The organism is Limnobacter alexandrii, assembly GCF_005871185.1.
Classification (GTDB): domain Bacteria; phylum Pseudomonadota; class Gammaproteobacteria; order Burkholderiales; family Burkholderiaceae_B; genus Limnobacter; species Limnobacter alexandrii.
Window position 1 is genome coordinate 115,343 of the sequence record NZ_SWKN01000007.1, and the last position, 115,343, is coordinate 230,685.

General features: G+C 51.6%; 107 protein-coding genes and 1 tRNA gene (2 of these 108 running past the window's edge). 50 read left to right on the forward strand and 58 right to left on the reverse strand.

What is annotated here, in order from left to right:
* A protein-coding gene (locus FCS97_RS07920; protein WP_138517915.1) for an EI24 domain-containing protein crosses the window boundary here: on the reverse strand, positions 1-63 show its 5' end (the start). Its footprint begins 702 nt before the window's first position; the window shows 63 of its 765 coding nt (coding positions 1-63); it begins with the start codon at positions 61-63; the stop codon falls past the left edge of the window.
* An 11-nt stretch (positions 64-74) separates the two neighbouring features.
* Positions 75-3,968, reverse strand: coding sequence for an ATP-dependent RNA helicase HrpA (gene hrpA / locus FCS97_RS07925; protein ID WP_138517916.1), 3,894 nt, complete (start codon positions 3,966-3,968; stop codon positions 75-77).
* A 150-nt stretch (positions 3,969-4,118) separates the two neighbouring features.
* On the opposite strand from hrpA, the gene argA reads away from it, so the two are divergent.
* Both argA and FCS97_RS07935 read left to right on the forward strand, forming a co-directional pair.
* Positions 4,119-5,459, forward strand: a complete 1,341-nt coding sequence (argA, locus tag FCS97_RS07930) for an amino-acid N-acetyltransferase (RefSeq protein ID WP_138517917.1) — start codon at positions 4,119-4,121, stop codon at positions 5,457-5,459.
* A 22-nt stretch (positions 5,460-5,481) separates the two neighbouring features.
* The gene (locus FCS97_RS07935) at positions 5,482-6,699 is read left to right on the forward strand and encodes a PLP-dependent transferase (RefSeq protein ID WP_138517918.1); all 1,218 of its coding nucleotides are present in this window, start codon (positions 5,482-5,484) and stop codon (positions 6,697-6,699) included.
* Positions 6,700-6,712: 13 nt separating this feature from the next.
* Here the strand turns inward: FCS97_RS07935 and FCS97_RS07940 are convergent, their stop codons facing one another.
* Complete coding sequence (locus FCS97_RS07940) at positions 6,713-8,968, reverse strand: arginine/lysine/ornithine decarboxylase (protein ID WP_138517919.1); 2,256 nt, start codon at positions 8,966-8,968, stop codon at positions 6,713-6,715.
* A gap of 116 nt (positions 8,969-9,084) precedes the next feature.
* Between FCS97_RS07940 and FCS97_RS07945 the strand changes: the two genes are divergently transcribed.
* Positions 9,085-10,272 (forward strand): hypothetical protein, encoded by a 1,188-nt coding sequence (locus FCS97_RS07945; RefSeq protein WP_138517920.1) that lies wholly within the window; start codon positions 9,085-9,087, stop codon positions 10,270-10,272.
* Here the strand turns inward: FCS97_RS07945 and dcd are convergent.
* The 4 genes from dcd to apbC all read right to left on the reverse strand — a co-directional run bounded on the left by dcd (position 10,242) and on the right by apbC (position 13,581).
* On the reverse strand, positions 10,242-10,808 hold the full coding sequence (gene dcd / locus FCS97_RS07950; protein WP_105029183.1) for a dCTP deaminase: 567 nt from the start codon (positions 10,806-10,808) through the stop codon (positions 10,242-10,244). The two genes, FCS97_RS07945 and dcd, sit on opposite strands and share 31 nt — an antisense overlap.
* A 54-nt stretch (positions 10,809-10,862) precedes the next feature.
* On the reverse strand, positions 10,863-11,264 hold the full coding sequence (locus FCS97_RS07955) for a hypothetical protein (protein WP_138517921.1): 402 nt from the start codon (positions 11,262-11,264) through the stop codon (positions 10,863-10,865).
* A 188-nt stretch (positions 11,265-11,452) separates the two neighbouring features.
* Complete coding sequence (locus FCS97_RS07960) at positions 11,453-12,457, reverse strand: alpha/beta fold hydrolase (protein WP_171035228.1); 1,005 nt, start codon at positions 12,455-12,457, stop codon at positions 11,453-11,455.
* A 32-nt stretch (positions 12,458-12,489) separates the two neighbouring features.
* Complete coding sequence (apbC, locus tag FCS97_RS07965) at positions 12,490-13,581, reverse strand: iron-sulfur cluster carrier protein ApbC (RefSeq protein ID WP_138517923.1); 1,092 nt, start codon at positions 13,579-13,581, stop codon at positions 12,490-12,492.
* Positions 13,582-13,830: 249 nt separating this feature from the next.
* Between apbC and FCS97_RS07970 the strand changes: the two genes are divergently transcribed.
* Complete coding sequence (locus tag FCS97_RS07970; RefSeq protein WP_040513190.1) at positions 13,831-13,995, forward strand: rubredoxin; 165 nt, start codon at positions 13,831-13,833, stop codon at positions 13,993-13,995.
* Positions 13,996-14,008: 13 nt separating this feature from the next.
* Here FCS97_RS07970 and FCS97_RS07975 read toward each other — a convergent pair whose 3' ends face one another.
* From FCS97_RS07975 to FCS97_RS07985, 3 genes are all read right to left on the reverse strand, one after another.
* Entirely contained in the window at positions 14,009-15,019 is a 1,011-nt protein-coding gene (locus FCS97_RS07975) for a DUF2804 domain-containing protein (RefSeq protein WP_138517924.1), read from the reverse strand.
* Positions 15,020-15,109: 90 nt separating this feature from the next.
* The gene (locus FCS97_RS07980; protein ID WP_138517925.1) at positions 15,110-16,201 is read right to left on the reverse strand and encodes a hypothetical protein; all 1,092 of its coding nucleotides are present in this window, start codon (positions 16,199-16,201) and stop codon (positions 15,110-15,112) included.
* An 88-nt stretch (positions 16,202-16,289) separates the two neighbouring features.
* Positions 16,290-17,441 (reverse strand): DUF445 domain-containing protein, encoded by a 1,152-nt coding sequence (locus FCS97_RS07985; protein ID WP_138517926.1) that lies wholly within the window; start codon positions 17,439-17,441, stop codon positions 16,290-16,292.
* A 297-nt stretch (positions 17,442-17,738) separates the two neighbouring features.
* On the opposite strand from FCS97_RS07985, the gene FCS97_RS07990 reads away from it, so the two are divergent.
* A complete protein-coding gene (locus tag FCS97_RS07990) occupies positions 17,739-18,980 on the forward strand; it encodes a DUF445 domain-containing protein (protein ID WP_138517927.1) in 1,242 nt (413 codons plus the stop codon).
* A 66-nt stretch (positions 18,981-19,046) separates the two neighbouring features.
* Here FCS97_RS07990 and FCS97_RS07995 read toward each other — a convergent pair whose 3' ends face one another.
* On the reverse strand, positions 19,047-19,961 hold the full coding sequence (locus FCS97_RS07995) for an alpha/beta fold hydrolase (protein WP_171035229.1): 915 nt from the start codon (positions 19,959-19,961) through the stop codon (positions 19,047-19,049).
* A gap of 236 nt (positions 19,962-20,197) precedes the next feature.
* On the opposite strand from FCS97_RS07995, the gene FCS97_RS08000 reads away from it, so the two are divergent.
* On the forward strand, positions 20,198-20,974 hold the full coding sequence (locus FCS97_RS08000) for a ferredoxin--NADP reductase (RefSeq protein ID WP_138517929.1): 777 nt from the start codon (positions 20,198-20,200) through the stop codon (positions 20,972-20,974).
* 83 nt (positions 20,975-21,057) lie between these two features.
* Here the strand turns inward: FCS97_RS08000 and FCS97_RS08005 are convergent, their stop codons facing one another.
* Together FCS97_RS08005 and FCS97_RS08010 are read right to left on the reverse strand one after the other, a co-directional pair.
* The gene (locus FCS97_RS08005) at positions 21,058-21,462 is read right to left on the reverse strand and encodes a carboxymuconolactone decarboxylase family protein (protein ID WP_138517930.1); all 405 of its coding nucleotides are present in this window, start codon (positions 21,460-21,462) and stop codon (positions 21,058-21,060) included.
* Positions 21,452-21,913, reverse strand: a complete 462-nt coding sequence (locus FCS97_RS08010; RefSeq protein WP_138517931.1) for an SRPBCC family protein — start codon at positions 21,911-21,913, stop codon at positions 21,452-21,454. The genes FCS97_RS08005 and FCS97_RS08010 overlap by 11 nt, the downstream gene beginning before the upstream one ends.
* 82 nt (positions 21,914-21,995) lie before the next feature.
* On the opposite strand from FCS97_RS08010, the gene FCS97_RS08015 reads away from it, so the two are divergent.
* Positions 21,996-22,295, forward strand: a complete 300-nt coding sequence (locus FCS97_RS08015) for a hypothetical protein (RefSeq protein WP_008250842.1) — start codon at positions 21,996-21,998, stop codon at positions 22,293-22,295.
* Between the two features lie 16 nt (positions 22,296-22,311).
* On the opposite strand, the gene FCS97_RS08020 is transcribed toward FCS97_RS08015, so the two are convergent.
* Both FCS97_RS08020 and FCS97_RS08025 read right to left on the reverse strand, forming a co-directional pair.
* On the reverse strand, positions 22,312-24,216 hold the full coding sequence (locus FCS97_RS08020; RefSeq protein WP_138517932.1) for an ATP-binding protein: 1,905 nt from the start codon (positions 24,214-24,216) through the stop codon (positions 22,312-22,314).
* Between the two features lie 22 nt (positions 24,217-24,238).
* A complete protein-coding gene (locus FCS97_RS08025) occupies positions 24,239-24,943 on the reverse strand; it encodes a dienelactone hydrolase family protein (protein WP_138517933.1) in 705 nt (234 codons plus the stop codon).
* Between the two features lie 180 nt (positions 24,944-25,123).
* Between FCS97_RS08025 and FCS97_RS08030 the strand changes: the two genes are divergently transcribed.
* Positions 25,124-25,393: a hypothetical protein gene (locus FCS97_RS08030; protein ID WP_138517934.1), complete on the forward strand. Its 270-nt coding sequence runs from the start codon at positions 25,124-25,126 to the stop codon at positions 25,391-25,393.
* 17 nt (positions 25,394-25,410) lie between these two features.
* Positions 25,411-26,475 carry an MBL fold metallo-hydrolase gene (locus FCS97_RS08035; protein ID WP_138517935.1) on the forward strand — a complete coding sequence of 355 codons (1,065 nt, stop codon included), beginning with the start codon at positions 25,411-25,413 and terminating at the stop codon, positions 26,473-26,475.
* 42 nt (positions 26,476-26,517) lie between these two features.
* Here the strand turns inward: FCS97_RS08035 and FCS97_RS08040 are convergent, their stop codons facing one another.
* The 8 genes from FCS97_RS08040 to asd all read right to left on the reverse strand — a co-directional run bounded on the left by FCS97_RS08040 (position 26,518) and on the right by asd (position 33,441).
* Complete coding sequence (locus FCS97_RS08040; protein ID WP_138517936.1) at positions 26,518-26,931, reverse strand: hypothetical protein; 414 nt, start codon at positions 26,929-26,931, stop codon at positions 26,518-26,520.
* A gap of 216 nt (positions 26,932-27,147) precedes the next feature.
* Positions 27,148-28,563 carry an ABC1 kinase family protein gene (locus FCS97_RS08045; RefSeq protein ID WP_138517937.1) on the reverse strand — a complete coding sequence of 472 codons (1,416 nt, stop codon included), beginning with the start codon at positions 28,561-28,563 and terminating at the stop codon, positions 27,148-27,150.
* Between the two features lie 110 nt (positions 28,564-28,673).
* Positions 28,674-29,999 (reverse strand): DUF1329 domain-containing protein, encoded by a 1,326-nt coding sequence (locus tag FCS97_RS08050; protein WP_138517938.1) that lies wholly within the window; start codon positions 29,997-29,999, stop codon positions 28,674-28,676.
* A 39-nt stretch (positions 30,000-30,038) separates the two neighbouring features.
* Entirely contained in the window at positions 30,039-30,911 is an 873-nt protein-coding gene (locus FCS97_RS08055) for a class I SAM-dependent methyltransferase (RefSeq protein WP_138517939.1), read from the reverse strand.
* Between the two features lie 8 nt (positions 30,912-30,919).
* Complete coding sequence (locus FCS97_RS08060) at positions 30,920-31,300, reverse strand: DUF2237 family protein (RefSeq protein WP_138517940.1); 381 nt, start codon at positions 31,298-31,300, stop codon at positions 30,920-30,922.
* A 3-nt stretch (positions 31,301-31,303) separates the two neighbouring features.
* Positions 31,304-31,753 carry a hotdog fold thioesterase gene (locus FCS97_RS08065; RefSeq protein WP_138517941.1) on the reverse strand — a complete coding sequence of 150 codons (450 nt, stop codon included), beginning with the start codon at positions 31,751-31,753 and terminating at the stop codon, positions 31,304-31,306.
* A gap of 51 nt (positions 31,754-31,804) precedes the next feature.
* Positions 31,805-32,548: a spermine/spermidine synthase domain-containing protein gene (locus tag FCS97_RS08070; RefSeq protein WP_138517942.1), complete on the reverse strand. Its 744-nt coding sequence runs from the start codon at positions 32,546-32,548 to the stop codon at positions 31,805-31,807.
* Positions 32,549-32,568: 20 nt separating this feature from the next.
* On the reverse strand, positions 32,569-33,441 hold the full coding sequence (gene asd / locus FCS97_RS08075) for an archaetidylserine decarboxylase (RefSeq protein ID WP_246066166.1): 873 nt from the start codon (positions 33,439-33,441) through the stop codon (positions 32,569-32,571).
* A gap of 62 nt (positions 33,442-33,503) precedes the next feature.
* Between asd and FCS97_RS08080 the strand changes: the two genes are divergently transcribed.
* The gene (locus FCS97_RS08080) at positions 33,504-35,177 is read left to right on the forward strand and encodes an aminotransferase class III-fold pyridoxal phosphate-dependent enzyme (protein WP_138517944.1); all 1,674 of its coding nucleotides are present in this window, start codon (positions 33,504-33,506) and stop codon (positions 35,175-35,177) included.
* On the opposite strand, the gene FCS97_RS08085 is transcribed toward FCS97_RS08080, so the two are convergent.
* The 4 genes from FCS97_RS08085 to FCS97_RS08100 form a co-directional block, all read right to left on the reverse strand.
* Positions 35,114-35,746 carry a hypothetical protein gene (locus FCS97_RS08085; RefSeq protein WP_138517945.1) on the reverse strand — a complete coding sequence of 211 codons (633 nt, stop codon included), beginning with the start codon at positions 35,744-35,746 and terminating at the stop codon, positions 35,114-35,116. The genes FCS97_RS08080 and FCS97_RS08085 overlap by 64 nt on opposite strands.
* A gap of 641 nt (positions 35,747-36,387) precedes the next feature.
* The gene (locus tag FCS97_RS08090) at positions 36,388-37,575 is read right to left on the reverse strand and encodes an acyl-CoA dehydrogenase family protein (RefSeq protein WP_246066176.1); all 1,188 of its coding nucleotides are present in this window, start codon (positions 37,573-37,575) and stop codon (positions 36,388-36,390) included.
* A 27-nt stretch (positions 37,576-37,602) separates the two neighbouring features.
* Positions 37,603-38,373: an SDR family NAD(P)-dependent oxidoreductase gene (locus tag FCS97_RS08095; RefSeq protein ID WP_138517946.1), complete on the reverse strand. Its 771-nt coding sequence runs from the start codon at positions 38,371-38,373 to the stop codon at positions 37,603-37,605.
* A gap of 129 nt (positions 38,374-38,502) precedes the next feature.
* On the reverse strand, positions 38,503-39,399 hold the full coding sequence (locus FCS97_RS08100; protein WP_138517947.1) for a LysR family transcriptional regulator: 897 nt from the start codon (positions 39,397-39,399) through the stop codon (positions 38,503-38,505).
* Between the two features lie 102 nt (positions 39,400-39,501).
* On the opposite strand from FCS97_RS08100, the gene FCS97_RS08105 reads away from it, so the two are divergent.
* The 3 genes from FCS97_RS08105 (at position 39,502) to FCS97_RS08115 (ending at position 41,488) form a co-directional block, all read left to right on the forward strand.
* Positions 39,502-40,464, forward strand: coding sequence for a sodium-dependent bicarbonate transport family permease (locus FCS97_RS08105; RefSeq protein ID WP_138518224.1), 963 nt, complete (start codon positions 39,502-39,504; stop codon positions 40,462-40,464).
* A 93-nt stretch (positions 40,465-40,557) separates the two neighbouring features.
* The gene (locus FCS97_RS08110; RefSeq protein ID WP_138517948.1) at positions 40,558-41,055 is read left to right on the forward strand and encodes a hypothetical protein; all 498 of its coding nucleotides are present in this window, start codon (positions 40,558-40,560) and stop codon (positions 41,053-41,055) included.
* A complete protein-coding gene (locus FCS97_RS08115) occupies positions 41,045-41,488 on the forward strand; it encodes a hypothetical protein (protein WP_138517949.1) in 444 nt (147 codons plus the stop codon). The genes FCS97_RS08110 and FCS97_RS08115 overlap by 11 nt, the downstream gene beginning before the upstream one ends.
* Positions 41,489-41,500: 12 nt before the next feature.
* On the opposite strand, the gene FCS97_RS08120 is transcribed toward FCS97_RS08115, so the two are convergent.
* Positions 41,501-42,427, reverse strand: coding sequence for a LysR family transcriptional regulator (locus FCS97_RS08120; protein WP_138517950.1), 927 nt, complete (start codon positions 42,425-42,427; stop codon positions 41,501-41,503).
* 96 nt (positions 42,428-42,523) lie between these two features.
* On the opposite strand from FCS97_RS08120, the gene metE reads away from it, so the two are divergent.
* The 4 genes from metE (at position 42,524) to FCS97_RS08140 (ending at position 48,826) form a co-directional block, all read left to right on the forward strand.
* Positions 42,524-44,872, forward strand: coding sequence for a 5-methyltetrahydropteroyltriglutamate--homocysteine S-methyltransferase (metE, locus tag FCS97_RS08125; protein ID WP_138517951.1), 2,349 nt, complete (start codon positions 42,524-42,526; stop codon positions 44,870-44,872).
* Positions 44,873-44,952: 80 nt separating this feature from the next.
* Entirely contained in the window at positions 44,953-46,146 is a 1,194-nt protein-coding gene (locus tag FCS97_RS08130) for an acetyl-CoA C-acetyltransferase (protein WP_138517952.1), read from the forward strand.
* Positions 46,147-46,163: 17 nt separating this feature from the next.
* Positions 46,164-47,924: a monovalent cation:proton antiporter-2 (CPA2) family protein gene (locus tag FCS97_RS08135; RefSeq protein ID WP_138517953.1), complete on the forward strand. Its 1,761-nt coding sequence runs from the start codon at positions 46,164-46,166 to the stop codon at positions 47,922-47,924.
* Between the two features lie 2 nt (positions 47,925-47,926).
* Positions 47,927-48,826, forward strand: coding sequence for a mechanosensitive ion channel domain-containing protein (locus tag FCS97_RS08140; RefSeq protein ID WP_138517954.1), 900 nt, complete (start codon positions 47,927-47,929; stop codon positions 48,824-48,826).
* Here the strand turns inward: FCS97_RS08140 and FCS97_RS08145 are convergent.
* Positions 48,796-51,684 carry an EAL domain-containing protein gene (locus FCS97_RS08145; protein ID WP_171035230.1) on the reverse strand — a complete coding sequence of 963 codons (2,889 nt, stop codon included), beginning with the start codon at positions 51,682-51,684 and terminating at the stop codon, positions 48,796-48,798. The two genes, FCS97_RS08140 and FCS97_RS08145, sit on opposite strands and share 31 nt — an antisense overlap.
* Positions 51,685-51,689: 5 nt before the next feature.
* Positions 51,690-52,403: an N-acyl amino acid synthase FeeM domain-containing protein gene (locus FCS97_RS08150; RefSeq protein WP_138517956.1), complete on the reverse strand. Its 714-nt coding sequence runs from the start codon at positions 52,401-52,403 to the stop codon at positions 51,690-51,692.
* Positions 52,404-52,595: 192 nt separating this feature from the next.
* Here FCS97_RS08150 and FCS97_RS08155 point away from each other — a divergent pair, with 192 nt between their 5' ends.
* Positions 52,596-53,822, forward strand: a complete 1,227-nt coding sequence (locus FCS97_RS08155) for a saccharopine dehydrogenase family protein (RefSeq protein WP_138517957.1) — start codon at positions 52,596-52,598, stop codon at positions 53,820-53,822.
* 23 nt (positions 53,823-53,845) lie between these two features.
* On the opposite strand, the gene FCS97_RS08160 is transcribed toward FCS97_RS08155, so the two are convergent.
* The gene (locus FCS97_RS08160; RefSeq protein WP_171035231.1) at positions 53,846-54,895 is read right to left on the reverse strand and encodes an META domain-containing protein; all 1,050 of its coding nucleotides are present in this window, start codon (positions 54,893-54,895) and stop codon (positions 53,846-53,848) included.
* Positions 54,896-54,987: 92 nt separating this feature from the next.
* On the opposite strand from FCS97_RS08160, the gene FCS97_RS08165 reads away from it, so the two are divergent.
* The 3 genes from FCS97_RS08165 (at position 54,988) to FCS97_RS08175 (ending at position 56,616) form a co-directional block, all read left to right on the forward strand.
* Positions 54,988-55,995, forward strand: coding sequence for a hypothetical protein (locus FCS97_RS08165; protein WP_138517959.1), 1,008 nt, complete (start codon positions 54,988-54,990; stop codon positions 55,993-55,995).
* Between the two features lie 93 nt (positions 55,996-56,088).
* The gene (locus tag FCS97_RS08170; protein WP_138517960.1) at positions 56,089-56,349 is read left to right on the forward strand and encodes a hypothetical protein; all 261 of its coding nucleotides are present in this window, start codon (positions 56,089-56,091) and stop codon (positions 56,347-56,349) included.
* A 21-nt stretch (positions 56,350-56,370) separates the two neighbouring features.
* Complete coding sequence (locus FCS97_RS08175; protein ID WP_138517961.1) at positions 56,371-56,616, forward strand: hypothetical protein; 246 nt, start codon at positions 56,371-56,373, stop codon at positions 56,614-56,616.
* 11 nt (positions 56,617-56,627) lie between these two features.
* Here FCS97_RS08175 and FCS97_RS08180 read toward each other — a convergent pair whose 3' ends face one another.
* Positions 56,628-57,290, reverse strand: a complete 663-nt coding sequence (locus FCS97_RS08180) for a hypothetical protein (RefSeq protein WP_138517962.1) — start codon at positions 57,288-57,290, stop codon at positions 56,628-56,630.
* A 315-nt stretch (positions 57,291-57,605) separates the two neighbouring features.
* Between FCS97_RS08180 and FCS97_RS08185 the strand changes: the two genes are divergently transcribed.
* Entirely contained in the window at positions 57,606-59,075 is a 1,470-nt protein-coding gene (locus tag FCS97_RS08185) for a NarK family nitrate/nitrite MFS transporter (RefSeq protein ID WP_138517963.1), read from the forward strand.
* 5 nt (positions 59,076-59,080) lie between these two features.
* A complete protein-coding gene (locus FCS97_RS08190) occupies positions 59,081-60,799 on the forward strand; it encodes a bifunctional protein-serine/threonine kinase/phosphatase (RefSeq protein WP_138517964.1) in 1,719 nt (572 codons plus the stop codon).
* Between the two features lie 8 nt (positions 60,800-60,807).
* Here the strand turns inward: FCS97_RS08190 and FCS97_RS08195 are convergent, their stop codons facing one another.
* Entirely contained in the window at positions 60,808-62,805 is a 1,998-nt protein-coding gene (locus FCS97_RS08195; protein WP_138517965.1) for an alkaline phosphatase D family protein, read from the reverse strand.
* A 208-nt stretch (positions 62,806-63,013) separates the two neighbouring features.
* Between FCS97_RS08195 and FCS97_RS08200 the strand changes: the two genes are divergently transcribed.
* The 7 genes from FCS97_RS08200 to FCS97_RS08230 all read left to right on the forward strand — a co-directional run bounded on the left by FCS97_RS08200 (position 63,014) and on the right by FCS97_RS08230 (position 69,914).
* On the forward strand, positions 63,014-64,516 hold the full coding sequence (locus tag FCS97_RS08200) for an alkaline phosphatase PhoX (RefSeq protein ID WP_138517966.1): 1,503 nt from the start codon (positions 63,014-63,016) through the stop codon (positions 64,514-64,516).
* A 151-nt stretch (positions 64,517-64,667) separates the two neighbouring features.
* Positions 64,668-65,681, forward strand: a complete 1,014-nt coding sequence (locus FCS97_RS08205; protein ID WP_138517967.1) for an alpha/beta fold hydrolase — start codon at positions 64,668-64,670, stop codon at positions 65,679-65,681.
* Between the two features lie 84 nt (positions 65,682-65,765).
* The gene (locus FCS97_RS08210) at positions 65,766-66,176 is read left to right on the forward strand and encodes a TA system antitoxin ParD family protein (protein ID WP_138517968.1); all 411 of its coding nucleotides are present in this window, start codon (positions 65,766-65,768) and stop codon (positions 66,174-66,176) included.
* A complete protein-coding gene (locus FCS97_RS08215; RefSeq protein WP_138517969.1) occupies positions 66,173-66,742 on the forward strand; it encodes an ATPase in 570 nt (189 codons plus the stop codon). Before FCS97_RS08210 ends, FCS97_RS08215 begins: the two co-directional genes overlap by 4 nt.
* Before the next feature lie 76 nt (positions 66,743-66,818).
* Entirely contained in the window at positions 66,819-67,694 is an 876-nt protein-coding gene (locus FCS97_RS08220) for a DUF6279 family lipoprotein (RefSeq protein ID WP_138517970.1), read from the forward strand.
* 73 nt (positions 67,695-67,767) lie between these two features.
* Positions 67,768-68,595 (forward strand): hypothetical protein, encoded by an 828-nt coding sequence (locus FCS97_RS08225; protein ID WP_138517971.1) that lies wholly within the window; start codon positions 67,768-67,770, stop codon positions 68,593-68,595.
* Between the two features lie 23 nt (positions 68,596-68,618).
* The gene (locus FCS97_RS08230; protein ID WP_138517972.1) at positions 68,619-69,914 is read left to right on the forward strand and encodes a hypothetical protein; all 1,296 of its coding nucleotides are present in this window, start codon (positions 68,619-68,621) and stop codon (positions 69,912-69,914) included.
* 4 nt (positions 69,915-69,918) lie between these two features.
* On the opposite strand, the gene FCS97_RS08235 is transcribed toward FCS97_RS08230, so the two are convergent.
* On the reverse strand, positions 69,919-70,956 hold the full coding sequence (locus FCS97_RS08235) for a hypothetical protein (RefSeq protein WP_138517973.1): 1,038 nt from the start codon (positions 70,954-70,956) through the stop codon (positions 69,919-69,921).
* A 27-nt stretch (positions 70,957-70,983) separates the two neighbouring features.
* Between FCS97_RS08235 and FCS97_RS08240 the strand changes: the two genes are divergently transcribed.
* Positions 70,984-71,709 (forward strand): hypothetical protein, encoded by a 726-nt coding sequence (locus FCS97_RS08240; RefSeq protein ID WP_212746461.1) that lies wholly within the window; start codon positions 70,984-70,986, stop codon positions 71,707-71,709.
* Positions 71,710-71,730: 21 nt separating this feature from the next.
* On the opposite strand, the gene FCS97_RS08245 is transcribed toward FCS97_RS08240, so the two are convergent.
* The 3 genes from FCS97_RS08245 to FCS97_RS08255 all read right to left on the reverse strand — a co-directional run bounded on the left by FCS97_RS08245 (position 71,731) and on the right by FCS97_RS08255 (position 75,785).
* Positions 71,731-73,812: a TonB-dependent receptor gene (locus FCS97_RS08245; protein WP_138517975.1), complete on the reverse strand. Its 2,082-nt coding sequence runs from the start codon at positions 73,810-73,812 to the stop codon at positions 71,731-71,733.
* 100 nt (positions 73,813-73,912) lie between these two features.
* Positions 73,913-74,152 (reverse strand): hypothetical protein, encoded by a 240-nt coding sequence (locus tag FCS97_RS08250; RefSeq protein ID WP_138517976.1) that lies wholly within the window; start codon positions 74,150-74,152, stop codon positions 73,913-73,915.
* Between the two features lie 10 nt (positions 74,153-74,162).
* Entirely contained in the window at positions 74,163-75,785 is a 1,623-nt protein-coding gene (locus tag FCS97_RS08255; RefSeq protein WP_138517977.1) for a DUF4331 domain-containing protein, read from the reverse strand.
* Between the two features lie 161 nt (positions 75,786-75,946).
* Here FCS97_RS08255 and FCS97_RS08260 point away from each other — a divergent pair, with 161 nt between their 5' ends.
* Positions 75,947-76,639 (forward strand): queuosine precursor transporter, encoded by a 693-nt coding sequence (locus FCS97_RS08260; RefSeq protein ID WP_138517978.1) that lies wholly within the window; start codon positions 75,947-75,949, stop codon positions 76,637-76,639.
* Here the strand turns inward: FCS97_RS08260 and FCS97_RS08265 are convergent.
* From FCS97_RS08265 to FCS97_RS08275, 3 genes are all read right to left on the reverse strand, one after another.
* Complete coding sequence (locus FCS97_RS08265; protein WP_138517979.1) at positions 76,623-77,153, reverse strand: NlpC/P60 family protein; 531 nt, start codon at positions 77,151-77,153, stop codon at positions 76,623-76,625. The two genes, FCS97_RS08260 and FCS97_RS08265, sit on opposite strands and share 17 nt — an antisense overlap.
* Positions 77,154-77,229: 76 nt before the next feature.
* Complete coding sequence (locus FCS97_RS08270) at positions 77,230-78,573, reverse strand: alanine/glycine:cation symporter family protein (RefSeq protein WP_138517980.1); 1,344 nt, start codon at positions 78,571-78,573, stop codon at positions 77,230-77,232.
* 353 nt (positions 78,574-78,926) lie between these two features.
* Complete coding sequence (locus tag FCS97_RS08275) at positions 78,927-79,823, reverse strand: tetratricopeptide repeat protein (protein WP_138517981.1); 897 nt, start codon at positions 79,821-79,823, stop codon at positions 78,927-78,929.
* Positions 79,824-79,870: 47 nt separating this feature from the next.
* Here FCS97_RS08275 and FCS97_RS08280 point away from each other — a divergent pair, with 47 nt between their 5' ends.
* Positions 79,871-80,554 (forward strand): hypothetical protein, encoded by a 684-nt coding sequence (locus FCS97_RS08280; protein ID WP_138517982.1) that lies wholly within the window; start codon positions 79,871-79,873, stop codon positions 80,552-80,554.
* A 3-nt stretch (positions 80,555-80,557) separates the two neighbouring features.
* On the opposite strand, the gene FCS97_RS08285 is transcribed toward FCS97_RS08280, so the two are convergent.
* From FCS97_RS08285 to FCS97_RS08295, 3 genes are read right to left on the reverse strand one after another with little or no spacing between them, the layout of a single operon-like run.
* Positions 80,558-81,415 (reverse strand): alpha/beta fold hydrolase, encoded by an 858-nt coding sequence (locus FCS97_RS08285; RefSeq protein WP_138517983.1) that lies wholly within the window; start codon positions 81,413-81,415, stop codon positions 80,558-80,560.
* Between the two features lie 5 nt (positions 81,416-81,420).
* Positions 81,421-82,200, reverse strand: coding sequence for an SDR family NAD(P)-dependent oxidoreductase (locus tag FCS97_RS08290; RefSeq protein ID WP_138517984.1), 780 nt, complete (start codon positions 82,198-82,200; stop codon positions 81,421-81,423).
* On the reverse strand, positions 82,200-83,108 hold the full coding sequence (locus tag FCS97_RS08295; RefSeq protein ID WP_138517985.1) for an alpha/beta hydrolase: 909 nt from the start codon (positions 83,106-83,108) through the stop codon (positions 82,200-82,202). The genes FCS97_RS08290 and FCS97_RS08295 overlap by 1 nt, the downstream gene beginning before the upstream one ends.
* 154 nt (positions 83,109-83,262) lie before the next feature.
* Here FCS97_RS08295 and FCS97_RS08300 point away from each other — a divergent pair, with 154 nt between their 5' ends.
* From FCS97_RS08300 to FCS97_RS08310, 3 genes are all read left to right on the forward strand, one after another.
* Complete coding sequence (locus tag FCS97_RS08300; protein ID WP_138517986.1) at positions 83,263-84,072, forward strand: PaaX family transcriptional regulator C-terminal domain-containing protein; 810 nt, start codon at positions 83,263-83,265, stop codon at positions 84,070-84,072.
* A 110-nt stretch (positions 84,073-84,182) separates the two neighbouring features.
* On the forward strand, positions 84,183-85,013 hold the full coding sequence (locus FCS97_RS08305; RefSeq protein WP_138517987.1) for a metal-dependent hydrolase: 831 nt from the start codon (positions 84,183-84,185) through the stop codon (positions 85,011-85,013).
* A gap of 204 nt (positions 85,014-85,217) precedes the next feature.
* Positions 85,218-86,699 (forward strand): OmpP1/FadL family transporter, encoded by a 1,482-nt coding sequence (locus FCS97_RS08310; RefSeq protein ID WP_138517988.1) that lies wholly within the window; start codon positions 85,218-85,220, stop codon positions 86,697-86,699.
* Between the two features lie 45 nt (positions 86,700-86,744).
* Here the strand turns inward: FCS97_RS08310 and FCS97_RS08315 are convergent, their stop codons facing one another.
* The 3 genes from FCS97_RS08315 to FCS97_RS08325 all read right to left on the reverse strand — a co-directional run bounded on the left by FCS97_RS08315 (position 86,745) and on the right by FCS97_RS08325 (position 90,738).
* Complete coding sequence (locus tag FCS97_RS08315) at positions 86,745-87,428, reverse strand: tellurite resistance TerB family protein (RefSeq protein WP_138517989.1); 684 nt, start codon at positions 87,426-87,428, stop codon at positions 86,745-86,747.
* Positions 87,429-87,491: 63 nt separating this feature from the next.
* On the reverse strand, positions 87,492-88,316 hold the full coding sequence (locus FCS97_RS08320) for a formylglycine-generating enzyme family protein (protein ID WP_138517990.1): 825 nt from the start codon (positions 88,314-88,316) through the stop codon (positions 87,492-87,494).
* Complete coding sequence (locus FCS97_RS08325; protein WP_138517991.1) at positions 88,309-90,738, reverse strand: sulfatase family protein; 2,430 nt, start codon at positions 90,736-90,738, stop codon at positions 88,309-88,311. Before FCS97_RS08325 ends, FCS97_RS08320 begins: the two co-directional genes overlap by 8 nt.
* A 108-nt stretch (positions 90,739-90,846) precedes the next feature.
* On the opposite strand from FCS97_RS08325, the gene FCS97_RS08330 reads away from it, so the two are divergent.
* Together FCS97_RS08330 and FCS97_RS08335 are read left to right on the forward strand one after the other, a co-directional pair.
* Positions 90,847-91,935 carry a glutathione S-transferase family protein gene (locus FCS97_RS08330; protein WP_138517992.1) on the forward strand — a complete coding sequence of 363 codons (1,089 nt, stop codon included), beginning with the start codon at positions 90,847-90,849 and terminating at the stop codon, positions 91,933-91,935.
* A complete protein-coding gene (locus FCS97_RS08335) occupies positions 91,929-92,495 on the forward strand; it encodes a TetR/AcrR family transcriptional regulator (RefSeq protein ID WP_171035232.1) in 567 nt (188 codons plus the stop codon). The genes FCS97_RS08330 and FCS97_RS08335 overlap by 7 nt, the downstream gene beginning before the upstream one ends.
* A gap of 4 nt (positions 92,496-92,499) precedes the next feature.
* On the opposite strand, the gene FCS97_RS08340 is transcribed toward FCS97_RS08335, so the two are convergent.
* On the reverse strand, positions 92,500-93,093 hold the full coding sequence (locus FCS97_RS08340) for a TetR/AcrR family transcriptional regulator (protein WP_138517994.1): 594 nt from the start codon (positions 93,091-93,093) through the stop codon (positions 92,500-92,502).
* 115 nt (positions 93,094-93,208) lie between these two features.
* Here FCS97_RS08340 and FCS97_RS08345 point away from each other — a divergent pair, with 115 nt between their 5' ends.
* The 9 genes from FCS97_RS08345 to FCS97_RS08385 all read left to right on the forward strand — a co-directional run bounded on the left by FCS97_RS08345 (position 93,209) and on the right by FCS97_RS08385 (position 103,206).
* The gene (locus FCS97_RS08345; protein WP_171035233.1) at positions 93,209-94,339 is read left to right on the forward strand and encodes a glutathione S-transferase family protein; all 1,131 of its coding nucleotides are present in this window, start codon (positions 93,209-93,211) and stop codon (positions 94,337-94,339) included.
* Positions 94,336-95,085, forward strand: a complete 750-nt coding sequence (locus FCS97_RS08350; RefSeq protein ID WP_138517996.1) for an SDR family NAD(P)-dependent oxidoreductase — start codon at positions 94,336-94,338, stop codon at positions 95,083-95,085. Before FCS97_RS08345 ends, FCS97_RS08350 begins: the two co-directional genes overlap by 4 nt.
* Before the next feature lie 7 nt (positions 95,086-95,092).
* Positions 95,093-95,896 carry a peptidyl-prolyl cis-trans isomerase gene (locus FCS97_RS08355; protein ID WP_138517997.1) on the forward strand — a complete coding sequence of 268 codons (804 nt, stop codon included), beginning with the start codon at positions 95,093-95,095 and terminating at the stop codon, positions 95,894-95,896.
* Positions 95,893-96,897, forward strand: coding sequence for a HupE/UreJ family protein (locus FCS97_RS08360; protein WP_138517998.1), 1,005 nt, complete (start codon positions 95,893-95,895; stop codon positions 96,895-96,897). Before FCS97_RS08355 ends, FCS97_RS08360 begins: the two co-directional genes overlap by 4 nt.
* A complete protein-coding gene (locus FCS97_RS08365; RefSeq protein ID WP_138517999.1) occupies positions 96,890-99,214 on the forward strand; it encodes a DUF3604 domain-containing protein in 2,325 nt (774 codons plus the stop codon). Before FCS97_RS08360 ends, FCS97_RS08365 begins: the two co-directional genes overlap by 8 nt.
* Before the next feature lie 12 nt (positions 99,215-99,226).
* Positions 99,227-100,294, forward strand: coding sequence for an MBL fold metallo-hydrolase (locus FCS97_RS08370; RefSeq protein ID WP_138518000.1), 1,068 nt, complete (start codon positions 99,227-99,229; stop codon positions 100,292-100,294).
* A gap of 64 nt (positions 100,295-100,358) precedes the next feature.
* Entirely contained in the window at positions 100,359-102,107 is a 1,749-nt protein-coding gene (locus FCS97_RS08375) for an N-acyl-D-amino-acid deacylase family protein (RefSeq protein ID WP_138518001.1), read from the forward strand.
* Positions 102,108-102,134: 27 nt separating this feature from the next.
* A complete protein-coding gene (locus tag FCS97_RS08380; protein ID WP_138518002.1) occupies positions 102,135-102,503 on the forward strand; it encodes a VOC family protein in 369 nt (122 codons plus the stop codon).
* Positions 102,504-102,507: 4 nt separating this feature from the next.
* Positions 102,508-103,206 (forward strand): hypothetical protein, encoded by a 699-nt coding sequence (locus FCS97_RS08385; protein WP_138518003.1) that lies wholly within the window; start codon positions 102,508-102,510, stop codon positions 103,204-103,206.
* Positions 103,207-103,221: 15 nt separating this feature from the next.
* On the opposite strand, the gene FCS97_RS08390 is transcribed toward FCS97_RS08385, so the two are convergent.
* Positions 103,222-104,268, reverse strand: coding sequence for an asparaginase (locus FCS97_RS08390; RefSeq protein WP_138518004.1), 1,047 nt, complete (start codon positions 104,266-104,268; stop codon positions 103,222-103,224).
* Between the two features lie 234 nt (positions 104,269-104,502).
* Here FCS97_RS08390 and FCS97_RS08395 point away from each other — a divergent pair, with 234 nt between their 5' ends.
* The 3 genes from FCS97_RS08395 to msrA are packed head-to-tail and all read left to right on the forward strand — an operon-like array spanning position 104,503 to position 106,449.
* Positions 104,503-105,300: a DUF1223 domain-containing protein gene (locus FCS97_RS08395; protein ID WP_171035234.1), complete on the forward strand. Its 798-nt coding sequence runs from the start codon at positions 104,503-104,505 to the stop codon at positions 105,298-105,300.
* Between the two features lie 39 nt (positions 105,301-105,339).
* Complete coding sequence (gene msrB / locus FCS97_RS08400) at positions 105,340-105,843, forward strand: peptide-methionine (R)-S-oxide reductase MsrB (RefSeq protein ID WP_171035235.1); 504 nt, start codon at positions 105,340-105,342, stop codon at positions 105,841-105,843.
* Between the two features lie 3 nt (positions 105,844-105,846).
* Positions 105,847-106,449 carry a peptide-methionine (S)-S-oxide reductase MsrA gene (msrA, locus tag FCS97_RS08405; RefSeq protein ID WP_138518006.1) on the forward strand — a complete coding sequence of 201 codons (603 nt, stop codon included), beginning with the start codon at positions 105,847-105,849 and terminating at the stop codon, positions 106,447-106,449.
* 22 nt (positions 106,450-106,471) lie between these two features.
* On the opposite strand, the gene FCS97_RS08410 is transcribed toward msrA, so the two are convergent.
* From FCS97_RS08410 to glpK, 10 genes are all read right to left on the reverse strand, one after another.
* Positions 106,472-108,112 carry a 3-(methylthio)propionyl-CoA ligase gene (locus FCS97_RS08410; protein ID WP_138518007.1) on the reverse strand — a complete coding sequence of 547 codons (1,641 nt, stop codon included), beginning with the start codon at positions 108,110-108,112 and terminating at the stop codon, positions 106,472-106,474.
* Positions 108,113-108,175: 63 nt separating this feature from the next.
* Positions 108,176-108,547: a DoxX family protein gene (locus tag FCS97_RS08415; protein WP_138518008.1), complete on the reverse strand. Its 372-nt coding sequence runs from the start codon at positions 108,545-108,547 to the stop codon at positions 108,176-108,178.
* On the reverse strand, positions 108,547-109,170 hold the full coding sequence (locus FCS97_RS08420; protein ID WP_138518009.1) for a hypothetical protein: 624 nt from the start codon (positions 109,168-109,170) through the stop codon (positions 108,547-108,549). Before FCS97_RS08420 ends, FCS97_RS08415 begins: the two co-directional genes overlap by 1 nt.
* Before the next feature lie 19 nt (positions 109,171-109,189).
* A complete protein-coding gene (locus tag FCS97_RS08425; protein ID WP_138518010.1) occupies positions 109,190-109,723 on the reverse strand; it encodes a spore coat protein U domain-containing protein in 534 nt (177 codons plus the stop codon).
* On the reverse strand, positions 109,705-112,017 hold the full coding sequence (locus FCS97_RS08430) for a fimbria/pilus outer membrane usher protein (RefSeq protein ID WP_138518011.1): 2,313 nt from the start codon (positions 112,015-112,017) through the stop codon (positions 109,705-109,707). The genes FCS97_RS08425 and FCS97_RS08430 overlap by 19 nt, the downstream gene beginning before the upstream one ends.
* 17 nt (positions 112,018-112,034) lie before the next feature.
* The gene (locus tag FCS97_RS08435) at positions 112,035-112,763 is read right to left on the reverse strand and encodes a fimbrial biogenesis chaperone (RefSeq protein ID WP_138518012.1); all 729 of its coding nucleotides are present in this window, start codon (positions 112,761-112,763) and stop codon (positions 112,035-112,037) included.
* A 90-nt stretch (positions 112,764-112,853) separates the two neighbouring features.
* Complete coding sequence (locus tag FCS97_RS08440) at positions 112,854-113,303, reverse strand: spore coat protein U domain-containing protein (RefSeq protein ID WP_138518013.1); 450 nt, start codon at positions 113,301-113,303, stop codon at positions 112,854-112,856.
* Positions 113,304-113,674: 371 nt separating this feature from the next.
* Positions 113,675-113,751 (reverse strand) — tRNA-Arg (locus FCS97_RS08445).
* 72 nt (positions 113,752-113,823) lie between these two features.
* Positions 113,824-115,335, reverse strand: a complete 1,512-nt coding sequence (locus tag FCS97_RS08450; protein ID WP_138518014.1) for a glycerol-3-phosphate dehydrogenase/oxidase — start codon at positions 115,333-115,335, stop codon at positions 113,824-113,826.
* On the reverse strand, positions 115,328-115,343 hold the 3' end of the coding sequence (gene glpK / locus FCS97_RS08455; protein WP_138518015.1) for a glycerol kinase GlpK. It continues 1,475 nt past the right edge of the window; 16 of the gene's 1,491 nt are visible here — the last part of the coding sequence; the start codon falls outside the window, past its right edge; it ends in the stop codon at positions 115,328-115,330. Before glpK ends, FCS97_RS08450 begins: the two co-directional genes overlap by 8 nt.

A 115,343-nucleotide genomic window follows, 5' to 3' on the forward strand; every position in this document is an offset into this window, starting at 1 on the left:
CAGCATTTTTGGACGAAACGAATCCACAAGCGCATTAAACAGAATGGACATTGCGTTGTTCATAGAGCTTCCCTTTATTGTTGTCGCCTTGCCATGGTTTCCCAAGCCTTTTGTAAGCGCTTGACGGAAACTGGCATCGGCGTACGAAGTTCTTGGGCAAACAGCGACACCCGAAGTTCTTGAAGCTGCCAGGCAAACTGGTTCAGGCTTTCATCTTCCTGGCCCTTCAATTGTGAACTGGCACGGACCCAGTGTAATTGAAGATCCATGACATCTTTCATCAACTGCTTGTCCCGGTCGACTGAATTGCGCACCCGCTCAAGACGAATCTGCGCCGCTTTCAAGTAACGCGGGTAATGGGTCAGTTGCTCCCAGGGCTTTTTCAGCAAGAATCCTTTGGGAAGTAGCCAGTTCAACTGGTTTTGAATGTCAGCAACGCACTCTGGAAATGACTTCGAGAAAGCTTGAAGTTTTTTATTCAGTACATTGTATTCATTGAGAATAATTAGAAGAATTTTTCCAATTTCCTGAGCAATTAAATTCATTCGGCTGCGTGCTTCTTGGGCCTTGCCGTTGAACTCATCTTGCGTGGTGGGCAAGCCAGCGGCCAGTGCACTGCGCATCAAGGTCAGTTTGATCCACTGCTGTTGAAGCTCCTCGGATGACCCCAGGGGCATGTACAACATGGCCACTTTTTGAAAATCGAGCAGGTTCTTGGTCAGGTACTTCAAGGGCTCTTTCAGCGCGATATTGAACAGGCGTAGTACGCCGTCCAGGTGCACCTTGCGGGCAATGTCTTCTTCATCGAACACTTCCACAATGCAATGGTCGCCCATGTCTTTCAAGGCTGGGTAGCCGAAAAAAGTCTGTCCGCCACGCTTGATTTCCAGCATGTCCGGCAAATTGCCGAAGCTCCAGTCAACAATGGGCTGATCACTGAAGGCAGTTGCGCCGGATGATGCGGATACACTGGCTGAATTCGAGGATGGTTTTTTTGGCGAGGCAGGCTGACCGATACCACCCAACTGCCCACCCACCTGGGCGCGAACCTGCTCCACCACGTCCGAGCTTTTAAAACTTTCCTGTGCTTTGCGCCCCCATTCTGCCTTCAAGGCCGACAAACTGCGCTGCATGTCCAGCTGGCGACCATGTTCGTCGAGCAATTTGAAATTCATGAAATGATGGGGCGGCAGGGTTTCAATTCGGAAATCGCTCAGCAAAGGACGGGCTGGTGTTTCACTGGCCACGAAATCACGAAGGCGTTCAAGAAGTGGTTTGTCATACAGGCTGGAATCGAAGTGTGCCTCAGCAAACTTCTCGGCAAATTGGGGCACAGGCACACAATGCCGGCGCAACTTTTGCGGCAAGCTTTTCAGCAACAACAAGGCTTTTTCTTTCAACATGCCGGGCACAAGCCATTCCGTGCGGCCTGCGTTCACCTGGTTCAGCAACATCAAGGGAATGGTTAGCGTAACGCCGTCGCGCGGGCTTCCGGGTTCAAAGTGATAACTCAAATCAAAGGCCAAACCGCCCATTTCCAGCTTCTTGGGATAAAACTCGGTCGTGATGTCCCCTGCCTTTTTGCTCAGCAAGTCTTGCTTGTTCAGGTACAAGGCAGCCAAGTCTTCCTTGCTGGCTTGTTTGGCCCAGTTTTCAAGGGTTTGCTGGTTGTACACACCCGCCGGCAGTTTGTCGTCGTAGAACTGGGCAATCAGCGCTTCGTCCACCAAAATATCCTGGCGGCGTGCCTTGTGCTCCAGCTTCTCAAGGTCTTCGATCAACTTGCGGTTGTGCACATAAAAAGGCACATTGGTTTTTACCTGCCCGGGTACCAAACCTTCATGAATCATCAACCTGCGTGCATCGGCTTGATTAAACCTCGCCAAACTTACGCGGCGCTGGGAATAGATTGGCAAACCGTAAATGGTGCCTGTTTCCAAGGCAACCGCCTGGCCTGAACCCTTTTCCCAATGGGGATTGTTGTGGTTGCGCTTGACCAAGTGTGCGCCAACCTTCTCTATCCAGTCAGGCTGAATTTTCGCGACGCTACGGGCATACAAACGGGTGGTTTCCACCAGCTCTGCGGCCATGATCCACTTGCCGCCTTTCTTGAACAGATTCGATCCTGGGTGGACTGAAAATTTGATGCTGCGTGCACCCAGGTAAATCGGGTCCGTTTCATGTTTCAGCCCGATATTGCCCAACAAACCCGCCATCAGTGCCATGTGAATTTGATCGTATTCCGCGGCCTTGGTGTTCAAAACCCACTTTTGATCTTTCACCATGGCAGTCAGCTGCTGGTGAACTTCGCTCCATTCCCGCAGGCGGTTCGCTGACAAAAATTTGCGCTGAAGCGTGTTCTTCATTTCACGGTTCGTCAGTTCTTTTTCTTTTAAATCAATATAAAACTTCCATAACTTCAGAAACGACATGAAATCTGATTCGGTGTCATCAAACTGCTGTTGGGCATTGTCAGCAGCCTCTTGTGCGTCAATTGGACGATCGCGTGGGTCTTGAATCGACAGTGCAGATGCCAGCACCAAGAGCTCGCGCAGGCAGCCCCGTTGGCTGGCTTCAAACAGCATTCGAGCAATTCGGGGGTCGAGCGGCAACTTCGCCAGCGCACGGCCGATTTTCGTCAAATGCCCGGCATCGTCAAGCGCATTCAACTCGCTGAGCAATTGGTAGCCATCAGCGATTGCCCGTCCCATGGGGCGCTGCAAAAATGGAAAGTCTTCCACCTCAGTCAAATGCAGGCTTTTCATCCGCAAAATAACCGAGGCCAAAGATGAGCGAAGAATCTCAGGATCGGTGTAATCAGCACGGCCTGCAAAGTCTGCTTCAGCATACAAACGAATGCACACACCGTTGGCAACCCTGCCGCAACGCCCTGCCCGCTGGTTGGCCGAAGCCTTGGAAATTCGCTCCACCTGCAACATTTCTACTTTGTTGCGGTAGCTGTAGCGCTTCACACGGGCCACACCGGAATCAATTACATAGCGAATACCTGGTACGGTAAGCGAGGTTTCCGCCACGTTGGTGGACAGCACAATGCGCCGGCGCCCACTGGGCTTGAAAATACGCTCCTGCTCTTGCGCGGTCAGCCTTGCAAACAGGGGCAATACTTCCAGCGTTTGCCGCATGTTTTTACTCAGGAAATTCGCCATGTCGCGAATTTCACGCTCGCCGGGCAAAAACATGAGAATGTCGCCCGACCCCTCGCGACACAACTCTTCAACAGCATCAAGCGTTGCCGCTTGAAATGCATCTTCATCCACTTCATCTGCCGGATTAACTGGCGCATTCTTGCGGCGACTGGTGTCGAAATCGTTGGGGTCTTTGTAACGGACTTCAACCGGATACAAACGGCCTGACACTTCAATGACGGGTGCCGGTTGACCCGCCGAGTTTTCGAAGTGTTTGGAGAAACGTTCAGCGTCGATGGTGGCCGACGTCACAATCAACTTCAAATCGGGTCGCTTGGTGAGCACCTCTTTCAAATAGCCCAACAAGAAATCAATGTTCAGGCTGCGCTCGTGCGCCTCGTCAATGATGATGGTGTCGTACTTCTTGAACAGCGGGTCTGTCTGGCTTTCGGCCAACAAAATACCGTCAGTCACCAGCTTTACGGCTGTACTGGCATTCGACTGGTCTTGAAAGCGAATTTTAAAGCCCACCCACTGGCCAAGCTCGGAATTCAGTTCTTGCGCAATGCGTTTGGCGGTTGCTGTGGCAGCCAAGCGTCGTGGTTGGGTGTGCACAATGCTTTGCCCGTTTAACCCACGCCCCAACTCCAGGCACATTTTTGGCAACTGTGTGGTTTTACCAGAACCGGTTTCACCACACACGATGACCACCTGATGCGCTGCAATCAGCTGTTTGATTTCAGCGCGACGCTGGGAAACCGGCAGTTCTTCGGGGTATCGAATTTCTGGCAAGGACTGAAGGGTTTGTTCTTTTGACAACACAAATGACCAATATTGGGTTCAAATTCCGATCAAATCGGGGAAATACAGTGCGAAGGCTGGACTACACACAATCGGAAATTATAATCAATCGAACGAGCGGCCGCGGCTGCCCACAGTGTATTCCCTTTTTTCAGGACAGCCCCCAAGCCCATGAGTAACGCCCCCAGCCACGATGACCTTTCCATGAACAGCCAAACTTTTGTTCAGTGGTTGCGAACCGTTGCACCCTACATTCACGCGTTCAGGGGCAAAACTTTTGTAGTCGCTGTTGATGGCGAGCTGGCTTACCAAGGCTATTTGAATTCGCTGGCTCAGGATTTGTCGCTGCTCCACGCCATGGGCATGCGCATTGTGCTGGTGTGTGGTTCTCGCCCGCAGGTTGAAGAACAACTGGCATTGCGCAATATTCAACCTGCCTTTCACAAGGGATGGCGAATCACCGACAAAAGTGCGCTTGAATGCGCCAAAGAAGCGGCTGGTGAACTTCGGCTGGACATTGAAGCCGCGTTCTCGCAGGGCTTGCCCAACACACCCATGGCACATTCCTCCATGCGGGTTATTTCAGGCAACTTCATCACGGCACGCCCCATGGGCATTCTGGATGGCGTTGATTTGCAACACACCGGCCTGGTTCGAAAAATAGACGTCACTGCCATCCAGATGAGTTTGAACAGCAGTGCGATTGTGCTGCTGTCTACGATTGGTTTTTCGCCCACGGGCGAAGCATTCAACCTGAGCATGGAAGACGTGGCAACGAGCACCGCACGTGCAATCAAGGCCGACAAATTGATTTTTGTCAGCCAGATCGAGGGTATTTTCGACAAAAGCGGCAAATTGCTTGAGGAACTTGAGCTGGACCGAGCCCGTGAGATCATGCTCCAGAATGATCTGCCTGAGCTGACCAAAGACTATCTTGAATGCTGCATTCTGGCAGTGCAAGGCGGTGTGGGACGTGCGCACATCGTGCCACTAAACCTGGATGGTGGCGTGATGCTGGAACTGTTCTCGCACGACGGTGTGGGCACCATGGTGTCTGAAGAAAACCTGGAAAGTTTGCGCCAGGCCACATTGGATGATTCCGGCGGTATCAAAACGCTAATTGAACCACTGGAAATGGCAGGTGTGCTGGTGCGCCGCGGTCGTGACCGCATCGAACGCGATATTGATCACTTCATCGTGCTGGAACACGATGGTATTTTGTGGGGCTGCGCTGCCATGTACCCCTACCACACTGAGGGAGTTGCTGAACTGGCTTGCCTGGTGGTGCATCCTTCCTGGCAGGGTACTGGCGACGGCGAACGTTTGCTGAAAAAAATTGAACACGACGCGCGCAAACAGGGCTTGAAACAATTGTTTGTACTGACCACGCAAACATCGCATTTCTTTTTGAAACGCGGCTTTGTAGTGGGCGACATCGACAAACTTCCAATCGAGCGGAAACGCTTGTACGACTGGAACAGAAAGTCGCAAATCATGATTAAAACGTTGTGATTGGGCGAGCAAGGCGCAAGTGATGAGTACCTTCAAACACAAGCCATCCACACACGGCCCAAGCACTGAAATTGTTCACTCCAAGCCTGTGAGCGCAAAAGGCTTTTCGGCCCTGCCTGTGCCCGTTTACCGTGGATCCAGCACGTTTTTTGAAAACACGGCGGCACAACGCGCAACCGTGAACCCGATTGGCCTGGACTACAGCTATGGTTTGCACGGCAACCCAACCCAATACACCTTGGCCAAGAAGCTGGCTGAAATTGAGGGTGCCACGCACACGCTGGTGTGCCCGTCAGGCCTGACCGCCATTGCACTTGTGGCGCAGGCCTGCCTGAAAAGCGGCGACCACTGGCTCATTCCCGAGAACGTGTATGGCCCCGTGCAAGCGCTTGCGCGTAGCCTGCATGCCGACTACGGTGTGGAGTTCTCGGAATACGACCCTTGCGATGTTGATACGGTGGCAAGTGCCCTTCAATCAAACACCAAACTGGTTTGGACTGAAGCCCCTGGCTCTTTGACTTTCGAAGTGCCGGATTTGCAAGCCATTGTGAGCCTTGCAAAAGCCCACGGTGCGCGCACCGGCATAGACAACACCTGGGCTGCCGGAATCGCCTACAAACCTTTTGAGCACGGTTTTGACTTCAGCGTGCAGGCCTTGACGAAATACCAATGCGGGCACGCCGATGTGTTGATGGGCGCAGTGTTGAGCAACAACACCAAAGCCTTTGCAGATTTGGAACGGCGCAACCGAATACTGGGCCTTGGCGTATCGCCCGCCGATTGCGATTTGATTTTACGCGGACTGCTTACCCTACCCTTGCGTTACCAGCGGCAAGCCGAAAGTGGTTTGGTGGTGGCCAAGGCTTTGAAGCAACACCCCGCGGTTGCGCGGGTGCTTCATCCTGAATTTCCGGAATGCCCTGGTCATGCTTTTTACAAACGCGACTTCAATGGGTTTGCCAGTGTTTTCTCGGTGATCTTGAACGCCGAGTACACCGATGAACAGGCCTGCGCAATAATCGACAGGCTTGAACTGTTCAAGATTGCGTATTCATGGGGCGGCCCAGAGAGCCTCGGTTTGGTGGTGAACATACCGGACAGCCGAAAGCGGCACTTGGCTGATGCCAATGGCCAGTGTGGGCCAATTTTACGGCTTGCAATCGGACTTGAGGATTCTGCTGATTTGATTGCCGATTTGATGCAGGCGCTGGATGCTGCGACTGAATCACAGCATCCCTGAAACCTCAGTCAATTTACTCTTTGACGCAATCCACAAAATAACTGACGTTGCCTTGCTCATCTTCAATTCCCACCAGGCCGTGAATGTCTGTCTCAAAACCTGGGAACTGCTTGTTGAAATCTCGAGCAAAGCGCAGGTAATCAACAATCGTGGCGTTGAACTTTTCACCAGGAATCAACAAAGGAATACCGGGTGGATAAGGCGTTAACAGGGCCGATGTAATGCGGCCTTCCAGTTCGTCAATGGCCACACGTTCAATTTCTCGATGTGCAACCTTGGCGTATGCATCTGCTGGCACCATGGCCGGTTGCATGTCGCTGAGGTACATTTCGGTGGTCAATCGGGCCACGTCTTTGAGGCGATACATATTGTGAATTGTGTTGCACAGGTCGCGCAGCCCCACACGCTCGTAGCGCGGGTGTGCCTGGCAAAACTCAGGGATTACACGCCACAAAGGCTGGTTTTTGTCGTAATCGTCCTTGAACTGCTGAAGCGCAGTCACCAAAGTGTTCCAGCGACCTTTGGTAATACCAATGGTGAACATGATAAAGAAGGAATACAAACCTGTTTTTTCAACAATAACACCGTGTTCAGCCAGGTATTTGGTCACAATTGATGCAGGAATACCCGCATCCGAGAACTGACCGTTGACATCCAGACCCGGGTTCACAATCGTGGCTTTGATCGGGTCAAGCATGTTGAAACCGTTGGCCATTTTACCAAAGCCGTGCCAGGTGTCGGTGGTATGGATCAGCCAATCGTCACGTGGGCTCATGCCCTCTTCGCTCAGCACATCGGGGCCCCACACCTTGAACCACCAGTCATCGCCAAATTCTTCAGCCACCTTGCGCATGGCACGGCGGAAATCGAGCGCCTCCATGATGCTTTCTTCGACCAAAGCAGTACCGCCAGGAGGTTCCATCATGGCTGCTGCCACGTCACAACTTGCAATAATTGCGTACTGCGGGCTGGTGGAGGTGTGCATCAAATAGGCTTCGTTGAAAATGTGGCGATCCAGTTTCCGGTTTTCACTTTCCTGCACCAGAATTTGTGAAGCCTGCGACAAACCTGCCAGCATTTTGTGAGTCGATTGCGTGGCGAACACCAAGGAATCTTTGGTGCGCGGGCGGTCCCGACCAATCGCATGCATGTCTTTGTACATGGGGTGGAAACTGGCGTGCGGCAGCCAGGCTTCGTCAAAGTGCAAGGTGTCAATTTCAGAACCCAACACCTCCTTGATCATTTCAACGTTGTACAAAACACCGTCGTAGGTACTTTGCGTGATCGTCAAAATGCGGGGCTTCTTGTTCTTGGCTTTGCTTGCAAACGGGTGGTTCTCAATTTTCTTGGCAATGCTTTCCGGCTTGAATTCATCCAGCGGAATCGGGCCAATAATGCCCAGGTGGTTGCGCGTGGGTGTCAAAAACACGGGAATGGCGCCGGTCATGGTGATTGAGTGCAGAATCGATTTGTGGCAGTTGCGATCGACCACCACGATGTCGCCGGGTGCTACGTTGGCATGCCAAACCATTTTGTTGGAGGTCGATGTGCCGTTGGTCACGAAAAAACAATGGTCTGCATTGAAAATGCGGGCGGCATTGCGTTCGGAAGCTGCAACGGGGCCTGTGTGGTCCAGCAACTGGCCCAATTCATCCACAGCGTTACACACGTCGGCACGCAGCATGTTCTCACCGAAGAACTGGTGAAACATTTGCCCAACCGGACTTTTCAGAAACGCCACGCCACCCGAGTGCCCGGGGCAATGCCAGGAATAGGAGCCGTCTTGCGCGTAATGCACCAAGGCACGAAAAAATGGCGGCGCCAATGAATCGAGGTAGCTTTTTGCTTCGCGAATAATGTGCCGGGCCACGAATTCGGGTGTGTCCTCGAACATGTGAATAAAACCATGCAATTCTTTCAAAATTGCATTCGGAATATGCCGTGAAGTGCGGGTTTCGCCGTACAGATAAATTGGAATATCCGCGTTCTTGAAGCGAATTTCCTGCACAAAATTGTTCAGATTCTGCAGTGCGTCTTCAATTTCCTTCTTGCTGCCCAATCCGAACTCTTCATCGTCAATTGACAAAATGAAGGCGCTGGCGCGGCTTTGCTGCTGTGCAAACTGGGAAAGATCGTGGTAACTCGTGACTCCCAATACCTCTACGCCCTCTTTCTCGATGGCGTCGGCCAAGGCACGGATGCCGAGACCAGATGCGTTCTCGGAGCGGAAATCTTCGTCAATAATGACAATGGGAAAACGAAATTTCATTGATCTTCCTGTGATCGGGGTTCAACACAAAACAAGGGTGCATTATCCACTACGCAGCCCCCTGTTCCAAGCCCTATTGTCGCGCATTTATCCCTCTATGTAGTGACTTCACAGAAATGTCATCTGGCACAGGTTCAATAGGCAACTTTCTCGCCAACTTGCCCCACATGCTGATCAGTTCGTCACAAGCCTGGCCCTCCTCGGTTACAGAGCCACAAACACCATTTCGACCGGCTCGCAGCTTGACCAAACGCCTGGACCAGTACATCAACAATTTCGACATGGGCTTTGAACGCGTTGCCAAGATACGTGCCAAAGTGTTGAGTGGCAACGGCCACATGCATTCGTTTGACAAGACGCTTGCATATCCCGAGCAGTACAAAAGCCGAACCGTTCGCGCATTGATACACCTGTCCAAGCACATGGAGGAACTGGCTGAAAGCCTCGCAGATATCTCGGGACTGGCCGAGCGTTTGACACGAAACCTGATCTCATCCGGAGAGAAATCAGACATGGCACTGGTTATTGCCTCTGGCGTTGGGCGAGTGATCTCGGGTCAGCTTAATTTCAGCGGCATGGCTATTCACAAAGTAGCTGGGGCCGGCCTGTATGCCGTATCGTCAATTTTGAGTATTGCCGCACTTGGTTTGATTAAAGCGGGCTGGGGGGCACGCAGAACGGAGCCTGAAACAGAGCATGCCCGCAGAAAGTCAAATTTTGAGTCCAGTACCTACCTGATTGTTGCAAGAAGATTGATTGACATCAAAGAATCCCTGCTTGGCAAAGTACTCCACAACACGGATGAAAGTGGTAGCAGGCGGCCCAGTATATTTCATCGATGGGCAATACATTTGTCGAGACAAAAGCATTCAGTACCTCAACACATGTGTTGCAGACGCAAAGCCAACTGCAACTACATTTGGCAAAACCTGCATCAGTACGGCCGTGTTACACGCTCACTGATGCATGTGGCCTATGGAATATTTCAGGGCATCAACAAATTGCTGGTGTCTTACGACAAACATCTTGGAGCCGCCATCGGGAATTACCTACTCAAGAAGAAAACCGGTGCAATTCTGGGCTGCCGCCTCGGAATGACGGTGTCGGTGGGAAGTGCCGCAGCCTTGTCCATACCTCTATCGCCATTCTTGATTGGTGTTTCCACTGTGGGCGCAATGGCCTGTGGGGTCGCTTTGCTGGCCTTGGTATTGGCCAGGTTGAATGTTCAGCTTGGCCATGATTGGAAAGGCAACATTCAACGCCCCGGGTCGAATCAGGTTTTTGGCAATGTAACGCCAACTTGACCTTGATACTTGCCACCGCGGTCGCGGTAAGAGGTTTCACACACCTCGTCGCTTTCAAAGAACAGCACCTGTGCACAGCCTTCGCCCGCGTAAATTTTGGCAGGCAATGGCGTGGTGTTTGAAAACTCAAGAGTCACATACCCTTCCCATTCAGGCTCAAACGGTGTGACGTTCACAATGATGCCGCAACGCGCATAGGTGCTTTTTCCCAAGCAAATAGTGAGCACATTGCGAGGAATTCGGAAATATTCCACAGTGCGCGCCAGGGCAAAAGAGTTCGGCGGAATAATGCACACATCGCCTTTAAAATCGACGAAGCTTTTTTCATCGAAATTTTTTGGATCCACGATGGTGCTGTTGATGTTCGTGAAAATCTTGAACTCATCTGCGCAGCGAATATCGTAGCCATAGCTGGATGTGCCATAAGACACGATTCTCTTGTCGCCTGCATAACGAACCTGGCCTGGCTCAAAGGGTTCGATCATCCCTGTGCTCTCAGCCATCCTGCGAATCCACTTGTCCGATTTAATGCTCATGTTCACTTTGCTTTAATGAAGTTCAATAGCCGAAATGTTACATGAGACAAGACATTACTGATTCATCCCATCGAGAATCTCGGTTAATTCCTGCATCACCGAATTGGCCAGAGCATCAAAAAATGCCTGGATCAAATTGGCCATTTGCGCACCCGTGACCCCTTGCAGGGGCAACTGCATCAAAAACTCCAGATTTTCAGTCTCCATATTGATGCCCACCTGATATTGGAAGTCGAGCACGTGAATCATGGTGTGAGCTTCTGCCAGAAAATGGAGACATATTTCTGCCGAACTTGGCTCGTTCATGTTGTAAAGCGGGAATGCCATGACCACCCACCTTGCGTTTTGGGACTCGCCGGCGCGAAAGGACAGCTCAAACTGTTCTTTTTTTGCCATGATGACACCAAGTCCGTCATACCAGCGCATGCCAGCCAGGCCAATGGCCTCATGCAACAAGCTTGCCTCCTGGGCAGTGAAACCAGATTCGAGGCACGCAGAAACGGGGGGGGTTGCTCTGGCCCCCTGAGACCGAGAGCCCAAAGGAGAACCTGACGCGAAATTTTTATTCATGAAACAAGACAACTCAGTCAATTGGATACTGATTGAGTACGACCAAAAGGTAGAAGGTTCCGACCGTGCTTGCGTCAGACCAGAAGATGATGCCGTGAAACCTCTTGAGAAATGGCAGTGACCATGCCCCCGGAATCAGCAAGGTGGCCTGTGGTGGGCAATTCAATCAACCTTGATCGCAGAACAATTTCTGAGAGCAACCTTGAGCCACCCGGCGGACACACTCTGTCATTCATTCCCTGAATGATGGACAAAGGCCAGTTGGCCTGGGCAACCTTTGACAGCATTGAATCGAGATCGGCTGGCGACAGAAAGCAGTCGTGTTTCAGGAAATGGGCCTGCAGGCGATATTTGCGCACCAATGCAAACTCTTGAACATCGTTCAGAAAAGGTCTTTGGCTGTCAAAATTCGCAGCCTTGCCGGTTAACAAAGCGGTTTCCAGTTTGTTCCAGGCCACGGAAAGTTCGACAAGATGCTCGGGTGTGGCCACCTCAAAGCATTCGCACACGAAATCGGTGCGTGCGCCGGGCCCGAAATGTTCCGCAAAATAATCAGGGGCAATTCGCTCCAGCGATTCAAAGAAGGCATCCACGCGCGGGCGCATGGGTAAAAACGGAGCACGCAACACCACGCTGACAACCTGATCGGGGCGATAAGCGGCGAGAGCCAATGCCAAAGTACCTCCCCAAGAACCACCCAGAATATGAAACTTCGGGATGTTCAGTCGATCTGCAACCTCAAGTGCGTCGTCTATGAATCGCTGCAAGTCGATCACGCTGAGGTCCAGGTCTTCACTCAAGCCACTGTTGCGTTGATCAAAACCGAACCAGGGTAGACCAGCAAACCGAATCGGTGCCACATGAGAAGCCCCCAAGCTGCCGCCGGGACCACCATGAATTACCAACCAGGGAAGTTGACGGGTGCTGTGGGAAAATGACTGGGCTCTACCCTGCTCGGCCCAAACGGCAAGATTGCCATCGGCGTCCAGAACAAGATTGGGGGCCGACCAAACGCCGGCCAGTCCCGCCTTGGGTGCGGGGCTGGCGATTCTTTGAAAGTTCAACTCGTCTTTAGGCACATTAGCCCCCAAGGCGCCCTGGAAACAACAGTTTAAGTGTTCTGCACCACAATCGATGGAAACTTCAAGGACATGTCTTTGGATTGCTCTGCAATGCGAATAGCCACTTTGCGTGCAATTTCCTTGTAAGTTTTCGCCAAATCGCCATCAGGGTCAGCCACCACTGTGGGCTTGCCTGAATCAGCCTGCATGCGAATTCGCATGTCAAGCGGCAAACCGCCCAGATAATGGATGTTGTAATCCTTGGCCATTTTCTGACCGCCACCGTCGCCAAAAATATGCTCTTGGTGGCCGCAGTTTGTACACACATGAATGGCCATGTTTTCAACCAAACCGAGAATAGGCACACCCACTTTCTCAAACATTTTCAAGCCCTTGCGTGCGTCCAGCAAAGCGATGTCTTGTGGCGTGGTCACAATTACCGCACCCGTCACGGGTACCTTCTGCGACAGGGTCAACTGAATATCGCCTGTGCCGGGTGGCATGTCCACAATCAGGTAATCCAGGTCTTTCCAGTTGGTTTGCTTGAGTAACTGCTCCAGCGCACTGGTTACCATGGGGCCACGCCACACCATGGGTGTGTCCTCATCGATCAGGAAGCCGATCGACATCGCCTGCACGCCGTGGCCTTCCATGGGGTCGATAATTTGACCATCGTCCGATTGCGGACGGCCAGTGATGCCCAACATGGTGGGCTGTGAAGGGCCGTAGATATCCGCATCCAGCATACCCACACGCGCACCCTCAGCGACCAGCGCCAAAGCCAGGTTTACCGCGGTGGTGCTTTTGCCCACACCGCCCTTGCCTGAAGCCACTGCGATAATGTTCTTTACATTCGGCATCGGCTTCAAACCGCGCTGAACGGCGTGGGTTTGAATCTTGATGGAGGCATTTACGCTGACGTTTTCCACGCCGGGCACCTGAGCGCGCACAGCGGCAATCGCCGCTTTGCGCAAACCATCTAGCTGGCTTTTGCCGGGATAGCTTAATTCCAATTCAAAACTGACATCGCCGCCGTCTACTTGAATATTCTTGATCAGTTTGGCGCTGATGAAGTCTTTGTTCAAATTGGGGTCAATGACACTACGCAATGCATCGCGTACGGTGTCGGTACTCACTGACATACACACTCTCCTTGAATCTTGTCTGGTATGGTCTTTCTCTGTATAGGCGTGAGTCTAGCCTGTTTTTCACACAGCAGGCTTACACCGAATGGAAAGCCCGGCGTTCTAATGATTGTCGTTTACCCTAAAGCTATTAAATTCCATCTCGCAATCGTCAACTTCTATGAGTTGAGCGCCACACCAACTTTTTTTGCGCACAACTTGATAGCATTGCGGCACAAAAATTCAAATGTTGTTGGAGATCTGGAAATGAAAACCTATGTATGTATCGTGTGTGGCTTGATTTATGACGAGGCTGCCGGCATGCCCAGCGAGGGCATTCCTGCGGGTACATTGTGGGCCGACGTGCCTGCAGACTGGCTTTGCCCGGACTGTGGCGTGGCCAAAAGCGACTTCGAAATGGTTGAAGTGTGAGCACGACTGGGCACTACCACTTGGCGTAATGGTCCTCGCACCAACCCGTCAAACCATTCAATGAGTAAGTGGCACCGGTCTCAGTTAAAAAGACAGTGCCCCGAAACTCACCAAAACACTGGTTAAACCGACTGGCCAACACCAACAGGTTTCGGTGATCGTCGATGCTGCCTTTGGGTGTGAATTGCAAGTCGACTGCGCCGCATTGTGAATACACACGCCAAGGCGCGTGTACATTGTCCCGGTCGTATTCAAAAAGCACGAGTGGCAGGTTGTGCAGTTTCCCATCGACCCACAACACATTTTCGTGTGCGCTTGTTTCATTCACGCCACGGGCCACGTTCAGTGAAAGCAAGGGTTGCCCGGGTGCAGTCCGACCACTGGCACATGCCCAGTTCCAGAATGTTTCGCGTCGCAAAAAACCAGCAGTCCAATCGTGGTAGCAGCCATCCTTCTCGGGATTGATCGAATAGTCGACGCCATTCAAATGAACATGACCACTCACCGCCCCACCGCTACTTTTCTGGGCATAGGCAAAGCCTGTATTGGCAATTGGCGTATTCAGAGCGAGGGTTTCCGATTCGCGACAATCAATTGACACTTGACCATGAAATGAATCGCCAAACCTGAAATTCAGTGTACGGGCGGTTTCAGTTCGCACAGCAAAAACTTCGTGGTTTTTCTTGAGCGGGTGAGTCCAGCCGCTTTGCCCTATTGGCTTGTAATCACTTTGAAATCCAACATCCAAAGGCAGATCAAACTGAATTCGATGCAAACCCGTGGCGGTGTGCAGGTACGCGAATGTCGAATTCAGCAACCCCAATCGAACCATGCCGCAGCCGAATGTAAACCCCTGGCCCAGTGCGCCATAAAAATCGAAGTGCTTAAACAGAAAACGCCGCTGCCAAGCCATGCGCTTTGCACCCATGGCATTGCGAGCATCGTATTGTTGCCAGTTAATACAACCGGGCAAAGCGGACATTCGGCCCCAGGTGGGTACACCTTTGGCATTGATGAGATTCATAAACAAAAACGGGCAAGTTAGACTTGCCCGATTTTGTCACGTTTTGCCTCCCGCTAGAAAGGCGAATTCACTTCACTGCAAAGCGTTTGATCAAACTGGTAAACCACCGCCAATCGCATCCGTAATGATCGCTGGATCCAACATGCTGGTAATAGGTGCCAAAGGTGAGTCGGCTGCCATGCCCAGCAAGGGATCAAGCGCAGCATCCAAAGGTGTACCAGTGGTGCCGCCCGTTGAATCACCGCCGCCTGCGCCGCCTGCCAAATCAGTCAATGGGCCGAGCACTGCATCCAAAGGCGTACCTGTGGGGCCGTCTGTTTCACCGCCACCTGCGCCACCCGCAGCGTCCGCCAATGGGCCGAGTACTGCATCCAAAGGTGTGCCTGTGGGGCCGTCTGTTTCACCGCCACCACCGGCTGCATCTGCCAAGGGGCCGAGCACTGCATCCAGAGGTGTGCCCGTGGGGCCGTCTGTTTCACCGCCACCACCGGCCGCGCCACCCAACATGCCTAGTGCATCAGCCAAGGGATCAGTAACCGCAACTAAAGGGGTGTCAGCCAAGGCATCAAGCACAGGGTCAAGTACTGCATCCAAAGGAGTCCCTGTCGTGCCGCCGGTATCGCCGCCGCCGTCGTCGCCACCGCCGTCACCGCCATCATCACTGTCATCCACTGAACCACCACCCGTGGAATTGGTCGGGCCTGAACCCTCGTCGTCACTTGAAGACGCCAACAATCCCAAGCCCACGGCACCAGCGCCCACAGCTGCGGCCGTGCCGCCCAAGGAGCCACCCGCCAACAAACCGCCGCCGAACAAGCCAAACATGCCGCCTTCAGCGCCCGCTTGCTCAACACCTTGCAATTCAACCATTTCCGCGAAATCAGGGTCAAGGTTTGCAATCGTTACGCCGTCATCCGACAAGGCTTCGAAAACAAATGCAGTTTGACCATTTTTCAGCGTGGTGTCTGCAATTACGCTACCGGTGGGAGCAACCAGCAAATTGCCGATTGGTTCGCCGTAACTGTTGGACAAAATAATGGATGCACGTCCGGAATCGCTGGCCGTGATTACATCGCCAGCCATGATTGAATCGCCAGCAGCCAATGATCGGGTCTCGCCGTCACGCATAATGCTGACCGGGCCTTCCAACTCATTGACCGAACCAATTACCTGTGTGGACATGTCGCCTCCAAAATCTTTAAGTGTTTGTGTTGTCGAATTTGTAAGTAATACTCTGACAACCTCAATGCGGATTCAAAACCGCTTTTATTTAAACCAGAATCAGTAAAACTGCGGCCAGAACTGCACCCCACACGGCACCGATCAAAGGCATCATCCATTCATACCGGGAAAATACCGGACGCAGTGCTTTTTCAAATTCCATGGCGGGCAAACCCGACAAACGCTCGACAATCACTTCCTCAATTCTGAGTGCGTCGTTCAAATACACGCGTGCAGCCATCAAATGCGCTTCAAGTTTGCTTGCAAAAATTTTGGCAGCATCGCGCTTGATGGCAACCCATTGCTCGGCGCCTAAAATAGTGACCAGCAAAGGTTTAATTCCACTGGACTCCAAGTCCATGACCCGCTGCACATGGTAATCAATCAACGATGACAAATTTTTTGCATTGGGTCCACGACAAAGCGCCAGCACAATATTCTCAGTGGTCAACACCTCGCGTGCAGCGGTTTGGGCAAACAATTCAGAGATGTGTTTTTGATCCCGGAAAAAGAAACCCGTGAAATTACCCAGACGAATCGTGCCGTGATCGGGATGGAAAAACAGACTTTCCAGTGCCAACTCGTTGGCCAGCGCACCAAGCACCACACCCACCACGATCAACCAGTACCATTGGATGCCAAACAAGGAAATTGCCGCCAGCAAAACACCCACCACAAGCCCTGCGACCAGGGAAAAACGAATAAGGTAGGCCATGGGGTCTTTGCCAGCGCTTTTGAACAGATCAACGACCAGAAATGGCTTGCTTGTGACTACATCCAGCACCAGCGTCTTCAGGCTTAGGTAGTAGGCAGGCTTTTTTTGCAAATCCAGAATGATTTGCTTGGCCACTTCGGGAACAATGCCGCGAATTCTGAAAATAATCGAGTTCTGTAGAAAACTCGGCAAGCTCTCCCACAAGGTTGGTTTGTGCTTCAGCATGACTTCACGACAAGCCAGATCTGCTGTTTCTTGCATGGGCGGGGTCAAGCGATCCGACAAACCTTGCGCTGGGATGCGCTTGATCATTTCATCCAGAGGAAGTAGTTTGTGAGTCATCAAGCGCACGGCAATTTCTGCCATGACAGATTTTTGATGCGGAACCAAACCCTGCCAGCCCAGGCCTTCAAGGCCCAACTGGTGTAAACCGAGTTTTCTGAACAGAGGAATACGCCAACCCTTGAATTCTTTCGGATTGAACATGAGCCAAAGGGCTGCGGCCTGAAAAAACCAGGCCAAAAAGAGTCCGGTAGCCGCCATAACTAGAAAAACAGCCCAGGCAGGAAGCCCCAAATGCAGGAAGGAAAAATCCAAAACGGTCATCCTGAAGTAATTATTAAAATAATTGATCTAATTTCCACCCCCTGAAGGGCAGTCATTGATCGTTATACTGGCGAACGAGACAAGACAGATTAGAAAAAGCCGTCCAAAAAATAGATCGACGACTATATATCTTTATACTTTACCAACAAAAAATAAGATTCTAAGGGGACGCCTTTCATGGATTGGGCAACTATTTACGTTGATGTTCAACAGAACTACCTCTTTTACCTCTCAATCCCTGTAGTTGCCGCCATCCTTGGTTATGTCACCAAGATTGCTGCGGTCAAAATGATGTTCTACCCCATGAAGTTTGTGGGTATTCCACCCTTCTTCGGCTGGCAAGGCATTGTGCCGCGCAACGCGCTGCGCATGGCGTCTATTGCTGTTGACACCATTACAACCAAGTTGGTGTCAGTCAATGAAGTGGTTTCCAAGCTGGACTCTGAACGTTTGGGCAAGGAACTGGAAGGCCCGGCGATGGAGGTAATTGAGACTATCATTCGCGAAGTGATGTCCAAGCACCAACCGCGTCTTTGGGAAAGTTTGCCGAACTTCGCCCAGAAAAAACTGATTGATCGCGTCAAGAAAGATGTGCCTGGTGTTATTGCCAGCGTGATGGAAGACATCAAGGGCAACATCGATGAAATACTTGATTTGAAGGCCTTGGTCATTCGAATTCTGATGAAAGACAAACACCTGCTGAACCGTATCTTCCAAGAGGTAGGCCGGGAGGAGTTCAAGTTTTTTGGTGTGTCAGGCCTGTACTTTGGTTTCATGATCGGTGTGGTGCAGATGATTCTGTGGATTCTTCTAAAAGAACCATGGATTCTGCCCGTGTTCGGTTTTCTGGTGGGTTTCATTTCTGACTGGATCGCTCTGAACATTCTGTTCGAGCCTAAGAAACCAATTCCGTTTGGCTCTTACACCATTCAGGGTTTGTTCTTGAAGCGCCAACAAAAGGTAGCCGCTGACTACGCCAAAATTATTGCACGCGATATTTTGACGCCCCAAACCATTATTGGTGAAATGGTGGCGGGCCCCCTTTCCGAGCGCGTTCAGAAAATGGTGGATGAACGCGTACGCGAGATGGTGGACAGCAAGGCCAGCATTGTGAAACCGTTCGTCGTGATGGCTGTAGGTGCGGAATCATTCCAGCGCATGAAGCAAGACACCTCTGAAATGTTGATGGCGCGTTTGGCCGATGTGATCATGCACGCCGAAACCTATGTTCAAACATCGCTTGATATCGAGAACGTGGTTGGCAAAAAAATGCAGGCCATGACACCGCTGGAATTCGAAGGATTGTTGCGCCCAGTGTTCAAACAAGAGGAATGGATCTTGATCATGACCGGTGCCATTCTGGGTGGCCTGGTGGGTGAAGGGCAATTGATGACGATGATCAAACTGGGCATTATTTAAACACTGCAGTATCAAAAACAAAAAACCCGGCAATGCCGGGTTTTTTTATGGGTGCCAAGGCTTGTGTTAAACCTGCACCCTTGCTTTGGCCAAACCGGGATTTTCCCGACCTGTTTCTGCAAACTCCACGAACTCGGACACGCAGTTAGCAACCCATTCCGAATGGCTTTGCACCACCCAATGCTGTGCATCAATGTCTCTACGCCAAACATTGTGGGCATAGGGGTAACAAGACTCCACCAAGGCAGTCGTCACAAACTTGTCTTTGGTGGGAACCAGCAATTGCACGGGCACCTCGGTTTGGCGCAAACGCGGATTGCTGATACGGGGCAACATGTTGGCACGGTACAGGTTGATGCCGTTCACGCCATCCTTGCGCTGTGTGGGGTTGGCATCGTGTTCCACACCTTCCATTTTTTTCACAATACCCGGCCAAGCCTTGTCCAAACCCATTTTCCAGGCGGTCGGCGCCAAAAATGGCAATTGGAAGGCATACACATACCAGGAATGCATCAACTGACCCATCACATTGCCCAAGGCTTTGCGGTTGTTGGCTGCAAAGCTGTTGCGCATCCACATGCCAATGTGATCAAGGCACGGGCCTGAAATACTGGTGTAACTGGCAATGCGCGATTTCAGGCGATGATCGGTGACACTTTCCCAAGTTTGGATGGAGCCCCAATCGTGCGCAACCAGGTGCACAGGCTGAGTGGGGCAAACCGCACGCATCACCGCCTGCAAATCCTCGGACAATTTGTTGAGGGAGTAATCCCACATCCAGCCTGGCTCGGTCGACTTGCCACAGCCACGCACATCATAAGTAACCACATGAAAATGATGCTTCAAAATTTCAACCACAGGATCCCACACGGTGCTGGAGTCGGGATAACCATGCACCAGAATGATGGTGGGGTTGTGGGGTTCGCCATGGCTGCTTACGGCCAGTTCCACGTCGCCTGAATGTACAAGCATTTGGCTCATCTGCCGCTGCTTTTCGTTTGTCTCTGTCATGGGTGTTGTGCCCTTATTGGATGTTGTTGTGGTGTACCTTCGACTCCACTTTATAACCCCCATTGAAGCCGTATTCTTTCAAACGGGTTAGAGTGGCAACTCCAAATAAGCAAATAACTAAAAAATAGAATGACTTACAGCGTTTTTTGATGCAGTGCGTTATTATTGGGCCGTTCCAAAAATTTACGAGAATTAAAGCCGCGACCATGTCAAACCTGATTCAAGAACAAGTCACCGAAGTCCATCACTGGAACGACACGCTCTTTAGCTTCAAAACCACGCGAAGCCCAGGGCTGCGTTTTCACAACGGCCATTTCGTGATGATTGGTCTCGAAGTGGAAGGCAAGCCCTTGCTGCGTGCGTACAGCATTGCCAGTGCAAACTATGAAGAGCATCTCGAATTTTTCAGCATCAAAGTGCCCGATGGCAAGCTGACCTCTCGTTTGCAGCACTTGAAAGTGGGTGATTCGGTACTGGTGGGCAAGAAGCCCACAGGCACGCTGATTCTTGATGACCTGAAGCCCGGCAAAAACCTGTTCATGTTTGGCACTGGCACAGGCTTGGCCCCTTTCATGAGCCTCATTAAAGACCCCGATGTGTACGAGCGCTTTGAAAAAGTGATTTTGGTACACGGCGTACGCTACGTGAACGAATTGGCCTACAGCGAATTCATCACCGATGAATTGCCGAACAATGAGTTTTTCGGTGACATGGTGCGCGAGAAACTGATTTACTACCCCACGGTAACCCGTGAAGAGTTCAAAAACGTGGGGCGTATTACAACACTGATGGAAAATGGTGAACTGTGTAAGGATGTTGGCTTGCCACCCCTGAACCCTGAAACCGACCGTGCCATGATCTGCGGAAGCCCCAGCATGCTGGCCGACATCCGCGGCATTCTGGATGCCAAGGGTTTTGTGGTTTCTCCTGGCGTGGGCGAACCTGGCGACTACGTGTTCGAGCGCGCATTCGTCGAAAAGTAATTCCCCGGCTATTCGCAAAAAAAACCGGCATCAGAATTATCTCCAGATGCCGGTTTTTTTATGCTTGAAACAAACTGATTGATTTATTTGACAGTCGTTTTTTCTGCTTCCAGTTCTTCCAGCAAAGCCTTGGCGTGGCGCATGCTGTCCATGGCTGCCGGGAACCCACAGTAGACACTGGCATGAATAATCAACTCGCGCAGCTCATTGGGAGTTACACCATTGTTGATTGCCCCACGCATGTGCAGCTTCAGCTCATTGGGCCGGTTCAAAGCAATCAGCATGGAGACTGTTGCAATGCTACGAATTTTGGGTTCAAGCCCTTCACGGGGCCACACGGTGCCCCAAGCATGAGCGGTCACAATGTCCTGAAGTGGTGCTGCAAAATCATCGGGATTTGATACAGCCTTGGCCACATAGTCTGCACCCAGTACTTTGGTGCGCATTGCTTTGCCTGTGTCGTAATTGGCCGGCTTGTTACTTGCCATACTTCTCCCCCAGTTTTTCAATGAAACGGTCAACCAGTCCATCAAACATGGTTTTAATAAAACCAGGTGTGGCGGCTTTCAACAGCATGGGTACCTTGATCTCCCGCAACTGTCCATTGATTTCAATTTCAATGTCCACTTGTTTGCCATTAGGCTTGAACTGGAATGCGCCAGACAGGCTTGCATTGCCAATGCCCTCTTTGGCCTTGAAGCTTAAGCGACCATTGGCTTTGTCCACCTCATAGGTAGCCGCATAATGAACTGCATGTGAAACACCCATGGCACCGATGGGCTTAAGTTTCCACTCAAAGGTGTTCGGATCCAGTTTATTCAGGCTTTCCAGTTTTGGGAAAATTGAAATCAGCGGTTCAATCGCTTCCAGATCAGCCAAAACAGCATCGTAATTCAAGGCCACCGTGGCAGTTTTATCCAGTGAAAGCTTGCTGTCCATGTCAAATTCTCCTCTAGTTTTGGGCCATGCTCCTCATGCTGGAGTACACTGGCCGGAATAATAATTTGGTTAAATAATACTCATGAGTAACATACCAGCAGATCCGCTGTTGCGGATTAAAAAGCTATCAGATTCGCTTGAAAATAATGAATTTGAAAACACCTCCGCACTGATTTTTGCATTCAGACAGGAAAAGGACCTTCTGCGCGATTTACCTGCGGTATTCGAGGGCGCACTTGAAAGCATCCTGGAGCGCCTTGAAAGCACCGCCATGTTTGGCGGGGAAAGCTGTTCATTCAGTCAAAGCGACTTGCTGGCCGCACTCACCATTTGGCTGGAAAAAGCAAAGTCCTATCTCGAAAAACAACTGGGCATTGTGTAAAAAGACCGTGCAATTTTCAGGCAGTTTTCTGGGCAATTTCTTCAATCAACCTGTCCAATTTCTCAAAAGAAACTGGCTTGGTCATGTGTAAATTCATGCCGGCCTGCGTCGACATCGCAATACTTTTGTCATCAGACAAACCCGACAGGGCACAAATAAAACTGTGCTTGGACGCTGCCTTCTCAGAAGCACGAATTACTTTCGTGGCTTCATGACCATCCAGATCGGGCATGTCAATGTCCATCAGTACCAGGTCAAAACACTGTTTCTCGCACAGTTCAACAGCGGGCAAACCACCAGTGGCTTGCATCACCTGATGCCCCCTCTTCCCGAGGTATCGATCCAGTAACTTGATGTTCATGGGGTGGTCATCGACCACCAAAATACTCAAAGCCTTTGAAGGCGATTCTGCGGTTTGACTCGACTTGGTCTGACTCAAGCCTGAGGCCAGCGGCAAATTCAAACTTACCGTGAACACTGACCCCACGCCTGGCTCGGAACTGACATCAATACGCCCACCCATCAGCTCGACCAACCCCTTGCAGATGGCCAAACCCAGACCGGTGCCACCGTATTGGCGGTTAATTTCCCGACTGGCCTGACTGAAACGCTGAAACAGCTTTTGCAGCGCTGGCTGACTGATACCAATGCCGCTGTCAGCCACTTCGATGAACACCTCGATTCGCCCCTGTGTGGGCGGCGAAGTCATTAATCGCATTTTTACATAACCAGTGTCAGTGAACTTCAATGCGTTGGACACCAGGTTTTGAACAACCTGCCTAAGCCTGTTTGCATCACAATGTACAAAACAGGGACCTTCGGAGTCATTCACCAAGGAAAATTCAAGATTCTTTTTAAGGGCCAAATTGCGGTTCAGTGAATACACTTGGCGCACCATGGCATTCAAATCAAATGGCGACGGGTCAAGCTTCAAGCCATTGGCCTGAATGCGTGAATATTCCAGCACATCACTCAAAATCAAATGCAGGCTGGTGGCTGAACTGGAAATGTTGCGGACATCGCCACGCAACTCTGGGTCGTCCAGTTGCTCTTCAAGCAACTTGGAAAAACCGATAATCGCATTCAGTGGGGTGCGCAACTCATGGCTGATGGTGGCCAGAAATTCGGACTTGGCTCGATCGGCGCTTTCGGCCAGCTCTTTGGCCAACACCAAATCGCTGACATCCAGGCAAACGGCATACATGCTGACCCCGGGAACTTTCGCCTCGCGTTGAAGGGTTAGCTGGAAATATTGGGGTTCTGCCCCGCTGCGCCTCGTGCTGGCAAAAACCAGCGACTCTCGATTGGGAAATGCCTCTGGACGCGACAACACGGTGCGAAATGCAGCGTGATATTTGGGGTCGATGTGTTTGAGCACCGTAGTCCAGTCGGCAATGAATTCAGCCCGGGTGAGCGAAAAAAACCGTTCAATTGAATTGTCGACATTTTCCACCCGGACACGGCCCTGCTCAGTCACGCTGAACTCGACAACAAAACCATTCAGGCAATTCTCGACACTGAGCAAGCGGCGTTTTTCTTCCTCAAAACCGGCCAGCAGCATGCGTTGCTGCTGATTCAAGCGATGTACCGTATTGACCAGTGTTTCAAAAAAGTCGTTGCCCGCCAGATAGTCGGGCGCGACTTCCTGGCTTCCCAGGTTCAACAAACTTTCCTTGAGCTGAAAACTCATCCATGCACGGGTCAGCACACTGCCCGCCACGCAGGAAACCACCACAGTGACGAGCAGCAGCAAAAGCTGCCCAAACCAGGCCAGGTCGCCCAACTGCGTCCAAAACACAATTGAACCAACCACACCGACGGCAAAAAGCAAACAGAGCAAAGGGTGATTGCGCCATGAGTCGTCGATGACTTTCCGGACTATCTTGCTGAAAGATGCAACGCTGGCCGAGGGTGGTTTCAAAAAAGCCGCCTATAAAAATGGCTTAGACCGAGATGGTTCGGGACAAAAACTCAAGCGAACGCCCCCTGGCCAATGCTGCTGCTTTTTGCTGATACATCGGGCGTCCCCAACAGTTAAAGCCATGGTCCACGTTCGGATAAGTGTGAATTTCAACGCCGCGATTAGACTCGAATGCGGCTTTGATCTGTGACACTGCGTCCATGGGAATAAAACCGTCTTTTTCAGCGAAATGCATCAACATCGGAATTTTGGCTTGCGGCGCACGATCAAGCGCTGTGTGAATACCACCACCGTAGTAACAAACACTGGCGTCCACTGCCCCTGGCGTGGTGCCCACCAGGTAGGACAACATGCCACCCATGCAATACCCGAGGCTGGCTACTTTGCCAACCACTTCAGAACGCGTCTTCAAAACTTCGGCCGCAGCACACAAATCCTCAACAGCCTTGGGGAAGTCCATGCCCTGCATAAGCCCGAATCCTTTCTTGAAACCAGCCTCGTCATAGCCAATGTCAACGCCGGGTTCCTGGCGCCAGAATACATCGGGGGCGAGCACCACAAAGCCATCACTGGCGTACTGGTCCGCTACCTCACGAATATGTTGGTTCACACCAAAAATTTCCTGTATCAGCAAAATGCCAGGGCCTTTGCCCGTGGGGGGAAGGGACAGGTAAGCGTCAAACTGGCCGCCATCTTTGGCATTGATCGAGATTCGTTGGGACTGCATATAGCTCCTCTCTATTTGGATGAAACAAGTGACTCTGGATTGTAACAGCCAGATTTTGCTCGAATGCAATGTACAAGACTACAAAAAGCAACAGAAATTAAAAAATACTGTACACAGTTACAGTGTTTATTGTACAGTTGTTTTCAGGGCGACATAAAAATAGTCAGAGGAGTAATCAAGATGAGCATCAAGCGATTCACCGTGTTTTTTGTTCTGTGGGTATTGGGTTGTGCATTTGTTCTGGAACCCGCTTTCATTGCACCGTTGTTTGAAACCAGCAGTACCCTTGAACTGGCTTTTGCCGGCAACCACGGTCAATTGGGCGGCCTAGAATTAAACACAAATGGCAGCACTGCGGTAGAATCAAGGGACCATTTCAGAGTACTTTGTTTGCTCTACTTCGGCTTGCCAGTTGCCGTTTACCTTGCAACGCAGTGGAAGGAACTTTAATTCATCCGTGTTGAACCATGAAGTATGTTGTAGCTGGTGTGTTTAGTGTTATTGCAGGTGTTTTAATTCAGGGTTGTGCGGCATCGAATCCCTACTTCGATTCCAGCAAGCCCCACCACAGGCCCGATGGCTTTGTGAACTCCGATGGCACCATTGTTTCAAAACCGATGTCCGACCTGCTTCGCTGGTACCGCGAAAGATTCGGCAAAGACCTACCCCCACCCCCCGGTGAATTCATCGCCAGCTACGCAGATTTTCCACAAAAGGCCTTCGACAAAAGCCAGCTTTCCGAGTACTCGGACACCACAGCCACCTGGCTGGGGCATGCCACCGTTATGGTTCGGGCGAACGGTTTCACCATGCTGACTGATCCACACTTTTCAATTCGCGCATTCCCCGTGCAATGGGCGGGCCCTTCCCGGAAAGTTCAGTCACCAAGCCGTGTTGAAAACCTTCCCAAAATTGATGTGGTGGTAATCAGCCACAGCCATTACGACCACCTGGACCACAACACCGTGGTCAAACTGGCCAAACAGCAACCTGACACGCTCTTTTTGGTGCCCCTGGGGCTTGAATCGCTCTTGAAAAGCTGGGGTGTAGAAAAGGTGAAGGAAATGGACTGGTGGGAAACGCACACCATTGGACAGAACCAGATTACTTTTGTACCGGCCTACCATTGGTCTGCACGCACGCTGACCGATAGAAACAAGTCGCTGTGGGGTGGCTGGACACTCAAAAACCCGGATTTGAGCTTCTATTTCTCAGGAGATACCGGCTACAGCAAAGATTTCGAAGAAATTGGCAAACGCCTGGGACCCTTTGATTTCAGTGCGATTGCAGTAGGTGCCTACGAGCCGCGCTGGTTCATGAAGGCCCAGCACATTAATCCTGATGAAGCCGTGCAAATTCACAAGGATGTACGTTCAGCCAAATCGATGGGCATTCATTGGGGTACGTTCGAGCTAACTGATGAACCGCTGGACCAGCCCATCGGCGATTTGAAGCTTGCCCTCGAAAAGAATGGCATTGCCCCCGAGAACTTCAAGCTGCTGGGCCACGGGGACACAATTGATTTACGTTAAAGGCCAATGAAAAAAGTAAATGACTTAGATTGTCTGTCTAGGTCAAATCAATTTATTGAACTGCGGCATGCAGTGCCGAACTAGGCTCATGGTCAGCAAATCATTCAGCTGTTCGTCTGTGGCTTTGTCTGAAAGAAAGTGTAGCCCTGCAAAGGAGGCCCACGTGGTTTCAGACACTCTGAATGGCGTGTCCTGAATGATCAAAATCTGTGTGCCTGCGGCATACATGTTCAACAAAGTGTTTTGAATCAAAGCGCTTGAACGCTGGAAGCTGGCACGTACAACCACCACCCCCACATTGAGATTCTCTGCCGCCAGGGTCAACTCTTTGCCGGTTTGGCGGGGCAAAACTTCGTGTTGGCCCCAAACTTTCTGAGCGAACACACAAATTTTGTCCAACAACTGTTTGTTGGGTTCCAATACCACCACACCGATTGAGTCTTGCGCTGCTGACATTTTGTTCGCCTTTTTGTCTAGGACAACTTTGATCATTTGACCACAAGCCATTGGGCAGGGCAATGCAAATTACTCTATATGCTCAATAAAGATAATTAATATGCAGTGCAATAACCATTAACGCACATTTAGAGCGCTTGGCGGCGTGAAGGTTCCTGCTGTTTTGAATTCAAAACAGGGTTTTAATTGACAATTGCGGACAAAGGGGAACCTGGCTTAGCTCAAACCCAAGTACGGCTTGAGTAGCTCGTGCAGGCGCAATTCGGCCCGCAGGGTTTTCAGGGTGACCAACACCCCACCAATGCGGCGGTGCAGGAATATGATTTCCTGAGGCGGTATCTTGAAATGCTTGGACATCATTTTCAATGCCGCCGTTTGACCGACCCTGGCCGGCAAATCGGTGTCGCCAAACCGGTAGGCGCCGCCGGGGGTGTATAGCCGTTCGGGCACCATGGGGTCGAATGGTTTGCGAAACGGCTCGACAATCAGCTCGGTTAAATCGCCAAACCCTTCCAAAAAGGACTGAGGAGTATTGGCGTCCATCAATCCGATGTCCAGAACGCCTCGCGCAACTTCTTGCCTGTTGGCCTGAAGAGACCCACGAACAATCCGCCCATAGCTTTCTACAAAGCTTGTTTCAAAGGGTCGGGTGGCGCCAAAGTCGAGCGTGACAATTTGATCATTCTCACCCTCGGGATCAATACGAACCCTGTAATTTCCGAAATGTGGATCAGTCTGAACCAGATTCCACTCAAAAAACTCAGTAACAAACAATTCGGCAAAGCTTTTCGCCAAGGCATTTCTTCGGCTTTGCGACAAGGCTTGAACTTCTTTTGACGAAACCGAATACCCGGGCTCATAACGCGTGGTGAGCACGCGTTGGGCGCAAAACTCGGGGTACACCTTGGGCACGATAAACCGTGGTTTGTCCGCTAGCCTGTCGTAAAAGGTTTCTGTAAATTCCCGTTCCTGCACATAGTCACATTCACGAACCAGCATGTCGCGCAGTTCATTGAACACGTCAGACAAGTCGAGTGCCTTGGGCGCCAGGCGAGTCGCGGAAATCAAGCGCGACAAGGTTCGTATGTCGGTGTCAATTGCGTTGGCCACGCCCGGATACTGAATCTTCACCACGACCTGTTCACCAGTGGCTTTGATGGTGGCTAGGTGGGCTTGCCCGAGGGATGCAGCAGCAATGGGTTTTCGTTGAATGTCCAGCTTCGCAATGGTTTTTTCACCCAAAGCGTCGATCAATTGTGGTTCAACAAATGACCAGCTAACCGCCGGTGTATTGTCTTGAAGTGTGGCCAATACCTCCACAGCTTCTTCGGGCAAAAAATATTGTCCGTACAAGGAGAGCATTTGCCCCGCCTTCATGACACTGCCTTTCAACCGCCCCAGCTCGTCTGCCAACTCTTTGGCCTGGGCGCGATAAAAGTTTCGATTCGCTTCGTCTTTGGACTCACCACGACGAAACAAATTGCGCACGGTGTGTCCTGCAATTTTTGCGCCCGCTCCTACCCCCATGCGAGTCAATGCAACGTTGCGCTCAAAGGCACCGGTTTTAATTCGGTCCATGGTGCTGCTGTCGGCATTTACGTCTTCGTTGTCGGGTTTGTCCTGCTCGGCCATGCTGCGAAAAATCCTTGCGAATACAAAGTGAGTTGGGCGACATTGTAGTGGCTGGTCGCCCTGTACTGATGAAAAAGCACTCTAAATTCCGAGTGCAATTTCCGCTTGAGTTAACGCATCAATTTACGCAGTGCAGCAGGCGTAAAATCGCCCGGTTTCACAGGCACATTGAATTCTGTAGCAGGTTCTTCATTCTGGAATGCACTGAATACCGATTTTCGTGCATTCAGGTCGTGCTGAACTTCACCGGAGGTGTACAAGCCGGGTGCATCGTAGGCTTGCATCAGGTACAGCATTTTGACGCGCCACAGCTCGCCTTTGGTGTCGTACTGGTCCATCAAGGCCACATACCAACTGTCTTCATCCACATACATGGTGCGTTTGGAGTAGATGTGCTCTGCGCCCTGCTTCAATGTGCCTTCGATCACCCAAACACGATGCAACTCAAACCGGGTCAACTCGGGCTTCACGAATGCATCATTGAGCATGTTGTCGTATTTCAGGCTTTTGTCACTGAGCTTGTAGTTGTTGTAGGGAATGTACATTTCACGTTTGCCCAGCAACTTCCAGTCAAAACGTTCAGGCGAACCGTTGAATCCATAAATATCGTCCACGGTGCGCAGGGCGTCGGTGTTGCCAGCCGGCGCAGCATGCACCAGTTCAGGTGCACGCAAAACCCGCCGTTGGCCAGAATTTACAATCCATGCGTTGCGGGTGTCGTCTTTGAAGTTCAGTGTATCCAGAACCAATAGTGCCTCACCCGATTGGGCCGAGGGTTTGGTGGATTCGCCGATAAGAGCAAACAACAAAGTACTGCCAGCTTTGCCGATTGCAGGTGCCCAGGCAATTGTTTGGCTGCTGGCGAAAGTTATTGGCCTGCTGCCATTGCCAGCCACAAAGCCGGCCGTGTGCGACCGCAATGTTTGTGCGGGACGACGCAGCAAAGTATTCCAGACCGCTTCAAGACCGTTTTTGGGCTGCGGAAAAGGCACGCTGGTGGATTGCACCCCCTCAACCGCAAGGCCGCCATGTGCCAGCTTGACTTTGCCAGCTTCCGTACTGATGCTGCTCATCATCTCTTGAGAAAAAGCGGCGGTACGATGTGTTTTGTAAACAGGAATGCTGTAGTTCGGGTAGCGTTTGATCAGGGCGATTTGGCCAGCAGGCAAAAACTTTTCATGCTGGGCTAAATTGCTTTGGTTCACCACAAACAACGGTTTTTCGCCTGCAAATGGATCGACATAACCTTTTTTGGGATCAAATCCGGCTGGAACTTTTGTCAGCCCACCGGTCCACTCGGGAATGGTGCCAGCCGCATTGCCTGCTATTTCAGCGCCCAAAGCGTTTACTGCACCTGTTTGCGCCAAGGCAATCGTGCCGCTTAGCGCAAAGCACACTGCCGAGACCAACATGCCTCGCAATAATTCAAATCGCATTTTGTCTCCTGCTTCTGGTTCTGCTTTCTTGTTGTGAGTCTACTTTACCGCACTGGCAGGGCGTGCAAACAAGATGCGGCAAAAGTCGGCGCCTTTGCCTGAGCATGCCGGTATTTGGTCTGCAAAGTCGCTGGGTTTAAGCACCTGGCAAGCCATACCAAGGTCTTCCATTGCCAATTGCAAATGCCCGGCTGTTTCGAAATGCAGGTGCACTTTGCCGCGAACAAAAATGCCAAGCCCGGCCACAAAGGCCTGCGCCAGGGGATCGGAATTTTGGGCCTGCAAGTGAATATCGGAGAGATAGGCGCCATGCTGGAACTGGGCCAATGTGGAAGAAATTCTCGCCCACAGGTTCAACACTGCCTCTTTGTCAAAATAATTCAACAGCCCTTCGGTCACCACCACCAAGCCTTTCCGGGTGTCCAGTTGCATGACCAAACCATCCAGACTATGTGCCCCCTGCTCTGCAAAAGCATCGACAACTTTGATGTGGTGATTCGGGCAGGCCCTCAAGCGCGTGGCCAGCAACTTTTTCTTTTGGGCCACCATGCCGGGCAGGTCGGCCTCGATGTAAGTAATTTTGTCGCCATAGCGCTCAACAAAACGGCTTCCACGAGGCGACAAGCCTGCTGCGATTTCAATAATTTGAGTGGCCTTGCCTGACTCAATCAATTCAGTCAGGTGGTGGTCGATCAGGTCGTGACGCGCCAACAAAAAATCTTCGAGTGTTGGACCACCGAAACTTCTGGACACAAACATGGAGGGTGCCAGCGCCATGTGCAGCGCACTGGCAGGCATTGATTTTAGTTCGGGAATGGATCGCCCCGAAGTTTGCCAAACCTGCCCCGTGTACAAGGCCGTGGGGCTAATGCGAGCAGCGGACAACCACTGCGAGGCAAGTTTTTTAACCATGAGATCCTTTACACGATCGAATATTCAAGCAAAGTTTCCAGAGGGACAATTTCCAGCGCGGTCTGGTTGGTACCCTCCAGATAAACTGGTGGAGCAACACCAGCCTCATAAGCCTCAAGCCAGCGGCTGGCGCACACGCACCAGCGATCTCCAGGTTTTAAGCCGGCAAAGCGGTACTGAGGCATTGGGCTGATCAGGTCGTTGCCCATGCGCAGCTGGAACTCCAGAAACTCTTGAGTGACTTTGGCACACACCACATGGCGACCCAGATCGTTGGGACCTGTGCTGCAACAACCATCGCGCATAAAACCAGTGAGGGGCGCATAGGAACAGGCGAGCAATGGCCCACCAAGAACATTTTTATCTTGTTTCACAGTAACTTTCGACATGAATTATTTTGAACCGGGAACAGGCACAACGGCCATGGTGAGTCGGGAAATGCAGCTGAGTTTTCCAGCGTCGTCATGCAGCTCGATACTCCAGACTTGCGAGCTTTTTCCGGCATGCCACAATTTGGCGGTACCGGTTACTTTGCCGCTTCTAACGCCACGCAAATGGTTCGCGTTGACCTCTTGCCCAACACAATAAAATTTGCTGTTGTCGACCAGCAAATTGGCGCCAATACTGCCCAGTGTTTCGGCCAACACCACATTCGCACCACCATGAACCAGGCCAAATGGTTGAAAAGTGCGTGTGTCTGCGGGCATGGTGCCACGAATGTAATCGTGGCCTACTTCAGTAATTTCTATGCCCAAGGCCTCACAGGCTGTGTTTTTACACATGGCATTCATGTTTTCCAGATTGGGGTTGGAAAACCAAATGGATTGTTGATCTTTTTGCATGGCTGCAGTGTCTCTATAAGTTTAATTTGTGTCCTATTTTAGGCATGCAATTTAAACTTTTGGACAGGTCCCGATAAGTTTGGCCACTGTATTGGACAAATTTAGTCCAGTTTCGTCTTTTAAGTGCTGGCAATTGGCATACAAATCAGCCTCGTTTACTGAAAACCCAGCGCCCACAAGGGCCAATGCGATCACATTGCCGCTGGTGCAGGGTGCCAAGGCCACAGCATTTCCATCGAATGCATCCAGCAATCGCTGTTTGCTTTGTTCCGAATCCTTTTGATTGCTCAATAAATTGGCCACCAAGTAACCCTGCTCACTCAGCAAGGCTTTGCAATTCAGGTAAAACGCAGTTGAGTTCAAAGGCCCTACTTTGGCCTTGCCATCAAAGCCGTCCACCATGATCAAATCGAATGGGCGTTTATTGTTGGCTACGGCACTGGCCATGTAGTCGGCACCGCAATTGATTTCAACCTGAAAGCTTGAGGAAAACGGCGGCAGTTTGAAGTGCATTTGCGCAGCGGCCACCACTGCATGCGATATTTCCACCACGGTAATTTTGCAATTGGGCCTGTGCTTGTGCAAAAACTTGGGCAAGGCACCCACGCCCAAACCCACAAACAAAGCGTTGCGAGGCCAGTTTGCATCGGGGTTTAACAACAGCGGTGCCATCATTTCGCGGGTGTATTCAAGCTCGAGCGCATAGGGCCTTGCAATGCGCATGGCTCCTTGCACCCAATCGCTGCCAAAATGAAGTTGGCGAACGCCCTTTTCTTCGCTGATCAATATGTCCATAGGGCGCAAGAATAACCGAATTATTCAAACAGGGCTTGCCCCATGAACAATCGGCTTCCTTCGCCTAAGCCCTCGGCCAACCTCCAGTGTGCAGGCAACAACAACACAATGGTTGAGCCATGCTCAAACCACCCCAGTTCTTCACCTTTGTGAATGGGGACATGCGTACGCACACGTTGTGGGCCTCGGTCATTCTGATTGAATACCCGGCCAGTGCAATGCAATCGAATGCCAGCCACCAAAATTGCCGCCACTGGAACAATTGCAAAAGGCTCACCCTGTGCGGTTTTGCCACTTAATACTGCGCGTTCGTTTTTACAGAACAGTTTTTCGACGCGCTTCAGTGCCACCGGGTTTACATTCCAGGTATCGCCATGAATGTAATCTACCTGCTCCACCACACCGTCAATTGGCGAATGCATGCGGTGATACATGCTGGCTGTAATCCGAATCGTGAGGTATTGGTGACCATGAAATTTCATGGCCAACACAGGGTCCACCAACAGTTCTTCAATGGCGTATGGAAAGCCTTTTACTTGTAGCAGGCTGCCGTCTTCCACAAGGCCATGCGCACCTAAAATTCCATCGCATGGGCTGGTGGCTGCTGCATGCGTCGCCACTGGCCGCGCGCCAGGCTTCAGCGCACGGGTAAAGCAATCGTGAATGGAATTGAATTGCTGCTTTTGTGCCTCTTGCAGGTTTAAATCGGCAAACTGGCGCCACACCCACAAAGCGGATTGGGCAAACCATGGGTGTTTGATTTTGCTGACCTTGCCCATCAGCCAGGAACTGAACAATCGCGGAATTCGATTGGTCAGCATGAAGTTGGCACTTTCCTGCAATTGAATGCGGGACGATTGAAGCGAAGAATGTGCCTGTGTGTTTTTTTGCAATTTAATCAGCCTGTCACCGAGATGGCGTACAACCATACCTGTTGTATTTGACAGAAATGTGTATGAACCTTGACAGCCTGACTTTGCTTATTGGCGCCAGCGCCAGTGCTTACCTTGTATTCAAAGCCCATCGTCGACTTCAATTGTCGCGTGCGAAACACCCTGGCTTGAGCGGACATGTGCGCATGGCCAAGCGTGTATCGAAACTGATACCGCACTACAGCCTTGAGGGTGATTCATTTTTCAATTGCGACGGGGTCAGTGATTTGATTGTTGAGAGACGCCGCAAAGGCTTTGAGGCACTTTCAAACCAACTACTTGCCCGCTCCCCACAGGGTAAAAATTTGCTCGAACAGGCGATCAGCAGTATTTCCGATGCGCAGTTCACCCACAAGTACCGGGTACCCTTTCAATTCAGAAATACGGTCAACGAGAAATTGTTGCCTGCACTTTTTCTGAGCAAATCAGAGGGAGTACACGTGTGGGACATTGACGGCAATGAGTACATCGATGTCACTGGCGCCTACGGCACCAACCTGCTGGGCTATGACACCTACAAAAGCTTTATTCGCCAAGCCGCACTGGACATGGATTCACTGGGACCCGTGTTGGGGCCCTATCACCCAGTCGTATTGGACAACACACGGCGAATTCTGGCCTTGGCTGGTCAAGATGAAATTTCGTACCACATGAGCGGCACTGAAGCCGTGATGCAGGCTGTACGCCTTGCTCAGTACCACACAGGACGCCAGCGTATTGTACGTTTTGCGGGCGCTTACCACGGCTGGTGGGGTGATGTGCAACCTGGCATTGGTAACCCCGTGAGCGCAAACAGAACATTGACGCTGCAGGAAATGAGCCAACGCACACTTCAAGTGCTGGCCACAAGAAAAGACATTGCCTGCGTGTTGGTCAACCCGCTTCAGGCCTTGCACCCCAACACCAATGCGCCCGGTGATTCGGCGCTGATCAGCAGTGGCCGCAAAGCAGGCTATGACAAAGAAGGCTACACACAATGGTTGAAGCAGCTTAGGCAGGTGTGTACGGAAAACGGCATTGTGCTGATACTGGACGAGGTGTTTCTGGGATTCCGTTTGGCCAAAGGTGGCGCACAAGATTATTTTGGGGTGCGTGCCGACATGGTGACCTATGGCAAAACACTGGGCGGCGGTTTGCCTGTGGGCGTGTTGTGCGGCAAAGGCGAGTTGATGAAGCGTTACCGCAACAACAAACCAGCAGATATTTGCTTTGCTCGGGGCACATTCAATTCGCACCCGTATGTCATGCAAACCATGAATCTGTTTCTAAAGCACATTGACAGTGTTGAAATTGAGCGCATGTATCAAAACGTGGACACCGCATGGAATACACGGCGCGCCGCCTTGAACAAACGGCTGGCTGAACTGGAGTTGCCAGTGGAAGTGCAAAACATGACCTCGATTTTCACCATTCTGTACAACAAACCATCGCGCTTTAACTGGATGTTTCAGTTTTATCTGTTACAAGCGGGAGTCATGCTGAGCTGGGTGGGTTCGGGGCGGATGATTTTCAGCCACAACTACACGGATGCAGATTTTGACGTGTTTTGTGACCGCTTTATTCAAGCGGCCCGCTGCATGCAGGCCGACGGCTGGTGGGACACCGGCGAGGCCTGCAACAGCAACAAGAAAATTCAACGGCGAGTGCTGAGGGAAACCTGGCGTGCCTTGACATCGTCCATGGGGTCAATCAACTGACCTTTCAACAAGTAAAAAGGTGATTTGTAGTAAATCTTCACGTCGTGGAATGGGTCGGTGATAATTTTCAGGGCCCAAACCAAACCTGTTTCGATGTCGCGAATGAAGAACAGGTGAATGGTTCTGAACACCAAACCGCCCAGCCCCAACCACAACCACGATTCACCCACACTGCGCACAAAACTGCTCATGTCGGCACCAGTCGGCGACAGGCCAAAGGTAGATGGGCTGAACCAGATCAACACTGGCAAGGCACCCCAAATGCTCAACAAAATCACTTTGCGACGCAGGTTGTAACCGACCTTGATGTCTTCTTTGTGATCGTGCGTGGCATCGTTCACGTAGTCATAGGTTTTGGGCTCGAAAAAGAAGTGGCCAATTTGACGGCTGGTCATGGCCACCAGCCAGGCTACCAAGGCAGCAGACACGGGGTCGATGAACAGCAGTACATAACCAAACAGGAAAGAAAGCGCGCTGAGCAGGTGCAGGCTTTGATTGATGCGGCTGTGATGGTAATAGCGGTGGTCGTCCCAACGCTGTTCGTGCAAAGTCTCGAAGATTTTTTTCATTTAGGCGATACAAGGAAGTGTTGAAAAAGTACTAACTTCCCTTTATGCCAGTGTGATGTTGCGGTTTTGTGTCCAATCATCGCAATCGCTTAATCAGCGCGTACTTCATCGCTTAATCAGCGCGCATCCCAATGCGTTCGCCTGAAAACCTGTAATTCCCTTTTTGAAGTTCACACTGACTCACCAAGCTTGGCAAAAAAGATGGCCAAGCCTTGGTGCCAGCCTACGGCTGACCGTGGCGTGTGAATTCAAACGGGCAGGTTTTCTTGAAGGCGAAACGATTGGGACATCGCTGCCGATTCCGCGATAAGACGGTGACTGATTAACCGGACATCGTTGAACCAAGAACACCCAACGTTCGTTGATTCTGCTGGTAGTGACAGGTGACCCGCGGCGGCCAGTTTGTTTCGCCAACTCGGTAGTGGGTTTGCCTGTTCCAAACTTCAAGAAAACCGCCCCGGTTTGGATTCATTCGCTGCGTTTGGCGAGTAGCCAACACCGAGACTCGGCCATGTTTTTTGCCGAGCTCGGTGAGCAAGAATAAATTCAAAAAGGGATTAAGCGGTTTTCAGTGAGGAATCGGGCAACCCCGACGAGGTGGCGAAACAAACCGGTAACGCGAAATCGGCAATGCCGCCGATTTACCGCCCCAACTCACCTCTCGCAATCACTTCCTTCATGATCTCGGAGGTACCTGCATAAATAGTCTGTACCCGCGCATCGGTGAAGAATCGGGAAATTGGATATTCTTCGGTGTAACCGTAGCCGCCAAACAATTGCAAACACTCGTGGGTCAATTTCACCTGCAACTCAGTCGACATCAATTTCAAGATAGAGGCTTCTTCGGTGGTCATCGCGCCAATCTTGAATCGCGCTTCACACTGCTTCAAATAGGCTTTGGTCAACTCCAGCTGTGCGCGAAGCTCTGCCATTTTGAAACGGGTATTTTGAAACTGGGCAACTGTGCTGCCGAAAGCCTTGCGCTGAGTGACGTAGTCTACTGTAATCGCCATGGCACCTTCACAGGCACCCACGGCTTGTGAACCCAAGCCAAGGCGCTCGCGCGGCAGTTCTTGCATCAGGTAGATGAAACCTTTGTTTTCTTCGCCAAGCAAAGCGTTTGCGGGTACGCGCAGGTTGTCAAAAAACAGTTCAGCCGTGTCGTTAGAATGCTGGCCCATTTTCTTGATGCCCTTGCCTTTCTTGAAACCGGGCAAGCTGCTGTCCACCAAAAACAGACTGATGCCCTTGGCACCTTTGGTGGTGTCGGTTTTGGCAGCCAACACGATCAAGCCACAATGCAGGCCATTGGTAATGAATGTCTTTGAGCCATTGATAACCCACTCATCACCATCGCGAACCGCGTTGGTGCGCATGCCAGCCAGGTCGCTGCCAGCGCCAGGTTCGGTCATGCCAATTGAACCCACCACCTCACCCGTGACCATGCGTGGCAACCACTGTGCCTTTTGTTCAGCCGTGCCCAGGTTATTGATGTAAGGCATCACAATATTGGCATGCACGTTCAGTGCGGTGCTCAGTGAATGCAGGTTCAAACGGCAGGTTTCTTCAAGAATCATCAGGGCGACTTCAAAAGGCGCACCCGCAGCACCAAACTCCTCGGGCATGTCAGGCCCCAGCATGCCGGCAGCACCCAGCATCAGCCAGGTTTCTTTCGGCATCCAGCCGTCTTTCTCCCACTGGTCGTAATGCGGAATCACTTCCTTTTCAAGACAGCGCAACAGCATGTCCCGAAACAAAGTGATGTCCTCATTTTCAGCAACTTTGGATTGATCCACTGATTGCCCGATTAATTGGTCCATTGAGCCCATGATGATTCCCTTCCTTAAATACTACTATCACTTCGCCTGCATGCGAATGCTGCCGTCAATGCGGATGGTTTCGCCGTTCAGGTAATTGTTTTCTACAATGCTGACGCACAAGTGGCCATACTCTGCAGGCGCGCCAAAACGCTTGGGGTTCTGAACCATGGCAATGAGCGGCTGGCGGTATTCTTCAGAAACGCCCTGCATCATCGGTGTATCGAAAATGCCCGGAGCAATGGTCATGACGCGAATACCGTAACGACCCAAATCGCGGGCCATGGGCAGTGTCATGCCAACCACCCCGCCCTTGCTGGCTGAATAGGCGGCCTGGCCTGTCTGGCCATCAAATGCTGCAACAGAAGCGGTGTTGATAATCACGCCGCGCTGGCCATCTTCATCAGGCGCATTCTTGGCCATGGCTTCTGCAGCCAGGCTGGAAATGTTGAATGTGCCGATCAAGTTGATGTTGATGGTTTTTGCAAAAGCTTCCAGTGGAAGGGCTTTGCTGTCGCGGTCCAGTGTTTTGCCAGCCGTGCCCACACCGGCACAGTTCACTGCAATGTGAATGGCGCCAAAGGCAGCCATGGTCGCATCAATACCGGCGCGCGCAGAAGCGGCATCAGCCACGTTCACCTTCTGGAAAATCACCTTGCCGGGGTGCGCAGCTTCAGCAGCCTTGCCGGCTTCTTCATTCATGTCGAACACTGCAACCTTGGCACCAGCAGCAACAAACTGCTCTACAGTGGCCAAACCCAAACCAGACGCACCACCAGTGACCACGGCCACCAAATTATTCAAATTCATTGAAAAGTCTCCAAAACTGATGTTTTTATGAAATAGATGGATGATTAACCAGAAGGTTAACGCAGAAAAGACCGGCTTGGTGGAGGTTGAATTCGAACGAACGTTCGTTTTTAATCTTGTAGCGAAAATTCAGTGGCCTTTTTTCAGGTCCACATTCAGATACCGCCAGAAATCGGCCGCCACTGGCGAAGGTCGCTTGCCATTTGGGCGAACCGTGTACCAGTTGGCGTGAATCGGAAAGCTTTGCACATTCAGTATTTGAAGCCCGCCAGTGGCAGAACCGGCATTCAATGCATGTTCAGACAACACCGCAAGCCCCATACCCCCCTGCACTGCCTGCTTAATTGCCTCATTACTACCCAACTCAAGCCGCACTGTGGGCTCAAAGCCGAGGCTTTCAAAGTGCGAATCGCAGGCCAGGCGGGTACCCGACCCCCTTTCCCGCAAAATGAACGGATAACGCAAAAGCTCGGTTGGTTTGATGCGTTTGCGCTGTGCCAAGGGATGGTTGGCTTGAGCAACCACCTGCAGTGAATTGGTCATGAACGCCTTGGCTTCGACATCCAGATTGGCCGGTGGCTTGGACATGATGTAGAGGTCGTCCAGATTGTGTTCAAGCCGCTGAATCACCCCGTTGCGGTTTAACACCTCCAGAGAAATTTCAACCTCTGGATACTTCGTGCAGAAATCACCCAACAAACGAGGCACAAAATATTCCGCCGTGCTCACCACAGCGACAGTCAACTTGCCACGTCTAAAACCCTTGATGTCGTCAATTCGCTGCTGAAACGCTTCAAGTTCACCCAGCATGGCGCGCGCTGTGGTCTCGAGTTCCAGGCCTGCCGGGGTTAAATACACTGCTTTGCCGATCACCTCGTAAAGCGGTAAACCCACCGATTCAGACAGCTCCTTCATTTGCATAGACACCGTGGGCTGCGTGACATGAAAGTGTCGAGCCACGGCCGTGATGCTTTTCAGGCGTGCCAGAGCTGAGAAAAGGTGCAACTGCCGAAAAGTAAGGTTCATATTGCTACATAACCTTTTGATGATGGAAATTATCGAATTTCTGATTTTACATGATTGTTTGTTCTGAATAGCATGGGCGCACTTTCAAATACCTCAAGCATCATGAACAACTTCACCGACCCCGCCATTCTTTTCTTTCTACTGGGTATATTCAGCGGCCTGGTCAAATCAAACCTTGAAATACCGGCACAGGTCAGTCGATTTCTTTCCCTTTACCTGCTCATGGCCTTGGGTCTCAAAGGCGGTTTCGCCCTGCATGAATCGGGATTCAACACGCAGGTGCTGGGCGGCTTGGGTACTGCCGTGATGCTGGCTGTGCTGGTACCACTGATCAGCTACCCCATTCTGAAACGGTGTATCTCTGCGTTTGATGCCGCAGCGATTGCAGCCACTTATGGTTCCGTAAGCGCAGTGACCTTCATTACAGCCGTGCAGTTTCTTGAGAAGTCTGATATCGCCTACGGTGGGCACATGGCTGCTGCCATGGCACTGATGGAGTCACCCGCCATTATTCTGGCTGTACTATTTGCCAACGCGGCGCGCAAACAAACGCGAGGAGCGAATTCTGCACCCGTTCCCGGAAAAGGATTCGGCCACTTGTTACAGGAATCATTCACAGAAGGCGCACAATTGCTGCTGTTGGGTGCCATGCTGATCGGTTTCATGAGCGGCAGCGCTGGCAAAGAAGCCATGCAACCCTTCACCGGCGACTTGTTCAAAGGCATGCTAGCTTTCTTCCTGCTCGACATGGGTTTAACCACAGCCAAACACCTTCCGAAACTAAAAACAGTGTCGAAGTGGATGATTGCCTACGCGGTGATCGCACCCATCGCACACGCCACCTTGGCCTGGTTATTGGCCAAAGCCACGGGTGCCAGTGTGGGCGACACAGCCTTACTCATGGTGCTGGCTGCCAGTGCTTCCTACATTGCAGTGCCTGCTGTGGTGCGTTATGCCATACCTGAAGCCAACCCCAGCCTGTATGTGGGGCTTTCGCTGGGTATCACCTTCCCGCTGAATATTCTGGTGGGCATACCCGTGTATGTGCAGTTGGCGGGCATTTGATCGGGTTAATCACCTCGGGTGAAACAGAACCTGTGAATTTGATCTGCTCAGCAACGTTGTCATACGCTCCTGATTTTGTGATTAGGAGCAGTCATGCCCACCAAAGCCATTTGCCATTATTTTCATCGCGATGTAATTATTCCAACACTCGAAACCATGGATATGGGAGGCGACAATGTCGCTGAACTATTACTCGGAACAGCCTTGGTTGAAAGTAGACTAACTTGGCGAAGGCAAATGGGAAATGGACCTGCCCGGGGCTTGTATCAAATGGAAATGGCAACTCACGACGACATTTGGGACAACTATCTTAGCTATCGCAAATCTTTAGCTGACAAAGTGTTGCAATTCAAAACCAGCCACTTGGCGAACGCAGAGGAAGAACTAATCAACAATGATTTGTATGCCACAGCAATGGCACGTATTCATTATGCAAGGGTTAGGGAAGCAATACCCGATGCGGGCGACATCGAAGGTATGGCCAACTACTGGAAAAAATACTACAACACAATTTTGGGCAAAGGATTCCCCGACAAATACATCGAAGTGTGGAATCAAACCGTCGGGGAGCTAACTTGCAATGCTCAGTAAACACTACATCTGTGTGGCCGTGATGTGCTTCTTAGTACATCCCACTTCGGCACAAACATTGAAGTTCATAGAAAACCCGACAATTTACATATCAGGCAAGGCCGATTTAAAAGTGAATCAAGACGCGCAAATGACCTTTGAGTCCTTTGTTAGAAATTGGTCGCAATTTGAAATTTTGGTCGACAAAAAGCTGTTTCCCATCGAAGCACCAAATTGTAAGGAAACAGTTCAGATTCGTTTCAAAGGAATCGAACCTGTAAAAGAACAGTCCACCCCCATACAGAAATCGAGATGGGAATTATTGCAACGAATCAGAAAGGGCAATCGCCAAGACGCTGCACCCATCTTTTTGCATATAGACACAAACCAATATATGAAGAAAGCGTCTAACGGAAAGTATGTGCTGGACTATTGCAATGTGTTCGTCGAATAAAACACCTGGCCATCAACCCAACAACTCAATCCCATCCAGTTCCCGTGCGCACACTTCACGCATCACCGCCACAAAATCGGCGGTGTAATGCTTGCCCGCAATTGCTTTGGGTAAAGCCGCATACAAGGTTGACACCAATCCCTTGCGGCCCAGCGGCACTTGGGCCACATAACCGCGATCCACGTAACCTTTCACAGCCCAGGCCGGCAAGGCTGAAAGCCCGCGCTTGCTGGCCACCAGTTGCAGCAGGGCCACGGTCAGTTCACTGCTGCGGCGCTTCACCTGCACACCGGCGGGTGTCAGGAAATACTTGATCACGTCCAGCATGTCATCGGGTACCGGGTAAGTCAGCAACACTTCACCTTCGAAATCGGAAGGCTTCAAATAAGCACGCTTGGCCAGTTTTGAATCCACAGGCACAAGGCCCACCATCTCAAAGCGAAATAGGGGAAATGAAACAATGCCCTCTTCCTCGCACAGCTCGGACACAATCGCCAGCTCTGCATCGCCCTTGTGCAGCAAGCCCACAGGGTCAGCATGAAAACCGGAAACAATGTCCAACTCCACTTCAGGCCAACGGTTGCGGTACACATCCATCGATGGCATTAGCCAGTCAAAGCAAGTGTGGCACTCCACAGCCACCCGCAAGGGGCCGCCTGCGCCTTGCTTCATTTGCAAAATATCCAGTTCAGCCTGGTCAACCTGCCCCAGTACCTGCCCAGCCAGCTGCAACAGGCGTTGCCCCACCACGCTGAAACGACTTTGCCCACCCTGCTTGTAAACCAGTTCTTCTCCCAGCCAGTCTTCCAGCGCTTTGATTTGATGTGACACCGCGCTTTGAGTAATGCACAGCACGTCGGCAGCGCGGCTGAGGCTACCGGTTTGTTCAATGGCCTGCAAGGTGCGCAGGTGTCGCAATTCCAGGATACTTTTTGACATGAATTCTATTCACTATTTTCGATAATATTATTCGTTTGAATAATACTCTGTTTATGTCGATCATGATGTTTTAATTGCCACACAAGAAGAAACACCATGATTAAAACGCACACCCTGGGTTTTCCCAGAATCGGTGAAAACCGTGAATTGAAATTTGCACTAGAAAGCCACTGGCGCGGCGAAACCACTGAGGAAGAACTGCGCGCCACCGCGCATGAACTACGCCTGAAGCACTGGCAGGCTCAAATTGATTCCGGGCTTGATTACATTACCGTGGGTGACTTTTCCTTTTATGATCAAATGGCAGACCACATTCAACTACTGGGCTGCGAACCTGCCCGCTTTGAATTCAAATCAGAGCAAAGCAAATTGCAGCGCTACTTCACCATGGTTCGTGGCAAATCAACAGAGAACCACAGTTGCACACATGTCCACGAAACCTGGGCACTAGAGATGACCAAGTGGTTTGATACCAACTACCACTACATGGTGCCGGAATTCACATCAAACACAGTATTTAAGGCGCATACAGCAAGCCTTGTAGAGCAAATTGAACAGGCCAAAACCTTCAACCATCCGATCAAAGTCAGTTTGATTGGTCCGCTCACATTCTTGTTTCTAGGTAAAAGCAAGCAGGCAGGTTTTGAGCCGTTTGATTTGCTCGAACAACTGCTGCCCGTGTACGGCCAAATTCTGGCCGAGCTTAAAGCAAACGGCATTGAATGGGTGCAACTGGATGAACCCGTTCTGGGCCTGGACCTGCCCGGCAATTATCTGGCTGCATACGAACGCAGCTACTTGCAACTGAAAAGCAGCGGCGTAAAAATTTTGTTGGCTACTTATTTTTCAACCACGCAAGGGCATACCAGCCCAGTGTGCAAATTGCCGGTAGACGGTCTGCATATTGACTGCGTACGCGCTGAAGAGGACTTGCCTTTGGTATTGGACTGGCTGCCCAACTACAAAGTGTTGTCGCTCGGCTTGATCGATGGTCGCAACATCTGGAAAACTGACCTTCAGGCCGCGCTTCACCAAATCGCCAAATGTTTTGATGCCGGCAAAGGTGAAGTATGGCTGGCACCGAGTTGCTCGCTGTTGCATGTACCTTACCGTTTCAACAACGACACCACCATCAACCCGCTTGTAAAACCTTGGCTGGCGGGTGCCATCGAGAAACTCGAAGAACTGGAGTTGCTTAAGCAAGCCGCTAAAACGCAACTGCAAGGAAAAACACTGACGGGTGCTTTGGCATCGCTTTGGAACGAACATCAAGCCACTGTCAAACAACGCACTCAAAGCCCGCTTCTGAACAACCCGGAAGTGAAGGCCCGCCTGGCTGCATTGGCTCCGACTGCCGACCAGCGTGGCAGCGAGTTTGCTATTCGCCAGCAGTTGCAACGCAAGCGTTTTAGCCTGCCCGCCTACCCCACTACCACCATTGGCTCGTTTCCACAAACCAAAAACATTCGCAACTTGCGTGCACGGTTCAAGAAAAGCGAGATTGATGAAACCACTTACTGGCAACACATCAGCCAGGAAATTCGGCAAGCCATTGAGTTCCAGGAACGTATCGGCCTGGATGTGCTGGTACACGGCGAGGCAGAACGCAATGACATGGTTGAGTATTTTGGCGAGCAACTGGAAGGCTTTACTTTCTCAGCCAACGGTTGGGTACAAAGCTATGGTTCACGTTGCGTAAAGCCGCCAATTCTGTTTGGTGACGTATCTCGCCCCAAAGCAATGACAGTGGATGTAGCCCGCTTTGCCCAAAGTCTGAGTGAAAAACCTGTAAAAGGCATGCTCACAGGCCCAGTCACCATTTTGCAGTGGAGCTTCGTGCGCAACGACCAGGCCCGCGCTACAACCGCCCTGCAAATTGCGCTGGCCATACGTGATGAAGTGGCCGAACTGGAAGCTGCGGGCATCGGCATGATTCAAATTGACGAACCAGCCTACCGCGAAGGTTTGCCTTTGCGGAAAGCACGCTGGGACGATTATTTGAACTGGGCCAGCAAAGCCTTCCGCATTTCAGCTAGCCCCGTTCGAAATGACACGCAAATTCACACGCACATGTGTTATTCCGAATTCAACGATATTCTGCCCGCCATAGCGGCCATGGATGCCGATGTCATTACCATTGAAACCAGCCGGTCCGACATGGAACTGTTGCGTGGTTTTGGTGAATTCGATTACCCCAATGAAATTGGCCCGGGTGTCTACGACATTCACTCGCCCCGCGTACCGGCTCAGGATGAAATTGTTCGCTTGATTCGAAAAGCGGCACAGGTGATTCCACCCGAAAATCTGTGGGTGAATCCCGATTGCGGCCTGAAAACACGAGGCTGGGAAGAAACCGAGGCGGCTTTGGCTGTGATGGTGAAGGCGACACAGGTATTGCGGGACGAACTGCAAGCTAAAAACCGGTCTGAAAAAACTGCTGCATAATTGCTGCACAGGGGGTTAAAAACCCCGTGGGCACGGGAAAATAGGACTAAGAACACCTATTTTCCCGGAGATCCCAAACCATGAAGCACGACCCCATCGTGATCGTATCGGCCGCCCGCACCCCCATGGGTGGCTTTCAGGGCAGCATGTCTGGTTTCACCGCCAGCGAACTGGGCGCACACGCCATTCAACAAGCCGTGCTGCGTGCCGGGCACCCCACCCTTTCTGAAAAAGTAGATGAAGTGATCATGGGCTGCGTGCTGCCAGCGGGACAAGGTCAGGCCCCTGCCCGCCAGGCCGCGCTTACTGCAGGTTTGCCATTGAGCAGCGCCTGCACCACCATCAACAAAATGTGCGGCTCTGGCATGAAAGCAATCATGATGGCACACGACAGCCTGTTGGCTGGCAGTACCCAGGTTGCCGTGGCGGGCGGCATGGAAAGCATGAGCAATGCCCCCTACCTTCTACCCAAAGCCCGTGGCGGTATGCGCATGGGGCACGGGCAAGTGATGGACCACATGTTTCTCGATGGCCTTGAAGACGCCTACGAAAAAGGCCGTTTGATGGGTACCTTTGCCGAAGAATGCGCAGACCAATACAGCTTTACCCGCCAAGCGCAGGACGAATTCGCCATTCGATCCTTGGCACGCGCCAAAGAAGCCACAGAAAATGGCAGTTTTCAATGGGAAATCGCGCCCATTGAAGTGGCCAGCCGCAAAGGCACTGAATTGATTGGCTCGGACGAGCAACCTATGAAAGCCGACCCGGCCAAAGTGCCCACCCTGAAACCCGCCTTTCGTCGCGAGGGTGGTACGGTGACAGCTGCCAACAGCTCTTCCATTTCCGATGGCGCAGCCGCTGTGGTCATGATGAAACAAAGCCAGGCAGAAAAGCTGGGCATCAAACCTTTGGCGCGCATACTGGGGCACAGTACCCACGCGCAAAAGCCAAGTTTGTTTACCACCGCGCCGGTTGGTGCGTTACAACGCCTGTTTGAGAAAACCGGGCTAAATGCTGCACAGGTGGATTTGTTTGAAATCAACGAAGCATTCGCGGTGGTGACCATGGCCGCCATGGTGGATTTGAACCTGTCCGCTGACAAAGTGAATATTCATGGCGGTGCTTGCGCCTTGGGCCATCCGATTGGTGCCAGTGGAGCCCGAATTGTGTGTACCTTGATTGGCGCCCTGAAAAAAACCAATGGAAAAATTGGTGTGGCCAGTTTGTGCATTGGCGGCGGTGAGGCCACAGCACTGGCCATTGAACTGATCTAAATACAACGAGAGATAAAATGGAAAGTGTTGTTTACTTTTTGCTGGCGGCAGCACTGGCCGTGCCTCTGTTCAAGAAACTGGGACTGGGTGCGATTCTTGGCTATCTCGCTGCCGGAGTAGTGATCGGTCCACAAGTATTGGGGCTGATTGATGACCCGGAAAAAGTACTGCACTTCTCTGAAATTGGCGTCATCTTGCTGCTGTTCGTCATCGGCCTGGAACTGGAGCCCGCCAAGCTTTGGGCCATGCGCGCCAAGGTGCTGCTATTGGGTTCGGGCCAATTGTTCATCACTGCTGGCGTCATCTATGGTGTGCTTGCCTTCCTGTTCGAGATGAACAGCAATACTGCATTGGTGATTGCATTGGCCTTGGGCCTCTCGTCTACTGCATTTGCCATTCAACTTATGGCCGACAAAGGCATACTGGGCAATGAAGACGGCAGGCGCGGTTTCTCCATGCTGCTGTTTCAAGACTTGGCAGTAGTCCCAATTTTGTTCGCTGTGCAGGCGTTGGCACCCGTTGAACCCGACACCGACCCAGGCCAGTGGTGGCTGGCACCCGCAGCCATTCTGGGCTTGATTGTGTTTGCGCGTTACCTGATTAACCCCGCCTTGCAGTTTATGTCTCGCTACGGTGGCCGGGAAATCATGACCGTGGTGGCCCTGCTGATTGTGCTGGGCGCTGCTGTGGTAATGGAACATGCCAACCTGTCCATGGGGCTGGGTGCTTTCATGGCGGGCATGATGTTGGCCAATTCCTCGTTTCGCCATCAACTGGAAGCTGACGTTGAGCCCTTCAAAGGCCTAAGCCTTGGCCTGTTTTTCATCTCGATTGGCATGACCCTGAATTTTGGCCTACTGGTTGAATCTCCATTGACAGTGTTGTTTGGCACTTTGGGCCTGATGTCATTGAAAGCGCTGATCATCGTCGGATTGGTGATGCTTGCCGGGGTTCCTTTCCCACGCGGCCTGATGCTGGGTTTGATGCTGTGTCAGGGTGGTGAATTCGGTTTTGTGATCATGGCGCAAGCCATGGAACTCCGCCTGCTGGGTGAAGGCACTTCCGGCATGGTCAATTTGATCATCGGCATTTCAATGGCGCTAACCGCACCTGCGGTGTTGTGGTTTGAGAAATTCACCGACAAGCAAATTGCCAAAGCACCCGAAAATGTTGAAAAATTCGACTCGAGTGAATCCGAAGCGCTTATTCTGGGATTTGGTCGTTTTGGGCAGGTCACTGGTCGTATTCTTGCAGCCAACCAAATTCATTTCACGGCACTGGACAAGAATGCCGAACACATAGAATTTGTAAAAAAATTCGGCAATCAAGTGTATTACGGCGATGCTTCGCGGGGCGAGGTACTTGAAGCAGCCGGAATTGGAAAGGTTCGTACCGTAATTGTGGCAATCGATGATCCACAAATGTCGCAGGCCATCGTGGAATTCATTGTTCACCACTACCCAAAAATAACCATCATCGCTCGCGCGCACAATCGAAATGATTACCTTGCATTGAAGGCGGCTGGTGCCCATTCTGTGGTACGAGAACTATTTGCGGGGGCACTGGAAGCCGCCACTGAGGCACTGCATGCGCTGGGCTATAGCGATGGCCAGGCCATGCAAAAAGCAGAAACTTTCAAGCAACACGATGAGAACCTGCTGAACAAGCAAGCCAAGGTACTCGGTGATAGCGAGAAAGTGATTGAAATAGGCCGGCAGGGTCGTGAAGAACTTGAGGCCATATTCCAGCAAGATCAACGGGCAGCCAACAGAAGCTAACAATGGAAATTATTCAATTTTTCAAAGACCTTGAACCCACGGTTGAACAGGTTTTCAATTTTCTGGAAGGTCGGTTGGGCAAACTGATTTTGTCGGTTGCGTTAATTATGCTGGCCACCACCATCAACCGCTTCATGCATTGGCGATTGTTGCGGGAGACCAATGCCTCAGCACCACAAACCGGCAATGTGCGAGCCACATGGGTTCGGCGCAAGAACATCGTGTGGGTTACAGCCCTGTTACTGGTACTGGCTTTGTGGTCTGGTCAAATCACGGGTTTCCTGATTTCCCTGGCAGCCATCGGTGGTGCGCTGTTGATTGTCAGCAAGGAATTCATCTTGTGTCTGTGGGGTGCGCTGGTCATTTCCTTGAACAAAAGCCTTCGAATTGGAAGCACCATTGAAGTTGGAGAATTCACAGGGCAGTTGGTGAATACTGGTTTCGTGACTTTCGAGCTGGCTGAAATCGGTCCATCCAAAAAGCAAACTGGCCGCCTCCTCTCCTTGCCCAACAGTCTGGTGTTTACACAGGCGATGAAAAACCTTTCGGTGTACGGCTCGTATGGCATACACCTGATCGATTTTAATTTCGACAAATCCGTGAAAATTCAGGCTGCTGAATCGCTTGCGCTTAAATTGGCCAATGAGGCAGGCAAACACTGGATAGAGGAAGCCGAGCGTCATTTCTCGGCTGTTGAACGTGACAACTTCGTGGATTTGCCCAAGGCCAGGCCTGAAGTATTCTGGGCCAGCGTAGACGAAAAATGCCTGCGCATGACGCTGCGCTTTGCCTGCCCTTTGAACAAGCGGGGGCAACTCGAAAAGTCAATTGTGAAACGATTCTGGGTTGAGTACAGCGAACTAAATACGGTTCAGCAAGAAACGACCTCCAGCGCAGCTTGAATCATTTTTGCCCGGCCTTGGTCGGGCATCAATTCCAAGGTGCTGCTTAAATTCAGGAAGTCTTCGCACTCCACAGCAGGCGATACCAGATAGCCTTGAACGTAGTCCACCCCCAGCTCTCTGACCTCTCGCAGGGTGTGTAAATCTTCCACCCATTCAGCCACACATTTGCAACCAAGGTCGTGAGCCAGACCCACAATTGCAGTGATCACGGCGTGGCTTTCTGTGCTGTGACAAATGTTTTTCACGATAGACCCATCGATCTTGATTACATCGGCATGCAGGTCCATTGCGTACCTGAAGTTGCTGTACCCGGCACCAAAATCATCCAGGGCAATACGTACACCCAACCCACGCACCTGCTCAATAAAGTTCTGCACAGCCTGCAGATTGATCACGGAACCTACCTCTGTAATTTCGAGGCACAGTTTTGATGCATGACGTTGATGCGCCCTGATCAAGGCCAATGTATCTTGAAGAAAAATTTCATCATTCAAAGATCCCGGTGACACATTAATGCTTATCACACCCAACTTGCGCAATTCATCGGAGTGTTCATCCAGAAAGTCCAGTGTTTGGCTCAACACCCAATTGTCCAGAAACGCGGTGTGCCCGCCCCTTTCGCAAGCTTCAATCAGAAATCCGGCAGAATTCAGTTTGCCGTTGTCGCCCTTTATTCTCAATAAAGCCTCTGCATAAAGTGGGCCATCATGCTGGCTCAAAGCCAGAATGGGCTGCCAGGCCAAAGTCAATCCTGCTGGCAATTTTTGGTCATCCAGTCGCCGTATGGTTCTGGATTGATCAAGCAAACTACGGGTCTGGTTTTGCTCAAAAACCACGCGCTCAATGCTGCCGTTGCGCTTGGCTCTCGATTTGGACTCGCGCATGGACGTTTCAACTGTTTCCATCACGTCCAGCACATTGTCGACAAGCCCTTGAAACACCAGGGTAGCCAACACCGCCGTTTGAATACTTCGCCCTTCGAATTGAAAAGGTACGGTGTCCAGCCTGTGCAAAAATGCGTTAAAAGCCTCTTCGGCTCGAGCTGTGTCATTTTGGTGAATCATCACTGCAAATTGATCGACATGAAGACGTGCAATTTCGCCATGCGCGTTCATGTGCCGGTAAAGCTCGGTATGAAACGCTTGCAACAACTGATCTGAAACTGCCACACCGTAGGCACTAATCAAACGTGAGAACTGTTGAATATCCACACAGAAAAAAGTAAAGCATGCAGCGCGTTTGTTTAACTTGTTGTGAATGATGTTTTGCAATCCTCTTCGATTCAACGCACCAGTCAATTCATCGTGTGTAGCCTGATACTGCAAAGCCAATTCTCTGTCCTTTCTTACTGTGAAATCTGCGACAACACCGACAAGTTCTTGATGATCCCGACTAAGCACCAACTCGTACCATCGGGTTTGTCCATCGCCAACCACCACAGGCAATTCGCGCCGAGAGGACTTGCCAGGCACTTCAAGCAGATTAAACAGAGCGGCAAGTCGTTGTGGCTGAAGAAAATCAAGCGTTGGTTTGCCGTTCTGATTCAAAAACAGATCGGTAAACTGTTTGTTGAAATTGAGCAGTTCTCCCCGGCGAGTACAAGTGAACATTGCGGAAGGCGCAATATCAAACACTCTCTCGAGGCGCTCGTGGGCCTGCCTGACTTCCCGGGCTGCGAGTTGCTGCTGCCATTGTGCCTTTCTTAAAAACTCGGCCAAGGCAACACCAGTCATGACACTGGCCAGCACGGTGACAGAAGCACTGTTGAAATATTGGAGTAGAAATCGTTGATCAAACCAGGCCGACAACACTTCTGCCACCGCACCTGTCAGAGAAATCAGAATGGCGGCCAGATAGTAAATGGCCACCCTGTCGCGCTTTTCCAGAAAGTTCTGAATCACCACCCAGGCGACCACAAATGCGGCCACCAGACTCATCGGCCAGAACAACTCAAGAAAAGTTCGATACGGAGAAAACAGTGCCAGCACCGTCAGAATGACACTGGCGCATTGTAAAGCTCGCAAAACACCAAGCCATGACTCGCGACGAATGTTGTCAAAAAGATGCCATACGATTAAAACTGTGGAAGTGAAATACATGGCCAGCGCCAACATGCGAGCCCGCATGAGCGGCTCTGATTCCAGCTCGAAACCGAAAATCGAATGGTCCCAACCCTCGGACAAAGCCACAAGTCGAAGACTTGCAAACAACCAGAAGCCATAGCAAATGAACAAGGTACTTCTTGTCATGAAAGCAGCCACAGCCACCATGCCGATCATGAGATAAAGAACACCTTCCAGAAAGCTCTGGCGTCGTTCAGCAATAAAAATGGATTCGTTGAAATCGGGGGCACTCTGAAGACCCAATTCAAGGCTTGCCGGTCCCACAAATTGGAACTGGCAAATTATTCCCCGCAGATTGCCTTGCCCCTGAAGGTTTGCTGACACAACGCGCCCCTGATTGACCTCCAGATTAATTTCCTGCAGTGTTCCTTCTTGCAGGCTGAGCCAGCAACTGGATTGCACCAAGTGCCTTGAGCGAAAAAGAATATGTTCATACTGTTGAGCCGTCGAGGACGGCAGACTGGCATATATCCAGTAAGGCGTTTCCTCCAAATGAGTGCGCAACACCTGGCGTTGTGGTTCACTTTTCAATCGATGCAACACATTGAACAAATTGCCGTGTGCCTGCTCTTGAGGAATACTTGCGAAACCCAGGGGCAGCTCATGCGGCGTATTCTTGTCAAGCACCGAAAGGTTTACAAAAGCCACCAGCAAGAACAACCCTAGCAAGATCAATGACAACAAGGGCGTCAAGGGTGTTTTCTGAAATGAATCTGCGACAGCAGTGTGCATAGACATCATCCAATTGAACTCAATCTGCTTTGTGTTTCCAGTTCCAAAGTTCGCATCTGGATGTTTTGCAACAAATCAGGATGAATATTTGAGAAGTACACGGAATGCAGGGGGTTGGCACTTAACAGCCAACGGGCCTCGATCTGGAATACATCGAACCAGAGTATTCGGTGGGGAATCATGCCAATGTGTTTCATGGCGACAAACTCATCGGGTTGCAGCACATCCTCCAGTTCAAAGCGACGGTACTGACGATCTACGGGGAAGCGCACGCAGAGAAAGCATCGCTCCACCGCATTTGCACGGCTATACCAATAAGCTGCCTTAATCAGCATCAGCCTCAATGCAAGTCCGTTTGAACGCGCAGGTATGGCCAACCTCGATATTTCGGCAATTCGTCCACTCTTCAGGGCTTTGGGCAATACATACGAGTCCTCAAGGCGAAGTGGCTGCTGCTTTGCTATTTGAACCCTGACCGTACCAATGCAACTGCCGTCCAGTTTGGAGTATGCCAAGAGCACTGCAGAGTCAGCATGGCGGTCATCGTCATCAGGTAAGGCGAGCTTTTCTCCAAGCAAAGGCAAGTGTTTGCCGTAAGCAAGTTGGCGAGCATTGGCGGCGAGCTCCAGGTCGCGATCATTTTGTGCAAGGGCAATCCAGAAAGGCAGTAATTGTGAGGTTGAATCAGACAGGAAATTGATCGCTGAGAGCGTGGACATTGGATTCTCCGAAGTATGGACTCACCTTAAATATTTCACATCCAATTTGCGTCCCCCCGATCGGGTTAAAGCTCCGGTCACCCCCCATCACCCTTAGGGCCTACAAATAATCGCTATTCGGAATATCGATACAAGGTTTATTGAGTGTGAGAGAATCTTGCAAAACACAATTAATTCAGGAGACGCGACGCAATGAAAAGGAAAGAATTCGACATGGTTGTCTTTGGCGCAACAAGCTTTGTTGGTCAAATTCTGGTGCAGTATTTGTGGAAACGCCATGGCTTGAATGGTGAAATCAAATGGGCGATTGCCGGTCGTGATAGCGATAAATTGGCGGTGCTGAAAAACCGATTGGGCGAGCAGGCCCGGGAACTTCCTGTGCTGCTGGCCAACGCCAGCAAGGAAGCCGACCTGCAAACATTGTGTGCCAAAACCAAAGTGGTCGTTTCAACAGTTGGGCCCTACGCCCTGTATGGTTCAAGCCTGGTGAAAGTGTGTGCCGAAACCGGTACCGATTATTGCGACCTGACGGGCGAAGTACAGTGGATTGCCAGGATGATTGAAGCCCACGAAGAAACTGCCCGACAAAGCGGCGCGCGCATTGTGCATTGCTGTGGTTTTGATTCAATACCTTCGGATTTGGGTGTGCTGTTTTTGCAGAACGCGGCCAAGGTGCAGTATGGTGAGCCTTGCCAACAAATCCGGATGCGGGTCAGAAAGCTGAAAGGCGAATTTTCAGGCGGCACAGTGGCCAGCATGATCAACGTCACCCGCGAGGTTGCAGCCGACCGTTCGCTGGCCAAAAAGCTGGCCAATCCTTATTTGATTTCCCCTGCCCGCCTGGCTGCCCGGCAACCCAACGTCAGCTTTGCAGAGTTCGACCCGGAAGCAAAAAGCTGGCTCGCGCCTTTCGTCATGGCGGGTATCAACACCCGCGTGGTCCATCGAAGCAATGCACTTCAAGACTATGGTTATGGAAAGGAATTCAAATACGACGAAGCCATGATGACGGGCAATGGATTCAAGGGCCGCATGACCGCGATGGGACTGGCTGGCGGAATGGCAGGCTTTCTGATCGGTGCTGCGCTGCCACCCACACGTTGGGCACTCGAAAAATTTGTGGTGCCGAAACCGGGCGAAGGACCCAGCGAAAATTCCCAGAAACGGGGCTCATACGACCTTCGCTTTTATGGCACCACCAGCAAAGGCAAGAAACTGACTGCCAAGGTAACCGGGGACATGGATCCTGGTTATGGATCAACCGGAAAAATGCTGGGCGAAGCGGCGGTGTGCCTGGCATTGGACATTGACCAACAACGTGGTGGTGGTTTCTGGACGCCCGCATCGTTGATGGGAGAGCAACTCATGGGCAGGTTGCAACAGCATGCCGGCCTTACCTTCGAGTTGCTGCAAGACTGATCGTGCAACGAATGGCGTGTTGATCAACGCGCCTCAAACCGAAGCAGCAAGCGTCCAAGCTGGTCATACAGTTCCATACGCTGACCCAGAATATTCCAGCTTTTGACCTGGGTCAGCGTTGCAATCAGTTCATCGTCCACATCGCCGGGTTGCAAACAGGCCATGCGCGTGGCAGCAATCATCCTGGTTTGAATCAAGTTTTTATCGACCGAATAAGTACCCACCAGCTGATTACAACCGCCCGAGCCACTGAGTCGCTCATTCTCGGAATGAAACATCAAACCGGGCGCACGCCCGGACTCGGGCAACACCACCGGCTTTCCCCTGAGCTGAACCAGTGTCCAGAATTGATCCGTTAATTTTGCTGAAAACAAGGCTGGGGAGCAATTCGCCTGCGCAATGTCCTCAAAACGCAAAGGAGTTACGCTTGGCACCATTTGGTTTCCTTCCATGGCAGGCGCCGGCTTAAGCTGTGCATACAAAGTGGCCAACAATGCCTGACCCGGTTCATCGCGAAGCTTCAGGTAGGCTTGTTCAAGTTTCGCATTGTCCCCCATGGTCAGCACCGGGAATTCCAAGCCACTGGCGCACTCGGTAAAGCGCCCGGCATCTGCGTAATACCGGTAAAGCCCTTTGAGGGGGAACAGTTTCAAATCCAGTGGGTCGACCTCTGCGCTGCGCGTCAACTTGTAGTTCAGATCCGAGAAAATGGTTCTCGCCTCCAGATCAAGCATCTCAAGGGTGTCCGGTTGTTTCACACGAAAGTAACGAGGCTCGGATTGTTGCCCCTGAATTATCAACACATTGCCGTAGTGCGACATCACCCACCTTCCCAAATCAGATGCTTGATTGGGTTTGGGTTCACCGAGATAGATCTGCTGCGAGAAGAACGTACCATCGGCACGCAAGGTGATTCGAGTTTCAATGCCCTCGCAATTGGCGCAAGGCAGGATAGCTGCAAAGGTGGCGGGCAACTGGGGCAAGGGAACGGGAACTGCTTCAGTGGCCTTGACCGCACTTGAAGAAAAAAATGCAAATGCCAGCAGCAAAGCTGCGCGGAACTTCTTAAACATCATCCTTCCCCTGTCAACGTGTCCGTTTTTCATTATTACATCCAAACATTTATCAACAAAGTACAAGCTTCATCTCATCTGGAGTTTGTTGCATGCGAATTCGAATCTTTTTTGGCAGTCCACTTGTTCTGTTGCTGCCCGCCCTGATTGCATGCACTGGCGAAGAGCCCGTGGCCGGGACAACCACGCGCACCAATGTGTCTTCAATCGAGCAGAATTCGCCTTGCTTTAACAACACCTGCGCGAGCCTGCAAGAACTGCTGACCGTTCCCGATGCAGAGAACATGATTTTCTCAAACGACGGTCGTTTGTTTGTATCGGGTGGGCAATCCGTTGTTGAAGTGGTGAAAAACGGCGATGACTTTGCGGCCCAAACAGTTTCAAGCGGCGTGTGTAATTTCACGGGCTTGGCCATTGCAAGAAACACCCTTTACGCCAATTGCGGCGACGGTACTTTGTGGGCAGGTGCCTTGAACAAGTCGCCAATGACAATAACGCCAGTATTCAACTACACCGGCATGGCTTTGGCCAATGGGCTGACCAGCAGTGCCGACGGCCAAACGCTGTACGCTGTAGATGGACCATTGGCCGCTACAGCCTTGCCCTCTCCAAAAATTGTGAAACTTGCGATTGCGGCCAACAACCCACTCCAGGTGGACAATCAAACCACTTGGCTTGATCTTGCCGGGCGTTTTCCGAACGGCATTCAACGCCGGGGCCAACTGCTTTATTTCACAGACTCTGAAATACCCAACCTGGGTCGGTTGAACGTGGTGCCCATCCGCACCGATGGGTCGGCCGGAATGCCCCTGGTCTTGGCAAGCCTGCAAAGTTTGCCTGACGATTTCTCGATCCTTTCCGATGGTTTTGCCGTTACTTACTTTTTAACTGGTCAGGTGATCAAACTCAATTTTCAGGGCGCGCAAGTGGATGGATTCAATCCATTAACCTTTTCAACTGGTACTTCCCAGGTGATGCAAGGCCGCCCACCGCTATTTTCCAGCACCGATTTGCTGGTGACCGAGAAAGGTATTCTGGGTGAACAAAGCAGCCCCATCGGCAACAAATTGACGGTGGTGCGCAAGGCAACCGTTGACTAAAAACCAGGAAGACAAAAAGTTAAAAAAACCACTTGTATTGATAATAATTATCATTTACGATTAATTCTCATTTGAATAAAACGGGAGTTCTTCATGCAGCAGGAAAACTGTACCGCCCAACTAGGCCAGTGGCTGGCTGGTAGCGAAAATGGTTCAGTCTATTACTGTCAGGAAACAGAGGTTGTTTCACTGTGCCTTCACTACATGACCCTGCGCTTTGAAGCAAAAGCTTTTCGTGATTTGCTGGGCATGATGGGTTTTGCGCAAGCTGAAATTCAACGAATCAAGAACGCTTTGGAGCACCCTACCCTGCAAAGCCAGAACCGGGCTGTTGCGGGTGGCGCACTGCACTGATTCAGAAAAGGGAATCGCACCATGAAAGTTGCAGCCTGCGTGAACAAATCAATGGATACTTTGCTGATGGAAAATGATGCCCTGTGCAGGCAGCTGGCCAGGCTTCAGGAACGCGCCAGTGAGCTGATCCAGAAGCGATCCGCTGAAGTGGAACAGCTTTCTACCGTGGTGGAATACTTGAGTGCTGAACTGCACGACAAAGAGGCAATGATTTTGTTTTTACGAGCGAAGCTTCAGGAGTTCAGGAAAATTGCTGAACTCCAGTAAGCCACGTTGGTTTAATTGGTTTGAAGGTATCCGAAATCGAATTTGTGGGTGTCCTCATCTACGCGAACAGTCACTGTGATGTTCTGCGCGCTGCTGGCTGACAACTTTCTCGCCACAATCACTTCACCTTGTGTTTGCTCGCCCGGGCGAACCACCTTCGGCTTCAAGCTGTACTTCTGGATTCGATCGAAATCTGCAAAGGCCTGCTGAACATCCACGCGGTCATTGAAGTCGGTGTAGAAGAATGCACCGCCGCCGTGGAAACCGCGCTGAAATGGCGAGTGGTAAAAAGGCGAGTAGAAAATCGGGGCCCGCATGCCGTAAAACGACAAGCGATTCTGTACATCCTGAATTTGTGCTTCATAGCTGACCACCGTGGCAGGCTCGCCATTGAAGGATACAGTCACGTTTTCGGTTGAAAACTCAACTGGAAATTTGCCTTTGTTCACGAAGGTCACGTTAAAGCGCGGGTTGTCAAACTGCCGCATGGAGTTGTAAACCGATCCAACCTGCACAATGTGCTTTTTCTCTGAACTCAAAGACTCAAAGCCCTGGTTTTGCACCGGCACCTGGTTCTCGGCCACCACAGGCCGAACACTGTACATGGAGGCGCATGCACTCAAAAGCAGTGCCGAACCCGCAACCACAACACTTGACACGCTGAAACTACGCATTTGAATCACCTTTTTACGACTGAAGTTACTGCCAAAAAGCCAATTTATTTTATCGGTATTCCATAGACAACAACAGATTACCTTGGTTCAGTGTTGCGGCCTTGGCACGCTTTCTGCATTGCAACATGCATGCGGACAAAATGCGTTCCAAAGGCGGAATTTGCACCGTTCGCGAGGATTGCCTGCACTTTTTGAGTGCGGAAGAACAATTCAATGCAGCAAAAACGGGCAAAGGCGCCCACTGAGCGAATCAAATCAACAATTGACTCGCCGGTGGGCGCCTTTTTATTTTGATTTCAAATAGGGCCAATCGCCATGAACGACCATGCCAAACTGAATCTGTTTTCCTTCACCGGGAAAATGAAGATCCTGCACATGAGCTGGATTGTATTTTTCATCACCTTTTTTGTCTGGTTCAACCACGCGCCCATGCTGGCTGCCATCGCAGAATCGCTCGGTTTGAGCAAAGAACAGGTGAAAACCCTTCTAATCCTGAACGTGGCGCTGACCATTCCCGCCCGGATATTGATCGGTATGTTGACTGACAAATTCGGACCAAGGCTTGTGTATGCGGCTTTGCTGTTTGTGTCTGCCTTCCCCTGCTTCATGTTCGCGTTTTCAAGCGACTTTGCACAAGCCGCCATTTCCCGCTTTCTGCTTGGCTTTATCGGCGCTGGCTTTGTAATTGGCATTCGTATGGTCAGCGAATGGTTTCCGGCCCACCAACTTGGCACTGCCGAGGGCATTTACGGTGGCTGGGGCAACTTCGGTTCAGCGGGTGCGGCCATGCTTCTGCCCACAATCGCCCTGATGTTTGGTGGCCCGGACGGCTGGCGCTATGCCATCGCGATCACAGGCGCACTGTGTTTGATCTTCAGTGTGGTGTGGTACTTCAATGTCAGCGACACACCCAAAGGTTCCACGTACTTCAAGCCCAAGAAAAGCGGCGGCATGGAAGTGACCAGCGTCAGCGACTTTTACTTCATGTTGCTGATGAAATTGCCCATGTATGGGGCTTTGGGTTTACTCACCTGGAAACTGTCGCCCGAAGGCGTCAGCATGCTCTCGGCAGCTGCAGCAACGGGCATCTATGGCGCGCTAATCCTGATTCTTGTGTACGACTGCTACAGCGCTTACAAAGTCAACAGCGAGATATTCAAAACCCCTGTACCTGAACTGCATCGCTACAAATTCAAGCAGGTGGCGGTTTTGAATGTGCTTTATTTCGCAACATTTGGATCAGAATTGGCAGTGGTGTCGATGTTGCCATTGTTCTACTCAGAAACCTTTTCGCTCAGCCCTGTCTACGCGGGCCTGTTGGCATCCATGTACGCATTCATGAACCTGATGTCACGCCCCGGTGGCGGCTGGATCAGCGACAAATTTGGCCGCAAACGCACACTGCTTATTCTGACTGCCGGCCTGGCTGCGGGTTATGCGCTCATGGGCTTGACCAACTCAAGCTGGCCACTGTGGCTTGCGGTGATCACCACCATGGCTTGTTCCTTCTTTGTGCAAGCGGGCGAAGGCGCCGTGTTTGCAGCCGTACCGCTGATCAAACGCCGATTGACCGGCCAAATTGCCGGCATGACAGGTGCCTACGGCAATGTGGGCGCAGTGGTGTACCTCACGGTGTTGTCATTCGTCAGTTATCAGGCTTTCTTCTTCGTCATTGCCCTGACTGCTGTGCTTGGTTTCATTACACTGTTGTTCATGGAAGAGCCTCAGGGTCACATGGCCGAGGTGAAAGAAGACGGTACAGTTGAATTGATCAAGGTGGGCTGAGACATTTGAGTACCTCGCTGCGGGTTCGATTCGGTGGTTATTCCATCGCAGGACAAAAGCCTGTGAATCAGGATGCCTTTGCTGCCTGGTGTGGGCAGGCCGAATCGAATTTGCTGAAAGGCGCCGCAGCGGCGATTGCCGACGGGGTCAGCAGCTGCGCCGATTCCCATGTGGCCAGCCAAACCGCAGTGACCAGTTTTCTGGACGATTACTCTTCCACGCCCTACACCTGGAGCGTTCACAAGTCGGCAAAGCAAATTATTTCCAGCCTGAATGCCTGGATTTACCAGCAAAACACCAACCGGGCCAGCCACAACGACAGCCTGTTGACCACCTTCAGTGCCGTGGTATTGAAATCAAACACGCTGCACTGTTTTCACGTAGGCGATTCGCGGGTTTACCACGTTCGCGGTGACGCGATAGAACGACTGACGCAAGACCATGTGCGCACTGAACGTGGGCAAGAATATTTGTCGCGTGCCCTGGGTGCAGACCGTCACCTGGAGCTGGACTACAGCACCCATGAATTGCAAGTGGGAGACCTGGTGTTGCTGAGCACCGATGGTGTTCATGGCGTACTGAAGCGCTCTGAATTGCTGGCCTTGATCGCACGGCATGGAAGTGGTGAACTGGAGTTGCTGGCCAGGCAAATGGTGGAAACTGCCCTGAATGCAGGCAGCGACGACAACCTGACCGTGTTGCTCATGGCGGTGGATGCCCTGCCCCACGAAACGCTGGACGAGGTGCACCGCAAGCTAACGCAATTGCCCATACCGCCAGTGCTGCAGGTGGGCAATAAAATCGATGGTTATGAAGTACATGAGGTTATTTTCAGTGGCACACGCAGCCACATGTACCGCGTGCGCGACATGGAAACCGGCGAACAATTCACGCTGAAAACACCCTCTTTGACTTTCGCAGAAGATGCGATATATCTGAGTGGTTTTGTTCGCGAAGAATGGGTGGGGCAAAGTATCCAGCATGTGAATGTGATGCGAACCCATGTGCCCAAACGCCCGAAGCAGTTTTTGTACTATTTGGGCGAGTACATTGAGGGAATCAACCTGCGCGAATGGATGTACGACAACCCGAAACCCAGTGTGGATGCGGTGCGGCGAATAGTAAAACAAGTGGTTGCAGGTTTGCGTGCATTTCAACGCGCCGACATGGTTCACCAGGACATCAAGCCTGAGAACATCATGATTGACTCAACAGGGTGCGTGAAAATTCTCGACTTCGGTACCGTACTGATTGCAGGTGCAGATGAGCTGATTTCACCACTGGACAAATCAGTGCCGCAAGGCAGCGTGAATTATGTGGCCCCGGAATACCTGATGGGTGAAGTGGGTACTTTCAAATCCGATTTGTTTTCCTTGGCTGTGGTGGTGTATGAAATGCTGACTGGCAGCTTGCCCTTTGCAGAAAAAACTGTGAAGCAAGTTGAATTGAAAAGCTACAGCGAGATGCGCTACATTCCGGCCAACCACCCGCGCCGTGATTTGCCCTTGTGGGTTGAAGCCTGCCTGCGCAAAGCGCTGCAACCCAACCCGCGTTACCGCTACGATGCGCTCAGCGAATTTTTGCAAGACCTGACTGTACCCAACACCAAGCTGGAAGCCAGCGTGGCCAAGCAACCCCTGATTGAAAAAAACCCGGTGGTGCTGTGGCAAGTGCTGGCATTGGCTTTGCTGGTATTGAATTTGATTCAACTGTTGATCAACTAATTTTCAAACTAACGCGCCAATATCTGAGCTGGCATGGGTGCCAATGGCGCGGTTCGCACACTGCTGCTGGCCTGCACTGCCATGCCATGCAAGGTGACTGAATCAACCTGATTTTTGAATCGCGGCGTGGGCAGGCGGCTGGGTTCATCACTGGCAAAACTGATCATTTGAACGCCCAACACATCAGGTGCGTTCTCTTGCAACTTGTTTTGCCACCAGCATTCAAACACTGCTTTGTCTTGTTCCAGTTGCACAATACCGTAACCGTGCTCAACCCACTCCATGAATTGCACATGCTTGTTGCCCAGCATGGTGGCCGCTTCAATGGCACGGCTGGCGGCAACATGCACAGCGAATGGACTGCCTGGCAAAGCATTGGCGACGATTTCATCTGCCCCGCCCCGCCCCATTGAAGAAGGTGCAAACTCAACAGCAGCTGAAGCTGCGCGCAAATTCACACCGGGCAAATTGGCAGTGGCCGCGCGCTGAAAACCCGCAGCAATGTTTTCAGGCGAGGTGCCCTGCCGCAAAGTGGGCAATGGAGGTGCCACTTGGTACTGATTCAACAAGGCGGTTTGATCATCTTCCACCACATCGCTAATCCAGTTGCCATGCATGTCCCCTGAAACAAACACCGTTCCATTCACAGCAAGCGTTTCTCCACCACCACGCAATTGCGAAATCAACAAATTACGCTCGGTGTTGTAATCGTTCCAGCGCACGGGCAATGGCACCACAGGTGAACCCACCACATTGGGTACCACCCAGGGTGCAATCCAGGTTTGATTGTTCAATACCTTCCAAACCACACCCTCGGTTTCATCTTTGCGCAGCTGTGAAAGCAACCAGTCGAACTGCGTTTTTCCGAACAAGGTGGGTGTGCCCTCAGGCAGGTGTGAGGCGTCGGCCTCCAATCCATATCCGGGTAAAAAGCTTTGCGTGTCCAGCGCACGAATACTGGCCAGCGGACCGTAGTTCAAACTGCGGTACACCAGCAAAGGGTCCACTGGCGAAGGGTATTCTGTGTCGGGGTAAAAAATGAATTCGCCGCTGCCATCGGCCTTCACTGGTCGAGAAGGTGTCCATTCCCAAAAAGCGCGCGTGGTGTCTTGCAAGGTGCAGGTGGACTCGACCCCATGGGGCAAGGTGGTGGGCAATTCATTGCCGAAACCCGGATCAATGTCGTGGTTGTCCCAAGTAATGAACCACGGGTGTTGCTGGTGCGCTGCCATCAAATTGGGGTCGGAACGAAACAGCGCATAGCGCCTTCTACATTCGTCGATATTCAGCCAGTCGCGATAATCCACATAGGCTGTGTCTTCAATGTTTCTACGCGCACGCACTTGCTCATCTTCATCCACGAAATCGTAAATGTAATCGCCGCAATGAATGACCAAATCCAGATCCTCACGTTTCCCAATGGCGCCATAACCACTCCAGGTGCTTGACCAGTAACTGGAGCAGGACACCACCGCCAGCCGAATGGCTGAAACCATGTCAGCTGGCGCGGTTCGCGTGCGCCCCACGATGCTGCTGTGTGGGCCGGTTTTGAATTGGTAGTAGTAGGTGGTTGCAGGCTGCAAACCCTGCGCGTCCACTTTCAAGGTGTAATCGTTTTCTGCAACAACCCGCTGCGTGCCGCGCCGTATCACATTGTTCATGTCGGGCGTGGTGCTGACCAACCAACGTACTTGCACGCCTTGAGTTGGGTATTCAGGCAAGGTAATTCGGGTCCACAAAATCACCCGGTCGGCCAAGGGGTCGCCACTGGCCACACCGTGCGCAAAAGGCATGGCCAACACCATGGGAAAATCAAAACCTGCTGGCTCGAAACCAGGCTGAGGCAAAGCCTGCTCGAATTCATTGCTGGCAATCGGTGTTCCCGTGCCAGGGCCTGGCTCAGAAGGATTCACTGGACCAGCAGGGCTGTCGGTGAGTAAGTTGTCTCCGCCACACCCCACGAGGCCAGTTGCTGCCATTGCTTTCAATACATCACGCCGCTTCATCCCGTCACCTTTCTCTGTTATTCAAACTTGTACTGGCAAAGCGCCAGAAAGGATTGAAAACAGAAAAGAGCAGCCTTACTAGATGACTTGTCTTGACAAGGAAATATGTCAAATGCGTGGCATTTCACACTGAGTGGTTTACCCAAACCATGTGTTCTGTTGCGCAGTATAAAACTTTGCCGCCCACGACACTTCAACAGGTTTCACCATGCATCACCACATCATTCCCTCATTCAAACGCCGTGCCCTGTTGCGGGCCATGTTTCTTGGTGTGGGTGTCACGGCTTTGCCGTTGCTTAACGCCTGCGGCTCTGATTCCAACGAGTCCACATCCACTGCCACCCCCACTGGCCCCAATGAGAGTGTCAATCCACCAGTGGTGAACCCTCCCAGCCTTGGGCCTTTGGCGATGGAACTTCCATTGCAGGCCGGGCCGCTGGCAGGCATTGGTGAACTTGTCGCCACGGGCGTGGACAATATTCTCGCGCCTGCTGGCTTCACAGTGCGCCCGGTAGCCCGGCATTTGAGCAACCCTGTGCTTGGCATCCCTGATTTGTTGGGCTTGACTGGTTACAACTGGCACATGTTCCCGGACGGCGGTGCCGTGTTCCCTGCTGAAGACGGCGGCTGGGTGTATGTCTCCAACAGTGAAACCGAGGCACCACAAGGCGGTGTGGGTGCACTGCGGTTCAATGCACAAGGCGACATTGAATCCGCGTACAGAATTCTCACCGGTACCGCACGCAATTGCGCAGGCGGAGCAACACCCTGGGGTACTTGGCTTAGCTGCGAAGAAACCCAAACCGGCGTGACCTGGGAATGTGACCCCCTGGGCAGCACTGCCACTGCCCGCGAACTGCCTGCACTGGGTGTGTTCAATCATGAAGCAGTGGCTGTGGACATGGCCACCAAAACATTGTTTTTGACCGAAGACGCAGGCGATGGTCGCTTGTATCGTTTTGTATCCGAGGGCGATTTGCGCCCGGCAGTCAACCGGCAAATGGGTTTGAACATGGAGCAAGGCAAGTTGCAGGTTCTGGAGATCGATGGTTTCGAGGCTGGCGCCTATCAGGAAGACATTGCCGTGGCCCAGCGCGTTCACCGCGTGAAGTGGGTAGATGTTCTTGAACCGGAAAACCCGCAAGCCCAAGTGCGCTCGCGAACCAGCACCGCTGGTCTGCCGGTGCCGGGCACCGTGTTTCGAGGCGGCGAAGGCATTTGGATTCAGGAATTTCCGCAGGAGAAAGCGCCTTCCGTGAGTGGTGCGGCCAAGCCCATGCGCGCTGTGGTGTTCTTCGCCTGCAAGGGCGACAACCGGGTGTATGCGCTGGACATCGACAACGACTTGATCGAAGTGGTATTCGACAACAGCCAATTGGGCGACGGCGCAGGCTTTGACGACGTGGACAATTTGGTGATTAGCCCGGCTGGCGATGTCATCGTGGCCGAGGACGGCGATGCCATGCGCCTGATGGTGATGATTCCCAATCAGCCCGCGAAAATTTTGCTGCAAATTACAGGTGGCGGCAGTGAATTGGCAGGGCCTGCCTTCTCCCCGGATGGTTCAAGGCTTTACTTCAGCAACCAGCGCGGGCCCAACCTGCCAGCGCTGCCCGGCTTGCCTAACCTGCCGGGCACAGGCGCCACTTACGAGCTTCTAATACCGGAAGAATTCCGCGCTTCAGTTAATTCCGCTGTGTCGGCCACCTGACACAAGCTGAAGGAACACTCAAAAATATCGGGCTGGCTTGCAAGGACAGTGTAAGCCAAGCCCCGAATGATGCAGACAATACCAAACACAATGATTATTTCGAAGTATGCTTTGGTAAGCATGTATCAATACTAAAAATAGAAGGTTCAACTTGGCCAAACCTGTCCGCAAGTCCAAAGGCAAAGAAGTAACTCCCATTAGCGAAGGCGCAAAACTGGTTGATCAATACTTTGATCATGTCGGCGAAGCTTTTCTGCGCCATGCCCCCGAAATAGACCCTGAAAAACTGAAGGACTGGCGCCCCAAGCTGTTCAGCTTCACGCGCTTGAACCCTTGGTATGGCGGCCTGGTAGGCGTACACCGCAAACGCATTGGTGTGGGTAGAGACAAACTGGTTTGGCTGGAAATTGGCCAGGAAAGCAGCCCTGCCCTGTTGCTGATGCATGGCTTTGCCGCCGCGAAAGAACACTGGCTGCCATTGCTGCCATTTTTTGCAGGCCAGTTTCGTATTTTGATCCCTGACCTTCCCGGCTGGGGTGAAAGCGGTTTCAACCCGGATCGCAATTATGGTCTTGAGGACCAAACCGAACGTTTGCATGACTGGCTCACTGAAATTGGCGTGCACAAAGTGAACGTGGTTGGCAATTCAATGGGCGGCGCTTTGGCCGGTCTTCTGGCTGCACGCTTTCCTGAAATGGTCACCACCCTGGTGTTAATGGATGCACTGGGCCTGCCGGGCACCGAGGAAACCGACTTCATCCGCGAGGTGCTGCGCGGCAAAAACCGCCTGGTTCCGCGCGCGCCAATGGACGTGATGAAATTGACTGACCTGGTGTTTCACAACCGGGCACTGGCCGCATCGGCTGCATTTTTCTCAGCCACTGAATTGATTCACCGCAAAGATGTGAATGGCTTTCTGTTTCAGGAAATGTTGAGCCGCCGCCCGGATTACACGAAAGCAACTTTTGAAGACATTTCAGCGCCTACGCTGGTGATGTGGGGCAAGGAAGACGATGTGCTTCACATCAGCTGCGCCTACGAGTTCGAGCGGCTGATCAAACGTGCAGAAATGTGCCTGTTCGACGGTGTAGGCCACCTGCCCATGATTGAAACCCCCTACCCCTGTGCACAAGCCATCAAGGAATTTGTACTCCGGAACCTTTGATTGAATATTCCCCTGCGCTTGGCTATTTTGTAGCATTTTGCTACAATTAAAGCATTCACAGGTATTGAATCAAGGAAGTACACCATGGCCAAAGCCTCTTCACCCATTCGTATTCAGTCGGATTTGATGAGCAATGCCGCCGTATTGGGCAAACTTCACCACCGCAGCGCCGCTGAACAAATCGAATACTGGGCGAGTATTGGGCAAAAAGTTGAAAGCCTGCTCGACCCCGAAACCTTGCTGCAAATCAAGGCGGGCCTGTTGCGTATAAAGCTTGAACAAGTGAATGCACCGCCGGTGAGCGCAGACTGGGTGTTTGGCAACCTGGACATGAAGCGCGCCACCGGTGAATTGACCCAGGAAGTCAGTCAAAACAAATTGCGCTACCAGGCCAGTACCACTCACCCCGGCCTATTGGAACAAATTGGCCCGAAAGGCGTGGTGAAAGTAGGTCAGTTTGAAAACGGCCAGTTCAAGCCAGTCAAACTGGCATGAAGCAACTGTGGCTGCTGGTGGGCGGCAACGGGGCTGGCAAATCAACTTTCTACCGCACCCAGTTAAAGCCATTGGGCATGCCGTTTGTCAATGCTGACGACATTGCCCGCGATGTATTCCCTGACGCACCGGAAGAGCACAGCTACGAAGCGGCAAAAATTGCAGAAAACCTGCGCAACAGCCTGCTTGAACAAGGCAAGAATTTTTGTTTTGAAACTGTGTTTTCGCACCCCTCCAAAATCGATTTTGTCGCCAAGGCCAAAGCATTGGGCTACCAGGTCGTGATGGTGTTTATTCATCTGGAACAAAGCAGCTTGAACAAGGCCAGGGTGCACCAGCGCATCGAAACTGGCGGGCATGCAGTGCCTGAAGAAAAAATCGAAACCCGAATTCCGAGAACGGTTGACAATGTATTGAATTCCCTGCCCTTGTGCGACGATGTGTGGGTGCTCGACAACTCAAGTGCACAAGAACCCTACAAAAAAGTAATGCGCATTCAAGCCGGGGAACTGCAGCAATTCACGCATCCACTGCCGCAATGGGCGGAACGTTTCAGCACCATGTGAACGAATGCGAAAGCTGAAGGTCATAAACAGACAGTTTTAATTTTTTGAGTGGCACGAATTCGTGATGAAACCGGCAATGCGACCCCGAACCTTTTTACTCATGGCCTGCCTGGCCGTGCTATCCGCATGCAGCGCCATCAAACTGGGTTACAACAACTCCGCAAGCATTGCGCACACTTACCTCACCAGCAAAGTCGATTTCGACTCGGACCAATCCACCTTTCTCAAAACCAGCTTGAACGAGATTGTGGAATGGCACCGCAATGCTGAACTGCCGGTGTTGGCCAATGAATTGCAAACAGCTCGCCAGGCTTTGGCTGCACGCGACGGCGTGGTCAGGCCGGTGAGTGCAGAACAGGTACAAGCCTTGAACCTGTCGATCAGGGCATCATTGCGTCGCACCGCCAATGAGGCAGCCCCAATCATTGCAAAAAACATGTTGGGTTTGTGGCCCAATCAAATTCAAGACATTCAACAGGCACTGGACAAATCCAACGTCGAATACCGCGAAGAACGTTTGATGCAAAACAATGACCAGCGAGTGCGCGAATCGACTGAACGAATGAGCAAACGCTTCGAGCGGTGGCTGGGCACATTGAACCCCGTTCAAGTGAAACAGATTGAAGCCTGGGCACGAACTGAGACAAACCGCGCTGAATCTCGCTATGAAAAACGGCTCGCCAGACAACAGCAATTCATGGCATTGGTGAGCAAGGCAGCCAACCGTCAAATAGACCAGGCCGCATTAAGCCGTGAAATCGCCCGACTGCTCAATGCCTGGCAAAGCCCGGCCACTGCGGCTGAAATAGAGGAAAGCGAACAACGGCAAAAAGCAACCATTGCGCTGATTGTTAATGTTCTGAATTCGGCAACAGCCGAACAACGTAACAATGCAGCCGACCGTGCAGCGGGTTGGGCCAAAGATTTCCAGATTTTGGCCAGCAACAGTTAAGTCTCATTTGAATCCATCAGTACTTTGCTGAAGTAAAAGTTCATTGTGCTCAATACACCCATGGACCTTTACTGTGCCTTGTACCTCTCAAACAAAACTGATCGCCTTAAGCCTTAGCGCACTACTGGTTGCCTGCGGCAGCGATGACACTGCGCTTTCCAACAACCCGGGCTCAGGCACACCTGTGAACCCGCAAGAAACGGCGCAGTGCAATGAACAGTCCTGGTTTGCAGGCGTTACCGAGATTTGCAATGGTGTGTTGGTATACCGCGATTATGTGTATGACGACTACGGCGCAGACACCGGCTTGTTGTCACCCAGCCCGGCCCTGCTGAACCTGGCCAGTCGTGGGGGACAATTGGGTAACCCCTTGGCCAATACACCAGGTTTGCTGTCACCCACAGCAGGCGATTCACGTTACCCGGCAGGTGCAGAAAGCACGGCCGATCTGGTTGAACTCCGCATCAGCCGACAAGGCAATACTTACACTGCCACTTTCGAGATGAATGCCCTGTACGACGCAGGCCAAACCATCGCCGCAATTGCACTTGATTCTGACAACAACCCTGCCACGAGCACCGAAACCCTGCTGGGGCTGACCGTACAAGGTGCCGATGTGGTGTATGAATTCAATGCAGGCAACCCCGATAGCAATTTGATCACCGGCACATTCCCGGCGCCAGCCAGCAAGCTGTTCAAAATATGGGCAGTCACAGCCCAAAACAGCAGTGAAGTGATGAACGTGGCGTTCCGGGGTACGGATGAGGAAGCCGGCGCAGAAGGCACAATACCGGCTCAGGTATTGCCCAACAAAGGCAACTGGTGGGAAGATAAGCAGGCTGCCGCGCTGGGCGCGGGTGACATCAGCCCGTTTTTGCACAAGTCGACAGCCGCAAACTGACCGCTGGAACCACAGAAAAAGCGGTGGTCGATGCAGGCTTCAAACAACGGGTTTACACCTCGAAATACACCGCACCAAACTCCACAGGCGAAGGCATGGTGCTGCAAGCCGAATCATCAAGCCCCGAGACCGACAGTCGCTTCTGCGGCCAATACTTTCATTTCGTGGGCAAATACCAGCCCTATGGTGTGTACATTCCCGAGAACGGCAACTTTGACGACCAACGCAGCTTGCAAATGATCATGCATGGCTGCGAAGCCAACCACGCCAGCCAGATCAACCAGCCCGGTATGCAAGCGCAATTTGGTGATTCGCTGGATCGCGTACTGATCTCGCCCTTGGGGCGTGGCCCATATGGTTTTTATTCCGGCTTGTCTGAACGCGATGCGCTCGACGTGCTGGACGACGCATTGAATACCTTCAATATTGATGAAGATCGTATTCTGGTGGGCGGGTACTCCATGGGTGGCTATGGTTCCACACGCCTGGCCGCGCTGTACCCGGACCGATTTGCGGGCTTGAGTAACTGGGTGGGCTTCACCGGCAGCATTTTAAACACACCACTGATTGGCGATGCGCTCATTCAGGGTGAGCAAGCGCTGGCTGGTGCCCTGCCCTTTGCCTTGCCTGTCAGCAGCACCATTGGTGGTGTGGGCAACATCAGCAATTACCTGGGCAATTTGCGCCACATACCTGGTACGCATTCATATGGCGCACTTGATGAGCTGGTGCAAGTGAATACCGGCCTGGACTGGGCGCTGAAACTGAGCCAAACCGATGGTGTGCTGTACGAATTTTACATGCACCTGGTGGCCGAACACCTCACCTTGATTGCGTTGGACGAATGGAGCAAAGAGGCTGAGTTCACACGCAACTTGAAGCGCGTGAAAAACCCGGGTCGAATTACCTACAAAACCAATGAAGCATTCGCCTACCCTGAATACGAAATCAAACACGACAAAGCCTACTGGCTAAGCAATATCAAGGGACGTGCGGAAGGCGACATTGCCATGGATGTTGAAAGCTTTGCCTGTGCCCGAAGCACCAACAACTTTGAAAACGGTCAAACGGCGGGCAATGGCCCCGTGCCCTTCATTCAAACCTTCCGCAGAATAATGGGTATGCCGGTGCAAGCGGCCAGCGAAAACCGCTTTACCGCAAACCTGAGCAATGTGGCATCCATGCGCATCGACACCACTGCGAGTTGTCTGCAAAACGGCGCAGCCTACACTGTGGTGTCAGACGGCCCAGTGGTGCTGAATTTCAGCAACGGTAAGGTACTGAATCTGCCCGCCGGCACCAGCACGGGCAACCTCTAAACAATTACCCGGCAAGAAGGTCTTGTACCTTCTTGCTGCTGTAAAAACGCTGAAGATTACGACGCAGGAAACTTTCTGCAAGCCCTTCCTTGATCATCAAGGCGGCAAGGTCTGGAATGTAATTGTCCAACTCGTCCGTAATCATCTCGTGGCTGATGCCGATGTCATCGAGCAGGTCCTGCAAGGACTGGTCGCCGTACTTTTCAAAGAAAAAGTCCACACCCAAATCAATGCATGATTTCAGGTACTCCGTGTTTCGAAACTCCAGCCAGAACTCATAACCCAGCACCATGAATTCTTGCAGATCTTGCTCGGTCAGGTAATCACGGTAAGCTGTCAGCGGCCATTCACGCACCACATCCCAAAAGGCCAAAGCACTGTTCATGGCAGTTTCGCGATACTGCTCGTTGTCCAGGGTTTCATCCACCATTTCAAGTGAGCCTTTAACGCCACTTTCCATCAGGTTGCGCACCCGGTCTTCAAGCCCCTCGGACAAATCAGGCGCTTTGGTGCTCAGCCATTCGCGCACCTTGCGCGTGCTGCTGGCCACGGTGGAGTACTTCATCAGGTTGTTCTGCTCAAACACATAACCTTTGAGTACGGTAAAAATAACGTCCGATAAAAAATGCCGAAACGGCGTGCTGTTTCTGATGTTGGTCACGGCATGATCAAGTACACCGTCTTGCTCGAATATTTTCTCGATGAACTCAGTGGCGATTGAGTCAGACACCACCTCACCAATCTTTGTGGTCTGGCTGGCTGGAAACTCAAAAATCCGGTTGGCAATTTCACCGAACAGTTCAGGAATGGCTCCGCCAATTTCCATTTCTACGGCATAACGTTGCGCAGTGGCTTTAACCTTGTTCTCATCCACTGCATCGCGCAGGCGAATGTGCTCGAACCGTGCAAGCACATGCCCAATTTCGTCGGCCAGCAAAGCCTGGAATTTTTTACCTTTCAGGTTTTGTAACCAAAAGGCCACCTCGGCTTCAAGCAGTTGCGAAGCCAAGTCTTTGGGCTGGTCAGCGCTGGTTTTAGCCATGTTCAATCCGATGTGTAGTAGTGTTGAGTGATTCTAACCTGCCGTATCGAGGTTCCTGTGTTGAAAAAACTGATTACTTTGCTGTTTGTTAGTGCAAGTGCTCCAGCCCTGGCCCACCTCACCTGGATTGATGTTGGAGAACAAAGTCTTGGATTGTCTACCGGGCACAATTTTCCGGCCAAGGAAATTACGGTCAAGGGCGAATATGTTCAGTCGATACGTTGCACAACCATGGCTGGCGAGTTGTTCGAGCTTGGGTTTGATGCGCAAAGCATTCGCTATGTTTACCCAAAAAAACCAGCCAATTGTGTTGCCAAACTTAAAACCACTTTGATCGAACTAACACCAGCCCAGGGGGTTCAGCACTTTTCCGAAAACAAAGTGAGCAAAACACTGATCGATCAGGTACGGGCCACCCAAAAGTTTGAGGAAGAGTATTTCAAACTTGCACAAATCAGGCCAGTACTGGTTGGCGATCCGCTGTACAACGAGGACATTGCACAGTTTGTGAGCAAGCCCGACGATCCAAAAACGATTTATGTGTACAAAAATGGTGAACCTGTACCCAACCTGCCGGTGGGCCTTGAGTACCCGGAAACCCCGATTACCCTGTGGAGCAATACCGACGCTGAGGGCAAAGTCAAATTGATCTTGCAACCTACATCAAAAGCGCTATTAAGAGCACTGATCACGGAACAAAAAGGCTCAGGCTACAAAAGCCAGTTTCTCTCTGTCATTCTGGAGCCCCGATGAGCACGTTGCCAGGCAACCTCTCTAGAATTGCAAACTCGCCGTCAGGCGAATATGTCTTGGTAATGCGGGGTGGAATGTTTTTCCAAACGCCGCATTGCCAGCCAGAAAGTAGTCCTGAGCGTACTGAATATCACTGTTTTCCCGATCAAAAAGATTAAAGATTGAAAGGTTCAGACTCAGGTCTTTGTTCAGCCTGAAGTTAGCGAACAGATCTGAATTAATGACAGAATCTGACTGAATGCTCCTGTCTTCAGTCAATGGGGCGCTACCCACATATTTGAACTTGTAACCAAGTTTCAGATCTCCCCAGGTTTGACTCAGTGACACCGCGGCGGACTCCTCTATTGCATTCGGAATTCCGTTGTCGGCCACATTCACAAACCGGGCATCCACCAGCGTGACAAAACCATCTATTTCAAATCCCGTTTTGTTGAAGTAACTTGCAATCAACTCCAGTCCATTTCTTTTTGTTGCACCATTGGGTTCTGTGGTGCCAGCGTCGCCCACAAATACAAGTTCTGAATCACTTTCCAGTTGAAACAAAGTTGCCGAGGCGCTCAGGTTTTTGCTGGCGTTGGTGGATTTTATTCCCAACTCAGAGCCTTTGGTTTTTACCAGATAATCAACCGGATTCGCCGTGAACAAGCCACGGGGATCATTGCTGTGAAAACCACGGCCTGCCGCAAAAAACAACTCGGTGTTGTGTGCAAAGGGCTTCACGCTGGCTGTAAATTTTGGGCTGACTTGCGAATCGCTGCGATCGCCTGAGCGATCAAGATTGGGGGTAGAGGGATCTTCATCGTCATCAAACTGACCATTCAAGTCGACATCAAAACTGTCATAACGCAAACCACCCGTCAGCTTTAACCATGACACAGGCAGCAACTGTTGTGAAACAAATAAACCAAGATTTCTTTGCTCAAAGGTATCTTCATTTCGAGTGGCCAAACGTTCTCTTGCGATCGACTCGTATAAACCAGCAGGTTCAACATCATCAACCCGATAATCGATTCCCATTGCAAGTTGAGATCGCATGAAAGACAAGTTCTCGAACATGGTGTGCGTTACGCCACCACCATAGGTGGTTCGACTATCGAATTGATTGAATTGATCTGACCTGACACCTGGCCGACCAAACACTGAGTTGTCGCGAAGGCCGTAAGTGAAGTCGCTAAACAAATCGAGCTTGTAATCCGCAAGGAATACGCGAACTTGTGTGATCGACTGGTCCCAAACCGTGGTGAAGTTACCAGAAACCGCATGCCTTTGGGTAAATCCACCGGCTGTCGGATCAAGACTACCAAAGCGATTGACCAAGCCTCGCTCCACTGCCTCGACTGGAATGTGATCTGTCGATGTCCATTGCGATTCATATCCAGAGTATTGCACTTCGAATTTCTTGCTAGCGTCAATTCGATGACTCAACTTGAGCAGCATATTGTATTTGTACTGGTTTTCAGCTACTTCCCAAGGACCGTCATTCTCAGTCACCTCAAAGGCATACAGAAGCTTGGTTTGTTCATCATTCAATACAGTTGAATTGGCCAGCAAACCACGGCGGTATCCAAATTCCCCGACCGAAAAAGATGCAAGCCCTCTTTTCAACTCATTCACATAATCAATATTCAATGAACCCGCAGAACTGAAATCGCCATCTTGGGCAAAATAGGGTCCTTTGCGATATTCGATCCTCGACAACAGTTCAGGAATGATCATATTGGAATCAGCATAACCTTGACCATGTGCGTGGCCGGGCAAATTCAATGGTGCGCCCAAAAAATTAATTGATAAATCTGTACCGTGATCAAGACTAAAACCACGAAGAAAATACTGATTTGCCTTGCCTCCACCGGAATGTTGCGTGATGTTCAATCCGGGCACTGCTTCCAATACATCAGAGGATCTTGCTGGGTTTTGATTGGCCAAGCGTTGCTGCCCCAAAACGCCCTGGGAACTTGTAATGCCGCCCAAGGTGTGAATGGCTTCAATGTTCTCAGTCACTGAAATTTCATCCAACTCCTGACCATCGAAGTGAATGCCGTGGGCCCATGCTCCACCAACGCTTGGTAAAAGAATAAGAATGGAAGAAATTTTTAATTTCATTCAAGTTTCCTTTGCAACAGATGGAGCGCTTCAAGCAGACAAAAAAATCCCGTGACCCTTCCGAGCCACAGGACCTTCAACACATTACATGACTTTTGAATCAATCAGGAAGATCAAAGGGTTCTGCTGTTTCAGAAGTTGCAAGCATAATTCCACTTACATCTTCTGGCTCACCAGTCTCCGAAGTATCGCGCAACAAAGCACTCGCCTCGGATGCGTTGATATTTCCGTCACCTGCCGCACTTCCCAGGTTAAACGGAGAGCCGTCACCTCCGCAGGCAGCCAAGGTGAGCAGCAAAGCTGCGCCTCCCACCAGTCCAAGTTTGCTTGTCAGTTTCATGATCCTCTCCTTACGGTGCCGAAGCAGTTTGAGTTGGCGCAGGCGCACCTGAACCCGGCGTTGGCGTACTCAAGAAAGGAAAACGATTCATGAATGGCACGCGTGCCTGATCGACCGCATCGTGGATACTCAGGGAAGTGTCACCCAATGGCACACTGCCTGAACTGCAGTCCGAACTCAGGTTGGTACCTGGAACGGTGTTTAAGCCCAACATATTGCCACTGCCATTGGCCACACACAATCCACCCATGACTGCAACCAGCGAGATATCGACCACATCATCAATTGGGCGACGCCCGTTGGGAAACCCGGCCGGATCACCAAAGGCCAAACCAAGCTTATTCTGGGAACCAATCGGCGTGGGCATCTCTTCCGTATTCAAACGCAGCATTTCTGACAACACCAAATTGGCAGGGCGATTTACACCTTCGATGCCTGCGAGGAACACATTCAACAAATCCGTACGCGGAAAGTTGGTGGGTGCAGCACCTGCATTGCCAGTCTGTACCAAACTGATTAACTGCGGCAGCGTTGGATTAGACACATAAGTCAGAAATTGACCATCGCCACTGGGCTTGGATGCATTGAAGCGGTCTTTGTCTTTCAAACCAATTACTACCTCATTCACCAATGGCATACCGAGGCGTGAAACTTGAACCCATGCGCCGCCCACTTTCTCAGCGGTTTGGTGGCCCTGGGCCGGCACGCCATCACCAATTTGAACTTGACGAACACTGGCAGTTGTCCAACCACCTATTACGTTTTCAGAACCAGGGGTTAAACAATCCTTGTGAATTTCAAGCGCAATACTGGTGACGTTTTTGTCTTGAATGGAATTTTCGAAAGCTGCATTTTCAAAGGCGCGATCAGAAATCACATTAAACGGTGCATTCACCAAGTCAAAAATAGTGCCAAGGTTCACTGCAAAGCCTTCCTGGCGCTGCCCCACAAACACCCGTGCCTGGTTGGTTCCGCTGGAACAACCGGGAATGGTCACATTGTGAATGTGTGCGTCTGCATAAGCCTGATAAGCCGCTGCATTGCCCAAGGTTTTTTCGCCAATGTAATCCACTGGTTTTTCCAAGGTGGTGCTGCCTCCACTGGTTTTAGCTGCCAGCGTGCGGTTGCCGTTCCGCCGCCCGTCTCGAACCACGGTCATGGTGTAGGTTTCATTCAGGTTCAGGTTGGCATCGCCCACCGTGGACACCCTGTCTTGCTGAATAATCGGGATGCTGACCGATTCCCCGCCAATCGTCTGCTTCAAATCGCGCAAATTGTTACGGAAATTAAATTGGAAGGTGATTTCCTCTTGCGCATCACCATCGTTGTCGATGTGGATCTCATAAAGTGCGTTTGGATCCATCGAGAAGTAATTTGGGCCACCATACCCGTCCTGCAGGGGCTGATAATTCGCGATTAGAGTGATGAAATCTGACCGGTTGGTCTCGTAACTGCGGAACATATAGAAATCTGTTCCATCAGCTTTGGGCGTGGTGGTAATTGAAGGTGCTTCGCGATGACTAGATGCCATGGCTGCCGCACTTACCAGAGCCAAAAGGCCTGTTGCCAAAAAATGTTTTTTCAGTTTTATATTGTTGTTCTTGCTTGTTCCTTCCTTCCTCTGTGCTTTCATGATTACTCCCTTGCTTCCAATTGGTACTTCTAAAAACTACACTTGCCGAATTACATTTTGAGTATAGGTTTCAATATTCATTATCACAATGACAATTTACGCAATAATTACTATCTTATTAACCTATATACAAGTTTACTAACCGAACAATTGGGTTCTGGATGCGCCAATATAAATATTACGAATTCGTCTTGGTCGCTTTTGTGGCCGTGTTGCTGTGTTCAAACTTGATCGGGCCGGCAAAAATTGCCGAATTGAACTTGCCCTTGTTTGGCACAGTTACCTTCGCTGCGGGAGTTTTGTTTTTTCCCATTTCTTACATATTCAGCGACATTCTGACCGAGGTGTATGGTTATGGCCGCGACCGCAGGGCTGTGTGGGCCGGCTTTGGTGCCTTGGCATTTGCTTCATTCATGGCATTTACTGTGGTGAACCTGCCACCCGCGCCTTTCTGGGCAGACAAACAGCTTGCGATAGAAAGTGTGTTTGGCAACACCTGGCGCATTGTGCTGGCTTCTTTGATTGCATTTTGGAGCGGCAGTTTCATCAACAGCTTTGTGCTGGCCAAAATGAAAATATGGACTCAGGGCAAATGGCTGTGGACACGAACCATTGGCTCGACAGTGGTGGGTGAATTTATTGATTCAAGCTTGTTTTACACCATCGCATTCTGGGGAATCATGACCACGGATCAAATCATTACAGTGGCGTTAACCCAATATGTGTTGAAAACAAGTTGGGAAATACTCGCCACCCCGCTAACCTACTGGATTGTTGCGCGCTTGAAACGTGCGGAAAACGAAGATTACTACGACACTAACACCAACTTCACACCCTTCAGTTTGAAGGTGTAAAACCGTTCAGCCCTATACGGCGCGCAGTAATAAAATGGCGTTGCCAATAGGGGCTGACAAGCTTGGCAATTTCAACACCCGCACGTGTGGACACATGCATGAATTGATTGTCACCCATGTAAACACCCACATGTCGACGTGTAGGGCCAGTGCGAAAAAACAGAAGATCGCCGGAGCGTAACTCGGCGATGTCTACTCGCTCGCCTAGGGTCATTTGCTCACGCGAACTGCGAGGCAATTGGTACTGAAATTTATCCTTGAACAAGGTTTGAATAAAACTGGAGCAATCGACACCGTTTGCGCCAGTTCCACCAAGTTTGTGGCGTGTACCCGCCCAATTTGAATAATGGGCCAACAGCGCATTTTGAATTTCATTGCTATACGAATGCTGTACTTCAGGCTGATTCAACAAGGAATCCGGGGAGGAATTACTGAATGACAAACCAGGCCAAAACAACAAACCCAACACCAGAAAACTGCTTTTCAATTTGTTGAAGCGTGAAACACCGGCCATGCTTATATTCCCAAATCAAGTCTGTGCGGCAAACCGCTGAGATTGCGGCTTGCCGGTTTGAACAAAAGCCAGAAAATTATTTATTGGCAAAATACTCGTTCGTAAGTTTCACGATGACGGGTGACAACAACAGCAGAGAAATCAGGTTGGGCAGTGCCATGAACGCATTCAGCGTATCGGCCACCAGCCACACAAAATCAAGCTGAGTCACCGCACCCACCATCACAAAGCCTGTCCACAACACGCGGTAAGGCAATGTGATTGCCGTTCCGGCAATGAACTCCCAGCATTTTTCACCAAAATACGACCAGCCGATGATGGTCGAGAAAGCAAAAAACGCGAGTGAGATTGCAAGTACATACTCACCAACACCAGGCAAGCCAGCGGCATAGGCGCTGGAGCTGAGCGCTGCACCGTTCACACCGCTGCTCCACACACCAGTCACGATAATCACGAGGCCTGTCATGGTACAGACAATAATGGTGTCGATGAATGTACCCATCATGCCAACCAAACCAGACTCGACCGGGTTTTTGCTTTTTCCGGCTGCCTGAGCAATACCCGCTGTTCCCAAACCAGCTTCATTTGAAAAAATGCCACGTGCCACGCCGTAACGAATGGCCAACATAATGGCGGCGCCTGCAAAACCACCTGTGGCAGCAACAGGACTGAATGCGCTTTCAATGATCAGGGCGAAAGCGGCGGGAATTTCCTGAATGTAAATGCCAAGTACGATCAGCGAGGTAATGATGTAAGCAATGCACATGAAAGGCACAATTTTCTGGGCCACCGCACCAATTCGCTTCACGCCACCGATCAATACAAAACCCACCAACACGGTCATCACAATTCCGGACAGCCATTTGTCGATGCCAAATGTCACATTCAGCACATCGGCCACACTGTTGGACTGCACCATGTTGCCGATACCAAAACCAGCCAGGCCACCAAACAGCGCAAAGGCCATACCCAGCCATTTCCAGTTTTTGCCCAAGCCATTCTTGATGGCATACATGGGACCACCCACTTGTTGTCCACGGGCATCCGTTTCACGATAATGCACGGCCAGCAACACCTCGGCATACTTGGTGGCCATGCCGACCAGGGCGGTCATCCACATCCAGAACAAAGCACCTGGCCCACCCAGCGCAATCGCTGTGGCTACGCCCGCAATATTACCGGTACCCACAGTGGCAGCCAATGCAGTCATCAGGGCAGCGTAAGGCGTGATGTCGCCTTTGGCGCCCTCATCAGGCGTGCGGCTTTTCCAAACCCAGCGAAATCCCATGGCTATCTTGAATATGGGCATGAATTTCAGGCGCAACTGCAAAAACAGACCGGTTCCCAAGATTGCGACAAGCATGGGAGGACCCCAAACGATGCCGTTGATTGCATTGACAAACTGCGTGAGTGCTTCCATGCATTGTTCTCCTTGTTGTAAAAAGCGATGCGCCGAATTGGTGCTGCAGTGGCGAATTTTCAGTTTAGTACGCAAGCAATATGCCTGCGACACCTTGTTTAACAAATCGCGCAAATTATTGACATAAAAAAACCCCGGACCGTGCCGGGGTTTTTCAGAAAAAGTATCGCAACTTACTGTTTCTTTTCGGGCTGCTTTTCGCCGGCCTTGGGCTGATCGCCCAGAATCGACTTGGCAGGACAAATTTTAAATGCAGGACATTTTTGACAACCAACAGCAATCGCAATCGGGCAAACAGTCATGGCGGTCCTCGTTTTTGGTTATGGGAAAACTCCCACGTTCAGTATTGCAGATTAGTGCAATGTTCCGCTAGGGGATTTATTCAGTTGGTGATTGACAAAATTCTGCGCAGCCTTGCGCGCAAAATTTTCTTCTTCGGTGGACACGTCATCGAGCAGCAATTGCAGTTGATCAGGCAGGTCGGTTTCAGGAAAAAGTACCTGGTAAATATAAAGCCAACTTAATGCCACGCCGCGATCCTTCTGCACTTCAACACCGTCGAGATACAGCAAAGACAAACTCAGCATGGACAAAGGCGAGCCAAGCTTGGCGGCCTCAGTTAGATAAGCCAAAGCAAGGTTGACGTTCTTTGGAACACCCTTGCCATGCAGATAATAAACACCCACGTTGTGCATGGCTTGCGACAAGCCGCCTTGTGCAGCTTTGTCGAAATATTTGAAGGCTTGAATGAAGTCGGGTGTTGTCGAGCGCTCCAGTTCAAGTGCCAATTGATAGGCCGAATTCGGGTCACCCAAATCGGCAGCCTGCTGCAGGCGTTGTTGGGTCAATTGCGCATCGGCTTCCAAATGCCCCTCAACGCCACCCTTGTAAATTTGTATCAAGGTCAGTACGGCCATCAACACATTGGCCTGTGCAGCCTCCTCAAGCAAGGTCAGGCCACGCGAAAAGTCCTGCACGCCCAATTCGCCAGACACCAGCAAACGGCCAAGAATCACCTTGGCATCCACCTCATTGGCTGCCACACCTTTCTCCAGCCACTGCAGGGCCTGCTCGCAATCATCGGTGCTGCGGTTCTCCGCATACAGGTAAGTGAATGCAATCAGGTTACAGTGCCCGTCCCAATGCTCGCCCAGAGTTTCCAGCAAACGCTGGCGGGCCTGAAGTAATTTTTTCTCGACGAAAAGGGATTTGATTTCGTCGGTGAATTCGACTGGGGGCTGGGATTGCATGGTGTGTTAAACGTAAACTGAGTGAATCGAGATCTTACTGAATAAACATGAACACACCCTATATTGCCGTTCAAATCAAGGAAGATGTTTACACCCAGATGAAGGCGCTGCACGAGCGCGCCTCCAAACCCATCAGCGATGAAGACAAAGCACTGGGGGCCGACCTGCTGGCGCAAACCTATGTGCAGCTGCTGGACACCTGTTTTACCCACCTGCTCGACGAGCTGAACAAAACCCAGCCCGACAAAATGCTGCAAGACGCATCGAAGGTGATTCACAAGGTACAAAGCGAGGCACAGCATTACATTGGCTGGCTGATCAAATTTATTGCCAACAAACGCGTGCCGCCTGTGATTCACCATTTTCACGACATGGTGCACCTGCTCAAGCTCAATGGCCAGGAACATCCCTACATCGTAATTCCGGTCACTACAACTTACGCAGAAAGTGCCAGCGATGTCATGAATGCGCTGGCCATGAAAGACGATACGCGCATTCAAGAAGGTGTTGAGCTGTTGATTGAGGCGATTGAAACTGCACTGGTGCCGCTGGTGTACACACCCAACGACCTGATGGGTTTTAATTTTGTAATCAGCAAAACCATCAACGGCGTGATCAATGTGCTGCACACCTTGTTCAAACACACCTTGCGCAAACTACCGCCGCACATTGAAATAGAAAGCTACCCGGCCATTGCGGCTCACTTCGAAACATTTCTGATTAGAAAGTAAGGTTCAGGTGCTTTGAATGAATTGGCGGAGCAGCGGAAATACTTCGCTTTTCGCAGCTTCGCCGCGAATCATCTGGCTGTGGGAGAAGTCTTTGCTAAACCCTTGTTGCACTGCGCATTCATGCCAGGTTTTCGGACCGCCCAAAGCGTCGTAAATTCGTCTGCAACCCTTGATTGGTGCTACTTCATCACGACCACCTGCAATCACCAATGACGGCACATTGACCTGCTGAAGCGCCTGCAAATAATCAAAACCATCGGCTCCTTTCCAACTGCCACTCAAATTCCACTTGCACCACTGCACCAGCAGCAATGTAGGCTCACCCTCAGGCCCAATGGGTACCAATTTTCGGGGTGTTCGGCCAAACAATCGGGTTAAGGTGCCCAAGGCAGCAACCCGCATTTTTTCTTTCAGGTTGGGCGCTGCGTCTGTCACTTGTGCGCCAATCAGGCTCAGGCTTTTGATCTGTGAAAGCCTTTCAGGTTGCCGGGCCAGCAGCATCAAGGCCAGCAACCCGCCACCGCTGTGTGAAGTCCAATGCAGCTGTGGGTGCCCAGTGTGTTGAATCATGAAATCGATCGCAGCGGGCAAATCATTGAAAGCCGGGTATTCAAAGTTTTGCTTGCGATGCGCGGGCTTGGCCTGCCCATGCCCACCCCATTCCAATAGCCAGGTATCGAATCCTTGCTCTGCAAGAAAAGCACCCAAATGTTCTACCGCAAACAGGTTGGACAAGGTGCCATGCGCCACCACCACAGGCAAACCCACGGGGTTTGCTGGCGTGTAGCGATGCAAGGCCACATGGCCCCCCCCCTGCATGGGAACGAGGTGGGTTTCCTGTTTCAACTGCGAACCTGCCATGTTATTCAAGCAACAGGCTTGGAAATAAATTTCACCACCTTGGTGGCCCAACTGCGTGGCGTAAAGCGAATGCTTTGAGCCATGGTCCAGTTCAGGGCACCGTGAATGTAAACACGCTGGTTTCGCTTCATTGCGGCATAGCCTTTCACGGCAACATCCTCAGAACTCGGCATGCGTTTTCCTTGCACCAAAGCCGACTTCTGCATATTGGCTTCGGCCTGGAAACCCGATGCAGTTGGGCCGGGGCACAAGGTGCACACGGCAACGCCGCTGTCTGCCAACTCTTCGGCCAACGCCTCGCTGAAGCTGAGCACATAGGCCTTGGTGGCGTAATACGCAGCCATGTAAGGGCCTGGCTGAAACGCGGCAGTTGAGGCCACATTCAAAATTTTTCCGCGGGTATTGAGCAAATCGGGCATGAAACCACTGCACAGCACCGTGAGTGCTTCCATGTTCAGGCGCAACATGCTGGTGGTGTCGTCCACTGGCGTGTCTTTGAACAAACCATAGGTGCCCACGCCTGCGTTGTTCACGAGGTAACTGAGTTCAATGTTGTGGGCTTTTACCTTGGCGATTAATTCGGTGGCGGCATTGGGCTTGGACAAGTCTGATCCAATCACAAGCACGTCAACTTTGTACTTGCCCATGTAGTCAGCAGCCAATTCCGCCAGCTTGGCCTCGTTGCGGGCACTCAGCACCAGCGAAATTCCGTCTTTTGCAAAACACTCCGCCAAATGCAAACCAATACCCGAGGATGCGCCTGTCACCAATGCCCATTGCTTCATTACTCTTCCCCTCTTCTTACAAAATCAGCGATTGCCCACAAGGCTTTGTCGGCCTTTTCCACAAAAGCATTGAACATTTGAAAGTTGTGCCACATGCCTTCATACACTGTGCAGCTTACTGGTACACCAGCGGCTTTGGCACGCTTCTCCAGCAATAAAGCGTCATCGAGCAAAATTTCATCACTGCCCACCTGAATGAACATTGGCGGCAAATCATCAAGTTCTGCAAACACGGGTGACACACTTGGGTCGGCTGGCAGTGTTTCGCCGCAATACGCGCTTACCCCACGCTGCAAAGGCACCACGCTCAGCATGGGGTCGGCCTTGGCTCTGCTTTGAATGGAGGCCGAAGTCAATGTCATGTCAACAAAGGGAGAAATCATCACCAGCCCGGCAGGCAAAGGTATGCCTTCGTTGCGCGCATAAATGGCCATGGACAAAATGTGCGCCGCGCCTGCAGAGTCACCGACCAAAGTAATATTTTGGGGATTTACATCGAGGTCCAGCAGGGCCTGGTACGCCGCCAGTCCATCTTCAAGGGCTGCGGGGTATGGGTCTTGGGGCGCAAGCCTGTAATCAACCAAGAACACCCGCGCGTTGCAGCGCACAGCAAGTTCGCTGGCCAAGGGCAAATGGGTTTCAAGCGAGCCTGCAAAAAATGCGCCGCCGTGCATGTGCAGTAAAACTTGATCAGTGTGCGCATTCGCTGGTCGAACCAATGCGCACATGCAGGTGCCCAGTTCCAGATATTCAACGCGCGCATCGGGCCGAACTTTGAACAAGGGTGCACCAGCATTCATGGTGGCTGCAAGCCAACTGAGCGGAATTGGAAGCTTACCGGGCGCCTTGAAAGTGCTGCGCAAGGTTGCACGAACAGCCTTCTCGGCCACAAACTGAATCGGGTTCATGGGTGCAGGGTCTCCGAATGTTACAGCGCAATGCAATTTACGCTGTTTTTGTTATTTTCTTCAATATAACGAATTTGTAGCTGGCCGCAGGCTGCCCCCTCCACCCTGCCCGGCAACAAGTTAGACTATTACCTCCAATTCAATAAAAAATTCCGTGAAAACAAACGCTTCCCCAAAACAATTAATTCTTGGCTTGATGTTGGCTGGCAAGGGTCGACAAGTGAAGGCGGCACACATTGTGCTGGCTTGCGGCCTGTTTGGTGTTTCTGAGAACAGCGCACGCGTGGCCATGGCGCGCCTGGTTGCAGAAGGTCAGTTGAAATCGGCTGGGAGGGGTGTTTACACCTTGGGCAAACAGGCTGCATTCACCGGCCAGGACATTCAGGCCTGGAGCAGCAGGCTTACCGCCACCTGCACCTGGAATGGCAATTTTTACGCGGTGTTCACCGCACACCTTGGTCGCAGCAATCGCAAGCAGTTGCAACTGCGCGAAAAAGCCCTGGCCCTATTGGGTTTTCGTGAATTTGAGCAAGGCCTGTTTGTACGCCCGGCCAATTTGAATCTGGGTTTGTCGGGCATTCATGAAAAACTGCTTGCACAAGGGGTTGAAAAGGAAGTGCTTGCCTTTGAATTGACACCTGCCAACCCGGCACAAATCAGGCTGATTCAAAAACTCTGGGACATCCGAAAACTTGAAAAGCTTTACACCAGCCACACGAAAAAGCTGAACGACTGGATGCAAGGCTACTCACGCATGAAACTCGAAAAAGCGGCTCGGGATGCATACCTGGTAGGCAGCCAGGCCATTTATGAAGTACGTCGAGATCCCCTGCTTCCTGCTGAATGGGTCGATGCTGCTGCACGGCAGCAATTCTTTGAAAGCGTGCTGCGCTTTGATGAAACAGGCACCAGGGTGTGGCGCGAGTTGCAACTGCGCATATTGAAAGACGAAGAAGTGATCTAGAAAAGCATTTCATTACATCGCTTTACTTTTAATTCCACATCTGTAATATTACATCCACAACTGTCAACGTCATTGATGGTAATGATGTACAAGGCTCTGTGGAGGCTGTCATGCGCACACCGGTTTCTATTCACCAGAAAGGTTCGAGCTTTCCGGTTCGTCGAATGGATTTTGATTTCACCAACATCAATCGCCATTTTGTCAACAATGACCCTGCCAGCAGCCACCTGTGGACTGCCTTTCAAGCCTACTTTCCTGAAGGTGAACAGTTTTTCGTAGATGCTGTTCGAGACGCCAAAAAGTGGGTGAAAGATGAGGCGTTACTGAGGGAAATCAGTGCATTTATCGGACAGGAGGCTATGCATGGCAAGGAACATTTGCAAGCCAATGCCGAACTTAAACACCAAGGAATCAATGTAAATGGCTGGGATGCGCGTACACGCTGGGCACGCAAAAGGCTCAACAAATTACTGTCGGTAAAAGCCCGCCTGGCAGGCACCGCAGCAGTTGAGCATTACACCGCGGTGATTGCCGAACACATCATGAAAAGTGAAGAATTCCACACCATGATTGTCGACCCCACCATCAAGAATTTGATTTACTGGCATGCCATGGAAGAAAGCGAGCACCGCGCTGTTGCCTTCGATACTCACAAAGCGGTGGGAGGCACTTATGCCCAGCGCGCCATTGCCATGAGCATCGTGTCGATCATCATTGGCCCGGTGGTATTTGCCGCCATGGTGAGCTGCATGAAACAAGACGGGGAGCTGTACAACGCAAAATCATGGTTGAAATGCGCCGACCTGTATTTGGGGCGCACAGGTCTTTTCCGTAAAATGATTCCTGATCTGCTTTGCTTCTACAAACCTGGCTTTCATCCCATGCAGACCAATATGGATGCCCCCATGAAGTTGTGGAAAGAACGACTGTCGCTGGTTTAAATAAAAAAAAATTTGAACGATTGATTGAATCTGAGTTACATTTCCATCAGTATCAATGTTAATCGTTGTAAACATAGGGTCTTTACTCAAGCATTATTCATTGAGAAGACCCAGTAAAAATTTTAAAAACAACCAGCAAAAAACTCACGACACTCGAAGCCGGGCGCACAGCGACCCAGCACGTCGGAGCCAGGAGACAGACCAATGGTGTTTTTGCAGCAAAGCTCCCTTCGGAGAGCCTGTGCCGTGGCCTTTTCAATCACGGCGTTTTCGCTCAGCCAGCAGGCGTATGCCGGCGGTACAGCCAACGACAATCAAAGCACGATGGGCATTGCCACGGCGGGTGCCGGTCAGGCCGCTGAAGCATCGGATGCGTCGGTAATCTTCTTTAACCCCGCTGCTTTGACCCGCTTCAAACGCATTGAGGTGTTGAATGTGGCCAGTATTGCCACCTTCGACAACGATTACACCTCAACTCAAGACAACGATGGTCCCCCAACCGACGATGGGCGCCAGGGCTCCAACGGTGAGTTTTTCTCCAGAAAAGACGGTTACGATTCTGCGCTGTTTATTCCAGGCCTCTTCGTGGCCATTCCAGTCAGCCCCAAGTTGGTCGTGGGTTTCAGTGCCTCAGGCTCACACGGTTTGTTGACACGTTACCGTGAAGATTACCCTGGCCGGGGATCTGGCCGCGAGAGTGATTTGAAAGTGACCAGGGTGAACTTGGGCTTCGGCTACAAACTGACCCCCACCCTTTCAATTGGTGCCAACGGATCGTATGAACGTTATTTCCAGTCGATCAAACTGCGTGTGAACTTCCGTGACGCGGTGAGCAAACTGGGGCCACCCGGAACCGAAGCGCTGCTGGATGGCTTGAACGCCTTGGGTCAAGCGCCTCCCATTCCCGGAGAAACCGATGGCAAGCTGCGTATTTTTGGCTGGGCTTTGAATGCGCAGGCAGGCTTGCTCTGGGAGCCCACTGAGCGTACCCGCATTGGTGCCTCCTATCGCCCAAAAACCCGATTCAATGGCAATCAAGGCGAGCTGACCATCAACGAAAATGCGGACACAGCCGCTTTCCGAGACTTTTTGGCAACAAGCCCGTTGATTGGTGTGGGTGGTCCGATTTTGGGCGTGAACGGTCCGCAAGCGGCTGGCGACTTGCTGCCGCAGCAGCAGGCACGCCAAAGCGTAATTTTCCCGGACGAGTTCCGTATTTCACTGTTTCACCACTACAGCCCGAAGCTAGACCTGATGGCCACTTACACCTATCAGGACTACACGGAAACATTCCTGCGTTATGAACGTGTAGCGACCGGCCGTGTGATTGAAGACGTGCCACAAAACTTTAAAGTGGCGCACGCCTATCGTGTTGGCTTGAACTACAAAGCCTACAAGCGGCTCACCTTGCACGCTGGTTACGGCATGGAAAACGGCGTGGTTGGCGACGACTTGCGCATTCCAATTTTGCCTGACAACGATCGCCGCTTCTACGGCATCGGCGCAAGCTTCACCCCAAGCCGCGACACCACTGTTTCAGTGGCCTACGGCATTATCGACGTAGACGCCAGTGTGGTCGGCAACAACGATCAAGTGACGCCACGTGAAGTGTCTGGCGGCGAGTTCAAAGGCATTGCTGACCTCGACGCCGATTTTGTGTCATTCAGCTTGATTCAAAAGTTTTAAGTGTTGATAAAAACACCCTTGAGGCAGTAACTTGGAACGGTCGCTTTATGCGACCGTTTTTTTCGCCTGCTCCACCTGTGCACGCAACTCCACTTCCAGCGCAGGGTCTAATCTCAATTGCTTGGCCAGTTCTTGCAGATAGCTGCGTTCCATAAAACTTTCCTCGTCCACCACCAACACACTGGCCAGAAACATTTCCGCGGCCAATTCAGGTGTAGTGGCATAACTTGCAATTTCCAGCGGATCCAGTGGCTTGTTCATTTCTTGATCAAACCAGCGTTGCAGCTGAGGGTCACTGGTTATTTTTGCAATTTCTCCATCAATCAGCTGGCGCTCTTTGGCATCAATATGGCCATCAGCTTTCGCGGCACCGATTAGGGCGCGCAAAATCGCCTGGCTGTGCTGCTCCACCTGTGGTTCCGGCAAACGGTCTACTGTTTGCGGCTCGTGCGTGGCAGCAATATTGCCCTGCTGCTGTTGCCAATTGCCATAGGCCTTGTAGGCCAGCACGCCCAATGCCGCCAAACCACCATACGTAACCACCTTGCCTGCCATTTTTTTGTGGCGCTTGTTGCCCAACAGCATGCCCAAGGCTGCCGTAGCTGCGGCACCGCCGCCAGCACCCACCAACACGTCTTTCATTTGCATGTTACTGGTGGCCTTGCCACCGCTTTGCAGCATGCCGGTACCGGCTTTCAACAGTTGATCAATCAGACTTTTCGAGTTCACGCACAGCTCCAGTTTTTTGTTATTGAACTGAATGGACTGCCGCAATTGAAAAAGATTCCCCGCTTACTTGGGCGAGGTGTCGTAGGCGCAGCGAAAACCGATGTGGGAGGTACTGCTGGCCCCGGCAACACCAATTCGGGCAGCGGGCCGGTATCGCAGGCAATATTCGGCTGCGCACAGGTGTGAACCGCCTTTCAGGGTGAACAGGGTGTTGGCATCTTGCTGGGGGCTGCACGAACAGCAAGTTGCAGGCTGGCTGAATGACGACTGAGTCCATTCCCACACATTGCCAATCATGTCGTACAAGCCATGACCATTGGGCGGAAATTGACCCACAGCCACAGAACCCGGGCTTCCACCTGGCGCATAAAACCAGGGAAATGAACCTTGCCAAACCTGCGCCATGCGTTGGCCGTTGGGCGCAAATTCATCGCCCCAAGCAAATTGGGAGTTGAGCAAACCACCGCGTGCAGCAAATTCCCATTCGGGCTCTGAAGGCAATCGCCCCCCGGCCCAGTTGGCATAGGCCTTTGCATCTTCAAGGGCCACGTGCACCACCGGGTGTTGATCGAAATCGCCGGGCAATTCATTGCCAGGGTGTGGGTTGTGCCAACACGCACCCGGCACTGCTTTCCACCACAGGTCGGGATTGTTCAAAGGCACTGGGCCTGGGGTCATTTGAAACACATGGGAATACCCCTGGCGCTCAGCCACAGTGACATGCTGTGTGGCCTCAACGAATTCTGCAAAGTCTGAATTGCGCACAGGAAAAACATCGATGGCAAACTCGGCCACGCTTACGGTGCGCTCGGGACGCTCTTCGGGATAGTGGCGATTCGAACCCATTCGAAACTCGCCACCCGAGAGCATTTTGCAGTTTCTAGACATTCAATCCCATTTGGCTCAAAAAGCGCAGCATTTCAACCGGATTGACTTTACTGGTGTCCACATCAATTGTCACCTTGCCCAACTTGCCCTGAAAAGGATTGGGGCCGCTGTACCGGGTCGACACCTGGTTTCCAAGGTCGGAACCCACAGTAAAACCATCATAACTGGTTGAGAACAGCACGCGCTTGAAGGTGTGTTTGGCCACTTGCTGGCCATTCACAAACAAGGCGCCCTCGCCGTCGAATGGTCGGCCAGTCATGCGCTGCTGGTATTTGATTTTCAGTTTCCCTTCCGGCAATACGGCATTCGATTCCATTCGCTCAACATAGGGCACCAGGCTTTGCTCGTAACACAGCTTGCCGTTTTGAATGTACAAAACCCAGCCTGCGTACTTCGCCCCCTGAGCCAGCAGCACGCCATCGCCCGCCGCATTGTTGCGCTCACATTCCAGCTCGATGGTGTGAGACAAACCACACACAATCGGCGCCACGTCGCGGGCCAAACGCTCCACGGGTGGGTAAAAATCCCAACGTGCACGAAGCCCTTTCTCTTGCCTGTCTTGCACCAGGCGCAGCACCAGGTTTCGGTCGTCCAGTGGCAATACATTGTGCTGTTGCGCGGCCTGCAACCATTTGTCCTTCAAGCGTGCAACCACTTCCGGAAACTGGCTTGAAAGGTCTGTGCCCTCGGCTGGGTCCTTGCTTAAATCGTAGAGTTCCCAAACATCATCTTCAAAAGGTTTGCCTCGGGTGTGACGCGCCACTGCACGCCAATTGTTTTCCATGTAGGCACGGTGACCACCCAACTCAAAATACTGTTCAGTGCGGGTTGGGCTGTCGGGTTTCGCAAAAGTGGGCAGTACACTTTGGCCCTCGATTGGTTTTTGAGGCTGCCCTTTGTACACCGAGGGGCGCTCTACACCCGTGGCTTCAAGCAAGGTGGGGAACAAATCAACCACATGCACGAAGTTCTCGCGCAATTCGCCTTGCGCGGAAATACCCTTGGGCCAACTTACAATCAGCGGATCAGCCACACCGCCCAAGTGTGCATACTGCTTGTACATTTTGAATGGCGTGTTCGATGCACTGGCCCAACCCATGGGGTAATGGGGAAAGGTTCCTTCCTCGCCAAGCACGTCATACAGTTGCGCAGCTTCCTCAACAGGAATCGGTCGACCAAATGCAGGTGCAAACACATTGGGTGTGCCCGTGGGCGTGCCTTCAGGCGAACCACCATTGTCAGAGAACAACACCACAATCGTATTCTCGCGCACGCCCAGTTCATCCAGGCTTTGCATCAGACGCTCAATGTTCGAATCCATATTGCTCATCAAGCCTGCATACACTTCCATGTAGCGTGCTGTAATTTTTTTATGCGCTTCCGGTAGCTTGTCCCAACTGTCTGAACCAAATGAAAGCGGTGGCAATTCAACTGTGTCCGGCATGATGCCAAGCGCCTTTTGCCGCGCAAGGCGCTCGGTGCGCACGGCATCCCAACCTTTGTCGTATTGGCCCTTGTACGCATCACGCTCACTGGCACGGGCTTGCAAAGGCGAATGTGGCCCTGGGAAAGCAAGGTGCAGGTAGAACGGTCGCCCCGGCTCCAATGCCTGCTGAGTGCGAATGTAGGTAATGGCGCGATCGGTCAGGTCATCGCACACAAAATAATCGGGGGTGTCTGGTGGCTCGACTGGTGCAATGCCATCGAACAATTCCGAAGGTTTGAAGTAATCTGTTGAATGCCCTTGAAACCAGTACGCACGGTCAAAACCGCGTTGTGTGGGCCAGTTGTCGTAAGGACCATTGGCACCAGTGGTGTGTGCATTGTTGACGTGCCATTTGCCACTGAGAAAAGTTGACCACCCTGCCCCTTGCAACACCTCGGCCAGGGTGGCGGCTTCATGGGTTAAATCACCACGGTAACCTGGATAGCCAGCATCAATGTCGGCCAGCCAGCCCATGCCCGCAGAATGATGATTCAAACCCGTCAAAAAGGAGGCGCGAGTGGGAGAACACATGGAACAGGTGCGAAAGTTGGTGTACTGCAAACCTGTTTTTGCGAGCGTATCAATTGCAGGCGTTTTGATCTCACTGCCATAACAACCCAAATCGGAAAAACCACAATCGTCCAGCAAAATGACAACCACATTCGGTGCGCCCTCTTTCGCCTTGGCTTTGCTGGCGGTTGCCGGGCGAGAATCCTGAAACGACAAGGCAACCTGCGCAGCCTCGCCTTCCGGCAGGGCTTTGGGCGTCATCAATGCACGCGCCTTTGTGTTGGCCACATGCGCACCGGTGGCAGCAACGCCCACCGTGGCTGCACCCACAGCAAGGCCAGACAGGAATGCACGTCGTTTCAAGCGTTTGGGAGACAAGTCTTCGGAATTGTTGTCCTCGTTTTGATCATCACTGTGCTGCGCCATGCTTGTCCCCTCTGTTGAATTGGTGTGTCAGTTTTCTTATTGCTTAACTAGTGACACTATTTGTGTCACTATATACAAAAGAAATTCGAATCTCAAGGAGTCAAACACATGGCAATGCCAAAAGTTTTGAAGGTGCATGGTCTGGATCTTTCTTACTTCACCGGAAAGCTTGAAGCCTACTTGCGTGGCAAGCAAATTCCTTATGAACTGATAGAAATGGACACCAGCGACTTTAAACGCTGCGGCAAGGCAACTGGTGTGGCACAAATGCCCCAAGTGGAGTGGCTCGATGGGCAATGGCTGAGCGACACCACCTTGATCATCGAATTTCTGGAAAAGTTGAAACCGGAAACGTCCATCATGCCTGAACACCCCACGCTTCGATTTCTCGCGCAACTGCTGGAAGACTTTGGCGATGAATGGCTGTGGAGGCCAGCGCTTTACTATCGCTGGGCCCATGCGCAAGACGCAAGGCTGATGAGCCACCGCCTGGCCGACGGCATGATGCGAGATGTACCGTTGCCTTTCTTCATGCGGCGCTGGGTGATTCTAAACCGACAACAACTGCACTTTTTATGGCTTGACGGTGTACGAAAGCGCACGGCCAGACGGGTTGAGGCGCACTATCTGGAAACGCTGGATGCACTTGAATCAGTTTTGAACAATCAACCCTTCATTCTTGGCCAACGCCCAACACTGGCCGACTATGGTCTGTATGGCAGCATGTTCAGGCATTTTTTTTGCGACCCCACACCGGCAAGAATAATGCGCACTCGCGCCCCGGCCGTGCATGAATGGGTTGCTCGCCTGTGGAACACAACATTGGCCGACTACAACAACACGCCTATACCAACAGAAACGCCCAGTGATTTAAAGCCACTGCTAAACATTGTGTGCAATGAATTCTTGCCCTATATGCAGGCCAATGAGGACGCGATTGAACGCGGTGTAAGGAAATTTGAATTCAATAGCCAGTCAGTCCAATTCAAACTGCCCACACAACGTTATCGTGCCTGGCGCTACCAACGCTTGCGAATGCGCTACCAGTCACTGGATCGCCCGAGCCAACAAGAATTGAACGCGTGTTTTCCCGAACTGGGCACAGCACTGGCCAAACCTGTAACATGCCCAATCGAGGCAAGAATCAAGGGATTGCCCATTACCACACCCACAACAATGACAAGCAGAACATGGTGAAAGTAGACGGTCGTACCACGCGCGGACAAGCCAATAAAAAGCAAATTGTTCAGGCACTGATTGAACTGATTCGAGAAGGCTACCCAGCGCCCACGGCAGAAATGGTTTCTGCACGCGCCGGGGTTGGCCTGCGCACTGTATTCAGGCATTTCAAAGACATGGAAACGCTTTACCGGGAAATGACAAGCGAGGTGGATGCGATTGTGGCACCTGTCCTGGCCACCCCGGTTTTGGGCAATAACCTTCAAGAAAAACTGATGCATGCGATTGAGCGCCGCGCCGACATGTTTGAAAAGCTGGCCCCGCTTCAGGCTGCAAGCCTGGTGCACTTGCACGAGTCGCAATACCTGAGGGACAGGCAAGCCAGCACGGTTGAATTGCAGCGTCACTTGCTCAAGGCTTTTTTACCCAGCGAAATTGTCAAAGACAAAGCCTTGTTTGAGGCGTTAGATTTGGTGCTCAGTATTGAAACCTGGCTAAGGCTTCGCAGGGAACAAAAGCTCAGCGTGAAAGCCGCCAAAAAAGTGCTTCAGCGCAGCGTGGAACAATTGCTGAAGTGAATGGCTAGATAAGACTGTGCAGCAAGGCATCAAATTGTTCGATGCCTTGTTCGCGAGTTAGCACGCCATCGCGAATCAACTGGCGAATTCCCCAAAACGACAGAATAACCATCCAAGCAAGACCGGTGGCAGCTGCTTGATCCAGGTCTTTCGCTTTTCGAATCGCGGGCACCCAAAGCTTCAAAATCACATCGCGAATACCCAATCGAATGGTCTCAAGCTCGGGCGAATTCAAACCCGAACCAGCAATCAATTGCCACAACGCATCACCCTTGCCCACTGGCATGTCCAAAGAAACCAATACCGCCGCACGTATCGCCTGTTTGATGTCATGGGGATTGCTGGTAATGGCCAGGGCTGTACCTTGCATGGTGTCGGTGAAAATGGCCCAGGCAGTGGCACCCAGCAAACTTTCAAGGTTTGGAAAGTGCTGGTACACCAACTGGCGGCTGACACCAGCCCTGTCGGCCAAAGCACTCATGTTCAACACGCCCCAGCCCGCTTCTTCGACCAGATCTGCGGCCGCGTTCAGCAGCGATTTTCTGCGATCGTCCTTGCCAAGGTAAGGCCTTTTTTCCTGTGTTGCGCGTGCGTTCATTCAAATGAGCTGAGAGGTTGAAGCTGGTCACAGTGTGACACACTTCCAAAGAAATTGACATGGTGTAAATATTAATGTTTTAATGAATTATTCGAAACCCGCAAACAAGGGTCACATGAGACAAACCTACACTTTGTATGGCTGGCATCTTTCCTATTTCACAGGCAAGGCGCTTTGCTATTTGCGTTACAAACAAGTAGACCACGTGCTCAAGGCAGTGAATCTGTTTACGTTGACCCGAACCATCAAGAGAAAAACCGGTGCGGCAGTCATGCCGGTGCTGAAAACACCCTCGGGTGAATGGATACAAGACACCAGCGAGATCATTGACTACATTGAGTCGCTGCACCACAAGAACCCGGTAACACCCAATACCCCGGTCCAGGAATTTGCTTCCATGCTGTTGGAGGCCTGGGGCGATGAATGGTGGGTGCCAATTGCCATGCACACGCGCTGGAATTACCCGGAAAACTTTGCCTTGTTTGAACATGACGCCGGGAAAGCCTTGCTGCCGTGGGCACCACGATTTTTACAGAACAAGGCAGCGCAGCGCCCTGCAAAAATGCTGCGAGGCATGCTGCCCTTTGTGGGCATAGTGCCCGAGCAATACAGCACCATGAATGAATGGACTGTGCACATGCTGGATGCTTTGAACCGGCACTTTGAACAGTTTCCGTTTCTACTTGGTGCACGGCCCAGCCTTGGCGACTTTGGCCTTGTTGGCACCATGTATGGTCACCTTGGTCGCGACCCCTGGCCCAAACGGGAATTGATCGAACCGAGAGCTCATTTGAATGCATGGCTGGAACGCATGAAGAACCCGGCTGTGCATGCAGACCAGGCGCTGTTGGGCAACGATGAAATTCCTGCGACCTTAAACCCGGTTTTCAACTCCATATTCGAGGAATTCATACCGATGGTGGCACAGGTTGGCGAGTTGGCTACGCGGTACGCACAGCAAAATGGCTTGAATCAGCGTCTTCCCCGACGCATCGGCGAAGTAACAACCACCATGGGCGGAAAACCCTTCAAGCGAGGTGCCCTGCCCTACATGATCTGGATGATGCAACGCGCACTCGACAGCTACCAGCAAATGGCCGATAGCGACAAACACGATGTTCGCACCTGGCTTAAGCAACACAACGCAGAACAAATATTGAACCTGAACCTGCCCCGCGTAGAGCGCCGGGCATTGACCGTGGCAGTAACCGCAATGCCAAAACAAAGCATGGAGAATGCAGCTTGAGCAAAACAGTTGTTATTACAGGGGCCTCATCGGGCATTGGAAAAGCATTGGCACTTGAATTTGCACAGCGCGGTTACAACCTTGGCCTGGCTGCACGCAGGCTGGACAAACTTGAAGCACTACGTGCCGAGATCGCTTTGATGCCTGGTTGCCAGAATCTGCAAGTCGAAATCATTGAACTTGATGTTAACAACACCAGTGCCGTTGGGCCAACTTTGCACACAGTATTCAGCCATTTGAACCAGGTTGATGTGGTCATTGTGAACGCGGGAGTGAATAAACTCACGGGCGTGGGCAAAGGACAACTGAACGATGAACTGGGCTTGATGCAAACCAACCTGATGGGTGCAATCGCCACCGTGAATGCTGCAGTGGAATGGTTTAAAAAGGCCGGTGGTGGCCATGTGGTGGGAATTTCATCGCTGGCTTCGCTTGCCCCCATCCCGAAGCAAGCAGCCTATTGTGCAACCAAGGCCGGCTTCTCCATGTACCTGGATGCCGCTGCCATTGAATTGAAAAAATACAAAATTGATTTCACCAAAATTCTTCCCGGCTTTGTCAAAACTGACATTGTTGATGACATGGACAAGTTTCCGTTTTTGGTTTCGGCAGAACAAGCTGCCCGGGAAATGGCCAAGCACATTGAAAAACGCCGCAGCGTGGGTGTGGTACCAAGCTACCCCTGGAAACTGTTAAAGCCCTTGCTGGCCAATATGCCCACAGGTGTTTGGCGCTACATGAAATGAACAAACCATGAAGCCCTCCTATTCCGTTCTTGGATTCATTGCAGTGGCTGCACTGATCGGTGTGCTCGAATGGCGCAGCAGCGAGCAGGCCGCCAGCAATGAACTGGTGGTGACTGAGGCACAGCGTGCCTTCGTGCGCGAACAAGTGCTGCAAGCGGGCGAACAATCCGTAAGCTCCGCAAGCTACGAGCAAGCAATGGCCACTTACATTGATGAGGAAATTCTGTACCGGGAAGGTTTGAAGCTGGGTTTGGAAAAAGACGACTTGATCGTAAAGCGGCGCGTGGTGCAGAAAATGCGCTTTGTGCTGGAAGACATGACCCCAATTGCATCGCCCACGCAGGCGCAACTTCAAACCTGGCTGGATCAAAACACGCAGCGCTATCAAACCGAGCAAACGATTATTTTTGATCACCATTTCTTCAGCCGTGGCAAACGCGGCGATGAGGCCATTTATCAGGCTGGCCTTGCTCGCAATAGTTTGCTTGCAGGTCAGGAAGTGGCTGGCGACCCGTTTCCCCTGCACACAGGTTCTGAACTACTGAGCCGGGAAAGAATTACCAAAGAATTTGGTGTGCCCACCAGCAAAACCATTTTTGACTTGCCCCTTGGTGAGTGGTCGCAGCCCGTGCAATCACCACTGGGTGTGCACCTGTTTAAGGTGACCCAGAAAAATGCCGGCCGTACCATGACACTTGAAGAGGCAGGCAGTCAACTTCGATCCGACTTGATTGCAGCCCAGCGAGAGGCCGTCAACGACGCCGGCCTGGCTGCCCTGCGTGCCACCTACTCCATCAAGGAAGTCCCGTGAACCGGCTGGCTTTCGCTTTTGTGCTTTGCATGGGTTTGCATGGCGCACCTGGAACAGGCCATGCCCACGAGATGGGTACTTCTGCATTGATTGTTCATGAAAGTACTCAAGGCACGGGGCAGTTTGTATTCAAACGCACTGTGGGCTCGGACGACAAAATACCTCCGGTTGATTTTCAGTTTTCGCCAGCCTGCGAATTGCGCGATGTCAGCACGGAGTGGGAAGGCAACACGGAATTGATTCAACGCGGCAATTTTTTCTGCAGCAAAACACTGGCTGAACATGACATTGACGCAAACGGATTCACCCGCCTTGCACCCGACTTGATTGTTCTTGCAACCCCACTGCAAGGTGACCGAATTCACGCGGTACTTACACCAAAGCAGGCCAGCCTTTCACTGGGCGATGAAATCCACCAAACACCACCTCTGGAGTACCTGAGTATCGGGATTGAACACATTGTGTTCGGTCTGGACCATGTACTGTTTGTCACCGGGCTTTATTTGCTGTGGAAAAAACGCGAGCAAAATTTGAAGCAATTGATTGGGCAATTCACACTGTTCACTGTGGGTCACAGCCTGACCCTGGCTTTGCTGGTGCTGGGCTGGATTGCAGTACCCACCCGCGCCATTGAGGCGTGGATTGCGCTGAGTGTGTTGTGGCTGGCCTGGGAATTGGTGCGCAAAGAACCTGCCCGGCAATCGAATTGGTCCCACCTCTTATTGATTGCAGCTTTTGGTTTGTTACATGGCTCAGGCTTTGCCTTGTCGATGGAAGAACGAGGATTTCCAGAAGACGCCCTTTTGAGCACCTTGCTGCTGTTTAACATTGGCATAGAAATCGGCCAGCTGTGGATTGTCACGGTGCTGGCCACTGCGTTCGCACTGCTCGAGAAAACCCACCTGCCCAATAGCACACGCCTTGCCCAACACGCGCTAACCCTTTGCATTGGCGGCGCTGCCCTGTACTGGACGATTGAAAGGATTCACAGCTATGTTTGAAACCCGTAGTGCGGTGCTTAAATTGTTGCCAGTGCGCCTATTCATTCCGACCCTTTTTGTGCTCAGCCTTTCAGCTTGCCTGAATTCAAACGACACACCCGTGGCCCAAGGCGATACACCCACGGTAGTCGCGCCAGCAGAGCGACCAGACGATGTTGAATGCTTGGGCAGCAGCGTGCGCAAGCAGGCTTTTTTTGGTGACTTGCACATTCACACCAAACTTTCATTCGATGCCTATTTTTTCAATTCCATCAACGGCCCGCGCGAGGCTTATCAATTCGCCAAAGGCGAGAACGCATTTTTGCCGTCTGGAGAAGATCCAGATGCGCCCATGCGGCAAATCAACATTGGTCGTCCGCTTGATTTCGCAGCGGTAACAGAGCACGCGGAACAACTGGGGACCTTCTCCAACATTTGCGAACTGCAGGGTAATATTCCGGCTGGCACCAATCCGGCCTGCGGTGTTTTGGGGCAAGTGATTCGTGACAATGTGTCGGTGTTCATCACAGGCAATGTGCCCTTGTATTTGCAATTGGTCACCAGCGCTGGCAGCCGAATTCCCAGCACACGAACCTGGGAGGAAATTCAGGCTGTGGCCAATGCCGAAAATCAACCCTGCAAATTCACCACCTTCAATGGTTATGAATTCTCATCCAACAAAGGCGGCCAGGTACTTCACCGAAACGTGATTTTCGAAGGCACAAAAGTGCCGGGCGACGTGATTAGTTCGATTCCACCGATTCCGACTACCGACAACACCAACGACGAGTGGGGCTTGTTTGATCGCCTGAAAACGGAATGCCTTGATGTGGAAGGCTGCGATGTGGTGACCATACCCCACAGCACCAACCAAAGCGACGGACGATTCGCCCGGGCCCGTCAAGCCGATACCGGACTGCCACTGGCGCGAAACAACGTCACATTGACCGCAGCCGATGCCACCTTGCGCAACACCTTTGACCGTTTGTTCGAAATTGTTCAACACAAAGGCGCCAGTGAATGCATCACTGGCTTTAACAAAGGGCTGACCGGCGGTGAAGAATCTGGCTGCGGATTTGAGGAATGGAAAACCCTGTGCAAAGGCAATTCAGATGATCCCGCAGAATGCGCCAAAGTGTGCAAGGGCAAGCCCACCGACCCGCTATTTTGCCAGGTCAACCGCTTGCAAGGCACGGGAAAAAGCATACACGCGGCCAGTGAGTGCACAGGCAGCGATATCGGTGGATCTGCACCCGCCGATTGTACTGCCCCACTGGATTACGCCCGCAACGTGTTACCCGAAGGTGCTGCCATTCAACGCAAACTGGGTGTGAACCCTTACCAGTATGGATTCATCGGTTCAAGCGACACGCACAACGGCATCGCTGGCAACACCGACAAAACGAAATTCTCGAAAAACTCAGGCCATGGCGGCGTGCTCGACGACGAACCCCATGAAGCCTTGGGCAATTGGGAATGCAAGCAGCGACCATTGCCAACCGACTCCATCACAGGCTTCAAGCTGCCATTCAGCACAGAATCGGCTGCCGACCCCAACAACTGCGAAGAACGCGTGTTTAACCCCGTGGCATCCAACTTCACGCCGGGCGGACTGGCAGGTGTTTGGGCCCGTGAAAACACACGCAAGGAAATTTTTGCGGCCTTGAAACGTCGCGAAACTTTTGCCACTTCGGGCTCTCGCATGCGCATTCGCACCCTGGCATCGAGCAAGCCCTTCCCCGGCAATATTTGCGAACAATTGGCTGCAGGGGCCAGCCCGATCGAAGAAGGTTTGGTAGACGGTGTGCCCATGGGCGGTACGCTGGAAGTCAAAAACACCGGGCCGTACATTGTGGCTTATGCGATTCAAGACCCGGGTGGCGAAGAAGCTGGCGTGCCTTTACAGCGACTTGAACTGATTAAAACATGGGCCGATGCAAAGGGCGATTTGAAACAACAAGTTTTAAAGCTGGCTGAAAATGCCAACGCCCCTCAGCCGAATTCAGACTGCAGCATTCAGCAACAAGGCCCCGAGCAAATGTGCGCGGTGTTTCACGACACACAATACCAGGCCAATACGGGTGCCAGTTATTACGCCCGCGCACTTGAAAACAACTCATGCCGCTGGACCACAAAAATGTGCACCGCCAAAGGTGTGCAATGCGAAGCACTGCAACCAGGTAATGGCTTGTTTTCTGCTCAAAGTGGTTTCGCAGGCTTTGAAGGCTGCTGCCGCATTGAAGGCGAACCAGGTAACTTCCGCGGAGACTTCCGCTTCATCACCCAACAGGAACGTGCCTGGAGTTCTCCAATTTGGGTGGAAAGTCCAAAACAATAAACAGGAAAAATCATGGTCAAAAAACTGTTGATTGGCGCTGTCGCTTTGATCGCTGCAGGTGCCGCAGTGGCCTACTTTCAACGCCATGAAATTACCTTGGCCATGGTCGAGAAAGTGGCCAGCAAACGCATGCAAGACCCACTTGCTGCGCTCAGCGATGGCCTGCACATTGGGCTTTGCGGCACAGGCTCACCTTTCCCCGACCCGGATCGTGCAGCGCCCTGCACTTTGGTCATTGCAGGCAAGAATATGTTTTTATTCGATGCCGGCAGCGCGGCCGCCAAGCAAATTGCGACTATGGGATTCTCCACAGGTCAACTCAAAGGCGTGTTCATCACCCACTTTCACTCGGACCACATTGATGGGCTTGGCGAGGTACTCATGACACGCTGGGCGCAACACACCGAAGGGCAAAAGCTGACCGTGCATGGCCCCAGCGGAATTGCGCAGGTCATGAACGGGTTCGAGACCGCTTACACACAAGACACCGGCTACCGCACAGCCCACCATGGCGCCGCCACAATGCCGCCTGAACTGGCGGGTGCCGACGTGAATGAATTTACAGTGCAAAAAGGCAGCTACACCGCAGTGCTGCAACAACCCGACCTGCTGATCGAGGCCTTTGCGGTGAATCACCAGCCCATCAACCCGGCAGTGGGTTATCGAATTTCCTACAAAGGCCGAACTGTGGTGCTGAGTGGCGACACCACCAGCGATGCACAAGTGAAAGACGCAGCCCGCAATGCCGACTTGTTGGTGCACGAGGCCCTGAGCCCGGAATTGGTGGCCCGCCTGCAAGACACGGCCATTAACAACAATCGCAGCAAACTGGCCAAAATTTTCTCGGACATTCCCAACTACCACGCAACGCCCTTGGACGTGGCTGTGTTGGCACAAGAAGCTGAAGTGGGCCATGTGGTGCTTAGCCACATTGTGCCGCCCTTGCCCCTGCCCCCATTGCGGGAAATATTTCTGGGCAAGGCCCCCGATGTGTTCAAAGGCCCCTTCCGCATTGGGGAAGACGGCGATTTCATCAGCCTGCCCACAGGCAGCAAAGAGGTAATTTACGACCGTCGATAAAAGTTTTTTCCAATTCGACAAGATTTCTTGTTACATTTGAAAAAAATGAGAATTGGAGACAAACATGGCAGATTCGACATTCGACGTGGTCATCACGGGTGGACGATACTTCGACGGCACAGGCGGCCCATCGGCACTGCGCCACATTGGTATTAAAAACGGCCGAATTGCTGCGGTCAGCGAAACCCCGCTGCAATACCAGGGCACGCCCAAAATTATTGATGCCTACGGCCACTGGATTACCCCCGGATTTCTGGACACACACACCCACTACGATGCGGAAATGATTGTGGCGCCCAGCCTGTCGGAATCGGTTCGCCATGGCGTGACCACCGTGTTGGTGGGCAGTTGTTCGCTCAGCATGATTTGCAGCGAGGCCGAGGATGCTTCAGACATATTCACACGTGTAGAAACCGTGCCCCGTGAAAAAGTACTGCCCATTCTTCAAGAGAAAAAAACCTGGAATACACCCAAACAATGGGTTGAGTTTGTGAAGCAACAACCCTTGGGACCCAACCTGATTTCATTTTTGGGTCACAGCGATTTGCGCGTTGGCACCATGGGCCTGCTGGACTCCACTGACCGGAAAGTAAAACCGACCGAGTCGCAAATGCAGCAAATGGAAGCCACGTTGACCGAAGCCATGGAGGAAGGTTTCCTTGGTCTTTCCACCATGTGTCTGAAATGGGACAAAATTGACGGTGACCGTGCCTGGTCAAAAAGCCTGCCCAGCACCTATGCCCGCTGGAGCGAGCTTCGCCGCCTGAACAAGATTTTGCGCAAGTACCGCCGCGTGCATCAGGGTGCACCCAATGCGGCCAACCCGCTGCAAATTTTTGAGTACCTGATTGAAACGCTGGGCTGGATTCGCAAGCCACTCAAAACCACACTCATTGCACTCATCGATTTAAAAGGCAACAAAACCGTTCGCCCCATGGCGCAAATTTCAAGCCGTGTGGTGAACTGGCTGGGTGGCGCATTCCGCTGGCAATTGCTACCCACGCCATTCACGGTGTACGCCGATGGCATTGATGTGGTGTTTTTCGAAGAGTTTGGTGCGGGCGAAATGGCGCTTGATCTGCGCACACAAGTTGAACGCAACAGCCTGCTTCAAAACGAAGACTACCGCCGCCAATTCCGCAAGTTTTACGGGCAAAAGCTCAGCCCCCGCGTGTGGCAGCGCGATTTCGGCGATGCGATTATTCTGGAGTGCCCAGACACGAATTTGGTGGGCAAAAACTTTGATGAGGTAGCCCGTGCCCGCAAAGTGCACGTAGTGGATTTGTTTCTGGATTTGGTGGTGCAGTTTGGTCGCCAGTTGCGCTGGTATACCACGGTGGGCAACCACAAGCGCGAAGTAATCCGCGAACTGGTGCAAGACAAAAACACCCTGATCACCTTCAGCGATGCGGGCGCGCACATTCGCAACATGGCGTTTTACAACCTGCCCTTGCGTTTCCTGAAACTGGTCAAGGAAACCGTCGAGGAAGGCAAGCCCATCATGAGCATGGAGCATGCCGTGTGGCGTTTAACCGGCGAGCAGGCCGATTGGCTGGGCATTGAGGCAGGGAAAATTCGGGTAGGTGACCGTGCCGATTTGGTGGTACTTGACCCGGAAGCCTTGAACCAGAACCTGGAACAAGTGAGCTGGGGTGACATGGAAAACTTTGGCTTGCAACGTTTGGTGAACCGCAACCCAGGTGTTGTGAAACACGTGCTGATTAATGGCAAGATAGCAGTCGAGAATGAGGCCGTAGTGCCCGAGCTCGGCAAAGAAATGGGCTTCGGGCAATTTCTGCCTGCAAGAACCTGAAATTGAGAAAATCCACGGAGAAGCACGATGATTGGATATGTAACACTGGGTACAAACGACCTGCCCAAAAGCGGTGAATATTTTGACAAGTTGTTCGCACCGCTTGGTGCGAAACGAATTCTGGAACTGCCACACGGCATTTTCTGGGGCACCAGCATGACCAACCCGTTCATTGGATTGATGAAGCCCGCCAACGGCCAGGCCGCCAGTGTGGGCAACGGCACCATGGTGGCGCTTACCGCCAAAGACAGAACACAGGTCGATGAATTCTATGCACACGCCAAAACACTGGGCTGTACTTGCGAGGGTGCACCTGGTGAACGCATGCCTGGTTTTTATGCGGCCTACTTCCGTACGCCCGATGGGCACAAAATGAATATTTTTAAAATGGGATGAACGAGTGAACCCGATTGATTCAACTCTGGACGAGTTTGCAGGTCTTGAAGAAGTGCCTGCCCCCTGGACACTGACCGGCAAAGGTCTGATTGTTGTGATGCGCAGCAAAGCCGAAAGGCTGATGGCGGATACGCGTATTCCATTGGACATTCGCGACACATTGAAAACGCCGTTGAGTGTTTTGATGTACGTGGACTACACCCATTCCAACGCAGGACCCTACAAGGAATTGCTTTATATTCCAGGTACGGCACAGTTCAGCGAGAAACTCGGTGGCAAACGCTTGCCCACCATCAGCAACATTGTGGTGAGCAGCGCAAGCAGCGTGAAAAATGGTCGAATCAATTGGGGCATTCCGAAAAACCTGTGCAGCTTCGATGTTGCGCAGGGCCCCGAAAATATTCAGGAAATCAGCCTGCATCAAAACGGTGTGCCACAGTTTGAACTGGCTTTTCGTGGCAAGGGTTTTTCCTTTCCAATCAACACCGGCCTGGTGCCAACTTTCATGAAAACCTTGGGCCAACACTGGCAAGGCAAAGAATTTTTGTACAGTCCCAGCGCGAAAGGCAAAGCCCGTTTTGCCAGCGTACACGTGCTGCAAAACCTGGGCGATGCCTTTCCGGATATCGACATCAACGATGTGGTGACCGCACTGGAAATCACCCAATTTCAGATGACGTTCCCAGTGGCCCACATCGCTTGAACAGATTTGACCAGCTTAGCGGTCAAACAAGGGCTGCAAGTCAGCCTTTTTAGTGATGCCCGACTGCATGGCCAACATCAACAAAATTCGGGCTTTCTGGGGTGACAAATCGTCGGCCATGATTGCGCCAGCATCAAACGTGGTTTTACCACCGCCCACAAAACCATAGTTGGCCATGACGCGGCCTTGGTGCACGCGGGTTGAAATTACCACCGGTACATTTTTTGACAAGGCGTATTGCACCGCTTCGAACATGGGCACATTCATATTGCCCATGCCCAAGGCCTGAACCACAATGCCCTTCACACCACGATCAACTGCATTGCGCAAGGCTGCACCAGTTGCCCCACCATACATGGCGACAATTTCAACTTCCGGCATGGGGCCATCCACCAACTGAAAGGTTTGGCGACGCAGCGGCGTAGTGGCGTACATGACTCGGTCTGGATACACCTCGCCAATCAGGCCAAACGCACCGCTTTGGAAGGTTTCAACATTCTGGGTGTGGGTTTTGGTCACATAACGCGCAGCATTGATCTGGTTGTTCATGGCCAGCATGACACCCTTGTTTTTGGACTGCGCATCCACCGCGATACGCACTGCATTCAGCAGGTTGCGAGGGCCATCAAAATCTGAAGAAGATGCATTGCGCTGCGCGCCGATCAACACCACAGGCTTCTCGGAACGCACGGTCAGGTCCAACCAGAATGCTGTTTCTTCCAGGGTATCTGTGCCATGAGAAACGATCACACCGGCCACTTCCGGGCGAGCCAAAGCGGCATTCACTTCTTTGGTCAACTGCACCCAGCGGGGTGGATCCATGTAGTCTGAAGGCACATTCGACAGGCTCTTGACCTGAATGTTGGCGTACTTGCCCACATCGGGTACCGTGGCCAACAGGTCTTCACCTGAAATGGCAGGCACCGGGGCGTTTTTCACCGGGTCAATTTTCATGGCGATGGTGCCGCCAGTTGCGATGAACTGCACCACAGGTTTGTCTTGTGCATGTACAGCAAAGGTAGTGGTCAGCAAGGCTGACGCAAGCAAGGCTTTCAATTTCATCCCATTCTCCTGTTTTTATGAAATTTGCCTCGACACTTGGATTGTCGAGGCGGGTTAACTCTAACAGGGTAAGTAAATTACCCATGGGTCACTTAGTCGGAGTAGCCACAGGACTTGCCACACTTGTTAACAATCGCAGAATTTGCTAAGCATCGCGATGTAACCTTTCCACGAAGCCCGGCGAATACCCTCCTGAACACAACGCAGCAGGTAGAGGGCGGTATGACAAAAGGCGTGAACTTGACAGCTGGCACAGGTGCCCTGGCGCTTATTGGCCTGAGCAGTGGCAACGCCTTTGCACAACAAGGCACCTGCAATTGGACGAGCCCGGCCGAGCGCATGATTGTCGCCGAGCTATACACCTCCGAAGGCTGTAGCAGCTGCCCACCCGCGGATCGCTGGCTAAGCAGCCAGTTAACTACACCTGAACGATCGAGCAGCATTCTGGCCCTTTCATTTCATGTGGATTACTGGAACTACATTGGCTGGGAAGACCCCTACTCCAAAAGGCAATTCACTGAACGGCAGTACGCCCACAAACGGGCTGGCAATGTAAGTCAAATTTACACACCGCAATACGTGTTTTCAAATCGCGAGGTTCGCCGCTGGGGCCAGGCCGGTGTTGTCCCTCAGCGATTAACGGCCATGCAACAAGACAAGGCACCCGTGGGCTTGCAAGTTTCACTTGAACGAAAGTCGGCAAACCAGGTCGAAGTCAAGGTGAAAACACAATGGCTTGATGAACGTTATTCAAGCGGGCGCGTGTTTGTAGCCTTCTACGAGGACAATTTAAGCCAACAGGTGAAAGCCGGAGAAAACCGGGGAGAATTGTTGAAACACGACCGGGTGGTTCGGCACTTGAGCGAAGCGAAGAAAGTGTCACCAGCCACGCAGGTGCAAGTGTTCAACTACACCCTGCCCGCGGACTGGAACCAAAGTAATGTAGGACTGGGTGTTATTGTCGAGAACAATGAATCCAATACCGTTCTTCAAGCATTGAATGCACCAAGGGCCTTGGGCCAGTGCAGCTAATCAACATTGATTGAGTTATTGAAACAAGGAAATACCACCATGCAACGTCGTACAGTCATCGCAGGTTTGGCCGCAATTGGCGCAGGCCTGTTTTTCACAAAACCCATGAGCTCGATTGCCAGCATGAACAAACTGAATAAAACAGAGGCCGAGTGGCTGAAAATCATCAAAAAAGACCAGTACAACGTTTTGTTCAAAGAGGCCACCGAGCGCCCATTTTCCAGCCCTTTGAATGATGAAAAACGCAAAGGAACCTATGTGTGCGCCGCCTGTAACTTGCCACTGTTTCCTTCCCAATACAAATATGACAGTGGCACGGGTTGGCCCAGTTTTTTTGATGCCAACAAAGGCAGCTTGGGCACCAAAACTGATTACAAACTGATTTTGCCGCGCACGGAATACCACTGCAGCAATTGTGGCGGCCACCAGGGCCATGTTTTCGACGACGGCCCTGCCCCAACCGGCAAGCGTTATTGCAACAATGGCCTTGCATTGGCATTCGTACCGGAAGGTCAAACCTTACCCGCAGTGCGCAAGGCTTAAAACATGAAACACATGAAACTGCAAACCACACTGGCCATTGCTTTGGACCTGCTTGCGGCAACGGGCGTGCAGGCTGAAACAAAAACCGCCGTGTTTGGTGGCGGCTGCTTTTGGTGCACGGAGGCCGACTTCGACAAAGTACCTGGCGTTTTGAAAACGATTTCAGGCTATGCGGGCGGGCAATACAAAGACCCGGATTACAAGGTGGTGAGTGCGGGCCGCACAGACCACACCGAAGTAGTTGAAGTGACTTACGACGACACAAAGGTTACATACAGCCAATTGGTCGAGTACTTCTGGAAAACCATTGACCCCACCGTGAAAAATCGCCAGTTTTGCGATGCCGGTACGCAATACCGCAGCGGGTTTTATTACCTGAATGAGGAACAGAAAAAAGTTGCGGAAACCAGCAAAGCCAAACTGCAGGCCAGTGGCAAATTTAAAACCATTCACACCGAAGTAGCACCGGTGATCAAGTTTTATCCCGCCGAGGAATATCACCAGGACTACTACATCAAAAACCCGATTCGCTACGGCTATTACCGCAACGGTTGTGGTCGGGACAAGCGCCTGGAAGAACTGTGGGGCGCCAAGGCGTCTCGTTGAGCCGCCCTGGATTTCACTAAACTCAGGAGAACTTCAAACCTTTGAACTTCTCCCGCAGTTCAGACTTTTGCACCTTGCCTGTGGCGCCAATCGGCATGGCGTCCACAAACTCAACGTCATCTGGAATGTGCATTTTGGTGATGCGTCCCGCGTAGAAATTCAGAATGTCTTGTTTGCTGACTTCTGCACCAGGGCGCTTCACCACGATCAACAAGGGCCGCTCATTCCACTTTTCATGGGGAATGGCGATCACGGCGGACTGCAACACGGCCGGGTGCGACATGGCAATGTTTTCCAGGTCGATTGAACTGATCCATTCCCCGCCCGACTTGATCACATCTTTGGTGCGATCGGTAATTTGCATCAAGCCGTCTGGCGCCATGCGGGCCACATCGCCCGTGGCGAACCACCGTTTACCTGTCGCGTCGTGGCTGAATGCTTTGGCACCATCGCCCCCGTAATACTCGTGCAACACCCAGTGCCCACGCACATGCAACTCGCCACTTTGCTCAAAGTCCCACGGCAACTCTGTGCCGTCTTCGGCCAGCAATTTCATATCAACGCCAAAAATGGTGCGCCCTTGCTTGGCTACAATTTCGTATTGTTCTTGTTTCGGCAAATCGCGCTCATTGCCGCTGAGTTTGGACACTGTGCCCAAGGGCGACATTTCCGTGCTACCCCAACCTTGCATCAACTCCACGCCCATTTCGTCAAAAGCCTGAATCAAACTGACGGGCACAGCCGAGCCGCCCACCAGCGATCGTTTCAAGGTGCTGAACGCAAGCCTGTTTTGTTTCATGTGATTGATCAAACCCAACCAAATGGTAGGCACACCGGCAGCCACAGTCACTTGCTCATTCTCAAGCAGCTCGTAGATCGATGGACCATCCAGTTGCGGGCCGGGCATCACCAATTTGCACCCCGTCATCAAGGCCGCATAAGGCAAGCCCCAGGCATTCACATGGAACATGGGCACCACGGGCAATACGGTGTCTTTGCGGGTGAGCGCAATTGCATCGGCGCAATTCGACATCATGGCGTGCAACATGGTGGACCGGTGCGAGTACAAAATCCCTTTGGGGTTGCCGGTGGTGCCTGAGGTGTAACACAGGGTGCAGGCAGAATTTTCATCGAACTCGGGCCACACATACGCATCGGTTTGGGCGTTCAACAGGCTTTCGTAATTCAACAGGCCAACCACAGGTGGATCCGCTGGCATCTTGTCTTCGTCAATCAATAAAATCCAGTTCTTGACACTGGGGCAGTGCGGCGCAATGGCCTTGATGAGCGGAGCAAAAGTAAGGTCGAAGAAAATGGTGGTGTCTTGCGCGTGGTTGATGATGTAGATCAACTGCTGGGGGGTATATCGAGGGTTCAAAGTGTGGGTAACGGCACCCATACCCGCCACCGCGTAATAAATTTCAATGTGGCGATGACTGTTCCAGGCAATGGTGCCAATGTTCTCGCCCTGCTGAATATTCAAGCCATGCAAGGCATTGGCAAGTTGCCTGGCCCGAGCAGCCATGGCCTGGAAGGTAATTCGATGCAAGTCTCCTTCTACCCTTCGACTCACCACTTCTTGCCAGCCGTAAAAACGCTCGGCATGCACCAAAATTGAAGAAAGCAGCATTTCCTGCTTCATCATCAGACCTGGCTTCAACATCTTGTTCGTCTCCTCTGCATTGTATTTTTTTAAAGTGTACCGCAGAGGATCGTAACGGTGATTCTATTTTTGAGGGTTCCGACTTTGACCAGCTTTCCAGATCACCCAGATCACCAAGGCTTGTAGCGGCAAGCGCAGGTACAACAAAACCACGGGAATATCGGCAAACTGATCCGGGTTCATCGCCATGTGAACATTGGCAGGTAACACCGCCACACAAAGCGCAATCAGGCCATATGCTGCCCATTTTCGGGTGCGTTGAACAAGAACACCAACACCACCCAGAATTTCGAAGACACCGCTGATTTTGACCAGTGCTTCCGGGTTGTTGAAATACGGCGGGACGATGCTGGAGAAAAAATCCAGCAGTACAAAATGAAGAAGGCCTGCACCGATGAAAAATACGGCGACGATTAATACAGAGACTGGAAACATTAGGGATTGATCAGGCTGATGGTGCCCAGAATGATAGGCCATGTTCCAGTGTAGGTTCCATCTTCGGGTCGGGTTTTGAGGTCGAGTTGATACACAATTCTAAATTCACGGGTCAGCAACTGATCAACATCATCCAGACTGAATGTAATCACCCCTGCACCACCTGGCGCAAGGCTGACTGACTTTCCAATTTGTGTGCTGTCTTGAAACAAACTGACCGAGATACTGTTGACTTGATCATCCAGATAATGAATTTTGTTTCCCTTCAACATGCTAAGCCTGTTGTTTACGAAATTCAGTGGAACGGAAACAATCGGTGTGGTGTTGGTTCGAATGGAAAAACAGCCCTCGGATGTCGCACCCTGACAACCGCCAACAATCGTAGAGGTGTAATTGACGGATGGCCCGCGTCCATTGCCATTGTTTCCATTCGAATTGCCAGGCGCAGCTGACGATTTCACGATCGTGACTATTGCCGGCTGTGTCACCGCAGAGGCAGTGGTGGTTGCACCTATTTCCACGGAAACACGGGGATTGGCAATCGCAGTTGCTGCAATCGCATGCATGCTTGGCATTGCAAACAGTAAAACTGCCACAGATGATGCTTTATAGATTAAGCGCATATTTTTCTCCGCACCCATGTCAGTAACTGATCGTCAAGGTCAAAGTGCCCGTGTACAAACCTGCACTTACATTCAAATTGGTACCAACATCCAGAATTCGACCATACAGCGTAAAAGTGGGCGGTGTTGAAAACGAAAGCGGTTTGCGTGAATTACCCAGACCAAGCGGACAATTGCCAGTGAATGAAAACACAGCAGAGCCTGCCACACTTGGGTAGACGTTGCTGTAATTGGCATCGGAATACACACCATAGGTGACTGTACTGTTCGAGCTTTGCAGCACTCGTGTTGCGTTGCTGGATGAATCTGAAAGCGTCAAGAAAGTACTGCCAGACACAGTTGTTGTGCCAAGGCCTCTGCAAGTGCAACTCATTTGCACACTGCCCACTGTCGTGCGATTGCCGTTGGAAGGCTGATAGTTTCCGAATGCAAGGCTACCCCCGCCCAATGAACAAGAATCCACGTCACCAGCGTGGGCTTTGCCGCCCAACAATCCGAGCCCTGCAAATACCATTACCGCAGAAATAAAGGCATTCAATGAATTGTCAAGCATGTCAATGTTCCCAGGTCAATTGGCGAGCTGCTTTCTCGAGTGCTCTTGTTCAAATCAAATTCAAAGTCACATTCACCGCCCTTCCATCGCGCGGTATAGGCAGCGGCATCGGGTGCATCAGCAAGATAAACCAGCCCCTCAGTGCCCACAACCAGGTTCATAGGGGTTCCATCTCGCTTGAAAATTGGCGCTCCCGAAGGCACATCGTTTCCTTCAGCATCTTTCAAAATGAATGTCACCGAGCGCACAAGGCGCACCGGAAAATCGAGCACAACACCACTTCGGTAATAAGGCACACCCACCAGTTCAGTTGCGCCAATTTCTACTTCAAAAGGAAGGTCGGCCTGTTCAATTGAAATACGGTTGTCTTCATAGGACCTTAAATTGGGCACCACCAATGCACCACTCGAATTCGTTCGCCCCACTGCCTGATTCTCGGCAAACACTGTCACACCTTCGAAACCCTTGACCCGCACCACACCAAAGCTGTCATTCAAGCGCCTGGAAAGGTAAACCCCTCCATCCATGAATACCGCACTACCCGACGCACCCACGCTTTGACTGGTTTGTCCCTGTTGGGCACTGGCAGAAGCAGTGACTGTGGAGTAATTGAAATTTCGCGCCACTTCAGCACGGTAAGTGTTATTCAGGCCCGCCTCAAGACCATAGCCCGTGCCCAAGCCAAGCGGAAGGCTTTTCCGGAACTGCGCGCTCGCAAACAGTTTGTCGCTGCCCGACTTGCTGACTTGATACGAGGTAGACCGTGTTTGATCCAAGGGCAAAAAAGCGCTGAGGAAAAAAGAACGTTGACCATCCGCCAACAAAGATTGGGTGTAGGACAAGCTCACAGATAACTTGCCAAACAATTGCAAAAAGTAGGCAGTCGAGAAAGTTTCGTTCGGAATTCCAGCAAACTCAGACGATGAATACGTAAAAGACACTGCACCATATTCGCCAAAACCATATGAAAACCGGGAATTCAATGCATGCGAAGTAGTGCGCTGGGGACCAAACTCGGAAATAACGCGAAAATTTTCAGACGCTTGCTGATATTGAATACCGACCGCCGAGGTGCGCGCCTGCCGCTCAAACCCCGCTACAGTCAAAGTACCTGAGCCTTGATCCGACTGGCTACCAGCCAGGTCAAAGTTAACCGCCCCAAAGCCCGCCAAAGCCTGCACAATGCCACCGCCTGCCAGCCTGCTGCTTGCACTGGATTCAGCATGAAAGCCAGCGGTGAAATTATCGGAAAAACCGTACCGGTGTGTTGCGCTGATTAATGCATCCCCGTAGTCGCTGCTTTCCCGACCAAAATTGCGCCGAAGCTGACCAATTTCATAGGAAAAATCATGCTGTCCATTGCGCAACAAACCAGGGCTTTGGTAAAAAGATTGGGTCAGAATTTGCTCCCGACCCGACGCGTCTCGAATAACCACACGCACATCGCCTACACCAGTGCTTGATGGAATGTTGTCGATATTGAACGGGCCGGGGGCGACCTGTCGGCGAGATTGCAGCACATTGTTGACAAACACCTCGACCGTCGACGGTGCAGTAGCAATGCCAGTCGCGGCCCGCAGTGGGCTGGAGGTCAAATAAGGTTGGGTACGAAAATTGGTGGCGTATTGAATGCCGCCTATCCGGTTACTGATGCTCCAGGGAGCCGCTTTTGAAATAGAGTCGCCCAAGCGCAACGAGGCCACCGAGTCGGGCAAATCCATTTCCCAGGTCGAGTTCAACCTTACCGCTCCCGATTGGGTGGGGGATTGGGAAACAAAAAAATTGCTTGATCCGACACCGTATGGCGTGAACACCGCAGGCTCAAGAAATGCAGACGTGAAATTTTCACTGTCAATTGACGTGCTGGACAAATCGTAATTGAAAAAAGCACCAAAACCCGAGGTTAACGTGCCTTGATTGCTGGCTGACTGGTAGCTCATGGAGCGAGCAATGAAGCGTTCTGCTGCGGCATTGAACTGAAGAAAAAGATTCTTCTCGTCAAACACATAGCTAGTGCCCTCTGCAATCGGTACCCGGTAATACACAGCACCACCATATTCAATTGTTGGCAAACCGTTGGAGTCGATTCGCCACGCAGAGAGTTCTTGTTCCTGAGCATACAAATCATTAGTGACGCCAAACAGAACTACCGAAGGATCGGGTAGATCCGTGCCGTTAATTCGAACCTGCACGACCAACTCTTGAAACGCAGACGTATCCACCTGAACTTCCTGACCAGCCGCTGCCTTGATTTGAAACAACAGCGCACAGAGCATAAGCAGGAAGTAAGGCATTGATCACCACTGCCAAATCAATTGTCGAAGGTCACGGTTTGATCAATCAATAGTCCCTCACCTATTGCTTGAATTTTCAGGGTTTTGCCAGGCTCGGCACCTGCACTTGCGGTGGCCAAGGGGTAAACCTTGGTAGCACCAGCCAACACCTGTATCACTGGCGGCGCTGTTTCCAGCGACAGGCCAGTGACGGTATCGATAATTTTCACCTCAACCGCTTTCACATACACATTGCCCGGATTGTGTGCACTCAGGGCAAAACTCCCGTCCGGCAGTTTCAGGTATTTGAACTCCAGTGCTTTTCGCTCCACCTTTGCGGGCACGATGTGCACGGGAATATTCATTTGCAAAGCCACACGAACCCCGCCTTCTTCAAGCGGCTTTTCTGAAGGAATTTCTTTCACAAACAATCGATACGTTTGCTCTGTAGAAAAGTCTTGGCGATTGCGCAGTGCAATTCGCACAATTTGAGAGGCTGCAGGTGCGATATTGAACACCCGTGGGCTGATCAAAATATCCTTGCTGGCCTCATACACTTCCTGACCGTCCTTCTGCGACCATGCAAAGGTATCCAGTTGCATGGACAGTGGTTCATCAGCGGATTCATTGGTAATTGTCAGCGCGTAAGTGGGCTGACGCGAGGGCATGGAAATATTCACCGATGACACGGTGAAATTGCCTGCCTGCGCACCCAGGTTGGTCAGGGAAAGCAGAATGAATGCAGAAATTTTTGTCCAGATATTCATAGGCTTGTGGCAGAAAGTAATTAATAAAAAACAAAACCCCGGCGCTCGGCCGGGGCTGTGCTAAGCATCAATACAATGTGCCTGAATGAATTAATAAGTCAATGTCACAGTGGTGGTGGCTGAGTAGTTGCCAGCACGTGCATTTTCATAAGCGGCTTCCTGAATGGTCGCAGTGACGTTGTGTGACTGGGCCTTGCCAGCACCAAAACCTGCACCAGTACCACTAGGAGCAGCAATCGCCAAAGTTGAAGGAATATCAAAACCACCACCAGCCAAACCCAAAGTCAATGTTGCAGGAACACCCAAGGTGTAAGTTGTGGCGTTGGTGCAATTCACACTCACAGCACCGCTGCTTGACTTGGGGCCTGTGGTGTCACCCGCTGTAATTGGTGCAATCACGATGTTGTTTGCGCTGACTTTACAGAACGCCAGAACAGAAGTGGACACTGTGAAGTTTGCAGTCGTGGTTGACTGGGCAAACGCAGCAGAAGAAGTTGCAAGAGCGATTGCAGCGATCAAAGAAGTTTTAACGATTTTCATGATTTACCTTGTTTGCCTAAGTTGAATGGAAACTGTTGGAGCACCTACGTTGTTCTGTAGTTTTATGTAGGGGATTCTCAACACACGCTGTTCCGTGAACCACTACAAACTCGCAAACGGATACTGTCATCTGACAACAATCATGGTCAACGTAAATTTTTGATTTCACAGCGTTTTTAAACATTGTTAACAAATCGTCAACTTCGATTTAATACAAGTTAAAGCTCTTTAGGCAAAAGTCGCAATCCATATGACAAATACGCAGTGCGGTCACACCGCATTTTTGAACGTATTTTTGGAGAATTAAAAAGGTAAATTTCGGGAAATTTAAACAAAAAACCCTCGCCTTTTGAGCGAGGGTTTTTTTAATTTGGTGCGGCTGGCAGGATTCGAACCCACGACCCCTTGGTTCGTAGCCAAGTACTCTATCCAACTGAGCTACAGCCGCTGTGAAGAAGCGAGATTATGCCCCAAACAATAATGTTGTGCAAGGGTAAGCCTGCGCTTTTTACAAAAAACTTTAACAATCAGCTTGCAGGCTGTACTGGGCCACCAATTTGCGGAATTCCGCCTCCTGGCGATCCAGTTCTTCATCGCTGTAACGCAGCTCGTTTTGCAGCACAAATCGAACCTCATTCATGCAGGCCAGGGCAGCATTGCTGTCCAGAAAAAGCGCCCTGCTTCGACGCGCCAGCACATCTTCAATGGTTACCGCCATTTCTTCCAGCACAGCCTGTGCAATTTCAGCTTCATTCAAATCAAGATTCTCGTGAATGGCCGAACCGGGTTTGCGCAGGGGCAAATCATCCTCTAGCCGCATGTGGCGGGTTCGGGTTGGCTTGTTGGCCCAACCATGTTGCTCGCACACCAAATCAACCACTTCCTCAGCCATGCTGCGGTAAGTGGTCCACTTGCCGCCAGTAATGGTCACCAATCCGCTGGGCGCGGTAATTACTGTGTGTTCGCGAGAAATACTCTTGGTGTTCTGCTTTTCGCCACCCGCGCTGACCAAAGGCCGCAAGCCCACGAATACACTTCGCACGTCGGCGCGCGTAGGCGCATTGGCCAGATACTGGCCAGCAGTTTGCAAAATAAAATCCACTTCTTCGGGCAATGCGTCAGGCTCCCAAGGGGAGTCTTCGCGGGGCGTGTCAGTGGTACCAATCAGTGTTTTGCCCAACCAGGGCACCACAAACAACACACGACCATCACTGGTTTTAGGCACCAGCAATGCTTCCTTGGCCGGGTAAAAATGCTGATCAACCACCACATGCACGCCTTGGCTTGGGCTGAGCATGGGCTTCGAATCAGCTGCATCAAGTTTGCGAATGTCGTCGACCCACACACCGGTGGCGTTAATCACGGCCTTGGCCTTGAAAGTCAGCGTCTCGCCACTGAATTCATCGCGGGCTTGCACGCCACTGATTTTCTCTGCGCTTTTTACAAAGCCGGTCACGGGCATGTAGTTCATCGCCATGCCACCCAGTTTGTGTAAAGTTTTCATCAGGGCGATGGCCAGCCGTGCATCGTCGAACTGTGCATCAAAGTAGCGCACACCACCATGCAATTTGTGCTGAGAAATGGTGGGCACCGCGCGCAGCACCTCATTTTTCTTCATCATGCTGGTGGGGCCTACACCCAACTTGCCTGCCAGCATGTCGTACATTTTCAGGCCGATCCAGTAAAACAGTTTCTGGAACACATTTCGCACCGGAATGACAAACGCCAAAGGCTTGACCAAGTTCGGCGCATTCACCAACATGCGCCCGCGTTCCTCTAACGCTTCTTTCACCAGGCTGAAATTGCCCTGTGCCAAATAACGCACACCACCATGGGCCAGCTTGGTGGCGCGTGAACTGGTGCCTTTGGCGAAGTCGTGCCCTTCCAGCAGCAGCACCTTCAGGCCACGGCTTGCAGCATCCACTGCACTGCCCAGGCCGGTGGCACCACCGCCAATCACGATCACGTCCCATTCATATTGCGCTTGTGCCTTGAGTGTCAATTCATCAAGGTGCTTTTTACGACTAAGCATCTGCCCAT

Bases quoted from the DNA above. Each gene is read 5' to 3' on its own strand.
- FCS97_RS08365 (WP_138517999.1), top strand. From the start codon at position 96,890: ATGTTTGAAACCCGTAGTGCGGTGCTTAAATTGTTGCCAGTGCGCCTA.
- FCS97_RS08270 (WP_138517980.1), bottom strand. From the start codon at position 78,573: ATGGAAGCACTCACGCAGTTTGTCAATGCAATCAACGGCATCGTTTGG.
- apbC (WP_138517923.1), bottom strand. From the start codon at position 13,581: ATGTCAGTGAGTACCGACACCGTACGCGATGCATTGCGTAGTGTCATT.
- FCS97_RS08210 (WP_138517968.1), top strand. From the start codon at position 65,766: ATGGCCAAAGCCTCTTCACCCATTCGTATTCAGTCGGATTTGATGAGC.
- FCS97_RS08370 (WP_138518000.1), top strand. From the start codon at position 99,227: ATGGTCAAAAAACTGTTGATTGGCGCTGTCGCTTTGATCGCTGCAGGT.
- FCS97_RS08345 (WP_171035233.1), top strand. From the start codon at position 93,209: ATGAGACAAACCTACACTTTGTATGGCTGGCATCTTTCCTATTTCACA.
- FCS97_RS08355 (WP_138517997.1), top strand. From the start codon at position 95,093: ATGAAGCCCTCCTATTCCGTTCTTGGATTCATTGCAGTGGCTGCACTG.
- FCS97_RS08135 (WP_138517953.1), top strand. From the start codon at position 46,164: ATGGAAAGTGTTGTTTACTTTTTGCTGGCGGCAGCACTGGCCGTGCCT.
- FCS97_RS08290 (WP_138517984.1), bottom strand. From the start codon at position 82,200: ATGAAGCAATGGGCATTGGTGACAGGCGCATCCTCGGGTATTGGTTTG.
- FCS97_RS08325 (WP_138517991.1), bottom strand. From the start codon at position 90,738: ATGGCGCAGCACAGTGATGATCAAAACGAGGACAACAATTCCGAAGAC.
- FCS97_RS07945 (WP_138517920.1), top strand. From the start codon at position 9,085: ATGTCATCTGGCACAGGTTCAATAGGCAACTTTCTCGCCAACTTGCCC.
- FCS97_RS08140 (WP_138517954.1), top strand. From the start codon at position 47,927: ATGGAAATTATTCAATTTTTCAAAGACCTTGAACCCACGGTTGAACAG.
- FCS97_RS08095 (WP_138517946.1), bottom strand. From the start codon at position 38,373: ATGAATTTGAATAATTTGGTGGCCGTGGTCACTGGTGGTGCGTCTGGT.
- FCS97_RS08265 (WP_138517979.1), bottom strand. From the start codon at position 77,153: ATGGCCGGTGTTTCACGCTTCAACAAATTGAAAAGCAGTTTTCTGGTG.
- FCS97_RS08380 (WP_138518002.1), top strand. From the start codon at position 102,135: ATGATTGGATATGTAACACTGGGTACAAACGACCTGCCCAAAAGCGGT.
- FCS97_RS08000 (WP_138517929.1), top strand. From the start codon at position 20,198: ATGTCAAACCTGATTCAAGAACAAGTCACCGAAGTCCATCACTGGAAC.
- FCS97_RS08390 (WP_138518004.1), bottom strand. From the start codon at position 104,268: ATGAAATTGAAAGCCTTGCTTGCGTCAGCCTTGCTGACCACTACCTTT.
- FCS97_RS08310 (WP_138517988.1), top strand. From the start codon at position 85,218: ATGGTGTTTTTGCAGCAAAGCTCCCTTCGGAGAGCCTGTGCCGTGGCC.
- FCS97_RS08280 (WP_138517982.1), top strand. From the start codon at position 79,871: ATGAACACACCCTATATTGCCGTTCAAATCAAGGAAGATGTTTACACC.
- FCS97_RS08060 (WP_138517940.1), bottom strand. From the start codon at position 31,300: ATGTCGAAAGTTACTGTGAAACAAGATAAAAATGTTCTTGGTGGGCCA.
- FCS97_RS08110 (WP_138517948.1), top strand. From the start codon at position 40,558: ATGCCCACCAAAGCCATTTGCCATTATTTTCATCGCGATGTAATTATT.
- FCS97_RS08145 (WP_171035230.1), bottom strand. From the start codon at position 51,684: ATGCACACTGCTGTCGCAGATTCATTTCAGAAAACACCCTTGACGCCC.
- FCS97_RS08130 (WP_138517952.1), top strand. From the start codon at position 44,953: ATGAAGCACGACCCCATCGTGATCGTATCGGCCGCCCGCACCCCCATG.
- FCS97_RS08245 (WP_138517975.1), bottom strand. From the start codon at position 73,812: ATGAAATTAAAAATTTCTTCCATTCTTATTCTTTTACCAAGCGTTGGT.
- dcd (WP_105029183.1), bottom strand. From the start codon at position 10,808: ATGAGCATTAAATCGGACAAGTGGATTCGCAGGATGGCTGAGAGCACA.
- FCS97_RS08170 (WP_138517960.1), top strand. From the start codon at position 56,089: ATGCAGCAGGAAAACTGTACCGCCCAACTAGGCCAGTGGCTGGCTGGT.
- FCS97_RS08430 (WP_138518011.1), bottom strand. From the start codon at position 112,017: ATGCCTTACTTCCTGCTTATGCTCTGTGCGCTGTTGTTTCAAATCAAG.
- FCS97_RS08180 (WP_138517962.1), bottom strand. From the start codon at position 57,290: ATGCGTAGTTTCAGCGTGTCAAGTGTTGTGGTTGCGGGTTCGGCACTG.
- FCS97_RS08040 (WP_138517936.1), bottom strand. From the start codon at position 26,931: ATGTCAGCAGCGCAAGACTCAATCGGTGTGGTGGTATTGGAACCCAAC.
- FCS97_RS08160 (WP_171035231.1), bottom strand. From the start codon at position 54,895: ATGTTTAAGAAGTTCCGCGCAGCTTTGCTGCTGGCATTTGCATTTTTT.
- FCS97_RS08050 (WP_138517938.1), bottom strand. From the start codon at position 29,999: ATGCGATTTGAATTATTGCGAGGCATGTTGGTCTCGGCAGTGTGCTTT.
- FCS97_RS08255 (WP_138517977.1), bottom strand. From the start codon at position 75,785: ATGAAAGCACAGAGGAAGGAAGGAACAAGCAAGAACAACAATATAAAA.
- FCS97_RS07970 (WP_040513190.1), top strand. From the start codon at position 13,831: ATGAAAACCTATGTATGTATCGTGTGTGGCTTGATTTATGACGAGGCT.
- FCS97_RS08410 (WP_138518007.1), bottom strand. From the start codon at position 108,112: ATGTTGAAGCCAGGTCTGATGATGAAGCAGGAAATGCTGCTTTCTTCA.
- FCS97_RS08015 (WP_008250842.1), top strand. From the start codon at position 21,996: ATGAGTAACATACCAGCAGATCCGCTGTTGCGGATTAAAAAGCTATCA.
- argA (WP_138517917.1), top strand. From the start codon at position 4,119: ATGAGTAACGCCCCCAGCCACGATGACCTTTCCATGAACAGCCAAACT.
- msrA (WP_138518006.1), top strand. From the start codon at position 105,847: ATGAAACACATGAAACTGCAAACCACACTGGCCATTGCTTTGGACCTG.
- FCS97_RS08085 (WP_138517945.1), bottom strand. From the start codon at position 35,746: ATGAAAAAAATCTTCGAGACTTTGCACGAACAGCGTTGGGACGACCAC.
- FCS97_RS08285 (WP_138517983.1), bottom strand. From the start codon at position 81,415: ATGGCAGGTTCGCAGTTGAAACAGGAAACCCACCTCGTTCCCATGCAG.
- FCS97_RS07980 (WP_138517925.1), bottom strand. From the start codon at position 16,201: ATGTCCACACAGGTAATTGGTTCGGTCAATGAGTTGGAAGGCCCGGTC.
- FCS97_RS08195 (WP_138517965.1), bottom strand. From the start codon at position 62,805: ATGAAGCGGCGTGATGTATTGAAAGCAATGGCAGCAACTGGCCTCGTG.
- FCS97_RS08090 (WP_246066176.1), bottom strand. From the start codon at position 37,575: ATGGGCTCAATGGACCAATTAATCGGGCAATCAGTGGATCAATCCAAA.
- FCS97_RS08260 (WP_138517978.1), top strand. From the start codon at position 75,947: ATGCGCCAATATAAATATTACGAATTCGTCTTGGTCGCTTTTGTGGCC.
- FCS97_RS08200 (WP_138517966.1), top strand. From the start codon at position 63,014: ATGCATCACCACATCATTCCCTCATTCAAACGCCGTGCCCTGTTGCGG.
- FCS97_RS08070 (WP_138517942.1), bottom strand. From the start codon at position 32,548: ATGGACATATTGATCAGCGAAGAAAAGGGCGTTCGCCAACTTCATTTT.
- FCS97_RS08415 (WP_138518008.1), bottom strand. From the start codon at position 108,547: ATGTTTCCAGTCTCTGTATTAATCGTCGCCGTATTTTTCATCGGTGCA.
- msrB (WP_171035235.1), top strand. From the start codon at position 105,340: ATGCAACGTCGTACAGTCATCGCAGGTTTGGCCGCAATTGGCGCAGGC.
- FCS97_RS07940 (WP_138517919.1), bottom strand. From the start codon at position 8,968: ATGAAATTTCGTTTTCCCATTGTCATTATTGACGAAGATTTCCGCTCC.
- metE (WP_138517951.1), top strand. From the start codon at position 42,524: ATGATTAAAACGCACACCCTGGGTTTTCCCAGAATCGGTGAAAACCGT.
- FCS97_RS08425 (WP_138518010.1), bottom strand. From the start codon at position 109,723: ATGCTTGACAATTCATTGAATGCCTTTATTTCTGCGGTAATGGTATTT.
- FCS97_RS08185 (WP_138517963.1), top strand. From the start codon at position 57,606: ATGAACGACCATGCCAAACTGAATCTGTTTTCCTTCACCGGGAAAATG.
- FCS97_RS07990 (WP_138517927.1), top strand. From the start codon at position 17,739: ATGGATTGGGCAACTATTTACGTTGATGTTCAACAGAACTACCTCTTT.
- FCS97_RS08045 (WP_138517937.1), bottom strand. From the start codon at position 28,563: ATGGCCGAGCAGGACAAACCCGACAACGAAGACGTAAATGCCGACAGC.
- FCS97_RS08025 (WP_138517933.1), bottom strand. From the start codon at position 24,943: ATGCAGTCCCAACGAATCTCGATCAATGCCAAAGATGGCGGCCAGTTT.
- FCS97_RS08030 (WP_138517934.1), top strand. From the start codon at position 25,124: ATGAGCATCAAGCGATTCACCGTGTTTTTTGTTCTGTGGGTATTGGGT.
- FCS97_RS08250 (WP_138517976.1), bottom strand. From the start codon at position 74,152: ATGAAACTGACAAGCAAACTTGGACTGGTGGGAGGCGCAGCTTTGCTG.
- FCS97_RS08440 (WP_138518013.1), bottom strand. From the start codon at position 113,303: ATGAAAATCGTTAAAACTTCTTTGATCGCTGCAATCGCTCTTGCAACT.
- FCS97_RS08340 (WP_138517994.1), bottom strand. From the start codon at position 93,093: ATGAACGCACGCGCAACACAGGAAAAAAGGCCTTACCTTGGCAAGGAC.
- FCS97_RS08150 (WP_138517956.1), bottom strand. From the start codon at position 52,403: ATGTCCACGCTCTCAGCGATCAATTTCCTGTCTGATTCAACCTCACAA.
- FCS97_RS08005 (WP_138517930.1), bottom strand. From the start codon at position 21,462: ATGGCAAGTAACAAGCCGGCCAATTACGACACAGGCAAAGCAATGCGC.
- FCS97_RS08035 (WP_138517935.1), top strand. From the start codon at position 25,411: ATGAAGTATGTTGTAGCTGGTGTGTTTAGTGTTATTGCAGGTGTTTTA.
- FCS97_RS08235 (WP_138517973.1), bottom strand. From the start codon at position 70,956: ATGGCTAAAACCAGCGCTGACCAGCCCAAAGACTTGGCTTCGCAACTG.
- FCS97_RS07985 (WP_138517926.1), bottom strand. From the start codon at position 17,441: ATGTTCAATCCGAAAGAATTCAAGGGTTGGCGTATTCCTCTGTTCAGA.
- FCS97_RS08420 (WP_138518009.1), bottom strand. From the start codon at position 109,170: ATGCGCTTAATCTATAAAGCATCATCTGTGGCAGTTTTACTGTTTGCA.
- FCS97_RS08100 (WP_138517947.1), bottom strand. From the start codon at position 39,399: ATGAACCTTACTTTTCGGCAGTTGCACCTTTTCTCAGCTCTGGCACGC.
- FCS97_RS08295 (WP_138517985.1), bottom strand. From the start codon at position 83,108: ATGAACCCGATTCAGTTTGTGGCCGAGAAGGCTGTTCGTGCAACCTTG.
- FCS97_RS07995 (WP_171035229.1), bottom strand. From the start codon at position 19,961: ATGAGCCAAATGCTTGTACATTCAGGCGACGTGGAACTGGCCGTAAGC.
- FCS97_RS08010 (WP_138517931.1), bottom strand. From the start codon at position 21,913: ATGGACAGCAAGCTTTCACTGGATAAAACTGCCACGGTGGCCTTGAAT.
- FCS97_RS08320 (WP_138517990.1), bottom strand. From the start codon at position 88,316: ATGTCTAGAAACTGCAAAATGCTCTCGGGTGGCGAGTTTCGAATGGGT.
- FCS97_RS08375 (WP_138518001.1), top strand. From the start codon at position 100,359: ATGGCAGATTCGACATTCGACGTGGTCATCACGGGTGGACGATACTTC.
- FCS97_RS08065 (WP_138517941.1), bottom strand. From the start codon at position 31,753: ATGCAAAAAGATCAACAATCCATTTGGTTTTCCAACCCCAATCTGGAA.
- FCS97_RS08055 (WP_138517939.1), bottom strand. From the start codon at position 30,911: ATGGTTAAAAAACTTGCCTCGCAGTGGTTGTCCGCTGCTCGCATTAGC.
- FCS97_RS08080 (WP_138517944.1), top strand. From the start codon at position 33,504: ATGAACCTTGACAGCCTGACTTTGCTTATTGGCGCCAGCGCCAGTGCT.
- FCS97_RS08335 (WP_171035232.1), top strand. From the start codon at position 91,929: ATGGTGAAAGTAGACGGTCGTACCACGCGCGGACAAGCCAATAAAAAG.
- FCS97_RS08165 (WP_138517959.1), top strand. From the start codon at position 54,988: ATGCGAATTCGAATCTTTTTTGGCAGTCCACTTGTTCTGTTGCTGCCC.
- FCS97_RS08120 (WP_138517950.1), bottom strand. From the start codon at position 42,427: ATGTCAAAAAGTATCCTGGAATTGCGACACCTGCGCACCTTGCAGGCC.
- FCS97_RS08175 (WP_138517961.1), top strand. From the start codon at position 56,371: ATGAAAGTTGCAGCCTGCGTGAACAAATCAATGGATACTTTGCTGATG.
- FCS97_RS08115 (WP_138517949.1), top strand. From the start codon at position 41,045: ATGCTCAGTAAACACTACATCTGTGTGGCCGTGATGTGCTTCTTAGTA.
- FCS97_RS08155 (WP_138517957.1), top strand. From the start codon at position 52,596: ATGAAAAGGAAAGAATTCGACATGGTTGTCTTTGGCGCAACAAGCTTT.
- FCS97_RS08330 (WP_138517992.1), top strand. From the start codon at position 90,847: ATGGCAATGCCAAAAGTTTTGAAGGTGCATGGTCTGGATCTTTCTTAC.
- FCS97_RS08215 (WP_138517969.1), top strand. From the start codon at position 66,173: ATGAAGCAACTGTGGCTGCTGGTGGGCGGCAACGGGGCTGGCAAATCA.
- FCS97_RS08105 (WP_138518224.1), top strand. From the start codon at position 39,502: ATGAACAACTTCACCGACCCCGCCATTCTTTTCTTTCTACTGGGTATA.
- FCS97_RS08305 (WP_138517987.1), top strand. From the start codon at position 84,183: ATGCGCACACCGGTTTCTATTCACCAGAAAGGTTCGAGCTTTCCGGTT.
- FCS97_RS08275 (WP_138517981.1), bottom strand. From the start codon at position 79,823: ATGCAATCCCAGCCCCCAGTCGAATTCACCGACGAAATCAAATCCCTT.
- FCS97_RS08435 (WP_138518012.1), bottom strand. From the start codon at position 112,763: ATGAATATCTGGACAAAAATTTCTGCATTCATTCTGCTTTCCCTGACC.
- FCS97_RS07975 (WP_138517924.1), bottom strand. From the start codon at position 15,019: ATGAATCTCATCAATGCCAAAGGTGTACCCACCTGGGGCCGAATGTCC.
- FCS97_RS07935 (WP_138517918.1), top strand. From the start codon at position 5,482: ATGAGTACCTTCAAACACAAGCCATCCACACACGGCCCAAGCACTGAA.
- FCS97_RS08220 (WP_138517970.1), top strand. From the start codon at position 66,819: ATGCGACCCCGAACCTTTTTACTCATGGCCTGCCTGGCCGTGCTATCC.
- FCS97_RS08450 (WP_138518014.1), bottom strand. From the start codon at position 115,335: ATGCTTAGTCGTAAAAAGCACCTTGATGAATTGACACTCAAGGCACAA.